General features: G+C 38.9%; 87 protein-coding genes and 2 tRNA genes (1 of these 89 only partly in view). 43 read left to right on the top strand and 46 right to left on the bottom strand.

The genetic code is table 11. The annotated features are described in order from the left end of the window. Nucleotides 1-234 precede the first annotated feature (234 nt). Nucleotides 235-3,516, bottom strand: a complete 3,282-nt coding sequence (locus OB69_RS08630) for a WD40/YVTN/BNR-like repeat-containing protein (RefSeq protein ID WP_053223320.1) — start codon at nt 3,514-3,516, stop codon at nt 235-237. Nucleotides 3,517-3,727: 211 nt separating this feature from the next. Between OB69_RS08630 and OB69_RS08625 the strand changes: the two genes are divergently transcribed. Then, nucleotides 3,728-3,814: transfer RNA gene (locus OB69_RS08625), tRNA-Ser, on the top strand. Nucleotides 3,815-3,978: 164 nt separating this feature from the next. Next, nucleotides 3,979-4,524, top strand: coding sequence for an inorganic diphosphatase (locus OB69_RS08620; protein ID WP_053223296.1), 546 nt, complete (start codon nt 3,979-3,981; stop codon nt 4,522-4,524). 50 nt (nt 4,525-4,574) lie between these two features. On the opposite strand, the gene OB69_RS08615 is transcribed toward OB69_RS08620, so the two are convergent. The 5 genes from OB69_RS08615 to OB69_RS08595 form a co-directional block, all read right to left on the bottom strand. Continuing rightward, the gene (locus tag OB69_RS08615) at nt 4,575-5,822 is read right to left on the bottom strand and encodes a metallophosphoesterase (protein ID WP_053223295.1); all 1,248 of its coding nucleotides are present in this window, start codon (nt 5,820-5,822) and stop codon (nt 4,575-4,577) included. A 173-nt stretch (nt 5,823-5,995) separates the two neighbouring features. Then, on the bottom strand, nt 5,996-9,439 hold the full coding sequence (locus OB69_RS08610) for an efflux RND transporter permease subunit (RefSeq protein ID WP_053223294.1): 3,444 nt from the start codon (nt 9,437-9,439) through the stop codon (nt 5,996-5,998). Between the two features lie 24 nt (nt 9,440-9,463). Further along, nucleotides 9,464-10,606, bottom strand: coding sequence for an efflux RND transporter periplasmic adaptor subunit (locus OB69_RS08605; RefSeq protein WP_053223319.1), 1,143 nt, complete (start codon nt 10,604-10,606; stop codon nt 9,464-9,466). A gap of 22 nt (nt 10,607-10,628) precedes the next feature. Beyond that, a complete protein-coding gene (locus tag OB69_RS08600) occupies nt 10,629-11,984 on the bottom strand; it encodes a TolC family protein (protein ID WP_053223293.1) in 1,356 nt (451 codons plus the stop codon). After that, entirely contained in the window at nt 11,968-12,594 is a 627-nt protein-coding gene (locus tag OB69_RS08595; RefSeq protein WP_141655477.1) for a TetR/AcrR family transcriptional regulator, read from the bottom strand. Before OB69_RS08595 ends, OB69_RS08600 begins: the two co-directional genes overlap by 17 nt. A 208-nt stretch (nt 12,595-12,802) precedes the next feature. Between OB69_RS08595 and OB69_RS08590 the strand changes: the two genes are divergently transcribed. The 5 genes from OB69_RS08590 (at nt 12,803) to OB69_RS08570 (ending at nt 18,943) form a co-directional block, all read left to right on the top strand. Continuing rightward, entirely contained in the window at nt 12,803-13,621 is an 819-nt protein-coding gene (locus OB69_RS08590; protein ID WP_053223291.1) for an alpha/beta fold hydrolase, read from the top strand. A gap of 12 nt (nt 13,622-13,633) precedes the next feature. Further along, nucleotides 13,634-14,101, top strand: a complete 468-nt coding sequence (locus OB69_RS08585; protein ID WP_071426745.1) for a RidA family protein — start codon at nt 13,634-13,636, stop codon at nt 14,099-14,101. Nucleotides 14,102-14,173: 72 nt separating this feature from the next. Next, on the top strand, nt 14,174-15,190 hold the full coding sequence (locus OB69_RS08580) for a hypothetical protein (RefSeq protein ID WP_053223290.1): 1,017 nt from the start codon (nt 14,174-14,176) through the stop codon (nt 15,188-15,190). Between the two features lie 209 nt (nt 15,191-15,399). Next, complete coding sequence (locus tag OB69_RS08575) at nt 15,400-17,259, top strand: DUF4139 domain-containing protein (protein ID WP_185096886.1); 1,860 nt, start codon at nt 15,400-15,402, stop codon at nt 17,257-17,259. Nucleotides 17,260-17,341: 82 nt separating this feature from the next. Further along, nucleotides 17,342-18,943 (top strand): amidohydrolase, encoded by a 1,602-nt coding sequence (locus OB69_RS08570; protein ID WP_053223288.1) that lies wholly within the window; start codon nt 17,342-17,344, stop codon nt 18,941-18,943. On the opposite strand, the gene OB69_RS08565 is transcribed toward OB69_RS08570, so the two are convergent. Continuing rightward, nucleotides 18,940-19,461 carry a DUF6155 family protein gene (locus tag OB69_RS08565; RefSeq protein WP_053223287.1) on the bottom strand — a complete coding sequence of 174 codons (522 nt, stop codon included), beginning with the start codon at nt 19,459-19,461 and terminating at the stop codon, nt 18,940-18,942. The genes OB69_RS08570 and OB69_RS08565 overlap by 4 nt on opposite strands. Before the next feature lie 192 nt (nt 19,462-19,653). On the opposite strand from OB69_RS08565, the gene OB69_RS08560 reads away from it, so the two are divergent. The 14 genes from OB69_RS08560 (at nt 19,654) to OB69_RS08500 (ending at nt 31,574) form a co-directional block, all read left to right on the top strand. After that, the gene (locus OB69_RS08560; RefSeq protein ID WP_053223286.1) at nt 19,654-20,055 is read left to right on the top strand and encodes a hypothetical protein; all 402 of its coding nucleotides are present in this window, start codon (nt 19,654-19,656) and stop codon (nt 20,053-20,055) included. Between the two features lie 61 nt (nt 20,056-20,116). Continuing rightward, complete coding sequence (locus OB69_RS08555) at nt 20,117-21,151, top strand: sensor histidine kinase (protein WP_053223285.1); 1,035 nt, start codon at nt 20,117-20,119, stop codon at nt 21,149-21,151. Beyond that, nucleotides 21,148-21,900, top strand: a complete 753-nt coding sequence (locus tag OB69_RS08550) for a LytR/AlgR family response regulator transcription factor (RefSeq protein WP_053223284.1) — start codon at nt 21,148-21,150, stop codon at nt 21,898-21,900. Before OB69_RS08555 ends, OB69_RS08550 begins: the two co-directional genes overlap by 4 nt. A gap of 69 nt (nt 21,901-21,969) precedes the next feature. Continuing rightward, the gene (locus tag OB69_RS08545; RefSeq protein ID WP_053223283.1) at nt 21,970-22,608 is read left to right on the top strand and encodes a carbonic anhydrase; all 639 of its coding nucleotides are present in this window, start codon (nt 21,970-21,972) and stop codon (nt 22,606-22,608) included. An 853-nt stretch (nt 22,609-23,461) separates the two neighbouring features. Then, entirely contained in the window at nt 23,462-25,129 is a 1,668-nt protein-coding gene (locus OB69_RS08540; RefSeq protein ID WP_053223282.1) for a glutamine--tRNA ligase/YqeY domain fusion protein, read from the top strand. A 249-nt stretch (nt 25,130-25,378) separates the two neighbouring features. Beyond that, on the top strand, nt 25,379-26,200 hold the full coding sequence (gene speB / locus OB69_RS08535) for an agmatinase (RefSeq protein WP_053223281.1): 822 nt from the start codon (nt 25,379-25,381) through the stop codon (nt 26,198-26,200). A 40-nt stretch (nt 26,201-26,240) separates the two neighbouring features. Then, nucleotides 26,241-26,696, top strand: a complete 456-nt coding sequence (locus OB69_RS08530; RefSeq protein WP_053223280.1) for a hypothetical protein — start codon at nt 26,241-26,243, stop codon at nt 26,694-26,696. 22 nt (nt 26,697-26,718) lie between these two features. Then, nucleotides 26,719-27,096: a DUF3703 domain-containing protein gene (locus OB69_RS08525; RefSeq protein ID WP_053223279.1), complete on the top strand. Its 378-nt coding sequence runs from the start codon at nt 26,719-26,721 to the stop codon at nt 27,094-27,096. Nucleotides 27,097-27,194: 98 nt separating this feature from the next. Then, the gene (locus OB69_RS08520) at nt 27,195-27,473 is read left to right on the top strand and encodes a TIGR03643 family protein (RefSeq protein WP_262501306.1); all 279 of its coding nucleotides are present in this window, start codon (nt 27,195-27,197) and stop codon (nt 27,471-27,473) included. Next, nucleotides 27,470-28,570, top strand: coding sequence for an FAD-binding domain-containing protein (locus tag OB69_RS08515; RefSeq protein WP_053223278.1), 1,101 nt, complete (start codon nt 27,470-27,472; stop codon nt 28,568-28,570). The genes OB69_RS08520 and OB69_RS08515 overlap by 4 nt, the downstream gene beginning before the upstream one ends. Continuing rightward, entirely contained in the window at nt 28,567-28,725 is a 159-nt protein-coding gene (locus OB69_RS18455) for a DUF2256 domain-containing protein (protein ID WP_082338123.1), read from the top strand. Before OB69_RS08515 ends, OB69_RS18455 begins: the two co-directional genes overlap by 4 nt. 95 nt (nt 28,726-28,820) lie before the next feature. Next, a complete protein-coding gene (locus OB69_RS08510; RefSeq protein WP_053223277.1) occupies nt 28,821-29,642 on the top strand; it encodes an AraC family transcriptional regulator in 822 nt (273 codons plus the stop codon). Between the two features lie 234 nt (nt 29,643-29,876). Beyond that, nucleotides 29,877-30,986: a chromate efflux transporter gene (chrA, locus tag OB69_RS08505; RefSeq protein ID WP_053223276.1), complete on the top strand. Its 1,110-nt coding sequence runs from the start codon at nt 29,877-29,879 to the stop codon at nt 30,984-30,986. A 63-nt stretch (nt 30,987-31,049) separates the two neighbouring features. Next, nucleotides 31,050-31,574 (top strand): flavodoxin family protein, encoded by a 525-nt coding sequence (locus OB69_RS08500; protein ID WP_053223275.1) that lies wholly within the window; start codon nt 31,050-31,052, stop codon nt 31,572-31,574. A gap of 86 nt (nt 31,575-31,660) precedes the next feature. On the opposite strand, the gene OB69_RS08495 is transcribed toward OB69_RS08500, so the two are convergent. The 7 genes from OB69_RS08495 to OB69_RS08465 all read right to left on the bottom strand — a co-directional run bounded on the left by OB69_RS08495 (nt 31,661) and on the right by OB69_RS08465 (nt 37,271). Continuing rightward, nucleotides 31,661-32,845 carry an aminotransferase class V-fold PLP-dependent enzyme gene (locus OB69_RS08495; RefSeq protein ID WP_053223274.1) on the bottom strand — a complete coding sequence of 395 codons (1,185 nt, stop codon included), beginning with the start codon at nt 32,843-32,845 and terminating at the stop codon, nt 31,661-31,663. Between the two features lie 124 nt (nt 32,846-32,969). Beyond that, nucleotides 32,970-33,125, bottom strand: a complete 156-nt coding sequence (locus OB69_RS18580; protein ID WP_157608517.1) for a hypothetical protein — start codon at nt 33,123-33,125, stop codon at nt 32,970-32,972. 311 nt (nt 33,126-33,436) lie between these two features. Further along, nucleotides 33,437-34,135 carry a DUF4097 family beta strand repeat-containing protein gene (locus tag OB69_RS08485; RefSeq protein WP_053223272.1) on the bottom strand — a complete coding sequence of 233 codons (699 nt, stop codon included), beginning with the start codon at nt 34,133-34,135 and terminating at the stop codon, nt 33,437-33,439. 11 nt (nt 34,136-34,146) lie between these two features. Then, nucleotides 34,147-34,887: a hypothetical protein gene (locus OB69_RS08480; RefSeq protein WP_157608516.1), complete on the bottom strand. Its 741-nt coding sequence runs from the start codon at nt 34,885-34,887 to the stop codon at nt 34,147-34,149. A 253-nt stretch (nt 34,888-35,140) separates the two neighbouring features. After that, a complete protein-coding gene (locus OB69_RS08475) occupies nt 35,141-35,911 on the bottom strand; it encodes a DUF4097 family beta strand repeat-containing protein (RefSeq protein ID WP_221404864.1) in 771 nt (256 codons plus the stop codon). Nucleotides 35,912-35,995: 84 nt separating this feature from the next. Further along, entirely contained in the window at nt 35,996-36,772 is a 777-nt protein-coding gene (locus tag OB69_RS08470; protein ID WP_053223269.1) for a HEAT repeat domain-containing protein, read from the bottom strand. After that, the gene (locus OB69_RS08465) at nt 36,759-37,271 is read right to left on the bottom strand and encodes an RNA polymerase sigma factor (RefSeq protein WP_053223268.1); all 513 of its coding nucleotides are present in this window, start codon (nt 37,269-37,271) and stop codon (nt 36,759-36,761) included. Before OB69_RS08465 ends, OB69_RS08470 begins: the two co-directional genes overlap by 14 nt. A 145-nt stretch (nt 37,272-37,416) precedes the next feature. On the opposite strand from OB69_RS08465, the gene OB69_RS08460 reads away from it, so the two are divergent. The 4 genes from OB69_RS08460 (at nt 37,417) to OB69_RS08445 (ending at nt 40,828) form a co-directional block, all read left to right on the top strand. Further along, nucleotides 37,417-38,181, top strand: a complete 765-nt coding sequence (locus OB69_RS08460) for a YdcF family protein (protein ID WP_071426744.1) — start codon at nt 37,417-37,419, stop codon at nt 38,179-38,181. Between the two features lie 207 nt (nt 38,182-38,388). After that, a complete protein-coding gene (locus OB69_RS08455; protein WP_082338122.1) occupies nt 38,389-39,351 on the top strand; it encodes an endonuclease/exonuclease/phosphatase family protein in 963 nt (320 codons plus the stop codon). 124 nt (nt 39,352-39,475) lie between these two features. Continuing rightward, nucleotides 39,476-40,294 carry an AraC family transcriptional regulator gene (locus OB69_RS08450; RefSeq protein WP_053223265.1) on the top strand — a complete coding sequence of 273 codons (819 nt, stop codon included), beginning with the start codon at nt 39,476-39,478 and terminating at the stop codon, nt 40,292-40,294. A gap of 165 nt (nt 40,295-40,459) precedes the next feature. Beyond that, entirely contained in the window at nt 40,460-40,828 is a 369-nt protein-coding gene (locus OB69_RS08445; RefSeq protein ID WP_082338128.1) for a VOC family protein, read from the top strand. An 89-nt stretch (nt 40,829-40,917) separates the two neighbouring features. Here the strand turns inward: OB69_RS08445 and OB69_RS08440 are convergent, their stop codons facing one another. The 3 genes from OB69_RS08440 to OB69_RS08430 form a co-directional block, all read right to left on the bottom strand. Next, on the bottom strand, nt 40,918-42,276 hold the full coding sequence (locus OB69_RS08440; protein ID WP_316931879.1) for an NAD-dependent succinate-semialdehyde dehydrogenase: 1,359 nt from the start codon (nt 42,274-42,276) through the stop codon (nt 40,918-40,920). 57 nt (nt 42,277-42,333) lie between these two features. Continuing rightward, nucleotides 42,334-42,636, bottom strand: a complete 303-nt coding sequence (locus OB69_RS08435; RefSeq protein ID WP_053223262.1) for an ArsR/SmtB family transcription factor — start codon at nt 42,634-42,636, stop codon at nt 42,334-42,336. Between the two features lie 233 nt (nt 42,637-42,869). After that, a complete protein-coding gene (locus OB69_RS08430; protein ID WP_062302859.1) occupies nt 42,870-44,279 on the bottom strand; it encodes an OmpA family protein in 1,410 nt (469 codons plus the stop codon). A 197-nt stretch (nt 44,280-44,476) separates the two neighbouring features. Here OB69_RS08430 and OB69_RS08425 point away from each other — a divergent pair, with 197 nt between their 5' ends. Next, entirely contained in the window at nt 44,477-44,977 is a 501-nt protein-coding gene (locus tag OB69_RS08425) for a metallophosphoesterase family protein (RefSeq protein WP_053223260.1), read from the top strand. Nucleotides 44,978-45,037: 60 nt separating this feature from the next. Here OB69_RS08425 and OB69_RS08420 read toward each other — a convergent pair whose 3' ends face one another. After that, the gene (locus OB69_RS08420; protein WP_053223259.1) at nt 45,038-45,727 is read right to left on the bottom strand and encodes a tetratricopeptide repeat protein; all 690 of its coding nucleotides are present in this window, start codon (nt 45,725-45,727) and stop codon (nt 45,038-45,040) included. 21 nt (nt 45,728-45,748) lie between these two features. Next, nucleotides 45,749-47,167, bottom strand: a complete 1,419-nt coding sequence (locus OB69_RS08415; RefSeq protein WP_053223258.1) for a CCA tRNA nucleotidyltransferase — start codon at nt 47,165-47,167, stop codon at nt 45,749-45,751. A 279-nt stretch (nt 47,168-47,446) separates the two neighbouring features. Between OB69_RS08415 and OB69_RS08410 the strand changes: the two genes are divergently transcribed. From OB69_RS08410 to dapB, 7 genes are all read left to right on the top strand, one after another. Beyond that, nucleotides 47,447-49,060: a CTP synthase gene (locus OB69_RS08410; protein ID WP_053223257.1), complete on the top strand. Its 1,614-nt coding sequence runs from the start codon at nt 47,447-47,449 to the stop codon at nt 49,058-49,060. A 19-nt stretch (nt 49,061-49,079) separates the two neighbouring features. Continuing rightward, nucleotides 49,080-50,906, top strand: a complete 1,827-nt coding sequence (yidC, locus tag OB69_RS08405) for a membrane protein insertase YidC (RefSeq protein ID WP_053223256.1) — start codon at nt 49,080-49,082, stop codon at nt 50,904-50,906. 205 nt (nt 50,907-51,111) lie between these two features. Next, on the top strand, nt 51,112-51,792 hold the full coding sequence (locus OB69_RS08400; protein ID WP_053223255.1) for a metal-dependent hydrolase: 681 nt from the start codon (nt 51,112-51,114) through the stop codon (nt 51,790-51,792). 8 nt (nt 51,793-51,800) lie between these two features. After that, nucleotides 51,801-52,565, top strand: a complete 765-nt coding sequence (locus tag OB69_RS08395) for a ParA family protein (protein WP_053223254.1) — start codon at nt 51,801-51,803, stop codon at nt 52,563-52,565. A gap of 80 nt (nt 52,566-52,645) precedes the next feature. Next, the gene (locus tag OB69_RS08390) at nt 52,646-53,551 is read left to right on the top strand and encodes a ParB/RepB/Spo0J family partition protein (protein WP_053223253.1); all 906 of its coding nucleotides are present in this window, start codon (nt 52,646-52,648) and stop codon (nt 53,549-53,551) included. Continuing rightward, on the top strand, nt 53,551-54,132 hold the full coding sequence (locus OB69_RS08385; RefSeq protein ID WP_053223252.1) for a DUF5683 domain-containing protein: 582 nt from the start codon (nt 53,551-53,553) through the stop codon (nt 54,130-54,132). The genes OB69_RS08390 and OB69_RS08385 overlap by 1 nt, the downstream gene beginning before the upstream one ends. After that, nucleotides 54,129-54,845, top strand: a complete 717-nt coding sequence (gene dapB / locus OB69_RS08380) for a 4-hydroxy-tetrahydrodipicolinate reductase (protein WP_053223251.1) — start codon at nt 54,129-54,131, stop codon at nt 54,843-54,845. The genes OB69_RS08385 and dapB overlap by 4 nt, the downstream gene beginning before the upstream one ends. Before the next feature lie 108 nt (nt 54,846-54,953). Here dapB and OB69_RS08375 read toward each other — a convergent pair whose 3' ends face one another. Next, nucleotides 54,954-56,264 (bottom strand): hypothetical protein, encoded by a 1,311-nt coding sequence (locus tag OB69_RS08375; protein ID WP_053223250.1) that lies wholly within the window; start codon nt 56,262-56,264, stop codon nt 54,954-54,956. 167 nt (nt 56,265-56,431) lie between these two features. Here OB69_RS08375 and OB69_RS08370 point away from each other — a divergent pair, with 167 nt between their 5' ends. Continuing rightward, entirely contained in the window at nt 56,432-57,616 is a 1,185-nt protein-coding gene (locus OB69_RS08370) for a DUF4934 domain-containing protein (RefSeq protein ID WP_053223249.1), read from the top strand. A gap of 114 nt (nt 57,617-57,730) precedes the next feature. Here the strand turns inward: OB69_RS08370 and ung are convergent, their stop codons facing one another. Further along, nucleotides 57,731-58,393 carry a uracil-DNA glycosylase gene (gene ung / locus OB69_RS08365; RefSeq protein ID WP_053223248.1) on the bottom strand — a complete coding sequence of 221 codons (663 nt, stop codon included), beginning with the start codon at nt 58,391-58,393 and terminating at the stop codon, nt 57,731-57,733. A gap of 75 nt (nt 58,394-58,468) precedes the next feature. Here ung and apaG point away from each other — a divergent pair, with 75 nt between their 5' ends. Further along, complete coding sequence (gene apaG / locus OB69_RS08360; protein ID WP_053223316.1) at nt 58,469-58,855, top strand: Co2+/Mg2+ efflux protein ApaG; 387 nt, start codon at nt 58,469-58,471, stop codon at nt 58,853-58,855. A 47-nt stretch (nt 58,856-58,902) separates the two neighbouring features. After that, nucleotides 58,903-59,634 (top strand): O-methyltransferase, encoded by a 732-nt coding sequence (locus OB69_RS08355; RefSeq protein WP_053223247.1) that lies wholly within the window; start codon nt 58,903-58,905, stop codon nt 59,632-59,634. Here OB69_RS08355 and OB69_RS08350 read toward each other — a convergent pair. Next, nucleotides 59,631-60,218: a methyltransferase domain-containing protein gene (locus tag OB69_RS08350; protein WP_053223246.1), complete on the bottom strand. Its 588-nt coding sequence runs from the start codon at nt 60,216-60,218 to the stop codon at nt 59,631-59,633. The genes OB69_RS08355 and OB69_RS08350 overlap by 4 nt on opposite strands. 104 nt (nt 60,219-60,322) lie before the next feature. Here OB69_RS08350 and OB69_RS08345 point away from each other — a divergent pair, with 104 nt between their 5' ends. Further along, complete coding sequence (locus OB69_RS08345; protein ID WP_053223245.1) at nt 60,323-61,240, top strand: hypothetical protein; 918 nt, start codon at nt 60,323-60,325, stop codon at nt 61,238-61,240. 139 nt (nt 61,241-61,379) lie between these two features. On the opposite strand, the gene OB69_RS08340 is transcribed toward OB69_RS08345, so the two are convergent. Together OB69_RS08340 and OB69_RS08335 are read right to left on the bottom strand one after the other, a co-directional pair. Beyond that, the gene (locus OB69_RS08340; protein ID WP_053223244.1) at nt 61,380-62,207 is read right to left on the bottom strand and encodes a PhzF family phenazine biosynthesis protein; all 828 of its coding nucleotides are present in this window, start codon (nt 62,205-62,207) and stop codon (nt 61,380-61,382) included. Next, nucleotides 62,204-63,052: a DMT family transporter gene (locus OB69_RS08335; RefSeq protein WP_053223243.1), complete on the bottom strand. Its 849-nt coding sequence runs from the start codon at nt 63,050-63,052 to the stop codon at nt 62,204-62,206. The genes OB69_RS08340 and OB69_RS08335 overlap by 4 nt, the downstream gene beginning before the upstream one ends. A gap of 52 nt (nt 63,053-63,104) precedes the next feature. On the opposite strand from OB69_RS08335, the gene OB69_RS08330 reads away from it, so the two are divergent. Both OB69_RS08330 and OB69_RS08325 read left to right on the top strand, forming a co-directional pair. After that, the gene (locus OB69_RS08330) at nt 63,105-63,563 is read left to right on the top strand and encodes a peroxiredoxin (protein ID WP_053223242.1); all 459 of its coding nucleotides are present in this window, start codon (nt 63,105-63,107) and stop codon (nt 63,561-63,563) included. Between the two features lie 60 nt (nt 63,564-63,623). Continuing rightward, nucleotides 63,624-64,478 (top strand): outer membrane beta-barrel protein, encoded by an 855-nt coding sequence (locus tag OB69_RS08325; RefSeq protein WP_053223241.1) that lies wholly within the window; start codon nt 63,624-63,626, stop codon nt 64,476-64,478. Between the two features lie 3 nt (nt 64,479-64,481). On the opposite strand, the gene OB69_RS08320 is transcribed toward OB69_RS08325, so the two are convergent. Further along, entirely contained in the window at nt 64,482-65,141 is a 660-nt protein-coding gene (locus tag OB69_RS08320; RefSeq protein ID WP_221404863.1) for an ABC transporter ATP-binding protein, read from the bottom strand. Between the two features lie 124 nt (nt 65,142-65,265). Here OB69_RS08320 and sucC point away from each other — a divergent pair, with 124 nt between their 5' ends. The 3 genes from sucC to OB69_RS08305 all read left to right on the top strand — a co-directional run bounded on the left by sucC (nt 65,266) and on the right by OB69_RS08305 (nt 67,621). Further along, nucleotides 65,266-66,477, top strand: a complete 1,212-nt coding sequence (gene sucC / locus OB69_RS08315) for an ADP-forming succinate--CoA ligase subunit beta (RefSeq protein ID WP_053223240.1) — start codon at nt 65,266-65,268, stop codon at nt 66,475-66,477. A gap of 8 nt (nt 66,478-66,485) precedes the next feature. Continuing rightward, nucleotides 66,486-66,559: transfer RNA gene (locus tag OB69_RS08310), tRNA-Arg, on the top strand. Nucleotides 66,560-66,712: 153 nt separating this feature from the next. Then, nucleotides 66,713-67,621, top strand: coding sequence for a DUF6089 family protein (locus tag OB69_RS08305; RefSeq protein WP_053223239.1), 909 nt, complete (start codon nt 66,713-66,715; stop codon nt 67,619-67,621). 343 nt (nt 67,622-67,964) lie between these two features. Here the strand turns inward: OB69_RS08305 and OB69_RS08300 are convergent, their stop codons facing one another. From OB69_RS08300 to OB69_RS08255, 10 genes are all read right to left on the bottom strand, one after another. Continuing rightward, the gene (locus tag OB69_RS08300; protein ID WP_053223238.1) at nt 67,965-69,869 is read right to left on the bottom strand and encodes a polysaccharide biosynthesis protein; all 1,905 of its coding nucleotides are present in this window, start codon (nt 69,867-69,869) and stop codon (nt 67,965-67,967) included. Beyond that, the gene (locus tag OB69_RS08295) at nt 69,866-70,999 is read right to left on the bottom strand and encodes a DegT/DnrJ/EryC1/StrS family aminotransferase (RefSeq protein ID WP_053223237.1); all 1,134 of its coding nucleotides are present in this window, start codon (nt 70,997-70,999) and stop codon (nt 69,866-69,868) included. Before OB69_RS08295 ends, OB69_RS08300 begins: the two co-directional genes overlap by 4 nt. Before the next feature lie 3 nt (nt 71,000-71,002). Then, nucleotides 71,003-71,650: an acetyltransferase gene (locus OB69_RS08290; protein ID WP_053223236.1), complete on the bottom strand. Its 648-nt coding sequence runs from the start codon at nt 71,648-71,650 to the stop codon at nt 71,003-71,005. A gap of 21 nt (nt 71,651-71,671) precedes the next feature. After that, complete coding sequence (locus tag OB69_RS08285) at nt 71,672-72,286, bottom strand: sugar transferase (RefSeq protein ID WP_053223235.1); 615 nt, start codon at nt 72,284-72,286, stop codon at nt 71,672-71,674. Further along, nucleotides 72,276-73,448: a glycosyltransferase family 4 protein gene (locus tag OB69_RS08280; RefSeq protein ID WP_082338121.1), complete on the bottom strand. Its 1,173-nt coding sequence runs from the start codon at nt 73,446-73,448 to the stop codon at nt 72,276-72,278. The genes OB69_RS08285 and OB69_RS08280 overlap by 11 nt, the downstream gene beginning before the upstream one ends. Before the next feature lie 19 nt (nt 73,449-73,467). Beyond that, nucleotides 73,468-74,076 carry an acetyltransferase gene (locus tag OB69_RS08275; RefSeq protein WP_053223234.1) on the bottom strand — a complete coding sequence of 203 codons (609 nt, stop codon included), beginning with the start codon at nt 74,074-74,076 and terminating at the stop codon, nt 73,468-73,470. A 5-nt stretch (nt 74,077-74,081) separates the two neighbouring features. Beyond that, nucleotides 74,082-74,993 (bottom strand): O-antigen ligase family protein, encoded by a 912-nt coding sequence (locus OB69_RS08270; protein ID WP_157608515.1) that lies wholly within the window; start codon nt 74,991-74,993, stop codon nt 74,082-74,084. 326 nt (nt 74,994-75,319) lie between these two features. Then, nucleotides 75,320-76,432, bottom strand: coding sequence for a glycosyltransferase family protein (locus OB69_RS08265; RefSeq protein ID WP_053223232.1), 1,113 nt, complete (start codon nt 76,430-76,432; stop codon nt 75,320-75,322). Continuing rightward, nucleotides 76,429-77,538 (bottom strand): glycosyltransferase, encoded by a 1,110-nt coding sequence (locus tag OB69_RS08260; protein ID WP_053223231.1) that lies wholly within the window; start codon nt 77,536-77,538, stop codon nt 76,429-76,431. Before OB69_RS08260 ends, OB69_RS08265 begins: the two co-directional genes overlap by 4 nt. A 6-nt stretch (nt 77,539-77,544) precedes the next feature. Beyond that, entirely contained in the window at nt 77,545-78,207 is a 663-nt protein-coding gene (locus OB69_RS08255) for an HAD family hydrolase (protein ID WP_071426743.1), read from the bottom strand. 240 nt (nt 78,208-78,447) lie between these two features. Here OB69_RS08255 and OB69_RS08250 point away from each other — a divergent pair, with 240 nt between their 5' ends. Beyond that, complete coding sequence (locus OB69_RS08250) at nt 78,448-78,747, top strand: GIY-YIG nuclease family protein (protein ID WP_053223229.1); 300 nt, start codon at nt 78,448-78,450, stop codon at nt 78,745-78,747. A 163-nt stretch (nt 78,748-78,910) separates the two neighbouring features. Here the strand turns inward: OB69_RS08250 and OB69_RS08245 are convergent, their stop codons facing one another. The 11 genes in view from OB69_RS08245 to OB69_RS08195 are tightly spaced (at most 38 nt apart) and all read right to left on the bottom strand, a layout consistent with a single transcriptional unit that may run on beyond the window. After that, entirely contained in the window at nt 78,911-79,792 is an 882-nt protein-coding gene (locus tag OB69_RS08245) for an NAD-dependent epimerase/dehydratase family protein (protein WP_053223228.1), read from the bottom strand. Continuing rightward, entirely contained in the window at nt 79,789-80,718 is a 930-nt protein-coding gene (locus tag OB69_RS08240) for a phosphoglycerate dehydrogenase (RefSeq protein WP_053223227.1), read from the bottom strand. Before OB69_RS08240 ends, OB69_RS08245 begins: the two co-directional genes overlap by 4 nt. Next, the gene (locus OB69_RS08235) at nt 80,708-81,457 is read right to left on the bottom strand and encodes an acylneuraminate cytidylyltransferase family protein (protein WP_053223226.1); all 750 of its coding nucleotides are present in this window, start codon (nt 81,455-81,457) and stop codon (nt 80,708-80,710) included. Before OB69_RS08235 ends, OB69_RS08240 begins: the two co-directional genes overlap by 11 nt. Then, nucleotides 81,454-82,599 (bottom strand): glycosyltransferase family 4 protein, encoded by a 1,146-nt coding sequence (locus OB69_RS08230; protein WP_053223225.1) that lies wholly within the window; start codon nt 82,597-82,599, stop codon nt 81,454-81,456. The genes OB69_RS08235 and OB69_RS08230 overlap by 4 nt, the downstream gene beginning before the upstream one ends. Before the next feature lie 36 nt (nt 82,600-82,635). Beyond that, nucleotides 82,636-83,532 carry a glycosyltransferase family protein gene (locus OB69_RS08225; RefSeq protein ID WP_157608514.1) on the bottom strand — a complete coding sequence of 299 codons (897 nt, stop codon included), beginning with the start codon at nt 83,530-83,532 and terminating at the stop codon, nt 82,636-82,638. Between the two features lie 34 nt (nt 83,533-83,566). Next, the gene (locus OB69_RS08220; protein ID WP_053223223.1) at nt 83,567-84,436 is read right to left on the bottom strand and encodes a hypothetical protein; all 870 of its coding nucleotides are present in this window, start codon (nt 84,434-84,436) and stop codon (nt 83,567-83,569) included. A 23-nt stretch (nt 84,437-84,459) separates the two neighbouring features. Beyond that, complete coding sequence (gene asnB / locus OB69_RS08215) at nt 84,460-86,175, bottom strand: asparagine synthase (glutamine-hydrolyzing) (protein WP_053223222.1); 1,716 nt, start codon at nt 86,173-86,175, stop codon at nt 84,460-84,462. After that, nucleotides 86,175-86,858, bottom strand: coding sequence for an acylneuraminate cytidylyltransferase family protein (locus OB69_RS08210; protein ID WP_053223221.1), 684 nt, complete (start codon nt 86,856-86,858; stop codon nt 86,175-86,177). The genes asnB and OB69_RS08210 overlap by 1 nt, the downstream gene beginning before the upstream one ends. A gap of 38 nt (nt 86,859-86,896) precedes the next feature. Further along, nucleotides 86,897-88,054, bottom strand: a complete 1,158-nt coding sequence (neuC, locus tag OB69_RS08205) for a UDP-N-acetylglucosamine 2-epimerase (RefSeq protein WP_053223220.1) — start codon at nt 88,052-88,054, stop codon at nt 86,897-86,899. Continuing rightward, nucleotides 88,051-89,046, bottom strand: a complete 996-nt coding sequence (locus tag OB69_RS08200; RefSeq protein WP_053223219.1) for an N-acetylneuraminate synthase family protein — start codon at nt 89,044-89,046, stop codon at nt 88,051-88,053. Before OB69_RS08200 ends, neuC begins: the two co-directional genes overlap by 4 nt. Before the next feature lie 26 nt (nt 89,047-89,072). Then, nucleotides 89,073-89,528, bottom strand: the 3' end of a protein-coding gene (locus OB69_RS08195; RefSeq protein ID WP_221404862.1) for an ABC transporter ATP-binding protein. It continues 1,329 nt past the right edge of the window; only the last 456 of its 1,785 coding nucleotides appear in the window; its start codon lies off the right edge, out of view — the gene reads right to left on this strand; it ends in the stop codon at nt 89,073-89,075.

Raw genomic sequence — 89,528 nt, 5'->3', positions numbered from 1 at the left:
AACTGACACCCCGACTAAAACCACGGTCACGTCCTGAAATAGGTTGACACAATCAATTGATAACTGTCGACTAAAATCAGGACGAGACAGTCTTTACCGTCTCATTTTATATAGCATTTCTTAAATCCCTTGTCATCCTATTAAAACAAGAAAGGCCTGTGAAGAATGTTCCACAGGCCTTTTGACTATATAAAATCTTTCACCCTAAATAAGATACAGATTTATAAACGATTCTTATTCTCCACCAATTGGAGAGAAATCTACTGTTTTAACAGTTGCCAAATATGCATTCCAGTTTGCAGCATACCAAGCATCTACTTTAGATTTCAATACATTATATTCATTCTTGAAATCAGCCAAATCTTTACGATCTGCAGCGCCAGGAGCATCAAACGAACCAGAAATTGTACGAGACAAACCACTTACTTTTGAGCTTAAAGGAACAATATCAGAGTCACTTCCTCCTCCAAAACGGAAACCACCTCCACTACCAACAGCATCAGAAAGTTCTTTCATTTCCTTCTTCACTTCTTCACTTTTGGTTCTCAAAGCATTTACTTCTGGGCCACGCTTACCTTTCAAAGCTTCTATCACTTTATCTACAGAAGCCACATCGGTACTAATTTTAGAAGCTAAAGCCGAAACATCTGCTGAAAGCACATTTACTTCTCTGAGCAAGTCTCTTCTAGCAATTAAGTTATTGATATCATAAGTATCGCGAGGATCCATTTGGAATTCAATTTTACCTTCGTCTGATTGATTACCAATGGTTACTTTGAAGGAATATTTACCTGGCAAAGCAGGAGCCCCACCCCTTCTAAAGAAAGAGGCAAATTGAGCTGGAACACCCGCAGGCAATTCTGGCTGTACAGTATTCTCAGGAGGATCTTCATCATACCTCCAAGAAACACTATTTAAACCTTCACTAATTGGAGAACTCAATGTTCTCACCAAGTTTCCACTCAAATCAAAGATTTCAATCTTGGCTTGAGGACCTCTTTGGGAACTTCCCCCTCCAGCTCCAGCTCGGCCTCCACGGCCTCCGCCACCACCTTGACCACCAGCAGGTCTTCCTTGTGCTTGAGATGCAGACGCACCAGCGCCTCTTCCTCCGCCAGCTGGCATTTCAGGTTTTTTAGCAAAAAATTTGATTATTGCAGAACCAGACTGTCTGTTTTCTCCTTCGAAAGTTGCATTACCAGGGTTAGCCGGGCCACTCGCTGCTCTTGTGCTCACCATATAGGATGTAACGGCATCAATCGCTGTTACATCAGACTCTGTTATGGCTTTTTGGCCTTTTGCTGCCAAAACACGCAGTGGATTAATATCGTCAAGCACATAAATAGCTCTACCGAAAGTACCAATCACTAAATCACTCTCACGCTCTTGAATCACCAAATCCATTGTTGAAACACTTGGATAGCCGTTTTCAAACTTAGTCCAAGTTTTTGCTTCATCGATACTGATGTATAGTCCATGCTCAGTACCTAAAAACATCAATTTCGGCTCCACCGGATCTTGGATGAACGAAAGTGCATATCCGAAAACATCATTTTCGTTTACAATTGATGTCCATGTTTTTCCATAATCTTTAGTTCTCATCAAATATGGTTTGAAATCGAACCTTCTGTAATTATTAATTACAGCAACGGCCTCTCCTTTGTTATATCGAGAAGCTTTGATTTGGTTCACCCATGATCCTTCAGGAACACCTTTAAGGTTTTTGGATACGTTTGTCCAAGTGGCGCCTCCATCTTTTGTAACATGAATGTAACCATCATCTGATCCAGCCCAAAGCACTCCTTTTTCCAAAGCACTTGGTTCAATTACTAAAAGCGTAGTATGGTTTTCCGCTCCCGTTGCATCAATGGTTAACCCACCACTCTTATCTTGATTTTGTTTAGTGGTATCGTTGGTTGTTAAGTCTGGAGAAATAATTGTCCAGCTATCACCTTTATTTGTACTCTTATGTACAAACTGACTTCCAAAATAAATAGTGCTATTATCAAATGGATCTTGCGCCATGGCTGAGTTCCAGTTGAAACGTAACTTTACTTTAGGGTCATCGCTTGTAGGCTTAATTCTTTTGCTGCTTCCAGTGAGTTTATCGTATCTACTAACATTACCTTGTTGCGACTGAGAATAACCATAACGTGAATCGTCAGGATCGGCCATTACATCAAAACCATCGCCACCACCAATGGTGAAGAAGTAATCGTTTCTAATTCCATCGCTTTTCCAGGTATAAGCAGGACCTGTATATGTTCCGTTATCTTGTAAACCTCCATATACATTGTAAGGCATTTCGTTATCTACATTAATATGATAGAACTGACCTAATGGTAAATTCTCTACAAACTGCCATTTCTTACCCATATCGCGCGTAATGGCCATGCCACCATCATTACCTAAAATCATATATTTAGGATCGTCTGGATGAATGTATAAAGCATGATTATCTACGTGAATAAGGTTTCTAGGAATAATATTCTGGAATGACTTACCGCCATCTTCACTTCTGTGGACATTAGTAAAAATACTATATACTCTGTTTTCATTTTTAGGGTCTACATAGATATCAAAATAGTAGAAAGGTCGGTTTCCGATGTCGTTACCATTGTTGATCATCTCCCATTTAAAACCACCATCATCTGAACGATAAAGCGCGTTTTCTTTGGCTTCGATAAGTGCATAAACTCTGTTCGGATTGTTTGTAGCAAACGCTAAGCCCATACGCCCCAAATCTCCTTCAGGAATACCGTTGTCTTTGGCCGACTGTTTTGTCCAGTTCTTACCGCCATCTATGGTCATATATAAGCCTGAGCTTGGCCCGCCAGAAGTAAAGAACCAAGGTTCTCTTCTGTGTTGCCACATGTTTACCAGAATCTTATTTGGGTTGGATGGATCCATCACCATATCACCAACTCCTGTTTTTTCATCTACATAGAGAATGTGGTTCCAAGTCTCTCCTCCATCAGTAGTTTTATAGACACCTCTTTCTTTATGGTCGCCCCACGGAGAACCAATGGCACCTATATATACAGTGTTCGGATCATTCGGATCGATGATAATACGGTGAACGTTTCTGGTTTTTTCAAGTCCCATTAACTTCCAAGTTTTACCAGCATCTAAACTGCGGTAAACTCCATAACCACCTGTTAAACTGTTTCTAGGATTCCCCTCTCCTGTTCCTACCCAAACAATATTTGGGTTTTTTTGAGAAACGGCAACGGCTCCTATAGAGAGCGCTAATTCATTATCAAAAATAGGCTCCCAAGCAATACCTCCACTTTCAGATTTCCAGAGACCACCAGAGGCAGAGCCTGCATAAATAATTTCTGGACTGCTATTTACTACATCAATGGAGGTAACCCTGCCACTCATGTTGGCCGGACCAATACTTCTTGGTTTCATTGCTTCTAGCTTACTGAAGTCAATTTTCTGCCCAAAAGACAGTGTACTGATCAGTAAAGCGCAAATCACGAGCATTCCAGTTCGGAAACTCGTGGCATTCATACATTTTGGTTGATACATAGTTTAGTTGTGTTGATTTTCGATTTAGATAGCAAGTAGTGGCTATCGTTTAATGAATTGACTCAATTTTAATGAGTTATAAAAATGGATTTACATTGATGGTATTTTTTCTAAAATACGCTTGGTGAAGTCTGATCTAATCACCTATATTTGCACTCCTCTTAAACGAGGGCAATATATCAGCTAAATACACGGAGAGATGGGTGAGTGGCTGAAACCACATGTTTGCTAAACATGCGTGCGGGAAACCGTACCGGGGGTTCGAATCCCCCTCTCTCCGCAAAAGGCCTTAGAAACAATTCTAAGGCCTTTTTTATGCTTTTGTCACAGCACTTGTCACATGTAACCAAAATCAGACATCCTCATTTGCTAGTAGCATTAACTATCTTTACTATTCTTAGCTTAAAACAATAAGCGATCTTATATACTTGAAAAACCTACTTTATGAAAAATAAATTTAACCCTTGGCATGATGTTTCACCTGGTGATAACCTACCAGATATTGTAAACGGCATTATTGAAATTCCGAAAGGCACAAGGGCCAAATACGAGCTAGACAAAGACAGTGGGCTTTTAATCCTCGATAGAGTATTGTACTCTTCGGTTTATTATCCAGCGAATTACGGCTTTATTCCTCAGAGTTATTGTGAAGATAGAGACCCATTAGATATTCTGATTCTGTCACAAATCGACATTGTACCCATGTGTATTGTTCCGGCCAAAGTTATTGGCGTAATGCGTATGCTCGACAACGGTGAAGCAGATGATAAAATCATTGCAGTAGCTGCAGGCGACCCGAGTATTAGCCATATCAACGATATCTCTGAACTTCCTTCGCATTTCATTTCAGAAATGAGGAATTTCTTTGAAGACTATAAAAAGCTAGAGAATAAAACTGTGGTGGTAGAAGAATTTCTGAACAAAGAAACTGCCATTGAAATTCTTAAAGAGAGTTTTGAAATGTATAACGAGAAGTTCAATAAAGCCTAAATTCTCCCCTGAGAAAATTAATATAGAGTGGGGCTTCAAAAGCCCTACTCTTAAACCGGCCTATTCGTCAATTCAAAAATGGTGATTTCAGGAAGAATTCCGATTCGGCCAGGGAAGCCTAAGAAACCAAAGCCTCGGTTTACATAGAGGTGATGATTTCCTTCGGTATATAAATCAGCCCATTGTGGGTACATCCATTGCGAAGGGCTCCATCTAAAATTACCAACCTCAACACCAAGCTGCATACCGTGGGTGTGCCCTGCAAACATCAAATCAATGTCGTTATACTTTGGCCTTACTTGTGCATCCCAATGACTTGGATCGTGTGAAAGCAATATTTTTACATCACCTTCTGAATTTTTATGCGCCAGGTCTAAGTCGCCATATTTGGCAAAACGACCAGCACCCCAGTTCTCTACGCCTATTAAGGAGATTTGATCCCCTCCTACTTTCAGCGATTTATTTTCATTCATCATGAGATTCCAGCCCATTTTTTCATGCGCCAAAATCATGTCTTGCAGGTTTTTTTGCTTGGCCTGAGCTGAAGTCCATTGCATATAATCTCCGTAATCATGATTTCCTAAAGTAGAGTACACTCCTAAATCGGCTTTTACTTTAGAGAAAATATCGAAGTATTCATTCAGTTCTTTGGTTTGGTTGTTCACCAAGTCGCCCGTAAAAAACACTACATCGGGCTTTTCGGCCATTAGTAAATTAACTCCTCCTTCAACTGCTTTTTTATCGAAGAAACTTCCGCTATGGATATCAGAAAGTTGCGCCATTTTAATACCATTGAAACCGCTCGGAAGGTTTGGAAGGTATAATTTTCTTCTTCTTATTCTATAATCATAGGCACCTGACACAATGCCAAAACTCATGGTCACTATTGGCAAAGTAGCTGCCGCAACGGCAGTTTTAGCAAGAAACTCAGACCTAGATATTTTTTTACCTGCTGCTATCTTCTTTTCCTTTCTGCGCTTCTTGCCTGCAAAGAAAAGCGCAATTGCTCTCCTAATATCATCTATAAAAACGAAGACAAGCCCAATGAGCTTGGCAGCATAAGACATAAAAATTATGGAGATAATGAAGCTAAAAGGTACCGTTCCAGCCTGCGAAAGAAAAAGATAAAACACCAAGGCCATCATTGCTACGGCTTGTAAGAGGTAAATTCTCTTGAGCCATTTAGCGCGATTGGCCTTTACATTCTTGAGAAGGGTCTTTGTTGCCTGATAAGCATATATCTCTATCCAGGCTAAAAACAGAATTATTAGAATAAAAGAAAAGACACTAAACTTCATACATTTTGCTAACTGTTTGAAATCAATTTGAGTTCAAAAAAAGAGCTCTCGGGAACCACCCCGAGAGCCACCAAATCAACCTTAACTATGATGGTGCCTGAGAAACAGACACCTAAATCACCACATAGTATTTTAAACAAACATCAAGCCAAAGCTCTGTTTGTGTTATTTCTTTAGCTTAGAGCGTTTGCTTTTCTTGCTTCCTTCTTCCCTGCTATTCGGTACATGAATTTATCGGCTAATAAATACATTGTAGGAACAATAATAAGAGTTAAGAAAGTTGCAAAAGTAAGCCCGAAAATAATCGTCCATGACATCGGCCCCCAGAATACAACGTTATCACCACCAACATAGAAGTCTGCATTATAGCTAGTAAACCAACCGATAAAGTCAATGTTTAAACCTACTGCTAGCGGCACCAAACCAAGAATGGTAGTAATAGCCGTTAAGATTACAGGACGAAGCCTAGTTTTACCAGCAAGAATAATAGAGTTCAAAACTTCTTCCATTGGCAAACGATCATCGTCATCTAAGCCCAATTCTCTTCTCCTTCTCTTTCTTGTAAGCTCAATGTAGTCAATCAGTACAATGGCATTATTTACCACAATACCGGCCAAGGCAATAATTCCCACCATGGTCATAATTACCACGAATTCCATATTGAAAATTACCAAGCCCAAGAACACACCAATGGTACTCAAGAACACCGATACCATAATAATAAATGGAGCAGTAATTTTATTGAACTGAGACACAATGATCAAGAAAATGGTAAACACGGCAATCAATAATGCTTTGGCTAAGAAAGCCATATTTTCAGCTTGCTCTTCTTGCTCTCCTGTAAAGGCATAGCTATATCCAGCTGGCATATCGTAATCGGCCATTAACACTTTGAGTTGCTCAGTAATTTCTGTAGCATTTGCTCCAGCCAACACATTGGAACTTAAGGTTACAACCCTGTCTAAATCCTTTCTTTTGATAGAACCATATGTAGAGCCATAACGCACATGAGCAACAGACGAAATAGGTACTTGCACCAATTTACCTGAGTTCTGATTTCTGAAAGTGATATTCTTATTCAACAAAGCATCGATATCGTAACGATAGTCTTGATTCAAGCGAACATTGATTTCATAATCATCCTCCCCTTCTTTGTATTTAGATACTTCCTTACCAAAAAGAGCTGTTCTAATTTCATTGGCAATGGCGTATGTAGACAAACCAAAACGTCTGGCGTTATCACGATCAATATCAACGATCAACTCAGGTTTACCCAATTCTAAAGAGCTCTTTAATTCTTCAATTCCACGAATTCCAGACTCATCAATTTTTTGTTGAATGTCTTCACTCACATGAATTAACCTCTCAAGATCTTCACCAACAATTTCTAAGTTAATTGGCTTTCCTGTTGGCGGACCAGCAGCATCTTTATCAATGGTTAAAGTAACACCCGGCTCTGGCTTGATTTGCGCACGCAAATCGTTCATCACATCAATGGTATTGATATCTCCACGTAGTTTACTTTCAATAAAGTTAACGGTGATACGTGCCTTATGCGGCTCTTCCGATTGACCAACTGCTGTTGGATCGTTAGGATCGGCTGCACCTTGACTTACGTTGGTTGAAACCGACTCTACAATAGTTTCATAAGGCTTAATGATTTCAAGCACTTGCCCCTCAATCTTCTTTGCAAAGTCATTGGTTACTTCAATGTCTGTTCCCACAGGAAATTCAACAAATACGTTTACATATTTAGGTTCGTTTTCAGGAAAGAATAACACCTTAGGCTGGAAGGCGGCAAAAACACCCAATGAAATGAACAACGCCAAAAATGCACCTCCCAAATAAAGACCTGGGTGTTTTACAGCACTCTTCAACACTTTTTCATATCGTCCCTCTAAGGCTGGCAAAAAGCCTGATTGAAACATTTTAGACAAAGGTCCTAATACATAAATGTTCATTAATGTAAGTGCGCCAATAAGAATTAAGAGGTTGCCCAATGCTGGAATTCCAGCTCCAAGAGCAATAACAAGCCCTACTACAATAGAAATAGAAGACCTAATGATTATTCTCTTGTGGTTATACACTTTCTTCCCATCTAAACTCATGAAAGAAGAGATGAATACGGGGTTAATTACCAAGGCTACAAATAGAGATGAACCCAGCGTAATAATTAGCGTTACTGGCAAATAGAGCATAAACTCACCTATAATACCTGGCCAAAAAGCCAATGGCATAAAAGCCGCCAAAGTAGTAGCAGTAGAAGATATAATAGGCAAAGCCACTTCGCCTACCCCTTTACGGGTAGCCGCCATTGGACTTAATCCTTCTTCCATTAAACGATACACGTTTTCAACTACCACAATACCGTTATCTACCAACATACCCAAGGCCATGATAAGACCAAAAAGTGTCATGGTGTTAATAGAAATACCCAGTAAACCCAGAATCATTAAGGCCATGAACATTGACAACGGAATGGCCATACCCACGAAAAGTGAGTTGCGGGTTCCTAAAAAGAACATCAAAACGGTAACAACTAGGATTACCCCAAAAATGATATTGTTACCCAAACTGCTTACTTGCTCTCTTGTATCTTTCGACTGATCGTTAGTTACAGTTACTTTGGTTGAAGAGGGAATTTGACCACTTGCATAGCTTTCATCAATTAGTTTGGTGATTTTATCGGTAGCAATCAAAAGGTTTTCACCACTTCGTTTCATCACATCCAACTTCACAACAGGATTTAAATCCAATCGCGCGTAGTTCATCTTGTCCTTATAACCGAATGTAACTGTGGCCACATCTTTTAAATAAACAATGTGTCCATCTTCGTTGCTAATAATGATTTCTTCGATTTGAGCAGGGTCATCAAATTCACCAATTACCCTTACGTTTCTTCTTAAACCATCAGCTACTACGTTACCGCCAGAAAGCGTAAGGTTTTCTGCCGAAATTGCATTTTCAATATCAGTAAAGGTTACTTTTCTAGCCTCCAGCTTAAAAGGATCAACCATTACCTCTACTTCCTTTTCATCAACCCCAACAATATTCACCTTAGAAATCTCCTTGAATTTCTCAATCTCATCTTCCAGATATTCTGCAATATCATTGAGTTCATCGAGTGTTTTTGAAGGATCAGTAAGGTTAAGGTTAAGAATTGGAAAGTTTTCCGAAAAACTAAACTTAATTACACTCGGGTCAGATTTCAAATCAGTGGGTAACTCAGACTTAGCTCTATCCACAGCATCTTTTACATCGATCACCGCATCGTCAACATCTACACCTACTTGAAATTCCACCACAATGGCAGAGAAATCTTGTACCGAAGTAGATTGAATATTATCTACACCTTCAATGGTATTGATTTCCTTCTCCAATTCACGTGTAATCAAGCTTTCGATATCCTCAGGTGAGTTACCTGGGTGCGCTGTACTTACATATACCGTTGGTTGTTCCACTTCGGGGAAACTCTCCTTAGGTAAGGTAATATAAGAGTATACGCCTGCCGCTATAATGATAAGCGTAAGTACGTATACCGTAATTTTATTTCGAATCGACAGGGAGGTTAATCCAAACTCCTTATCAATCACATTTTGTTGATTATTTTCAGCCATAATGCTCTAATTCAGAGGTTAAGATTAATTCTGCACTTTTACAGTTGTGCCATCTGCGATTGAACGATTTCCTTTATCAACAATTACTTCACCGCCCGTCAAACCAGAAAGCACTTCTGTTTCGTGATCGTGAGAAAGACCTAGTTTCACATGAACTTTAGATGCTTTATTGGCGGCATCTAACACATACACAAAGTTACCCTCTAGGTCTTCTTGAATAATTCTTGAAGGAATTGTAATGGCTTCTTCGTTTGTATAGTCAGTCAAACCTAAAATGCTCACAATGTTCACCTTTGCATTAGAAGCTTCGTTTGGTAATTTCACTTCAATAGTGAAAGTTCTACTGGCTGGGTTGATTACATTACCAATGCTTACGATTTTAGAAACGTAGCTCTCGTTCATAGATGGTATTTCAACATCTACCTCATCACCTACTTTCACTTTACCTAAATAGGCTTCAGAAACTTCGGCTGAAATGTACATATCACTGTTACTTACCAAGAATACAATTGGAGACCCTGGTTGAACTACTTCTCCTGCTTTTACTGGCACCTCTTCAATACTTCCGGCAAAAGGAGCTACAATATTGGTTTTGCTCAATTGTGTATTTAAGGTTGAAAGTTGTTTTTCAAGCGATTCTTTGTTGTTTTTAGCAGTCAAGAAATCTACTTCTGTACCAATATTTTTCTTCCAAAGTCTTTCTCTTTTTTCGAAAATGGTAGTAGCATACTGCAATTGATTTTTCACTTCGTCAATCGACTTCTCAAGTTGTTCAGAGTCGATTGTAGCCAACAACTGACCTTTCTTTACCGACTGACCTTCAACTACTTTTACTGAAGTTAGAAGCCCCATGCTTTCTGCGCTTACATACACGTTTGTACGAGACATTACCGTTCCTCTTACCTCGATTTTATGATCGAAATTTTTCTTTTCAGTTTTAATAGTAGTTACCAAAGTAGCTGCTCCTGAGCCGTTGAAAAAATCAGGGTCAGCTTCAGCAATTTCAGCCTCTATGGTTTCAATTTTATTTCTGATTTCCTGAAGTTGAACCCGGGCTTCAGTAAGTTCTTTCTTCTTGGCGTCAAGACCTTCATTCTCAGATTTAGGCCCACATGCTGCTACCGTGAGCACAGCAAGAAAAATTGTGGCGATTGATTTAGCTTTCATGTGATTGATATATTTTGAGTTATTAGTTGTCATTGTTTCTTAGTTTACCGAGTGCTTTATCCAAGTCCACTTTTGCAATAATGGCATTGTATAAGGCATTCAAATAGTTGGTTTCTGCTTCTTTATAGTCCTTTTCGGCATTGGTAACTTCTAAATTAGACCCAACTCCTTCTTTGTACTTCTCTTTTGTAATACTGCTTACTTCTTGCGCCAATTCCATATTGGATTCTTGAACCTCTAATTGCTCAAGGCTTACCTCTAGATTTCTTTTGGCATTTTCAAACTCTTGAGTCAAGCTATTGGTCAATAAACCGTATTGATTGTTCAGTGTCTCTAGCTCGATTTTATTACGCTGAATGGTGTATTTTTTTCTTAAACCATCAAAGATTGGAATACTAACATTCAGACCAATTTGAGAGTTTGAGAACCACTTTTTACCATCGGTTAAATCGCTAAAATCGTTCGAACCCGTATTTCTACCCCAACCTGCATTGAAGGTAACTTTAGGTATATACTGAGAAGTAGTATTCTTGATTTGCAAACCAGCCAACTCTTTTAGGTAATTGAGTTGTTGCACTTCTAACCTGTTACCAATACTAAAACCTTCTAATTCAGATTGATTGTATTTGAAGTCTAGCGTTTCTAACTGATCGGAAAGCGTAATCTCCTCCTCTACTGGCATCCCCATACTTAGCTTGAGTAAATCTTTACTGGTTTTAACAGCTTGCTCCACGCCACTTCTTTCGGCTAAAAGATTATTGGTTTGTACCTGAAGCCTGCTTACATCGATTCTTTCGGCAAAACCATTTTCATATAAGGTTCTGGTTTCATCTAAAGTAGTGTTTAAGGTCTCCAAATTAGCATTGATTAAATCAACACGGGTTTGGTTTACTAAAACCAAATAGTATGCTTTAGTCACCTGTTCGATAACATCTACTTCGGCCTTGGCTTTATCTATTATCACTTTTTCTCTAAGCACTTTCGCAGCTTGTAATCCAATAAAGAAGGATCCGTCCCAGATCATTTGCTCTAAACCAACATTCAGGTTACCAATATGTTGAGCACCAAAACCTACTAAGGTTACACCTTCATCATTTGGATTGCCAGAAATAAACGATGTTGGGATTGGGCTTTTGGCGATAAACAGGTTGTTGGTGTAGTTGAAACCAGCGTTAACCTGAGGTAACCCATCGGCACGTGTTTCAAACACCTGAGCTTCTGCATCAAGTGTAGAAAGTTGCGCATTCTTCACATTCTCATTGTTGATCAAAGCATACTCCAATGCCTTGTTCAGAGAAAATTCAGTTTGAGCTTTTACTGCAATAGCAGGCAGTAAAAGCGCGAGCATAAGCATGTATTTATTAATTCTGCTCTTCATTGTTTTTTGAGTTTGTTGTGTATTGATTAAAAAGTTGGTGACCTTCTATAGTAAAAAGACCATGCATAAAATGATCGAATAATTGCATTTGTATTTCTTCTAAAGTGTATTTATCCCGAGGAACAAGGTTTCCGAGAAGGAATGTCTGAACCTGTTCCATACGCATAATGGCTATAAGCTCAGCATCTATATTTGGTCTAAAAAGACCTTCCTTTTTCCCTCGTTCAATAACACTCATAATAGACTCCTTCATCACATTGCCCTTGAACTCTTCATACATCTTCCAGGCCTTAGGATAGAATTTCTGGAGTTCATAAAGGAGATTCATTTTTGTATCTCTAATAGAATCGCGAAGGCAAGCAGAAAGCAACACGAGCTCGTGTACTCCATTCTTCCCTTCTTCGGTTAAACCACAGAACCGCTGTGTCTCTGTTTCAAGGTGATATTTGGTGATAGTATTCACTAAGTCACTTTTATCCTTGTAGTATTGGTAAATCGTTTTCTTAGAAATACCCAACTCCTTGGCGATGTCGTCCATTGTCACAGCCCTGATACCAAACTGGGTATACAGCTCTGTTGCCTTCTCTAAAATATTCTCTCTAACATCCATTTCGATTGCAAAACTATGGAAACTTAAGGGTTTTCCAAAGTTTCCTTCGGCATTCAGACGTTTATTTTTAAGGTTTTGTTTATCATTTTTTAAAATTCCGCAAAAAATGCAAGTACTTACGAAAACCCAAACCAAAGATTATTCTACCGAAGTTCTTGTGTTACAATTATGATTCTACCATTTTACAAAAGACACCTAGCTCTAATTGATGTTACCTGAAACACATAGAAATATTACAATTAATCATCACTCTTTAAATTATACCATTTGGAGCGGTGGTAAAAATGTAAAGCTCTGCTTCCATGGATTCGGTTTAGATCATTCTTCGTATAAGATCGTTTGGGAAAATCTAAAAGAGACACACACCATTTATAGTTTCGATTTACCTTATCATGGTACAAGTCAATTTTCTAAGAATGAACAGACACTTCTACCGAAAGACTGGTTGGAGTTTATGGAAAAGTTTTTAACGATTGAGAAAATAGACAGGTTTGAAGCAATAGGCTATTCTATGGGTGGAAAATATGCTATGATTACGGCTGAGCTTTATCCAGACAAAATCAAACACCTCCACTTAATTGCTCCCGATGGCATCACCACTCATTTCTCTTATCGTTTTTCTACTTACCCCTTCCTTTTCAGAAAACTGTTTAAAACTCAAATTAAAAACCCATGGTTCTTCAAAGCTTTAGTGAAAACGTTACGCACCTTAAGAATCAGAAACAATTACAGCTTGAGGTTTGCGGAAAGCCAAATGGATACCGAGTTTAAACGATCTCAGGTATATTACTCTTGGGTTAATCTAAGGCACTTTTTACCTAACTTGAAATTATTGGCAACGCAAATTAACGCACATCGAACTCCTACTACTTTCTACATTGGCAAGCACGACAAGGTGATTGATTCGAAAACCATTGAACCATTACATAAGCTTTTGCCCGATAGTGAATTGGTAATGCTAGAGAGTGGACATAGTAATTTATTGAATTCAGTGGCTAAATACCTTGAAACGAAAAATCAGCTTTAACAATCAACCCCTATGAAAAACTACACCTTCCTACTTCTAAGCCTATTTTTAGCCAGTTGCAGTACTCCTTCAGAAACCACCACGGCAGCAAAAAGTCTTGAGCATTATCAGTCTGAAGCGATGAAAACCTTAGGCCTACCTTTTTCTGACGCAGTAATTGTAGACGATATCATTTATTTATCAGGGCAAATTGGCAACCTTCCAGGTACTTTAGATTTAGCTCCGGGAGGTTTACAAGCAGAGGCAAAACAAGCCATAGAAAACATGAAGGCCATTTTAGAAGCCAATGGTTCTTCACTTGATGATGTAATCAAGGTAACCGTGATGATGGCCGACATTGACGAATGGGGAGCATTCAATCAAGAATATATCAAGTATTTTACTGCGGGAAAAAAACCAGCCAGAAGCGCTTTCGGCACCAGTGGTTTAGCATTGGGCGCGCGACTTGAAATTGAGTGTATTGCGCTCAAAAGAAAATAATCCACTATTAATCAGTTGCGCTCGATAACTTATCCAAAACCGCTTCGTTAGTTTTTCATAATTTTTCAGTACATGAATTTTTCCACCCGCTCAATACTCACCATCACTCTTTTTGTTTTCAGTCATTTTCATTGCTTTAGCCAAAAAAAAGAAGCGACTGACCGAAAAATTTATGAATACCTCGACCAGTATTCTCCAGAAAGCTCAGAAATGCTTCGGCTACTGTATAGCCTACCCTCTAAGTACGAACTGAATGGGGTAACGATGAACCTCACAAAAGAACAATCTCCCTCCTCTTGGGTTTCTGATCATTCTGAAAAAGGTATTCTGAAAAGACTCAATACGGTGGTGCATGAGTCTATGCACGGATTAACTTCAAGATTACCATACACTTTGCTACAAGAACAAGGCGATGTTTATTATAATTTTAAAGATGATTACTCCGCTTTTTATGTTAACAAAGACTCTTCCTTTCTGGTAAAACACAGCCCCGTTTTTAGCAGTAATGAAATCAGCAATGAAATTCCCAAAGCCTTAAGGACCTTTAGATTCAGACCGTATATCGCCCCAAGGAATAAAATATTAGGTAGTCAGGCCCATGGAATTTACGGACTAACAGATGAGTGGAATGCCTATTATTTCGGTACAAAAACCGCCTTCAACCTCTTTGATTATTATAAATCAAAATCCGATCAAAACTACGAAGTCTATCTGGAATACGTGAGCAATATTGCTGGCACCTATTATGCCTATTATGAATTCAAGTACTTTATTCTTAAATACTTAGAATATGCCAAATCGAACGAAAAAGAAGTTTATGATGGCATAATTTCCAATTACGAATTTAGAAAAGCTTTTACTTCCATTGATGATCGTTTCGCTGATTTGCTCCGCGAATTCGGTGAGCGTTTGGATGAAATCGCGACTATCACAGAACAAAATACGGGGAGCCGTGCCTATATAGAAGATGGTTATTATTTTATTAATGGAAATGGTATTGGACTTTTTACGGAAGAAGTCGAAATGCTTAAAGCCGAATTAGAAAAGCCCAATTTAAAGGCTTTGGAGTTGGCGTTGAGGGTGAAATAGCTTTTAAATTAATATGTCTCTATCTCAATAGTTGCTCTTTTTTTTGAGTTGGCACATTGCACACATAAGGGTTTGTCTCTAGCTATATTGTTAAAGAGATACGGACGGCCGTCCACATTATTTTTTTGAGTATCCCTTTATGGAATCCCTCAAAGCTGAGCATCATTGAGTCAATGAAGTTCAAATACCTTAAACTAAACGCTAATATTATGAAACTCTCGGCATTACTTTTAGTAATGTTCATGGCTGTTCAATTCAGTCATGGACAATCCACCATCGAATCAAAAATCAAGTCTGTAGAAGTTTACACCAAGGGAGCAGAGGTGAGAAGAGCCGCAAAACTGTCACTTAAAAACGGTAAGAATGAATTCAAGATTTCTAACCTTTCATTCAACTTAGACCCCAAAACAATTCAAATCTCTGGTGAAGGCTTTACCATCCTATCCGTTCGACATGAACTTGATTATTTAGTACAAGAGAATAAACCAGACTTGGTAAATCAATTGCTAAATCAATCTGACGCTGTTTCAGATTCCATAAAATACATTGAGCTTGAAATCAGCATTCTACAAAAAGAAATGACCTTGTTAAACCAGAACCAAAAGATCATTGGCGATCAGGGTATTCAAAATCAGGATTTTAAAAATGCTGTAACCTATTTTACAGAAAGATTCAAAACCCTTTCAAAAGAAGAATTCAACCTTAACCTAAAAAAAGGAAAGCTTAACGAGAAGCTAATGCAGATAGGCTTACAACTTGATTCGTATTCTGCTCAACAAAAAAAGCCCTCCTCCAATGTTTTCCTTACCATCAGCTCCGATAAAAACCAAACGATACCCATTGAAATTAGCTATGCAGTAAGCGAAGCAGGGTGGTTTCCTGCTTATGATGTTAGAGCCAAAGACAGCTCTCAGCCGCTGTCTATCACCTATAAAGCACGTGTTTATCAGAACACTGGAATAGACTGGAAGGATGTAAAATTAAGAATTGCATCTGGAGATTTGGAATCCAGCGGAACAGCACCAGAACTAACACCATATCATTTAGGTGGTACAAACACCTACTTCAATGGAAGTAAGGGAATCAAGCAAGTTCATGGGTATGTACTTGATTCAGAAGGCTTACCTTTACCAAGTGCTTCTATATTTGTGAAAGGAACTACCCTTGGCGTTACTACTGATAATAATGGTTTCTATAGTATTCAAATCCCCAATGGAAACACCCCTATACTAACCTTTAGGTTTCTGGGTTTTGTTACTCAAGAAAAACCAGTTACTCAAGAAAACATCAATGTTCAAATGAAGGCCGATGTTACCGAAATGGGTGAAGTAGTAGTAACAGGTGTTAATTCTTATTCTGACCGGCTTTCTGGACAAGCAGCAGGTATTCGCATTAGAGGAGTTGGGACTATTAAAGAGGAAGAAAAACCACGGTCTATTCCTATTAGTTACATTAACTACCAAACTAACTTTGTATATGATATTGAAATACCCTACAATATTCCATCTTCAGGAAAACCAGAAGTGGTAGACATGCTTACTAAAGAAGTAGAAGCTCAATTCATGTATTCCACAAGCCCAAAAGTGAAAGAGACGGCCTATTTGGTGGCCATGATCAAGGACTGGACAGATTTGAAATTACTAGATGGGGAATCAAATCTTTATTTTGAAAATCGCTTTGTTGGCAAATCAATCATCGATACTAATGTGGGCTCTGATACTTTGAATGTCTCACTTGGAAAAGATGAAGGCATTGTCATCAACAGAGAAAGACTTAAAGATTTTGAAGAAAACAAGTTTTTCAGCAATAAGAAAAGAGAAGAAAGACATTTCCGAATTACGGTAATGAATACCAAGTCAAGCGAAGTGAGTATTTCGATTTATGATCAGATTCCAGTCACTACTAAAGACAATATAAAAGTCAATGTTATCGAAATTTCAGGTGCTGAAATAAACAAAGAAACAGGTTTACTGACCTGGAAAACACAACTAAAACCAGGAGAAAAGCGAGAATTGACTTTAAAGTACTCTGTTGAATATCCAAAGGAAATGGATTTAGAAATTAACTAATCACATAAAACCGACTTTAACTCTTCATGAAATTGATTATTTTGGAAGGACTGAATACCAACAGCCTCCAAAATAATCAACCATGAAAAGACCATTTACCAGTATATCACTCCTGTGCATTGCGCTACTTTTTACGAGCAGTTTCGCCTTTGCACAAAAGAAATACTCCGAAAAACAGATTACCAAACTCAAAACTGAAGTTGCCCAAATTGTTGAAGACAACCACAAGCAAACGCAGGTAATGATTGATAAGATTTTCAGCTTTGCTGAGCTTGGCTTTCAAGAGTATGAATCTTCTAAATATCTTACTGGAATTTTGAGAGCTAACGGCTTCGAGGTAGAGGAAGGAGTTTCTGGAATTCCTACCGCATGGTTTGCCACATGGAAACAAGGTGATGGCCCTACAATTGCCTTGGGAAGCGATGTAGATAACATTCCAAAAGCATCACAATATCCGGGAGTTGCTTATCACAAGCCCATGGTCGAAGGTGCACCGGGTCATGGCGAAGGCCATAATGCTGGAATTCCATTGAATATCACGGCCGCTCTTGCTGTAAAGCAGATTATGGAGCGTGAAGGCATTGAAGGTACACTCATTTTATGGCCCGGCATTGCTGAAGAATTGGTAGCCGCCAAAGCTTGGTACACCCGCGATGGCCTTTTTGATGATGTAGATATTTCAATCTTCACCCACGTAAGCAGCAACCTTTCCGTGTCATGGGGACAAGCCTCGGGTACAGGACTTATCTCCGTTGAATATACCTTTGATGGTGAAGCTGCTCATTCTGCAGGTTCGCCTTGGCGAGGAAGAAGTGCTTTGGATGCGGTAGAATTAATGAGCGTAGGCTGGAATTACAAACGCGAACACCTCACTACTTTAAAACGCTCTCACTCTATCATTACCGATGGTGGCGATCAGCCCAATGTGGTGCCTTCAAAAGCTTCGATTTGGTATTATTTCCGTGATGTAACCTATGAAGGCATTATGGAGATGTATGCCGATGCCAACAACATTGCCAAGGGAGCCGCTTTAATGACAGACACGCAAATGAGCTCAAGAATTTTGGGCACCGCATGGCCACGTCATTTTAACAAAACCATAGCCGAAACCATGTATGAGAACATCAAGCAAGTGGGGCTACCCATCTGGAGTGAAGAAGATCAGGCTTTGGCTAAGGCTACTCAAGCAGAAGTGGGTTCTGAACCAAGAGGATTGAGCGTAAACCTTTCTAGCTTAGGTATGCCTGTAAGAAGCCCAGTAAGCGGTGGTTCGGACGATATTGGGGATGTATCATGGAAAGTACCTACTGTAACTTTGCGTTTTCCTTCAAACATTCCTGGTTTGCAAGGTCACCACTGGAGCAATGCCATTGCTATGGCCACTCCTATTGCGCACAAAGGCGCTACTGCTGGTGCCAAAGCCGAAGCCATGACCATTATGGACTTTCTTTTAAAGCCTGAATTGGTGACTCAAGCATGGGATTATTTTAACAATGTGCAAAGCAAAGAAACGAAGTACAAACCCATGATTTCGGCTAGCGATGCCCCTCCTATTTACCTGAACAAGAAAATCATGGATGAATTCCGTCCGCAGCTAGAGAAGTTCTACTATGACGAGACAAAATATGGAAGCTATTTAGAGCAATTGGGCGTTCCTTATCCAACAATTAAGAAGGGGAATTAAGGCAAATCAGCCAGTTCACCCAATTTAATTTCAAAAGCCGAAGCGTTGAACCAATTCTGCGCTTCGGCTTCTTCCAATATTATATTCAGCCGCTCCCAATAAACTCCTTTCAGTCCATTCCTTAAAACGAATTCAGAAGCTTCCTCATATGAGTTGTAAATACTCTTAAAAAAAGCTTCTTGTTTCACCTCCTTTCGAGCATTAAAACGCATGGCGGTTTCGATATTAAAGAGCATGAAATCTGCCAAAAGTGAAGGGTCTAATTCTAAAGTTATAAAATTCTTTATCGCTTTTTGCGCTACCGACCTACGGGCTTTAGGCTTTCGTTTGGTTTGAGGGAAATACTCTTTGAGCACCTTCTGCTTTGCTTCATCTATAAGTTTGTCTTCTTTGGGGTTGAACACAAAATTATAGTAGGTACGAACAGGCATAAATTTATCATAAAGTTCCAGCACCTGTGTTTCAAGCTCATCTTTTTTTAATGACTGTAAATACTTAACAAGTGCACGCTTACTCATTTATCCTCCTGTTGGTTTTTAGATTTTGCTAAGGTATCAATTATTCAAAAAGCATTGGTCGCCAATCTGTTTCGCGAAGCTACAGCTCAACTATTTCCTTCAACAACTCAGCCCAATTCTTCGACAACCCACCAAAAGCCGTATTTCAATATTTATATGAATGATTAAATATGCATAAAAACATCCCCAATCATGAAAAGAACTTTATCACTATTCGCCATACTCCTTTTTGCAGGCTTAGGAAACCTAAACGCTCAAAACCTTGAAAAACCAAGATCTGGAAACGAAATCCGCTTAAAAGATTACACAGTAACCGTAGCTCAAGGTGAAGAAATCGACCTACAAATGTGGGTGGTAAAAGCAAAGAAATACAATCTCGTTGTTGAAGCACCAAAAGCTTCTGCTAAAGAAGGCATCCACTTTACCTTCGAACAACAAACTGAAGTAGAAGACCCTTTGACCTACGACATGAAAGTAAAAGTAGACGCATCGACTCCGGTGGGCGATTATCTATGCATTCTGAAAGTTCCAGGTAAAGGAAGAAGTGCTGTAACAGGTTCTACCATTAAAATTAAAGTCGTTCAAAACGACTAAAAAATTCAGAATTCAATGAAGCCCTTTTGTTTACACTTAAGGGCTTTTCTTATATTGAGCCATGTCTAAAGGAAAGGTATATGGATTAAGAATAGCAATAGGGCTTTTGGTCTTTATGTTCTTCAAAATCACATCCTATAAACTTTCCGAATGGGGTACATCCACCTTTGTATCCATGGGCAGCACGGTTATTACGGTACTCATTGTTTTTGAAATTATTGGCTACACTGGTAAATACCTGATTAAGCATTATAAATGTAGCCTTACTTCGTACCGAACTCTTGGCATGTTCTATTGGGGAAACTGCCTTATCACTGCTCCCTTCGTGATCGGTGCTGCAGCCTTTCATACCGAAGTCCTTATTCCTGCTTTTCCTTGTACTACTTGTACTGCCGAAATTTCATTGGCCACCACCGCTGCACAAAGTTTGGTGCTTTCATGGCTAATCATTTCTGCAAAATCTTTTATGATTTATGTAGAGTACACTAAACGTTCTGAACATGAAAAAGACATCCTACAAAAAGAGCTTGCGCTTTCTAAATACGAAAGTCTAAAAGACCAAATTGAACCTCATTTCTTATTTAACAGCTTTAGCGTGTTGACCGCAGTTATTGAAGAAGACCCAAAATTAGCGGTAGACTTTGTTTCTCGACTTTCTAAAATATACCGGTATTTAATGGAAAACACCTCCCAATTGGTGTTACTGAGTACCGAACTTGAATATTTAGAACACTATGTTTTCGTTTTGAAAACAAGGCATGGCCAAAGCATTAATGTGAATTACAATTTGGATGCGGGAGCTGCTCAAATTCCAATTTTATCGCTTCAAATGTTGGTAGAAAACGCTTTAAAGCATAATTACTTTTCGAAAGAAAACCCACTCACCATTAACATCTATACGGAAGGCACTGACTTTTTAGTGGTGAGCAACAACTTGAACAAACGGCCTAACTTAGAAAAAACCACGCATTTAGGTTTAGAAAACATTAATAAACGTTACGAATTACTGCTCAATAAAAGCATTGTTATTCAAGAAAACGCAAATAGCTTTACGGTCAAGCTTCCATTAGTATCTCAACTGAAAGCCGAATCATGAAACTGGTTATTATTGAAGACGAAGCACTTTCGGCCAAGCGTTTGGCGAAAATGATTACTGAAATCGTTCCGAACGCTCAGATTTTAGCCAAGCTGGAATCTGTGAGTGAATCGCTGATTTGGTTTAAAGAAAACCCTAAACCCGACCTCATTTTCTTGGACATTCAGTTGAATGATGGTACCGGTTTCGATATTCTGAATGCACTGAACGATTACCCTAAAATCATTTTCACTACCGCTTATGAGCAATATGCGCTCGATGCTTTTAAACACAACAGTATTGATTATTTACTGAAGCCGATTGACGCTACGGAGCTAAAAAATTCATTTAAGAAACTTGAGAATATTAAGGCTACCGAAACCCTTCAATACAAAGAAAACATCGACAGCTTAAAGGCTCAGTTTTCATCTGGCTTCCGTGAAAGGTTTCTAATTAAAATTGGTCCGCAGTTCAAAAGCATTACCACCAACGATATTAGATATTTCTTCTATTCCGATGGGCTCACTTACCTTCAAACCGAAGAAAGTGCCTTGCCGATTGATTACACTTTAGACCAACTGAAAGACGAAATAGATCCTAAACTCTTCTTCAGAATCAACCGTCAATTCATTATCAAAATCTCTAGCATCAAGGAAATTCACAGCTATTTCAATAGCCGACTGTTACTCACTCTGAGCCCAGCTTTTAAAGAAGAAGTAATTGTAAGCCGTGAACGGGTATTAAATTTCAAGATTTGGGCTGGAATGTAAGTCATCTGTACTCTATTTTTGTTCAGGCAATTTTCGTTTTCCAATTTCAAAATACTATACCTTTAAAGCATGGCTGACCAGTACAAAGCATTACTCGAAGGAAATAAACAGTTCATCCAGAACATCACCAAAGTCGATCCCGATTTCTTTACAAAGCTATCGCATCAGCAAAAGCCAGAATTCCTCTGGATTGGCTGTTCCGATAGTAGAGTGCCCGCCACTGAAATCACCAACACTACTCCCGGTTCAATTTTCGTTGGTAGAAATATTGCCAACGTGGTCGTTAATACCGACCTCAACTTACTAAGTGTAGTCTATTATGCTGTCAAGGTATTGAAAGTGAAGCACATCATCGTTTGCGGCCATTATGGCTGCGGAGGGGTAAAAGCGGCCATGTCGAATGAGATCTTTGGCTTTTTAGACAATTGGTTACTGAATTTGAAAGACATTTATAAAAACCACAGTAAAGAACTGAACGGCATTCAGGATGAAACAAAAAGGTTCGACCGCTTTGTAGAATTGAATGTGATAGAGCAAGCAAAAAACTTGGCCAAAATATCCTTTGTACAGGAAGAATGGCAGAAAGGCGAGTTTCCATTTATCCACAGTTGGGTTTACAGTTTGAATGACGGAAACATTACAGACTTAGAATGCTCTTTCAACTCAGCCGAGGCGGTGAATTCAATCTACGGATACAATCAGGAATAACGCAAAGGAAATAGTCTTTAGATAACGAAAAAGACCGCCTGGCAGCGGTCTTGATCTGTATTTTTACAAATACCCCCCAAAAAACAAAAGCGGGGGACGAAGATTCGCCCCCACTTGCCATGAAAAGGCCGTGGCCATTTCACAACATCAAGTTACTGTTCAAGCCTTTGTTCTTCATTTATTGGCCCAAGCTATAAACAAAAAACGCTGTCTTCTTCAGCTTCGTCCGTTGTCCGCACCTAGTGCTAAGACAGTTTAACGCAGCTTTGCAGTCTTTTTATAAGGTTCAGTCTAAGAAAGAACCAAGCCGAAAAGATAAGGGTAACCCCTGTACCTTTTCCAATTTCTGCTCACACACCCAAATGCGCTCGCTTCTGAATTGGACTTTGGTGTATGCTCTCGCATTTTCCATCAGTTAAGCTGACTGTTTCAGATCATCTTTTTCAAGAATAACCCTTTCGCGTACATTTTTTCCGGGCTTCCCCCGAAGAGAGACTAAAAACTAGTTTCTGACTTTTATCCCTCACTTGACATATCTAAGATACTCTCCTTAACTTTACGCTCAAACTTTGTAACTCATTAGTTTTCAACAACTTTCCCACCCCTCTATCCACGGGGTTATGCACTGAGTTATCCACGATTTTCAAGCCAAGTAACTGTAAGTCAGAAACTCACACTGAATAAGAGAACCCTCCAAAAGTTGAGGTTTCTGAGTTGTCAGGTGTTATTGAATTCACCTGAACAATGAATGAGAACTTTTGGAGGTTTTTTTAAGAAAGGATAAGCTGATTTTTCAATCCCTTCTGAATGCTTTTTACTAAACTTGCACTTTAAACTTTTGAATACAGGAAAAATGAGTGAAAAGGACCCAAAAGAGTCGCTCAACTTTATTGAGCAAATGATTGAAAATGATTTGAAATCAGGAAAAAACTCATTCGTCCAAACGCGTTTTCCTCCTGAGCCTAACGGTTACCTCCACATTGGTCACGCCAAGTCGATTGTATTGAACTTTGGCCTTGCCGAAAAATACAATGGCAGTTGTAACCTTCGTTTTGACGACACCAACCCTGAAAAGGAAAGCGAGGAGTACGTTAACTCGATTAAAGAAGATATTAAATGGCTGGGCTACACTTGGTCGGACGAGGCGCGTTATACTTCCAATTACTTCGATACGCTTTATGAATTTGCCGTAAAGCTGATCAAAAAAGGGAAAGCCTATGTAGACGATCAGTCGGCTGAAGAAATTGCCGCAGGCAAAACCAACCCTACCATTCCGGGTATAAAAAGTCCTTTCCGCGATCGTTCGGTGGAAGAAAACCTTGATTTATTCGAACGCATGAAAAATGGTGAGTTCGATGCAGGAAGCCATGTGCTTCGCGCTAAAATAGATATGGATTCGCCCAACATGCATATGCGCGACCCTATCATTTATAGAATTAAAAAAGTAACCCACCACAATACAGGTGATGCTTGGTGCATTTACCCGAATTACGATTTCGCCCATGGCCAATCCGATTCGATTGAACATGTTACTTACAGCCTTTGTACGCTTGAATTCAGAGATCATAAGCCTTTGTACGATTGGTTCATAAATGAATTGGAGATTTTTCCTTCTAACCAAACAGAGTTTGCAAGGTTGAACCTAAGCTATACCATCGTAAGCAAGCGCAAGCTCTTACAATTGGTAGAAGAAAAGCATGTAACGGGCTGGGATGACCCAAGAATGCCCACCATTTCTGGTTTTAGAAGAAGAGGTTATACCCCAGAATCGATCAAAAACTTTGTAAAAAAAGTGGGCGTAGCCCGAAGAGATGGCATTACCGATGTAGCGCTTTTGGAACACAGCATTCGCGAAGATTTGAACAAAAAAGCCAACCGTGTTTTTGGAATTCAGAAGCCACTAAAAATGGTGATTACCAACTGGCCAGCGGACAAAACGGAAATGATGCAAGCCATCAATAACCCTGAAGACGAAACGGCTGGAACGCGCGAAATGCCATTTACTCGCGAAATTTATATTGAAAGTAAAGACTTTATGGAGGAACCGCCTTCGCCTAAGAAATTCTTTGGCTTAGGCCCCGACAGAGAGGTGCGTTTGAAATACGGTTACATTGTAAAATGCACAGGCTTTGAAAAGGATGCCAATGGCAACATTACCGAAATTCATTGCACTTACGATCCTGAAACTCGCAGCGGTAATGATACCAGCGGCAAAAAGGTGAAAGGAACTTTGGGTTGGGTTTCTGTACCTCACGCTGTACCAGCTACTTTGCGTTTGTACGACAGACTTTTCCGTACCGAAAACCTGAACAGCATTGACGATGATTTCTTGAATCATATCAACCCTGATTCGCTTACTGTAGTTGAAAATGCCATGCTAGAGCCTTCTATTAAAGACGCACAAGCAGGCGATATCTTCCAGTTTGAAAGACAAGGCTACTTTGTGGTAGACAGAGACTCTACTCCAGAGAAGAAGATCTTTAACCGAACGATTACACTGAGGGATAATTGGGCGAAGTAGTCATTAGTGTTTAGTGTTTAGTGTTTAGTGTTTAGTGTTTAGACGAAAACGACAAGCACTGTAGACAAGGTTTAAAACATTAGGATTATTTATCTGGATCGTTTGAAATTCAATCGCGAAGAGTGATTCAGAAATTTGAATACTGAAACTGTATCATTATCGTTTCTTTTCCTGACGAAGGAAGGATCTAACATTTCGAAAAACTTATAACAAAAGCATGATATTCAGATTATCGTGCTTTTTTTGTGTATGTCTATTTTAAGAACTCCAGTAAATCAATTAAAGCCGGGTCAAATCGGTTTGATCGGTTTGCCTTTTGATGATCATTCTTCTTTTCTGCAAGGCCCAGCCAAAGCGCCTGAATTAATCATTCAGGCATTAGAATCGGATTCGGCCAATTACTTTACCGAAAACCTGACCGACCTTAACGAGCATCCAAAACTGGCTTGGTGCGGAAATGCTGAGCTCAGCCAATACACAGACATTGAACAGCGCATTGATGAAGTGCTCGCACAAGGCGCCCTCCCCTTTTCTTTGGGTGGCGATCATTCCATTACTTTTCCTGTGGTGAAGGCGTTGGCCAAGAAGCACCCCAAACTCAGCATCCTCCATTTCGATGCTCATGGCGATTTATATGACGAACTAGACGGCAACCGATATTCTCATGCTTGTCCGTTTGCTAGAATTATGGAAGGCGGTTTTGCCCAACACCTGACCCAAGTGGGCATTCGTACCTTAAACAGGCACCAAAAGACCCAAGCCGAGAGGTTCAATGTGCATATGATCCAGATGAAGGACTGGAAAGCGGATATGAAATTTGAGATGGAAGGCCCTGTTTACCTTTCCTTTGATATGGATGTGCTCGACCCTGCTTTTGCACCCGGGGTATCGCATCACGAACCGGGAGGTTTTTCTACCCGCGAAGTACTGACCATGATTCAAAACCTCAACCTCAACATTGTAGGTTGCGATGTAGTAGAATACAACCCCAACCGAGACCTTAATGGCATTACCGCCATGGTGGCCGCTAAAGTGGTGAAGGAGTTGGTGGCGAAGTTGTTTAGTGTTTAGTTTTTGATGAACTTAGAGAGCTAAATTTAAAAAGTTCAATTTGGAAAACAACAAGGATACTACTCTAGAAGAGATTAATAAAACACTGAAAGAAATTAACAGTAGACAGGAGTTGTCTGAACTATTCGGGAAATCTGACCGGAGAGTAGAAAATTCATTGAACCAAATTCAAAACAGCTTTGACCGTATCCATGACAGAGCTTTTAACTTCAATAATATCCTTCTCGGAGCTTATTTAGTTTTAGGAACATTCCCCAACGAATCTCCAAAACTAGAGCTTTGGACCATTATTTTCCCATTAATTATCTTAAGTTATTTAATCTTTATAGAGTACCGACAAATGGAAATTCATCGATTTGCCTCCCGAGAACAACAATGGACATCCGTAGAAAGAGATGAATATATAAGCCGAATAAAAGGGCAAACTCTTTATTCCCTATTTGGGTTAGTGTTATCTGTTTTATGTTTGGCTTATTTAATTTTTAATCTCGCATAAACCAAAACAGAAACTATTCTCAATGCCCCTCCACACCACACTCCCAAAAACCCTTATCCCCTATTTTCAAGCGGAATTACAGGCTTATGCTGTCGCGTTCAAAGCTGGTGATTTGACCAAGGCTTGGGCGCATTTGGAACGGGCGCATATTATTGGGCAGCGCTATCCTTTTGCCCATACTTTCGTGCATTGGAAAATGCTTCAGTTTGGCTTTCGGATTAAAAGCGGAAAAGAAGTGATGGGGCAAATCCCTCGTTTATTGGTGGGTGGCGTAAAGTCGTTTGTAGGTAAAGTGCCTGTGGGTAATCCCGGTGGCGCCAATGTTCCGCCTATGAAACCCTTCCCCATAGAAAAAGATATTCAGGATATTTTTATTAAAGCTGGCGTTAACCAAGCCTAATGGTTTGAAAACAAGGATTACCAAAAAAATTTAATCAGCTCAAAACATTCAAGTTCATTTTTTGATTGTCAAATTTTAAAGCATCAAACACTTTAAGCTTGAATAATCTCAGTACAGAAGATAAAGACCGTATAATTGAAATGGCTTGGGAAGACCGAACCCCTTTTGAGGCCATTGATTTTCAGTTTGGAATGCGTGAAACAGAAGTGATTAAACTCATGAGAAACACGCTTAAACTGTCTTCTTTTAAGCTTTGGCGAAAACGAGTGAATACCGGCACAAGCATTAAGCACTTGAAAAAAAGAAATGCTGATATAACGCGATTTAAGTGCTCCAGACAGCGTAGCATTTCCAATAATAAGATTTCAAAAAAATGAATTTCCCAACTTCATTACCTGAAATTGAAGCCAGAATTCATAATCTATCAATTGAGGCTTACGGTAAAACACGAAACTATAAAAACGGGGCTGTTAGCTATTTAAGCCCCTATATTTCTAGGGGAGTAATATCTACCAAACAGCTATTTGAACATGCCTTAAATCAAGATTTAAAATGGTGGGAAAAAGAAAAATTTATTCAAGAACTGGCCTGGCGTGATTACTGGCAGCAAGTATGGATTGCCAAAGGTGATTTAATCAATAAAGACCTAAAACAGCCACAATCCAAGGTGAATAATCACCTGATTCCAAAATCTATTATTGATGGCAATACTGGTATCGAAGCAGTTGATGAAGCCATTGAAACGCTAAAAAAAACGGGCTATATGCATAATCACATGCGCATGTATGTAGCAAGCATGGTTTGTAACTTAGCACAATGCCACTGGTTAGCCCCCGCCCAATGGATGTACGGGTATTTACTCGATGGTGATTGGGCGTCTAACGCACTAAGCTGGCAATGGGTGGCTGGGGCAAATGCGAATAAAAAATATTACGCGAATCAAGAAAACATTAATCGTTACTTTTTCACCAATCAAAAAAACACCTTTCTTGACCATGATTATGAGTTATTGCCAGAATTAGACATTCCATATGCTTTATCGGAATTAGCAGGTTTTGACCACCACCTTCAACTTCCTGAAACAAGAAATTTGATTATTGACAACAGCAAGAAGACCCTCATTTACAATTACTATAATATTGACCCCAACTGGCATAAGGATGAAGATGTGAACCGAGTTTTCTTAATTGAGCCGGCCTTTTTCGAAGCGTACCCCATAAATCAAAAGTGCCTAGACTTTGCAATAAATCTCACTTCCAATATCCCAGAAATTCAAATCCATGTTGGTAGTTTTGACTCCCTAAAAGAGGTGGTTGATCCAACAAAAATTATTTATAAAGAACACCCTACAAACCTAAGTTACACAGGTACTGAAGAGCCACGAGATTGGATGTTTGAATTAAAGGGCTACTTCCCTTCCTTCTTCAACTTTTGGAAAAAGACTAAGAAAAAAATTGACCATATTCCAAAATGAAAAAGGAATTTCTTCCACAAAAAACATGTCCTGTTTGCCAACTCACTTTTTCTTGGCGAAAAAAATGGACTAAAAACTGGGAGTCAGTGACTTACTGCAGCGAACGCTGCCGAAGAAACAAGGCTAACATTTCTGAAATGACGACAGAGACTTAAGTAACCTATACCTGCTGCCATTAAAAATATCATTACACTAAATAGCCAATACTACTTTTAAAACCATATTTTTGGTGCGAACTGGTGACGGTAGTATGACCACAAAACTCGAAATAAAAGACAAGACTGCGCCCATCGACAGCATTAAGATTTCTCCTTTCAGGAAGAACATTCGCAAAACCACCCCACACAAACACAACAGCTATTTCGAGATTATCTTTCTCACGCAAGGTTCAGGCACGCACACCACAGACACGCAAAAATTCGACATTGTTCCGCCCATTGTTTTTACGGTGCGCAAAGAGCAAATTCACTTTTGGAATATCGAAACGGAACCCTCAGGCTATGTGCTGATTATCAAAAAACAGTACATCGATAACTGCTTGGACAAGGAAATCAAACAACTTCTGGCCAAGTTGAGCGCTTATCCTTGCCTCTACCCCAATGCTCAATCGTTGGAACCGCTCTTCGAAATTCTAAATCAGGAATACCAAGAAAACGGCTACAGCCAAAAGCCAGTAGTGGACGGATTACTCAAAGCCATTTTGGGTAAACTGCTACTTTCTGCGAAAGCAGAAAAAGCCAGTGAAAGCAATAAAGCAAGCGATTTTCAGCATTTTAAAGAGTTGCTCAACCAAGAAAATCAGTTAACGAATAAGGTAGCGCACTATGCTAAACTCCTGCACACCACGCCCCAAAACCTGAATGCCATTTGTAGGAAAGAAGCCAATCAATCGGCCACAGAGATTATTTCGGAACATATTATTAGCGAAGCCAAACGCCTATTGCTCTACACGGACCTTACCGTAAATGAAATTTCGCATAAGCTGGACTTCAAAGACAATTCGCACTTCACTAAATACTTTAAAAGGCATACAGAAATAACACCCAATGCTTTCCGTAAGGAATTGCTCTAAACCAATTGAGATTAAAAGTGCTTTAAAATCAACATTAAGCAAACTCTCCAAAAGTTCTTATTCATTGTTTCGATGAACACATTAACCCCTGATGGTCATTGGTCATCAACTTTTGGAGAGTTGGTTGATCTCAGGTTGAAAAGACCACAGCCTTTTCAAATAGACCATTTTATTAATCATACCTTGTATATTTTTGCAGCAGAGATAATTTTTTAGTTTAAATTAAATAGAGCAATGAGCAAGGAATTAAAAGAAGTCGCCAAGTTGTTTTTCAAACTGGGCAGTATTGCCTTTGGAGGCCCTGCAGCACACATCGCTATGATGGAAGATGAAGTGGTGAAAAAGCGTAAATGGATGACACCTCAGCATTTTCTGGATTTGGTGGGTGCTACTAACCTTATTCCTGGTCCCAATTCCACAGAAATGACCATGCACTGCGGACATGAACGCGCAGGCTGGAAAGGTTTGATTGTGGCTGGTGCTTGTTTCGTATTTCCTGCCGTTGCCATCACCATGCTCTTTGCTTGGCTCTACCAGCAATATGGCCAACTTCCTTCCGTAGAACCCTTTATTTACGGCATTAAGCCAGCGGTAATTGCCATCATTATTTCGGCCGTTTATCGCCTTGGAAAAAAAGCGCTCAAAAATGTAGAAATCGGAATTCTGGGGGCACTTACTTTGGCCGCTACTTTACTGGGCGTGAACGAAATCATTGCGCTGTTTGCTTGTGGTGCTTTAGGCTTAATCATTCACCTCATCCGAAATTCAAAAAGTTCGCTCAACAGTATCTCTCCTATCGCTCTAGTGCAAGTCACCGCCACTTTAGGCTCTATGAAAATTTTCTGGACTTTCTTTAAAGTGGGCGCATTGCTTTATGGAGGTGGTTATGTGTTGTTCGCTTTCTTAGATGCAGAACTCGTCAATACTGGCCTACTCACCAGACAACAGTTGATTGATGCGGTAGCGGTAGGTCAATTCACACCAGGACCGGTACTTTCTACCGCCACCTTTATTGGCTGGCAATTGGGAGGCTTTTGGGGAGCCATTGCAGCCACCGTAGGTATATTTATGCCTTCTTTCATCTTTGTGGCTATTCTGAACCCGCTAGTTCCGAAAATGCGAAAATCGAAAATGATTGCTGCTTTCTTGGATGCGGTGAACATTGCCGCAGTAGCGGTGATTGTCGCGGTTTGTATAGAAATGGGCAAAGACACCATTGTGAACTGGGAAACCATCGTGATTGCCGTGGCCAGTTTAATTACCGTATTCCTTTTCAAAAAACTGAACAGTGCATTTATCGTGGTTGGCGGATCGCTGCTTGGTTATTTGTTGACTTTGGTTTAGAAGTCTTCTTTCTAAAAAGGATATGATTAGCTTTAGCTTCTCGTTTCACAAACTTATGCAGCTATGAGAAGCATTATCATTCTTGGTAGTTCTAGAAATGACGGTGACACCTCCAAAGTGGTGAAACTGCTCAAAGAAAAGTCTGATTGGGACTTGATCGACCTGAATGATTATGATTTTAGCTACTACGATTATGCACATAAAAATGCAGGGGACGACTTCCTTCCCATAATGCGAAACATCATCGACAACTACGATATGTTAATTTTTGCTACTCCAGTGTATTGGTACAGCATGAGCGGCATCATGAAAGTGTTCTTCGATCGCATTACTGACTTACTGGAAATTGAAAAGGATTTAGGCAGAAAGCTGAGAGGCAAAAATATGGCTGCCTTAAGCTGTTCTATTGGCAATCATTTGGGCGACCAATTCTGGCTGCCCTTTTCTGAAACTGCCAAATACTTAGGCATGAATTATCTTGGAAACGTTCATGCTGTAATCAATGACAGCACAAATCTTGAAGCAGAAACGGACAAACTAGAAAAGTTTATTGCGTTGATTAACACAGCAGAGAAATCCTCTCATTAGCGAAACCCTCCAAAAGTTAATACTCATAGTTCATCTAAGCTCATTAATTCCTGAAGGTATATTGAAACCAACTTTTGGAGGGTTCTTTAACCTACCATTTCCTTTAGTGTAGCAGTAAATACCTCAATTTCTTCTTCGGTATTATAGTAATGCACTGAGGCACGAGCAATTTCTTTCAACTTTCGAGTCGTCATATCGAGATAACTGTTAGGAATTCCCATCCATGAAATATTAATGCCTTGGCGATGTAAATAGGTTTTCACCTCTGCTGCTGATTTCCCCTCCACGGTAAACGATACAATTCCGCTCTTTACTTCACCAATATCGTGAACAGTGATGCCCTTTACTTGACTAATTTGCTTTCTTAACACCGAAGACAAATGCTGCACACGTTCCCAAATACTATTGATTCCAATCTCTAGAATATAATCAGCAGCGGCTTTGAGCCCTAGCGTATTGGCTCGGTTTCCTTCCCAATTTTCAAACTTTTTAGCGTCTTCTCGAATGGTGTATGATTCTTTTCCTGTCCATTCTGCGGAATGAAGATCAATAACAGCAGGCGTTAATTTTGGTAAAACCGACTTTCGAACATAGAGAAAGCCAGTACCTCTTGGGCCTCGCATGTATTTTCTGCCTGTGGCTGAAAGCATATCGCAACCAATTTTTTCTACATCGAGCGGATATTGCCCTGCTGATTGGCAGGCGTCTAGTAAGTATAGAACTCCATGTTTTTTGGTGATCTCTCCTACTCCTTCGGCATCTACGGTCAGTCCGCCATTGGTAGGCATATGCGTAATAGAAACCAGCTTTACCGAAGCATCCATCATGTTTTCCAACGCCACCAAATCCAGTTCTCCAGAATACTTATTAGGAATCACTTTTATTTCTACCGCCACTTTTCTTTGAAGATGCAAATACGAAAGGTAGTTCGATGCGTAGTCGGCTTGGGTAGCAATAATCACATCACCATCTTTCCAATCAATGGCTTGAAAGGCAGCATGCCAAGCGGCCGTGGCATTTTCTACCAAAGCAATTTCTTCTGCCGAAGCATTGATCAGTTTGGCGATAGAAGTATAAGCTCCTGAAATCTGCTCCGCATATTTTTCATGGGTTTCATAACCCCCATAAGTCATTTCTTCTTCCAAATAATCGATCACGGCATAACGCACTGCCTGAGGCGGTAGCGAACTTCCTGCATTGTTGAAGTGAATCACCTTATCTGTTCCCGGAGTTTCCTTTCGAAATCGCTGAATATCCTTTTCTGTAAGCATGTTTGAAATTATGAAATTTAGGCGCAAAACTCAGCGCCAAAGCAATAAAAAAACCCCGACAAATGCCGGGGCTTGGATAGAAAACACCTGTTTAATAATCACCTCAAACCATAACTAAATCAGGCTATCTTAAATTTCTTGTGCGGTTAATTACAGCTTCCAGTTCCTTGCAGGTCACCACGTCTTTTCCTCCTTTAAGTTCCTCCAGTAAAATTTCGGCTACTCGCTCTTCGCCCGATTCAAACTGATTTTCTGATTGGAGTGTGTTATTTCTATGCATGAATTTGAGATGATTAAGAAGAAGATTCTTACATTCATTTTCTACATAAAAAACTACTCCGCTGATGCTGATTTTGTGGTGACCATCCATGGTGCCGAAGTATAAAGTGGATTGAGAGAACATCTGGTTTTTATTTTTCTACACTTCTCTTTTTCAGAAAAGTTACTGGCTGCTGCTTTTTCCTTTGCTATATAGATGCGCTTCGGAGCAAAAATGTTGCATGCTCTTGTTTTTTTTAACTGAAATTAACCGCAAAAGGAGAATTCATTAACAGTCGATAACATAAGGACTGCTTCGCAAGCCCTTCTTTCTTACAGGTCAGAGGCTTTTAGGTAAATATCACTCGTCACCGTTTTCAGCTTTAATGCTTTGCCACCGCTTTTGTATGTCGCCTTTACTTTATGACTACTGATTTTCGGAAGCCCTTTCTCCTTTTCCATGTCCAAATCCATATTGGTATAAATACCGCCATTCACCGTTTCAATATTCACTTCGGCACCAGCACCCTTTGCCCAAAGCAAATTGATTTCACCTGTAACTGTTTCTAAATCGAGGTTACCTGAAAAGCCTTCTACAGCTACATCAGCCACAATAGTTTTGATTTTAACATCCGACTTGCCAGGCATCATTACTTCTATCTTGATGTCAACACAAACTCTATTGCCTTTGGAACCACGCCCCGACCAATAATTTCCATTCTTACTATTACAGCAGCAGTCGCCCAGTTTTTCTAGCTTCTTGCTGTCTAGTTCAATTTCAACAGTCAGCTTTCCATTGCTATCATCCACTTTCCAGTCCATGACTTCGTTGTCTTTGCCCTCGTTAATTTCATAGGTAATTTTCACCGAGATCTCATTCTTATCCCAAGACTTCAGGATTACTTCGGTTCCGAAGTTCAAATCAAGATCCAGCTTTTGACCGGTGTAGCCATAGCTTTTTTCGATGGTTTCGGCTTGGGCAAAGGCCAACTGCGCAAAAAGACAAGCGATTAATGTAAAAAGTGTTTTCATAATTCCTTGATTTAGTTTTTACGCAAATACACATGACCATACTGAGATTCTACCTTGAGGCGCTGGCTTCCACTTTTGATAGATGCGTGTGCTTTCATCCATTTACCTAGGCTATCATCTCCACCAATTTCTACCTTGGTTTCTAGGTTAGAGAAGATTTGCCCCCATTGGGTGCTGGCTTCTAAATCCAGAGATTCAGTCTCATCTATTTGAACATCCACTCCGCCATATCGTGCCTCCACATCCAGTTGTTTCGGACTTTGTAATACTTCTACCAAGCCATAGCGGGCATCGAGCACAACGGCCATGCTACGAGGAACAGTAACTTCTAATACAATTGAAATATTGATTCCGTTGGTATAACGACCACTTTTCCCTGTAGAAATAGTGGTTCCATTTTTCGAGATGGTAATAGACCTATTTTCTCCGTCCTCATCTTTATCGGTGTATACCTGATAGTTTTTATAGTTGTCGATGTTTTTAATGTTCGACTCTATCATGAGTTTACCTCCGCTGACCTTGCTAGAGAGTTCGAAATCTTCATCAAATTCTCCGTTATGGATTTCTACCTGACCTTTAATATTGACTTCGTTTTTATCCCACACTTTTATTTTTACCAATTCGGGATACTTGAAAAAGAGGTCGATGTTTTTGACTGCACTAGCATCAAAAGTCTGATCGATTTGCTTTTGCGCGAAGGCACAAACCGAAAAGAGCATGAGCATCATTAGGATTAATATTGGCTTTTTCATGGTGTTGTATTTTGAGTTGTTGACCTTTTTGTAGATTCTAATCGAACCAAAATCGAAGCTTGATTCTTCATTTTTTCAAGACATAATTCTCCCGTTTCAATCAAAATTGAATGCTGGTTAATGAGCGAAAAGAATGAGTTATTGTCTTAGACTTTAATTCCCTTTTGAGGAAAATGTGTAGCTAACTATTGTAGCTGGGCATTAGAGAACGTGTCCGTAACGCTTAGTTTTTAAGCTTTACGGACACTTCATATTACTTCTTTCGAAGGTATACATTCTGGTAAGAGGCTTGAATATCAAGTTTTACGCCTCCGCCATTTAAGGTACCTTCCACAGTTGAGCTTACTTTTCTCATGCCGTCCGTTTTAGGGAATTCAATACTCAAATCTGAATAAGCTTCTCCATAAGGAGTTTTCGCTGAAATATTCGCTTTAGCATTGGCCGGAAGTGTTACGTCTACCTCTCCATATACCGACACTAAAGAAGTTGGCCCTGCTTGACTCAATGAAGAAAATTTAGCTTCAATTCCACCATACACCGTGTTCACCAAAGCTGGGCCGGTGATATCTTCCAAATACACTCCGTTATTATTACCTGAAATCTCTAGCTCTCCGCTTACTCTGTATACTTCAATTTTACTGCCTTCCCAGCTACCGTTATGCTCAACTTTAACGTTCATTGACTTGGGTACTTTGATGGTATACTTTCCGTCTGCGCGTCTGGCTACTTGCATTACAGTGATTTCTCCAGCTTCAGTCTTTACATTCAAACCTATGCCTGTATTGTCTTCCCCCCTTGCGCTGAGTGACTTAAGACCTGCGGCTCTTTCTGACCGTTCTTCGTCCTTATTACCTGAAGTAATTTGGATTTCTGTGCCATCATAAGCTTCTACACTTACCCGGTTTACTTCTTTAATTACTACCTTCTTTTGGCCTGATACTGCTACTTTAAAATCTTGGGCCTGTACCGTAAAGGCTACTAAAAAGAGCGCTATCGCTAATAAATTCTTTGTTAACTTTTTCATCATTGATTTTTTTATGTTTCAGATATTTTGAGTTTTACCTTTTAAGGAAGGCTAATCCTGACCAATTCAATCGATTAAATATTTTTACATTTCTTTGAGTTTGAACATGCCCATATAAGCCTGATCCTTCACTCCTTTTATACTGTTGCCGTCTTCGGCTATGCGTTCTAAATCATCCAGTGCCGCTTTTTCATTATTTTCCACTAGTACATCAATCAAAGCAATTTGAATCATCGGTTCTTTCTCTTCTTTTAAAGCCTTCAGTAAAGCTTTCTTTGCACTCGGTTCGTCATAAAACTTGGCCAAACCCTCTACCGCTTTCAACCTTACATTCATGTTATCATCGGTTTCCAGCACGTTAATCAAAGCGTTGAGCATTTCCTGATCTACTTCTTTAAGTTCAACCGAGTAATTCACTGCTTGCAGCCTTCCACTGGCCGATGAGCTTGTCATTTGTTCGAGCATCATGGCTTTTACCTGCGCCAATTCTTCTTTCACTCCAGCCACATCATCATTTCTGATTTCATTGCCCATGTAGAAACCGACCAATACTAAAGCCACGGCAGCCGCTACTCGATACAACCAAACCTGCTTTGTTTTAGGTTGAAGCATTGGAACCACTTTAGTTTCTTCTTCCTTCACCTGCGCATCTAGCTTTGCAAAAAGCTTATCTTCAGAAAAACCTTCCCATTCGGTTTTGGCTCTTAAATCGAGCTGTGCAAACCAAGCCTGTTCCTCCTTCAAATGGTCGGGGACGCCTTCTCCCCGAAAGAAGTTTTGGAGTTGCTCTTCTTCCTGAAGAGAAGTTTCCCCGTTGTTATATTTCTCGATTAATGCTTCTATTTCTTTATTGCTGTTCATAATTCGCAATTTTTAAGTAATCTTCTTTCGCCTTCTTTCTTGCCCTGGAAATGCCCACTCTAATATTGTTCACTTCCAATCCCGTTTGCTCGGCTATTTCTTCATAGCTGTAGCCTTCCACATCCCTAAGGGTAATTAAAAGCCGCTGTTGATCTGGCAATTGTTCAAACACTCTCACCATCGTTTTTACACTGTCGTCCAGTTCAATGCGCTGGTAAGGTGAAACAGTTCCAGAATCCAGCTCCATTTCTTGAATATCGAAATGGCCTTTCATTCTTTTAGATTTGAGTCGATCCAGACAAAGGTTTTTGGTGATTGTTACTGCAAAAGCCTCTAGGTTTCTGTACTCGCCCCATTGCTCCCGCTTGTCCCAAAGTTTTACCATTACATCCTGTAGAATGTCTTCGGCTTCCTCTACAGACCGCATCATATTGAGGGCAATCCGAAAGAGCTTATCCTTTACTGGTAGAACTTGTGATTTAAACGTTTGCAACTCCATTCAATAGTAGAGACGAGGGTGAGGGTATGTCATTACACCCATTGTAAAATAAATATTAAAAACCTGACACAAAAGATTTAACTAATTAGTAATCAACCGATAATGATTTCATATTTTGTTAGTGTAATTTCGTAAAAAATCCATCGTGTTCTTTATCCTTTCAAAAATACTCGCCCTTTTCGTAATGCCTCTTACTTGGGTCATTGGTTTTCTTGTGTATTCTAGGTTGACCAAAAATCCAAAAAGGAAAAAGCTCTTTTTTATCCTCCCCTTGGTTATGTTGGCATTCTTTTCTAACCAATATATTAGCAATAGGGCATTGCTTTTATGGGAACCTGAGCCTACACCTATGAATGAAGTGGGTGTGTATGATGTGGGCATCGTTTTTTCGGGCGTCACCAAAGGCAGCAAAAGTCCAAAAGACAGGGTTTACTTTGATTATGGTGCCGATAGAATTACCCACACCTTACAACTTTATAAAGAAGGTAAACTGAAACACATTATAGTTAGTGGTGGCTTGGGGTTTCAGCAAGTAGGAATGAGTATTGCTGCAGAAAGACTCAAGAGTTTTCTGGTAATGGCTGGCGTTCCTGATTCCGTAATTACGGTAGAACCCAACGCAGTAAACACTTATGAAAACGCAGTGGAATCTGCCAAAATATTAAAGCGAGATTTCCCAAATCAGAAATACCTTTTGATTACTTCGGCTTTTCACATGAAGCGTTCGGCCCTCTGCCTGGCCAAACAAGGCATTGAATGCGATGAATTCCCCGCGGGCTATTATACCGACAGACCTAGCCTTAATTTTGATGATGTTTTTATTCCAAAAGCGGAAGCCATTAAGCGTTGGGAAACGCTTTTTAAAGAATGGGTGGGCTTAGCAACTTATAAAGTAATGGGGTATATTTAGGAGAGTTAAGGTTATTGAGTTCGACTCCAATACGAACTATCCACTTTTCTAAGTATCATTATGTATTCTTCTACTTTCGGTAACTTTGCTTAAACTTGTAGAGTGAGTACCTTTTTCATAATTCTATCGCTACTGCTTATTATAATAAGCTTATTACCCTTTGTTAAAAACCAGCATTGGGTTTTTCGCGTGCCTGAATTTATTAAAATGCAGCTGCTCATTCTTCAGGTGGTAGCGAGTGTTGGCCTTTTTGTTTTCGCAGAAAAGAACATTATTTTTTGGGTAGTTGGCTTTATCCAAATAGGGCTAATTGTTTATCACTCCTATTTATTAGCTCGTTTTACAAAATTTTATAAAAGCCACAAGAATGAAACGGAAGGGTTGACCGAGATAAAAGTAATTTCTACCAACATTTATCAGTTCAATCAAGAGTTTGACAGATTTAAAGACTTTATTCGAAAAGAAAAACCAGATATTTTTCTCACCATAGAAAGCAATAGGGATTGGGAACTTGCCATGCGAGAAATGGAAGCTGACTATCCTTTTACAGAAAAAATAACACTGGAGAACACCTATGGCATGCATTTATATGCTAAAATGCCTTTCCAGAAGGTTACTACACATTACTTCGTGTCAGAAGATTTACCGAGTATTGAAGCCCATTTCAAAACCGAAGATGGAGAAGACTTTGTACTTTTCTGTGTACACCCACCACCGCCAAGCCCTACAGAAGAAGACACGTCTAAAGAGCGCGATGGTGATCTACTATGTATTGCAAAACACACCAAAGAAATAAACAAGCCAACACTGGTTATAGGCGATTTTAATACAGTGGCGTGGTCAAAAATATCGGAATTATTCCGTAAAAACAGCGGATTAATTGATGGTAGAATGGGGCGAGGAATTCTAGCTTCTTACCATGCTAAATATTGGTTTTTTAGAGCGCCATTGGATCTAGTCTTCCACTGCCCAACTATTTTTCTGAAAGAATTAAGCGTTTTAGAACACGTTGGCTCAGACCATTTCCCTATCTGCTGTGTTTTCTCTATCGACTCCTCCAATCACAATCAAAAGGAAGAAGTTGAAAAGCTAGAAAAAGAAGAAAAGGAAGAAACCAAAGAACTGATTGCAGAAGGAAAAAAAGAGGAGAGTGACAATCGAACCGCATAAAATTTCCGACTTTAACCTTAGCCTTAAATTTGCACCTTCATCAAGATGAGCCATCACATGACTGTAATTACTTTTTTTATTTTATGAAATAACAGGCTGACCACTCTCCAGTAAATATCTCTATATGAATTACCAAACATATAAAGCTCACCCCGACCTAGAAGCCATTGTTAAGTGTTACTGGACACTAGAGGTTCCTGCCGAAATGGCAACCGAAAAGCAAAGAATAATACCTGACGGCTGCATTGAAATGGCCTTTATTCTTGGTGAAGACATTAAAAGATTGGAGAACGAAAAAAACTGGGCATTACAGCCAAGAGCAATGGTAGTTGGCCAAATTACCAAGTCATATTTTATCCAACCCACAGGATTTGTCAACTCATTTGCTGTTCGCTTCTACCCTTTCGGTTTTGCCAATTTCGTAAAATCACCCATCAAAGAACTAGCCAATAAGGACACTCCTCTCTCCGTGCTTTTTGGGGAGTCAGCAAATGAATTAGAAGAAAAAATTATTCATGCTGCAAGTACGGAAGAGAGAATAGAAATTGTGGAGAGTTTTCTGCTAAGCAAGTTGATTGAGACGTCCACAATTGATAAAATCGTAAAATCTACTATTGACAGCCTTCATACAACAAACGGAAGTATACCCATTAGTTCTATTCTGAAAGGTGAACTATCACAAAGAAGAAACCTTGAGAGAAACTTTTTGAAACAAGTGGGGATTAGTCCCAAACAACTAGGGAAAATAATAAGGTTGCAAGCTGCTTTAAAAATGATGCTCAATAAGCAACCCGATAGCCTAACAGCGATTGCTTATGCTAGTGAATATTATGATCAAGCACATTTCATTAAAGATTTCAAAGAGTTTACTGGCACCAATCCTAAAGAGTATTTGAGTGACAAGCAATTAGTACTTTCTTCTCTTTTTTATTCAGAGAACTAGAGTTGTCGCATTTTTACAATTCGTTCTTTTAGAGGTTTCTTAATCTTGAAAATTAAATTTTAAGAAATCAGAATGAAAAATACACCACTAAGTTTAATTGTAATTTCCGCAATCATACTGACTGCTTGTACTTATAAAAACACTCTAGACCCAAAAAGAAAAAATATGAAAAGCTTTATCTCAATTTTCGAAATACCAACAACTGATTTTTCACGTGCCGTTAATTTTTATCAATCAATTTTAGAGATAGAAATCTCTGAAATAGAAATGCAGGGCACACAAATGGGGTTATTCCCAAGTGATGGGCAAGCCGCCTCAGGAGTACTCATAAAAGGCGAAGGATACAGTCCTTCGAGCGATGGTGTAATAATTTACCTCAATGGTGGAGATGATCTTCAATTTATTTTGAATAAAGTAGAAGATAATGGAGGGGAAATCATTGTTCCGAAAACGTTAATTGATGAAGAAAATGGGCACTTCGCTATGTTCCTCGATACAGAGGGTAATCGCATAGGGCTTCATTCTCTAAACTGATGAAAAAGAAAAGAGCTGATGAACAATATTGCTCATCAGCTCTCTTTATTCACCTAACCCGCTGAATTATCAGACAGGTTTATCAATCTTTAATTAATGGCAATAGTTTTGGTGTTCATAAATTCACGAATACCGAGGTGCGAAAGTTCGCGTCCATAGCCAGAGGTTTTAATACCGCCAAAAGGTAAACGTGGATCAGAAGAAACCATATGATTTACAAACACGGCTCCTGATTCAATTTTTCTAGCAATCATTTCTCCACGCACCAAGTCCTGCGTCCATATAGAAGCCCCCAAACCAAACTTGCTATTATTGGCTAAAGCAATGGCTTCTTCTTCATTTTTCACTTTAAACAGTGATGCCACTGGTCCGAAAAGCTCTTCTTCATAGGCTGGCATTCCTGGTTTTAAATCTGCTAAAATGGTAGGCTCAAAATAAGCTCCTTCCCTTTCAGGTCGTTTACCGCCCAAAACCACTTTAGCACCCATTTCTACACTTTCATTTACTTGTTTAAGTAATTCATTGGCCAAGTCTTCCGAAGCCATTGGGCCGCAAGAAGTCAAAATATCGCTGGGGTCTCCTAATTTGAGTGCTTGCAAAAATGAGCTAAACTTTTCTACAAATTCATCATACACTCTTTCTACAACAATAAAGCGTTTTGCTGCAATACAACTCTGACCGCAATTACGCATTCTAGCCTTTACCGCAGTACGAACGGCAAGGCCCATATCAGCATTATCGAGTACTATAAATGGATCGCTGCCGCCCAACTCTAAAACTGATTTTTTAATTTTTGATCCTGCTACACTCGCCACAGCACTTCCTGCTCCTTCGCTTCCGGTAAGGGTTACGGCTTTAATGCGATCATCATTAATAATGGCTTCTACTTTATCAGAGCCAATTCTTAAATTTTGAAAGGCTCCGTTTGGAAAACCGGCTTCTATAAAAACATCTTCAATAGCTTGAGCACACATTTGAACATTTGAGGCATGTTTTAATAAACCAACATTACCTGCCATTAAAGTAGGTGCGGCAAACCTAAATACTTGCCACAGTGGGAAGTTCCAAGGCATTACAGCCAAAATGGTTCCTAACGGATGATAACTTATAAATGCTTTTGAATGATCGGATTTAAGTATCTCATCCTTCAAGAATTTCTCTGCATTATCGGCATAATATCTACATACCAATGCACATTTTTCCACCTCAGCAAGGCCTTCAGCAGTGAGCTTGCCCATTTCTAAGGTCATGATTTCAGCAAGAGAGTTTTTTCGCTCTTCAAGCACATTGGCAAGCTTATTAAATAGCTGAGCTCTGTATTCGAACGACTCATTTTTCCAAGTAGAAAACTGAAGATCGGCTCGCTCCATTGCTGCCTGAACATAATCCTCTGAATGAGGCTCAAAAACTTGTATTATTTGATTATTTGAAGGGTTTACTGATTGCATTGACATAATTGAAAAAACTAAGTTCTTCAATGTAACCAGTATTTTGGGGAGTAAGTTCTAAAAAACATTAACCTTAACATCTTCTAATATTTTGATGATTTCCGGAGCTTCCTTCATTTTCAAAAAATAGAAAATATTCTTTCCATCACGCTTACTTCCTAATACGCCTTTCATTTTAAGGTTGGCCAAATGATGTGAAGTTAGCGATTGTTCTAGACCAAGGTACGCAGTAATATCGTTCACCGACATCTTTTCATTCCTGCTTAGGAGATCAATGATACCGACTCGCATAGGGTGCGCAATAGTCTTCAGTACGAAGGCAATTTTCTCGACCCTTTCATTGTCAAGCTGCTCTTCCATTTGGATAGGTTTTTATCAAAGGTATGAACATATGTTCATGTAAAAAAGAAAAACAAAAATTAATCAGGCAAAACCTGACAAATAATTAAGTACAAGTAGCAACTACAAATGCAGAAATACGATTTACAAACACAAATAAATGACTCTAGCATTAAAGTTAACAGCCGCCTTTTATAAAAAGAGAGGCCGCTGTACACAACGACCTCTCTATATGTATTGTTTAATTTACTTTACTATCTGAAGATAATTTTCAATTCTACTCTTCTATTTCTTGCTCTACCCACTGCTGTTTTATTATCTGCCACTGGATTTACAATTCCATAACCATCGGCAAATAGTCTGTCAGCTGAAATACCCTTGTTCATTAAGTATTGCTTTACAGCGTTAGCTCTTCTTTTAGAAAGCTCAAGATTCTTAGCAGCATCACCAGTGCTATCAGTATAACCACTTAGCTCTAGGCTAAAGTCTTCAGCTTTCATTAACTGAACCACTTGATCTAAAGATCCGTTGGCAGATGATTTTAACACATCGCTACCAGAATTGAACTGAATGTCTTTCACAGCAAGTTCAAGTACTTTCTTCACTTCTTCTTTAACTTCTGGGCAACCATTGTTTGAAGCCAAACCAGCAGTTTCAGGACAATTATCTTCGCTGTCTTTTACACCATCACCATCGCTATCTGGGCAACCGTTTAGCGTACCAGCTACAGTTGGACAAGCATCCTCGCTATCTTTTACTCCGTCACCATCGCTATCAGGACATCCATTCAATGTACCTGCAACTGTTGGGCAAGCATCTTCAGAATCTTGGATTCCATCACCATCAGTATCAGGACATCCATTGAATTTAGCAATACCAGCTACTGTTGGACACTTATCCTCTGAATCTTTAATTCCGTCACCATCAGTATCAGGACATCCGTTTAAAGTACCTGCTTCAGTTGGGCAAGCATCATCTTTATCTAACACTCCGTCTCCGTCAGTATCAGGCCAAGGGCAACCTTTGTTTTCTAATGGACCTGCTTCTGTTGGACACATATCTTCTTTATCGTAGATACCGTCACCATCTGAATCTTTCTTTCCACTTAAAGAGAAAGAAACACCAACGGCATACTGAAGATAGTTTGGAGAATAATCAATGCTCTTTTTGTAGGCTGCACGCATGTTAATTTCAGCGTTTTCTACCACTTTGAATTTTAATCCAGCTCCTAAAGGAATCATTTTATATGTTCCTTTATTGAACTCTTCATAAATTGGTTCAATCTTAGAAAAGCTTGTTACTCCAAAGCCAGCAAATAAATAAGGAGCTACTTTTGAGTCTTTCTTAAAAATATAGCCGTTGTCAAACTTGTAGGCAAAACGTAAGTCAAGATCAGCTACATTCCCATCGAGCACATCATTATGAACAATGTTTCCATAAGAAGCCCCAAGCTCTAAATCAAAACTTGGGTTTAGGTAGCGCTCTACCCCTACTCTAAAGCCAGCATTATCTAATTGGCCAAAGCTGAACATTCCATCGTACCATTTGTAATCCAATTTGTTATTGGTAAGCTCTAGAGTCATCCACCATGGTGAGTCCTCTGTTTGGGCTGATAGGCTAAAAGTGCTGACAGCCATTGTTAGAATTAGTAATAATTTTTTCATCGTTTTTGGTTTTGTTATGATTGTACACTTATCAAAACCTAAACCATAAATGATTTTTCACTTTTATTTTTAAGCATACACATTTTTACGCTGTAAATGAGCACTATAGGCGGTGATATTTATTTTTCGCTTCGAAGGATGTATTTCATTTCGGGAAATAACATCCCATTTCGGGAAAAATAAGCACCTTTACTCTTATGAAAATAGGGTTGATTTCCGACACACATGGGTTTTTACATGAGCGCGTATTTCATCATTTTAAAGATTGTGATGAAATATGGCATGCAGGCGATGTGGGTGATGTAAAGGTTATAGAACAGTTGGAAGCGTTTAAACCTACAAAAGGTGTGTACGGCAATATTGATGATAAAACAATTCAAGCCATTTTTCCGGAAGAATTAATTTTTGAAGCTGAAGGTGTAAAAGTTTATATGATCCACATTGGGGGCAAACCTCCAAAATACGCAAGTGGCGTTAGAAAGAGGCTTGAAGAAATAAAACCTCAACTATTTATTTGTGGCCATTCTCATATTCTGAAGGTAATGCCCGATAGTAGTTTAAATAAAATGCTTTACATGAACCCAGGAGCTGCGGGCAATCATGGTTTTCACCTAATGAGAACTTTACTTCGGTTTGACATTGAAGCTGGAAAATTAAAAAACCTTGAGGTAATAGAACTTGGTAAAAGAGGAATGTAAAAAGGCATCACCTGAATGGTAATGCCTTTAAAAACTCTTGGTAAAAATTGGTTAAACCTATTACTTATTCGCTTCGGCCAAACCCATTTTTGCCGCTTCAAAATCAGGAGAAAGTGCCAAAGCCGCATTAAAATGTGTTTTCGCAGCTTCCTTATCTCCTTGGTCTAGAGAAATTAAACCACTTAGGTTCTTCAATGCTGCTTTAAATGCAACTTCTTGTGTAGACCCATCTTGTTTTGTCAGCGTGATTTTTGCATCATCCTTTAGTTTACTCTCAAGTATTCCAATATTAGTATTGGCTTCCTCGTAGCGTTTTATAGAATATTGAAGGTAGGTGATTTGATAAAGGATATTATTATCGTCTAGTTTAAGCCACATTTCTTGGTAGTACTCAATGGCTTTATCATAGATTCTTAACTGTTCATAACTTAGCGCTGCAATTTCCATCGCTATTAAATTACCAGGATATTTCTTCAGCAAATCCATAGCTACCAAAGCACTCGAAGTATATCTTCGGTTATTGTAATAGTACTCCGATAGGGTTCTCATAACTGAGCTATCGCCTGGGTCTAGTACCAACATATCATACAATGCCGCCTTTTGGACTTCAATATCATTATATAATTGTGCTTGGTTATAAACCGCCATTGCTTTGGCATATTCGTTCGATAGGTAGGTACTATCTTGGCCGAATGACGCTACTGAAACCATCATAATGGCCGCGATCATCCAATACTTCATTTTTCTCATTGTATACTAATTCAGATTATTTCAACTTTTAACAACTTCAAGGCCTCTCTCCCTACCTAATTCCAACATTAGATTATAAGCCTGATTATATTCATTTTGAATTTTACCTTCTAAAACCGCCTCTTTCAACGCCTCCTTTATTTCTCCTACCAAACGGCCAGGAGCCACTTTAAACGTGTTCATAATCACTTCTCCAGTAATTACCGGCTGGAAGTTACGAATTTTATCTTTTTCTTCTACTTCGCGCATTCGTTGTTCTACCGAATCGAAGTTCTGGAGAAATCGCTTTACTTTATTTTGGTTTTTCGAAGTAATATCTGCTCGGCACAGCATCATTAAATCATCGGTATGCTCTCCTGCCTCAAATAACAGTCTTCTTATGGCCGCATCAGTAATTTCATCTCTTACCAATGGAATAGGTCGTAAATGAAGCCTCACCAATTTCTGAACCTTTTTCATTTCGGCCCCCAGCGGCAATTTCATTCTTCTGAATATGCCAGGAACCATTCGAGCCCCTTTATCTTCGTGACCATGAAAAGTCCAACCCGTTTTTTTATTGAAGCGTTTGGTAGCAGGTTTAGCTATATCGTGTAAAATGGCTGCCCAACGCAACCATAAATCATCGGTATGCTCACTTATATTATCCAACACCTGTAGGGTGTGATAGAAATTATCTTTATGCGATTTATCTTCAATGGTTTGAACGCCTTGTAGGGCTACCATTTCAGGAAAAATTTTATCCAAAAGTTTGGCATAAAAAAGCAATTTAAAACCGTATGATGGCTTTTTGGCCAAAATGATTTTGTTCAACTCATCTGTCACCCTTTCCATCGAAACGATTTCAATTCGATCGGCCATTTTGGTAATGGCTTCAAAGGTATCGGCTTCAATATCGAAATTAAGCTGAGTAGCAAACCTAACGGCCCGCATCATTCTGAGCGGATCGTCAGAAAAAGTGACTTCTGGTGCTAATGGGGTTCTAATTGTTTTAGAAACTAAATCGGCTTGACCGTTAAAAGGATCAATCAGCTCGCCATAACTCTTTTTGTTAAGAGAAATGGCCATGGCGTTGATTGAAAAGTCGCGCCTATTCTGATCATCTTCTAGGGTTCCATCTTCCACAATTGGCTTTCGGGAATCACGTTGATACGATTCTTTTCGTGCTCCTACAAATTCTAATTCTAGCTCGCCACTTTTGATCATGGCTGTGCCAAAGGATTTAAAAACTGAAAAAGGCAAGTTACTTCCTAGCTCATTGTGAACAGCCTGAGCCAATTCTACTCCAGAACCTACACATACAAAGTCAATATCTTTTGAAGGTCGCTCTAAAAGAATATCGCGAACATATCCCCCTACTACATAGGTTTCAACACCCATTTTATCGGCAACAGCGCCTACAAGTTTAAAAATATCGAGTTGTAAGTGTTTTGAAAGGTTCATCCGTAGTCCTTTTTTTAAAAGGTGGGCAAAGTTAGCAGTTATTCAAAAGGGGACAAAAAGTAGAATAAAGGTTTATCAAATCACCTAATATGGATCATAAAATTAGTTAAAAACCAGAGACTCGAGGCTCGTTTAGGTGTTGAACATAAAGAAAAACTCATCTAAACAATTTAGTCTCATAGTTTTAAAAGAGTGAGGCAATCTTTCTGCAAGTTACCTTCATATCAAAGTAAATATACTACCTTTGTACCCCATAAGTTATTCCATTTACTCTTACTTATGGCTTCTACGAAATACATTTTTGTTACCGGTGGTGTTACTTCTTCTTTAGGAAAAGGAATTATCGCCTCATCTCTTGGTAACCTTTTGATGGCAAGGGGATACCGTGTCACTATCCAAAAATTCGATCCGTACATTAATATCGACCCAGGAACGCTCAATCCTTACGAACATGGCGAATGTTATGTAACTGATGATGGCGCAGAAACCGATTTAGACTTGGGTCACTACGAGCGTTTTTTAAATGTTCGTACCTCTCAAGCGAATAACGTAACTACAGGAAGAATTTACCACAACGTAATTACCAAAGAACGAAGAGGCGATTATTTAGGTAAAACCGTTCAGGTAATTCCTCATATCACCGATGAAATCAAAAGAAATTTCTACCGCCTTGGCGAAACTGGCGATTACGATATTGTAATTACAGAAATAGGTGGTTGTGTTGGTGATATTGAGTCACTTCCATTTATTGAAGCCGTTAGACAGGCAAAATGGGATTTAGGAGAAAGCAACTTTTTGGTAATACACCTTACGCTTATTCCTTATTTAGCCGCTGCCAAAGAACTAAAAACCAAACCAACACAGCACTCGGTAAAACAATTGCTAGAAGCTGGTATTCAGCCCGACATATTGGTTTGTCGTTCAGAAAAACCATTACCTTCAGAAATAAGAAGAAAGCTTTCTCTTTTCTGTAACGTACAGTTGAACTCAGTAATCGAAGCGTTAGATGCGGAAACCATTTACGATGTACCGTTGATGATGCGTAAAGAAAAACTTGACGAACGCGTTTTAACCAAACTAAAACTTGCTCACAAAGAGCCTCCGCATATTGACGAATGGAGAACTTTCTTGAGCAAACTTAAGAACCCAACCAACGAAGTAAACATTGGTCTAGTTGGTAAATATGTAGAATTGCCTGATGCTTATAAATCTATAGCTGAAGCATTCATCCACGCTGGTGCCCACTTAGAGTGCAAAGTGAACATTCACTGGATTTCCTCAGAAACAATTACAGAAAAGTCCGTTAAACGAACCTTAAGTGATTTACACGGAGTACTGGTAGCCCCAGGCTTTGGAGAAAGAGGCATTGAAGGCAAAATTGAAGCTATTCGCTATGTAAGGGAGAATAATATCCCTTTCTTTGGCATTTGTTTGGGAATGCAGTGCGCTGTAGTAGAGTTTGCTAGAAACGTTTTAGGTTTCGAAGATGCAGCTTCGTCTGAAATGGATAAAGAAACCAAACACCCAGTAATTGACCTGATGGAAGATCAGAAAAAGATTACCGACTATGGTGGAACCATGCGTTTGGGCTCTTATGAATGTAAATTAAAGAAGGCATCTAAAGCCTATCAGGCTTATAAAACTTCTACTATTCAGGAAAGGCACAGACACAGATACGAGTTTAACAATAAGTATTTGGAGCAAATGGAAGCAGCTGGACTAAAAGCAACAGGCATCAATCCAAAATCAGGATTGGTAGAGATTGTTGAGTTAGATAACCATCCTTATTTCGTTGGTTCTCAGTTCCATCCAGAATTAAAAAGTACAGTAATGAACCCTCACCCACTTTTCGTGAGCTTCATTGATGCCATAATACAGAATAAGAAAAACTAAGCATAAGAATAAAGAGAAGATGGATAGAAATCAGATGATCGGTCTCGGCCTGATTGCAGCGTTATTAATAACCTATGCAATCGTTTTTAAACCGCCAGTTACCGAGGAAGATTTAGCAACACCAACCCCTACCGAACAGGCAGCGGTTACCCCTGAACAAACAACTAGTCAATCAGAAGCAAGCAATGTTTTAACAGACACCATTGAAACTGATTATACAGATAAATACGGTGCGTTTGCAGCTGGTGCGCAAGGTGAGGCTACCGATTTAACCATAGAAAACGAAGTGGCTAAATTCACTTTTAGCTCTAAAGGTGGTATTATTAAATCGGTTGAATTAAAAGAGTTTAAGACTTGGGACGGAAGGCCATTGATACTGATTGATGAAGAATCAACAAGCCAGTCGCTAACGCTACAAACGGTTAAAGGAAATATCAACATAGCCGACCTCTATTTTAAGGCCAGCCAAACAGGCACAAGCCTAGTAAAAGGTGATTCGCTTCAGTTTAAATACACTATGGATTTAGGCTCAGGCAATTCAATTGAGCAGATTTACTCAATCGCAGGCGATTCATATGTAGTTGGCTATGAGATCAAAATCAACGGCCTAAACAGCACCATTATTGGTGAGCAAATGAACTTTGTTTGGCAACACCAAATGAAGCGTTACGAGAAGAATTTATCAGATTCTCGTATCAAATCAACTATTAAATGGTATTCGCTTGCTGAAGATTTAGATGACTTAAAAGCATCGAACAGCGATATTCAACAAGAGCAATTAACCGAGCCAATAAAGTGGTTGAGTTTCGATCAGAAATTTTTTAATGCAGGTATAATTTCAGAAAAGGGTTTTACTGGGGCATTAGTAAGTACAGACGTTCCAGCTCAAGATACAAGCATTGTTAAAAATGGCGAAATGCATTTGGCCATACCTGTAGCCGACTTATATAGCGGTAGCAAAAACCAGTATTATTTCGGACCAAACAATTACCGAATTCTAAAAAAGGTAACTCCGGGTTATAAAGAGAATATTTACTTAGGTTATAAAATGGTGAGTTGGGTAAACAAACTCATCATTATTCCTCTGTTCCAATTCTTAGAGAAGTACATCTCTAATTACGGAGTCATTATCATGATCATTGTTTTGATCATCAAATTGGCACTATTCCCTCTTACAAGAAAGTCCTACCTGTCGATGGCCAAAATGAAGGCCCTAAAACCAGAACTGGACGAGTTGAAAGAAAAAGTAGGTGGAGATCAGCAAAAAATGCAGCAAGAGCAAATGAAGCTCTATCGCGAAATGGGCGTAAACCCAATCAGTGGTTGTATTCCTATGGTGCTTCAAATGCCAATTTTATTCGCCATGTTCTTCTTCTTTCCTAACTCTATTGAGTTAAGAGGAGAATCATTCTTATGGGCAACCGACCTTTCAACTTACGATGTGCTTTTCAACTTACCGTTTACCATTCCTTTTTATGGTTCTCACGTAAGTGGTTTCACCTTACTTATGACGGTTTCTACTATACTATACACTTGGTCAAACAACCAAGTAAGTACGGTACAAGGCCCAATGAAAAGCATTGGTTATTTTATGCCAATCATTTTCATGTTTGTGTTGAACTCTTATTCTTCAGGACTAAGCTTCTACTACTTCGTTTCGAACATCATCACGTTTGGTCAGCAGGCCATTATCAGACGTTTTGTAGACGAAGATCAGATTAGAGCAAAGCTGCACGAAAACAAGAAAAACAACGCTAACAAAGGCAAATCTAAATTCCAGCAAAGACTAGAAGATGCTATGAAGGCAAGCCAAGAAGCCCAAAAGCAAAAGAGATCTAAAAAATAAGACTTACCAATATTCACAAAAAAGGAAGACTCAAACGGTCTTCCTTTTTTGTTTCAACTTAATAAAACACCTAATTCTATCTGTCACAATCAATTATTAACACTTCACACATTCATCATTTTCTATTGATGTAGTTCCCTTAATTCTTTCAATGATTCTTCTATCTTTGTAGGCTATTGACGAACCTAATCAGAGACTACAAAACATGAAATTCACCTTCTACGGACACTCTTCTTTCATGGTAGAAACAATGGGGAAAAAGTTACTGTTTGATCCCTTTATTACACCCAATGAAAAGGCCAAGAACATTGATATCAATGAATTAGAGCCTGATTATATTATTTTAAGCCATGGGCACGGAGATCATGTAGCAGATGTTGAGGCTATCTATTTCAACTCAAAAGCTAAGTTAATTTCCAATTTTGAAGTAGTAAATTGGTTTGAAGCTAAAGGAGTAGAAAACGGACACCCAATGAATCATGGAGGTGCTTGGGACTTTGATTTTGGAAGGCTGAAAATGGTAAATGCAATTCATTCCAGCTCAATGCCCGATGGCAGTTATGGCGGAAATCCAGCAGGTATTGTTATTACAAATAATGAAGGCAGCTTCTATTATTCGGGTGACACCGCCCTTACTAAAGACATGGAACTTATTGGCGAAGAATTCAACTTAGACTTCTCTATTATGCCCGTAGGCGACAATTTTACAATGGGCGTTACCGATGCTATAAAAGCTGCAAAAATGGTGAAATGTAATACCTTAATTGGGGTACATTTCGATACCTTTCCTTATGTAGCAATAGACCATGAGGAGTCGATAGAAAAAGCTGAAGCCGCTGGCATAAAGCTTACATTACCAAAAATTGGACAACAAATCACTTTTTAGATTTAAGAATGGGTAAGATAATTTCCATAGCAAACCAAAAAGGAGGAGTAGGTAAAACTACAACAGCCATGAACCTTGCCGCAAGTTTGGCGGTATTAGAATATAAAACTTTGGTGGTAGATGCCGATCCACAGGCCAACACCACTTCTGGCTTAGGCCACAACCCCAGAGAAGTAACCAAAAGTATTTACGAATGCATGGTGGGCAAAGAAGGCATACGCGACTGTATTATGACCACCGAGGTTAACTTTCTAGACCTATTGCCTTCGCATATCAACCTAGTTGGTGCAGAAATAGAGATGGTAAGCCTTTCGAACCGAGAGGAAAAAATGAAACAAGTTTTGGGCGAAATTAAAGATGAATATGATTTCATCTTGATTGATTGCGCACCTTCATTGGGTTTAATTACTATTAATGCGTTAACAGCCTCCGACTCCGTTGTAATTCCTGTGCAGTGCGAGTACTTTGCTTTAGAAGGTTTAGGTAAACTTTTGAATACAATTACCATTATTCAAAAGCGTTTAAATGCTAAACTATCAATTGAAGGCATTCTTCTTACAATGTACGATGTACGTTTAAGGCTCTCCAACCAAGTGGTTGAAGAAGTTCATACACATTTTAAAGACATGGTTTTCGAAACCATAATTCCTCGAAATGTAAAACTGAGCGAATCTCCTAGTTTTGGGCTTCCAGTAATCGTTCACGATGCAGAAAGTAAAGGAGCCTTGGCTTACCTTAACCTTGCAAAAGAGATAGGAGATCGTTTAAATTAGATTCATCAATGAATTCAGTCTGTGGATTTCTGAAACCAGAAGCCATTCAGACCGACTCATTCTATTAATAAAAAATTATTATGGCAGCAAAAGCACCCAAAAAGAAAAGCGTATTGGGAAGAGGATTAGGTGCGCTTTTGGAAGATTCAAATTCTGAAAGCAACAAAAATCTAGAAACCTCATCGGTAGGAACGATGAATGAAATTAACCTTGACCAAATTGAGGTAAATCCATATCAACCCAGAACCCATTTCGATCGAGTAGCATTAGAAGAGCTTGCCGATTCAATAAAACTGCAAGGGATTATTCAGCCCATTACGGTAAGACAACTGAGCGAAGGAGAATATCAGTTGATTTCTGGAGAACGAAGATTTCAAGCCTCAAAAATTGCTGGGCTCAAGAGTATTCCTGCTTATGTAAGAACTGCCGATGACCAGCAAATGCTGGAAATGGCCATTATCGAGAACATTCAGAGAGAAAACCTGAATGCCATTGAAATTGCTTTGAGTTACCAGAGGCTTCTATCTGAATGTAAAATCAAACAAGAAGAATTAGGAGAACGTGTTGGTAAGAACAGAACCACTGTAAACAACTACCTGAGGTTGCTTAAACTTCCACCAGATATTCAGGCAGGTTTGCGCGACAATAAGATTTCAATGGGCCATGCCCGCGCTTTGATCAATATTGAAGATGTAGACAAGCAATTGCACATCTACAAGCAAACTGTAGAAGAAGAACTTTCTGTAAGAAAGGTAGAACAGTTGGTACGTGATTTGATCACCCCGAAAGAGGAAAAACCTAAGCCAGAAAAGACTGGAGATAGTAAGCACAGAACCTATGAGGTTCAGCAAATTCAACAAAAGCTTTCTTCACATTTCGGCACAAGGGTAAACCTAAAGGCAGACGGACAGTACAGAGGTGAAATAAAAATACCATTTGTTTCTACTGAAGACCTGAACCGCATTTTGGAGATCATAAACTTGTAATGCAAAAAATCATATTCCTTGTTTCATTCTTTGCCCTTGGCTTTGGAGCAATGGCCCAAGACCCTACCGAAATCATGGACAAAGGTTTGGTAGAGGGCGACACTGTTCCACCAGATATTGAACTCAAAAAGGAATATGACCCTAAAAGAGCTTCTACCCTATCAGCCATTTTTCCTGGCTTAGGCCAGATTTATAATGACAGTTGGTGGAAAGCGCCTATCATTTATGTGGGCATGGGTACTTCTATTTACTTTATTGACTACAATAATCAGAAAAGAAAAGACTACACTGTTTTGGTCAAAGAGTTGTTAGCGAAGAAAAAAAATGGTGAGACAATCAATGAAAATGAATTAAGAGTGTACCGAAGAAATGCTGATTACTGGCGTAAGAACCGTGATTTAGTGTTTCTGACAACGCTTGCCATATATGGCTTAAACATTATAGAAGCTTCGATTGATGCCCATCTCAAAGGCTTTAATGTAAATGATAACCTTGCCAATTTTAAACCCAAAGTTGGCGTAATTAATAACGGCACTACCTACCTTGGTGTGGGGGTAACTATTCCAATAAGATCGAGATGAAAATTCTTTTATTAGGTTACGGAAAAATGGGTCAGATGATAGAAAAACTGGCCTTAGAAAGAAACCATAGCATTGTTGCTAAAATTACGGTAGACAATAGACACGATTTAGATAGTCTTTCTACGAACGATATCGATGTAGCCATAGATTTCAGCCAACCTTCTGCCGCCCCTGATAATATTAAATGGTGTATTGATCATAAAATACCTGTGGTGGTAGGTACTACCGGTTGGGCAAGTCACAAAGCAGAGGTTGATCAATATTGTAATGACAATGGAGGCACTTATTTGGTAGCTTCAAACTTCAGCATTGGGGTTAATATCTTCTTCAAGTTGAATAAGTTTTTGGCCAAACTCATGAACAGCCAAGCTGACTATGAAGTGAGTATGAAGGAGATTCACCACACTCATAAACTGGATGCCCCAAGCGGCACAGCCATTACTCTAGCCGAAGGCGTAATGGAAAACTTACCAAGCAAAACTAAATGGGTGAACGAAGCTTCAGACAAACCAGAAGAATTATCCATTATTTCTGAACGTGTTGACCCCGCTCCTGGCACTCATTCTATTTATTACGATTCAAAAATTGATTCCATAGAAATTACCCATACTGCGCATTCGCGAGAAGGTTTTGCCATGGGCGCCCTTTTGGTAGCCGAATGGCTTCCCAACCAAAAAGGCATAAAAACTATGGAGGACTTCTTGCAGTTTTAAAAGCAACTTTTGGAAAGTTTGTCAGTTGGATCAACTCAGGCCAAACCTCTAAGCTATTACAGCTTATAAGTTTTGTGGAGAACTTTCCAAAAGCTTGAAACTGGCTATTCAATCCAATTTCAGTTCATACCTCACAATCAGTTTATAATCTCTTTCCTGAGCGTAATCGTTATTATATAAAACGTACAGAGAATTCAAGTCACTCCCTCCAATGAGCTGCCCCCTCAAATCTGTAGCACTTCTAAAGTATTCTTCTCCCGGCTGAGGAGACAATGTTTCCAACTCAAAGTCTTGCTTTACAACACTACCATCCTTGATCAACAGGTAATAAAATTTATAGGTCGATTTCCGTAGTGTTTCCCAGTATTCGCTCTCTGAAATTCCTCCAGACTCTACTAATTGACCCGCCTGAGTATTGGAGATTGCACTGCTATACCTTATCAAGGTATAATCGCCAAGCTGTACCATATCATGATAAGTTGAATTAATTAGTCTTCCACCACCTTGCCTCCATTCCAAATATCCAGGACTGTCCGAAGCAACAGCGGATTCATTTCCACTACTAAAATATGTTGGCTCCAAATCAATGACATTCAAGAGACTCCCATCTGCTATTGAATATTGATGCAGCTTTTGGAATTTACTAAATAGCACGTTCAATACCCCAGTTCTTTTATTGAAAGCTATCCTAGGGGTTGTCCCGCCAATGGTCTCATCTACCATTTCATCTGGAAACCCATAGGTATGTCTTGTATGCTCATCGATGCTATCATCCGACTCTAACAAACCATTAAGGTCAAAAATCTTAAAGGAAGTCATAAAGGGATATGGATTATCTCGATTTTCGTAAGCTTCCTTTGTCCATTCAGAATATCCTAAGGCTAGATTACCATTTTTAAAACCACTTATTCTAATATAAGATCCAACAGTGAGCGATCGAGTATTCAATGCCTTGCTATTCCCTACCAAGTTTCCATCAAAGTCATAAACAAAGAACCCTCTCCGCGTAAAAACACCAATTCGATCATTGTCAAGAAAAAGGTTACTCATTGAGCCTATACCATGATTGATTGGTCCTTCACCAGTATTGTTGAACTGTCCTAAAACTTCACCCTCTTTATCTAAAATGATAAAACCTATTATGTTTCCTAACTCAGCAGCCCCAGGCGGGCGCAGAATACTCATAGCATCAGCCACATCTCCTAGCAAAAAGAGGTTATTCTCAGAATCATAATCATAAATTTTTATTGGACTCAAAACATCAATCTTAATTGAATCTTTGGGGATTAAGCTTACCTCTCCACTCGCCTGACTACTTTCTTTTCTCCCATCATTTGAGCAGCTACTTACATTAGAAAAAACTGTCAGAGCGAATACTGCTCTCAACAAGAATAAACACTTGGTGTATTTAATTTTCATAGAGATTAAGTAGTGTAAAGAATATATGTTTTTAAAGTACAAGCCCTTCTTTACTCGAATCTGTAACGTTTGCTTTAGTAGTTAAACTAACTTACATTTAATACAACTATTAATTTAGTGATTTTAAGAATTGGTCTTTCAAAATAACCTATATAATCCGAATCATCATGAATTATAAAAAAGTATTCTTCCTACCATTAGCTTGCATTGCTCTATTCTCCAGTAGTTGTAGTCAAAAAAAAGACTCAATTAATGCTGGGAATCAACTAAATTCAGGTGCGGTAGTTATTGATGTCGAAAAAGCACTTAAAGAAGGTACTTCACAATATCTGAGTCAATTTAGTTCCGAAATTGAGTACGTTAGGTTGGAAATGGCAGACGAGGGTCTAGTGGCGGGAAATGCGAGAACTTACGTATTGGAGGATTACATTTATACTGTTGCTTTCAGGCAAATACTTCAATTTGATAGAAAAACAGGCAAGTTCATCAAAGAATTAAGCCACTATGGTAATGATCCAGAGGCTTATCAATATACCCTTCCTTCTATGCACCCAACAACGTCTAATGAAATCTATGTTAGAACTGGTAACCGAATCAAAACTTTAAATTCAAAAGGAGAAATTAAAACTATAGCTTCGGCTCCCTCAGAAGTTGAAAATGCTTTCGAAGTAGAGGACGGTTATTTTGCTGGCTATATCAAGAACATGAGTTGTACTGTCAAAGAGTTAATAGTTATTTTTAATAAGAAAGGAGATGTAATAAAAAGCTTTCCTAATCACCAACAATGTGAGCCAAATCGAACTAACTCATTTTCCCTCCGCTTAAGCGAAGGCCTGTTTTTCACGAGTAAAAATGATGTCTTTTTTAAAGAAGCCTTTAACGATACCGTTTTTCAGGTAACAAAGGATGAACTTTTACCGGCTGTTATATTTGATATAGGAGAACACTCTCCACCTTATGAAAAGAAAGAAATCATGGAGGACGATGATTACTTCAACATGTATTCGCTGAATAATATTGATTTAAATGATAATTACGTGTTTTTTAGCCTCAACTATCAAGGAAAAACATATAGTGCCTACCACGACATTAAAGAGAATAAAACACACTTGGCCTATGAGAGGTATACGCAAACATCTAGCTTTCAAGATGATTTAAATGGGTTTATACCTTTCTCTCCACAGTATATCAACGACCAAAATGAACTAGTGAGCCATGTGGCAGCAGAAGTCTTATACAACTGGTTTAAAGACAATCCTGATAAAATCGAACCACTACCTAAAAGCTTGCAGAAGCTAAAGGACATAGACCGAGAAGATAATCCGGTCGTAATGATTGTGAAATTGAATTAAGAATTTGCTCATAAGAATTCAAGAAGGAATAATGCTGTCAACAGAAGAACTATGTGCTATTCTGGATTCGACAGCAACCCTTGGAGGGTTTAAAACCCTCCAAGGGTTCAGTCATCACCACTCAATTCCATTACCACCCTTTCCCTCCAAATAAGCATTTGCTTTACTAAAGTGCTTGCAGCCAAAGAAACCTCTGTAAGAAGATAATGGAGAAGGATGTGGCGCTTTCAAAATTAAGTTTGATTTGTCGTCAACAAAGGAGGCTTTCTTCTGGGCATAGCTGCCCCAAAGCAAATAAACTATCCCCTGTTTTCGAGAAGCTAGTTGATGAATAACAGCATTTGTAAACTCTTCCCAGCCTTTATTTTGATGCGAACCTGCCTGGTGTGCTCGAACGGTTAATGTTGCGTTGAGTAATAAAACTCCCTGTTGTGCCCAACGATCTAAAGAACCATTTGGTGGAATGTCTTTACCAAGATCATCTTTGATTTCTTTAAAAATATTTACCAATGAAGGCGGAAAAGGCACTCCTTCTTTTACCGAAAAGCAAAGCCCATTGGCTTGCCCAGGGCCGTGATATGGGTCTTGCCCCAGAATTACCACTTTTACATCGTCAAAAGCACATTGATCGAAAGCCCTGAAAATGTTATTCCCTGCCGGAAAAATGGTTTGAGTTTTATATTCCTCTTTCACGAAATCCGTCAAACTTTTGAAATACTCCTTCTCAAACTCCTCTTTTAAAACTTCTCTCCAGCTCTCCTCAATCTTAACATTCATCGAATTTTCGTTTTCTCATTAGTAATTTTAAAAGTAATCTATATCTTTAAAACTCTGAAGCGAAAGCCATAAATGATTGTAACAGCAATAACAGAAGGTGTAAAAGTAAGTGTGGAAACCCACTACCAACCGGAATATTCCAGTCCGGCACAAAACCACTTTGTGTTTACCTACCGCATTACGATTGAAAACGATGGTGAAAACACAATTAAGCTACACCGCAGACATTGGCAAATTTTCGATTCCAATAACGAAATGCGCGAGGTTGAAGGTGAAGGCGTTGTAGGCCAACAACCTGTTTTAGAACCGGGCGAAAAACATCAATATGTATCGGGTTGCAACCTGAGAAGCGGTATTGGCAAAATGCGTGGCATCTATTTGATGGAAAGGGTGATGGACGGAAAACAGTTTGAAGTCATCATTCCTGAGTTCACCATGATCGTTCCCTATCTCCTTAATTAATTCCCTTGTACCAAATTCTGGCTTATATAAAGTACTGGCTTTTAGCCATGAACGAACATTCGTTGCATTCGCCATTTCTTTATTCATTCTATACCAAAGTTGTTAAAAAAGACAATAAAAAAGGTTTTGAACCCATCGAAGCCTTAAGAAAAAGCCTGCTTCAAAACGATGAAGAGATTCTAATCGAAGATTTGGGGGCAGGTTCTCGCATCAGTAACTCCAATACGCGTAAAGTAAGTCAGATCGCCAAACACGCCTCTACTCCTGCTCGCTTTTCAAGATTGCTCAATCGAATTATCACACATTTCGATTATAAAAACATCGTGGAATTGGGCACTTCATTAGGTTTGAATTCAGCCTATATGGCTTCTGCAAAAAAGGATGTTCAACTTTTCACTTTTGAGGGAAGTGCATCCATCGCCAATTTGGCCAAGCAAAACTTAAGTAAGTTGAACTGCACCAATTACCAATTGATCGAAGGGAATATTGACAACACTTTACCTCAATGGATTGAAAACACCCCTCAAATTGATTTGGCTTACATAGATGCCAACCACCGATATGAACCTACACTTCGATACTTCGAACTACTCTTGCCTAAAATGACAACATCGGGCATGATCATTTTAGACGATATTCATTGGTCTAAAGAAATGAACGATGCTTGGGAAGTACTTAAAAAGCATCCTAAAGTCTCCCTTTCCATCGACCTATTCGAAGCAGGAATTCTCTTCCTCCAACCTGATTTAATGAAAGAAAATTATATTCTGGAATTTTAAGCTTTGACCATCTTCACGAAAAGCTCATTGCCGCTTCTGGGTGGAATGGAATTATGTGCTTCTTCCATAATTTCAATCTTGAAATAAGGTGAGAAAATCGATCGGTACCTCTCTTCATTTCCACCAAAAGGAGGATGCGTTGTGTTGAGTGGAATCTTAAACATGAGGCCTACCAGCTTACCACCATTCACCAAAAGTTCATGCATTTTAGCCACATAATCCGTTCGCATAATGGGGTTGAGCGCACAAAAAAATGTCTGTTCAATAATCAAATCATATTGCGAATGATGGTCAAAAAAGTTACCATGAATTAATTGCGAAGCAGGGAAATCAGGAATTCTAGATTGAAGATTCTGCAAAGGAGTTTTAGAAAGGTCAATCACCCAAACATTTTTAAACCCTTGACTCCATAAGTATTCTGCTTCATAGGCATTTCCCGCCCCGGGAATTAGAATCCTAATGTCCTTATTACTTAGCTGATCGATATAATCTTTAATCGGTGTAGAAACATGGCCTATATCCCAGCCCACCTGATTATTCTCATACCTTTGTGTCCAGTAATTCTCATTTAAAGATTCAATCATGCCAGTCGTTTTTAATGGGTTGGCATATTTAAAAAAGATTTAAGTAATTCGCCCAATATTTAACCGAAAAGACGTTTAAAATTTATTAACAGAGGTTCAGCGGAATGAGTGAAGTAGCAAAGAAGAAAGGCGGAAGCCCAGATAAAATTAGAATTATATTAATTGTGGCCCTCATTGTTATTGTAGCTGGGGCGGGCTTCAAAATTTACTCTGATAACGAAAGTAAAAACGCACTTCAAGCTGAATTTGAGGCTACAAAAATTACACTTACCACTAAATTAGATAGTATTAGCGGTCAACTAAGTAACCGTATTTCTGAAATAGCCAAGTTGGGTGGAAATATAGATTCACTGGTAACCTTAAAAGACTCGATCACTGCACAACGTGATCAGCTGCAAAGAACAAGAGTAGCCAATAAAGCCATTATTCAACGCTTGGACAGAAAAGTGGGGGGTTACGAAGAATTGCTTTTGGCTAAAGATGACGAGATCGCAGCGTTGAAAGTAATCAATACCAAATTGGTAGAAGAAAACATTGATTTAAAAACCGAGAAAAACGAATTAAACAATACAATACGTAAAGCCACAGAAACGCAACAAGAGCTAAAGCAGCAGATTTCTTTGGCTGCCAAACTTAAGGCAGAAAACGTAAAAGTCTTCAATATAAATTCTAGGGGAAAAGAGCGAGAAGGTGATTTCAGAGGCCGTCAGGCTGAGAAAATCAAGGTAACTTTCAATCTAGCAGACAACCCTGTTGCACCAGTTGCAGGCCATAAAATCATGATTCAGTTGGTTGACCCTGCTGGCAATGTAGTTTTTGATATCGCTAAAGGTTCTGGTTCATTTACTGTAGATGGACGTGAACAAACATTTACAGCGCGTCAGGAAATTCTTTTCGATAACTCAAAGCAAGAATTGACCTTCGTTTACGACAAAGGTTCTGAATTTGATGAAGGCGAGTACAAAATCATCATTCTTTCTGATACTTACGAAATAGGCAGAACTACTTTTAATGTAAGGTAGAACCCTGAACCTGATTCTACACTTGGACAAACCCTCTAAAAGTTGGGGCAATTATATTATCAGTAGTAAATAATTAATCTAAAGCGAAAAAGAGAACTTCTGGAGGGTTCTGCTAATGGAAGAATACTCAATAAATTGCCTAAACTATTTTATTAATTGGGTTCAGGTTAGAAGGTATCTCAAAGTCAGTTTCGAAAACCATTACTGCATTTCCTTTTAGAATTACGCGATTCCCTTTTAATTCCGTTTGCATTTCGCCCGTTCTGGCAGAAGCTTGAAAAGCCTTGAAGCTAGTTTTTCCAGTTTTATCAGCCCAGTAAGGTGTTAGAATCGTGTGCATAAAGCCAGTGACCGGATCTTCCTTAATTCCCAAATTGGGTGCAAAATAGCGGCTCACAAAATCGTAGTGCACCTCTTTAGATAAGGCAGAAACGATTACCCCATTTTGGGCTTGTTTAGCAATAACGACATCATCAGGATTGGCTGACAGCACTGCTTGTTCCGACTCAAAAATCAGAATTAACTCCGCTGGATACTTGAGTACTTCTTGAATTGGAAAACCAAAAGCACTTTCGAGTTCAGTTGTATCAAAGCCTTCGGTAGTGGTGGCATAATTCGCAGGAAAATCCATGGTAATTAAACCGTTTGAATCTAAAGAAGTAAATAACGAACCGCTTAAGGTTTTAAACTCAATGGTTTTGTCTGTTGGCCAGTGGCCGCCTTGCCAAAGCGCAAAAGCCGAAGCCAACGTGGCATGGCCGCAAAGCGGGACTTCGGTAGCTGGTGTAAACCATCGTAAATCGCAGTAATCTTCATTTATCTTTACAAAAGCTGTTTCAGATAAATTCATCTCTACCGCTATCTTCTGCATCATTTCATCTGAAATTGCTTCACTCAAAATGGCCACAGCCGCTGGATTACCTTTAAAAACCTCTTTGGTAAAAGAATCTACTTGATAAATTTTCATACAACTTTCTGCTTTCTTTGTTTATATACCACATTCAAAACTACGCCTACCATCACCAAAGTCATTCCCAAATAGGTCAGAAGGTTGAAAGTTTCTTCGAACAAAACATAGCCAAAACCTAAGGCATAAATAATTCCGATAAAGTTAAGGTTGGCTACCTTAGAAAGTTCTTCCGACTGATAAGATTTAGTCATAAAATACTGTGCTAATTGAGTAAGCACACCAATGGCCAAAAGTACCACCCACTCAATTCCTACTGGCCAAACCCAGTGGAATGCGGAGTAAATTCCAACAATGGGAAGCGTAACCAGCGGAAAGTAAAATATAATCACCAAAGGGTGTTCCGAAGTTTTCAGCTTCCGAATCATATTATAGGCAATTCCTGAAAAGAAGGCCGCCCCTACACCGAGTAAAGTCATTTCTGGCGAAACTCGCGCATCAAAACCTTTAATCATTAGAATTCCCGCAAAGGAAAGCCCAAAGAAAAGCCATTGTACCCAAGCCACTTTTTCTTTTACAATCCACATCCCTAGAATCGCAGTGAAAATAGGCCCCAGAAACATTAAAGTAACCGCACTTGCTAAGGGAATTTCCTGAAGCGTAGTGAAAAACATCATTAGTGCAATTGCTCCAGCCAAGCCTCTAAACAGGAGTATTTTCTTGTTGTTTCCAAAAAGAGGAACCTTTTGTGATTTTAATGCGATACCCGACATTAAAAACGAAACAATTGAGCGAAACAAAATGATTTCAATTGCAGGTATATTGGGCACGTATTTAATAAGCACATTCATTACTGCAAAAATGAATGTTGACAAGAGCATGTATTTTACCCCTTTTGAAACCATGCTCGAAGTTGCGATATTCCCATTCGAAAAAATAATTATTCAAACATAAAGCATGGCATTAAAAATTGGTTCAAAAGCACCCGAAATAAAATTAAAAAGTACCTCAGGAAAAGTATTTGATTTAGCCGCAGACCTTAAAGGCAAGCCCTGTATTATTTATTTTTACCCAAAAGATTTTACCCCAGGCTGTACAGAAGAAGCATGCACCTTTCGCGATGCCTTTTCAGACTTTATTGGCTTAAATGTAACTGTTATTGGTGTGAGTAAAGATAGTATCACCAGTCATCAGAAATTTAAAGAAGAACATAAACTCCCTTTCGATTTACTTTCTGACCCAAAAGGGGAAGTTTGCAAATCATACGATGCACTTATCCCATTGATTACAGTTCCGAAGCGGATTACCTACCTTTTAGATGCTGAACATAAGGTTGCTGCAGTGTATCAAGATATGTTCGGAGCAAAAAAGCATATTGAAATTATGCTTGAAAAGATGAAATCTGCCAATACATAGCTTTTTTTTGCGTTTGAATTATATCTTTATGGTTCTAAGCCTAAATCAAATTTTTAAAGAATGACTAAATCACGCTTTTTGTTATTGCTTTTTGTTATTGTTTCAAAGAGCATCATGGGTCAACAATACACCACTACAGGCGATTTTGATAGAATTTCGAAAGTCACTTTTGGCTTTGGCTTAAACACCTATTTTGGAGAGTTAAGTGCTTTAGCCACCGACACTAAAGTAAAAATGGGATTAAGTACTTCATTAGCTTACGAACACCTTTTCACTGATAACATTGCGCTTCGCGGAAGCTTATCGGTATATTCCATTAAAGGAGCAGACTCTCTTTCTGTTGAAACAGCGAGAGTTCAAAGAAACCTGTCTTTTAAAGCCACCAACATAGAATTCACAGCTCAGGCTTTATATTATGCTTTTCGCCACCCCCATACAGGCTATAAAGACAGGGCTTTTGTGAATCCTTATTTTCATTTGGGTTTAGGGGTAACCACAAACAAGCCTAAAGCTACTTTAGCCGGAACCGACTACGAATTACGTCCGATGAGGCTTGAAGGTGTTGAATATGGCACTTTGGCGCTGGTAGTACCAGTAGGTGTTGGAGTAAACATTTTTATCAATAGAAATATGGACCTGCAATTAGAAATGCAGTATACCGCAGCTTTAACAAAATACTTAGACGATGTAAGTGCAAACTACAGAGACCCATCTTCTTTTGCTGACCCAATTGCTTCTCAACTATCTGACAGAAGAGTAGAATTAGGTTTTGACCCAGCCGCAGCAGGCGATGCACGCGGGGAAGGTACTAATGATGCCTATTTGAGATTTGGATTCAGACTTGGCTATTACCTGCCTGGTTCATTATATGGCAAATCATCTATCCGCTGTAAAGTGGTAAAGAAAACTAGGTAATCCTCAGTTTACGATTACCCCATCTCTAATCTCGATCTTTCGATCAGTCATAGAGGCCAAGGATTGATTGTGCGTTACAATCACAAAGGTTTGGTTAAGCTCATCTCTAAGGTCGAAAAATAAGCGATGTAACTCTTCAGCTGTTTTCGAATCTAAATTACCGCTGGGCTCATCGGCAAAAACAAGGCTAGGATCATTAATCAAGGACCTGGCTACTGCTACACGTTGTTGTTCACCACCAGAAAGTTCAGAAGGTTTATGATCTTTTCGGGACAAAAGACCAAGTTTAGTTAAAAGCTTTTCACCCTTTTTAAAAACTTCCTTCTCATTAGAATTAGAAAATAATGCTGGCAAACAAACATTTTCCAATGCAGTAAATTCAGGCAACAGGTTGTGAAACTGAAAAATGAAACCTATTTCTTTATTCCTGAAACTGGCCAATTGTTTAGGATTCATATCACCAACAGATTTCCCGTTGATCATTACTTTACCAGTATCTGCTAAATCTAAAGTTCCTAAAATATGGAGTAAAGTGCTTTTACCAGCCCCTGATTCTCCTACAATCGACAGCAACTCTCCTTTTTGAACGGTCAATTGAATGCCCTTGAGCACTTCTAAATCACCATATGACTTCCTTACACTTTCTGCCTTTAAAATCTCCATAGCTACTTATGAAACCAAACATAGTAAAATCATACGAATGATCGTGTAAAACTGAAAAGAACGCCACCTATTTTCCTTGTTATATTAAGGTCAAAGGTGTAGTTTCGTGCAAAAATTTTGACACATGAATATCCACGAATATCAAGCAAAAGAACTACTAAAAAAACATGGAGTAAAAATTCAGGAAGGCATTGTTGCTTCAACAGCTGACGAGGCGTTGGAGGCGGCAAAAAAACTGAATGCTGAAACAGGAACATCTTGGTACGTAGTAAAAGCTCAAATCCATGCTGGTGGTCGTGGAAAAGGCACTGTAAACGAAACCGGATCACGAGGCGTAGTTTTAGCAAAAAGTTTAGATGAAGTACCTACCAAGGCAGGCGCCATTTTAGATGGAACCCTTGTAACTCATCAAACTGGGCCTGAAGGAAAGAAAGTCAACAAAGTACTTATTGCGGAAGACGTGTACTATCCTGGTGATTCAGAGCCTAAGGAGTACTACATGGGAATCTTATTAGATAGAGCAAAGGGCTGCAATGTAATCATGGCTTCTACCGAAGGTGGAATGGACATTGAAGAAGTTGCTGAAAACAGCCCAGAGAAAATCATTAAAGAATGGATTGATCCAAAAGTTGGCCTTCAAGGTTTCCAAGCTAGAAAAGTAGCTTTCAAACTAGGCTTAGAAGGCAACGCATTTAAGGAAATGGTTAAATTCATTTTCTCTCTATACAAAGCATATGAGAGCTCTGATTCTTCAATGTTCGAAATCAATCCGGTTTTAAAAACTTCTGACAACAAGATACTTGCGGTTGACGCAAAGGTAAACTTAGACGACAATGCTTTAATGCGTCATCCAGACCTAATGGCATTGAGAGATGTTACTGAAGAAGACCCAGCAGAAGTAGAAGCAGGAAAGTTTGGCTTAAGCTATGTTAAATTAGATGGTAACGTTGGCTGTATGGTAAACGGTGCTGGTTTGGCTATGGCTACTATGGACATTATTAAGTTATCAGGCGGAGAACCAGCAAACTTTTTAGATGTTGGAGGGTCGGCTAATGCAGAAACTGTAGAGGCAGGTTTCAGAATTATTCTTCAGGATCCTAACGTAAAAGCTATTCTAATCAACATTTTTGGTGGTATCGTTCGTTGCGACAGAGTGGCCAATGGAGTTGTAGAAGCGTATAAGAAAATTGGAAATATTAACATTCCGATCATCGTTCGTTTGCAAGGAACAAATGCTGAAGAAGGAGCTAAAATCATTGACGAAAGTGGTTTAGCCGTGCATTCTGCAATTCTTTTAAAAGACGCTGCTACGAAAGTTCAAGAAGTATTAGCTTAAAAAGCTAGGCATCCGTAGCTCAACTGGATAGAGTACCAGATTTCGGCTCTGGGGGTTGAGGGTTCGACTCCTTCCGGGTGCACTTAAAAATCCTTCGGTATTTTACCGAAGGATTTTCTATTTATAAGAATATTACCTAGTTTTGTACAGCCTCACCGAAGTACGTTTAGTGTAACCACCACTTATTTAGTTAAATGTTTTTCAGTATATAGATTTACACACTTGTGTATTCGGAATGAAAAAAACGATATTTCTTCTTCTATTTATTTTCGTTGTGGTTGATGCTGTCAACGCTCAAAGCTTCTATTCCAGAAGACGAGACAGAAGCATGATGTTTTCCTTTGGCTTAGGCACGTCCACCTATCATGGTGATTTACACGATGTTTTGTACGATGGATTTACAGCCAGACCGAATGCTGGAATTGGACTAAGGAAAAAATTTGGCTCACAACTCAGCTTAAGACTTGACCTAAACTGGTATCAGATAGGTGGCGCTGACTCACTTAATCAAAAAATTAAAGATCGAGATAACAGGTTTGGTGGAACAGATACTAGACGGCCTAGAAACCTCTCATTTAGATCAAACAACTTGGAGCTATCCGCCATGTTTGTTTTCAATCTAATTCCTGTTAACAATTCGTACACTAGAAGGCCACTTATAAACCCTTATATCTATGCTGGCCTTGGATTAAGTTCCAACAATCCTAAGGCACTCTACCAAGGTGACTGGGTGCCATTAAGGCCATTACAAACAGAATTGACTCCTTATTCAGGGAGAATTATGGTAGTTCCTGTTGGGTTAGGTGTAAGATTAAAAGCCAATGACGCCATAGATATTCTTTTAGAAGCTGGCTATAGACACACCTTTACCGATTATCTTGATGACATTAGTAAAGAACATGTTGACCCTACAGCTTTTGATGCTCTATTTGGAGAAAACACGGAAAAGGCAGCTTTAGCCAAAGCCTTATCGGATAGAGGCCCTGAAGGGGGGTTCTCTGAAAGAAAAGCTGGTTGGGATAGAGGAAACCCTCTAAAAAACGATGCTTATTATATTTTCCAAATCAGATTAGAAATGTATTTACCAGATAACTTCTTATCACAACTCTTCTCTCCTTCTAGAAAAAAACCTAAGTTCAGATAATATCTACACAACAAATAGCAGACATAATAAAAGCGGCCCAATTCAAATGAATTGAGCCGCTTTTATGTTTAGGATTAGCACTAATACCTTAAATCGAAAAAATGTATGATGGATTTGCTGTGAAGAGTTTTACCCCACATTAAAAGCCTCTATGACACCGAAGGGTAAATAGAAAGGTCTAGAGTTTAATATTGTTCGTTCGTTCCTATGCTCTTGAACGAATAATAGAAAACTAAAGGTAGAGTTTCAAAGTTAAAACCAATCCATTGAACTAAATAAGTGACCCTATTTAAGATGTTACTCTAGGTAGCTCCTGCTTCTTGATTTCAACTCAAAGAAACAATCAACGATCAAGCATTGTAAATTTAGATTCCTTACTTCTATACTCTTGAATAAGAGACTTTAATACCTTCACCATTTTCATATCTATATCATCACCACTGCTAGGTGACGAATAAATTAGACCTTCTAAATCAGAGTAATGAGATTTAACCTTAGAAAAATCAAGAGACCTTACTTTGGCGATCATTATTTTGGGGTGATGGGTACTCATTGTATTTTCTTTGTCATCTAAGAGCTCCTCATACAGCTTTTCACCAGGCCTTAATCCAGAAAAAACAATATCAATATCTTTCCCTTCTTTTAATCCTGAGAGTTGAATCATCCTTTTTGCTAAGTCAACAATTTTTATTGACTTACCCATGTCAAAAACGAAAATTTCACCGCCATTACCCATTACTCCAGCCTCCAATACGAGACTACAAGCTTCAGGTATGGTCATAAAATATCGCGTGATATCGGGATGAGTTACGGTAATCGGTCCGCCTTTTTGTATCTGTTTTTTAAAAATAGGAATAACCGAACCATTGGAGCCTAACACATTACCAAACCTTGTAGTGATAAATCGGGTAGGACTATCCGCCTCAATTTCAGAAAGAAGATTATTTAAGGATTGTACATATATTTCAGCCGCTCGCTTAGTAGCCCCCATTACACTTGTAGGGTTTACCGCCTTATCCGTTGAAATCATCACAAACTTTCGGACGTCATATTCCACTGATAAATCGGCCAAATTTCTAGTACCCAATAAATTACATTCAATTGCCTCAGGAACATTAATTTCCATCATAGGCACATGCTTATATGCAGCAGCATGAAATACGAACTCAGGCTTATACTGACTAAACAATCGCCTAACGCGCTCTCGATTGGTAACATCAGCCACATAGCAAACGAGCGATTCACCCAGTGACCTTAACTCTCTAATCTCATTTTCAATTTCAAAAAGCCCTGACTCAGACTGATCTAATAAAATAAGCTTAGCGGGGTTGTATCGAACAATTTGTCTCACCAATTCTGAACCAATAGAACCTGCCGCACCAGTAATCAAAATACTTCTTCCCGATAATTCCTGATTTACAAACTTATTCTTTAAACTAATCGGGTTTCTTCCTAGAAGGTCTTCAATCTTCACTTCATGAATTTGATCAATACCAAACTCTCCTCCTATCCATTGATCTGCTGAAGGAACAGTAGATACCTTAATCCCAAACTCTAAGCATTGATCTACAAGCTCATTTTTCCTATCTAGTGACATGCTTGTTGTAGCAATGATTAATTCACTAGGGTTATTTTTAATCACCACTTTTTCAAAATCGTTTCGTGCAGAGTAAATACGTACACCACTCAGTACATTACCAATTTTTCTTGGGTTATCCTCCAAAAAGCCAATGACTTTAACATTAGTTGAAGTATCATTATCTAACAATTGTTTGGTAATCATACCCGACTGGCCAGCACCGAAAATAACAATCTTCTTACTGACCTTAGGAATCGTTCTGTAAAACGAAAACAGCTCTTTTACTAGAAGTCGATAACTCGTGAGCGCCACAACGGAGACAAAAAAAGCAATTGCCGCAATGGAATATGGAATGGCATTTTCCGATATGGAGTTAATTCCCAGAGCAATTGCCAAGGTTAATAAGCTGGCATACAGCACTCTCAGTGTATCTTGTATACCTGTATATCGAATGATGCCTGCAAAGCTCCTAGTTACTAAGGAACTAATTAGACCTGCAAGAGTGAAAATAATTATGCCCTGTAAAAAATTATATGCATAAAGGTTTTCAACATTAAAGTTCAGACGAAGTAAATACCCCACTAAGGCAGACAGAGAATAAATGACTAAGTCAATTAAAACAATTATCCACCTCGGTAAAACATTTAATGTGCTAATGCTTCTTTTCATGATTTAGCAATAAAGCCTTTAATTGCTACTACTACTCTTTCTAATTCAGCTGTAGTTAGGTTCGAACCTGAAGGAAGACACAAGCCCGTAGTAAATAACTCATCACTGACTCCATTGCCGTAATAAACACAATCTTTATAAAGCGGTTGTAAATGCATTGGCTTCCAAAGTGGCCTAGTCTCTATATTACTCTTCCATAACTCCAGCCTTACGTCCTCACGGTCTACTCCAAGTAGCTCTGGCTCAATTTTGACTGAAGTTAACCAATAATTAGAGAAATCTTTAGCACTCATTTCAGATTGAAAACTAATACCTTCAAAACTTAAATATTCTCGATAAAAGGCATTTACCGCACGTCTCTTCGATACATGACTATCTAATACTTCTAACTGTCCTCGTCCTACACCTGCCAAAATATTCGACATTCTGTAATTATAGCCCAATTCGGTATGTTCATAATGTGGGGCTTCATCACGTGCCTGAGTAGCCAGAAAGCGAGATTTCTCAATCCATTGGGTATTATTACTTACCAAAGCTCCTCCGCCTGAGGTCGTAATAATTTTATTTCCGTTGAAAGATAAAATACCCATGTCACCAAAAGTTCCTGCCTTTCTTCCATCAATAGTTGAACCTAGTGCCTCAGCGGCATCCTCAATTAAAGGGATTTCATGGCGATTACATACCTCTACAATCTGCTCCATTTTAGCAGGCATTCCGTAGAGGTGAACCATAATCACGGCTTTAGGCTTTTTCCCCTTTTTAATTCTATCCAAAATTGCTTCTTCAAGCAGTACAGGGTCAAGGTTCCAAGTATCATGCTCGCTATCCACTAAAACAGGAGTAGCTCCTAAGTAGAGTATCGGGTTTGTAGTGCCACAAAAAGTAAAACTTTGAGCAATTACTTCATCTCCGGCTTTAACTCCTAAAAGTATTAGAGCTAGGTGAATGGCTGCCGTTCCGCTTGAGAGAGCTGCTACATGCCTTACACCTAAATATTCTCCCAATTCTTTCTCAAAGTGATCGACATTAGGCCCCAATGGAGCAATCCAATTGGTATCAAAGGCCTCCTTTACATATTTCAGCTCATTACCTCCCATATGAGGAGAAGAGAGCCAGATTCTTGATTCCATAAATTATTTAAACTTAATGGGTTTTGCAGGAACCCCCACAGCAACACAGTTTGCAGGAAGACTTTTCGCAACAACCGAACCTGCTCCTACGGTTGTGCTTTCACCGATTTCTAATTGGTTTATAATACTGGCACCAGTACCAACATATACCCCATCATTAATTACTACCTCACCAGATATACTCACATGAGGCATAAATGAACAATAATCATGGATTTGTGTATCATGGCCTACGGTACAGGCCAAATTTAAAATTACGTGTTTCCCTATTTCAATATTCACTGTAATTATATTTCCTGCACAAATAATAGACCCTTCATCTATAGATACAAACTGACGATTACCTATGATTACTGATGGGTGAATTAATACAGGAAACTTGATATTCTGATTAACTATTTTTTCTAAAATTAATCTCTTCGTTTCTGGAATTCCGATTGCCAAGACAACATTGAGCTCTTCATTGTAAGAATTCAACTCATTAAGTCCTCCTAAATATGGTGCGCCATTAATTTTCTCCTCAGCTTTTGCATCATCAAAAAAACCAATAAACTCCCATGTCATTTTACATTCATTAATCTGCTCAATTAACATCTGTACTTCACGACCAAAGCCTCCCTTTCCAAATATCGCGATCTTCTTTAATTTCATAGGATTAAATATTTCGTAAATCTAGACTGACTTATCATTTCCTAAAAACCTTTCCATGGTAACCGATTTCTCTGAACTAATACCCTCTGTTTTAAAAACCTTGGCTACAGTTAAAAATAGAATTTTAATATCAAGCCAGAAAGAGCAGTTATCGACATACCACACATCATATTCAAATTTCTTTTTCCACTCAAGTGTATTTCTTCCATTTACCTGAGCCCATCCTGTAATCCCTGGGCGTACATTATGCCTTCTGTTCTGTTCATCAGAATATAATGCCAAATAATCCACCAACAATGGTCTAGGACCAACCAAGGACATATCTCCTTTCAAAACATTGATCATCTGAGGCAATTCATCAATAGATAGTTTCCTTACCCAATAGCCGATCTTGGTTAATCTTTTATCATCAGGTAATAATTCACCATTGCTATCTCTTTTATCATTCATCGTTTTAAACTTGATGATCTTAAAAATTTTGCTATTCAAACCAGGTCTCTTTTGCACAAAAAACATCTTCCCAGAATTAGCAAAGAATAAGAGAAGTGAGGAGACCAAAAGTATTGGGCTTGCAAATAACAATATTAACAGAGCTCCAATAAAGTCTATGAAACGTTTAAAAAATCTAGTGTACATGAAATCTTAATTGAGTACGATACTCAGAAAGTAATGCTTCCCATACAAGATCTCTATCATATCGATCTTCGATTGATTTCCTTGACCTTTCCTTTAGGGTTTCAAATAGTTCCTCATCCTTTATCATACGGCACATCGCTTCTTTTAAAGCCTCTTTACTTTTTGATGGTATTATTAGGCCGTTCTGTTCATGAACAATAATCTCGTTACACCCATTTATATTACTAACAATGGATGGAAGCCCCATAGCACCTGCTTGAAGTGGTACATTTGGAAATCCCTCTCTATAACTCGGAAAAACCAAGAAGTCGGAAGCCAACAGGTATGGCCTTACATCAGGCTGAAAACCAACCACATGGATATTTGAAAGCTTACGAATTCTTTCATATGTTTCAACCTTCAACGGATCAAGTTCATTTTCAAAACTCCCTACTAGAATTAAATGAAAATCACTCCCTTTCTCCACAATTTCAGCAGTCGCTTCAATCAGTTCATTAATTCCCTTATCTCCAACCAAACGACCAACAAAAACACCTACTTTACTACTGGACGAAATATCTAATTCACATCTCAATGCTAAAGATTCAGACAGCAACGAGTCATTTCTAGAGAAGTAGTTTAAGTCAATACCATTGCTACTACCATTCGCTAGTACCTTGAGTTTGGTTGTATTTGAGAAGAATTCCCTTGAAATGTAATCGGACATACTGAAAGAGTTAGGGTATACTTTCGTAGCAAAGCTATAGGTAAGCCTCTCTACCATCACAAGTATTTGTTTCTTTATTCCAGTTGCCTCCATCAAAGGAAGTCCCGCAACAGTATGAAGTCTAACCGGAACTTTGGCCATCCAAGCGGCAATCATAGCCACTAGACCTGCTTTTGGGGTATGGCTATGAACAATATCGTATCTCTCTTTTTTAATCAGTCTATAAAGTAATATTATGCAGTGTAGGTCTTGAAGCGGTGTAATCGTGCGAGTTAAAGGAATTTGGTGAAATTTAACATTCTCATTTTCTTGAACATACCTACCATCATCACCATCAGCTGAAGCTATTTGTACATCAAAACCTCTCTGATTAAAAAAAGAAAACTGTCCTTTCAAAAGATACCTCAGAGAAGCCGGAATTGTAGTAATTCTTAAAATTTTCGGCTCTATGCTCACCAATTCTCTATAATATAAACTATCTAATTATCTTCCCTGGATTACCAATCAATACACTATTAGGTGGAACGTTTTTCGTGACAACAGCTCCTGCACCAATCGTTGCCCAACTCCCAATTTTTATTCCTGGCAAAATCACTGCCCCAGCACCAATTTGTGTCCCTTCTCCAACAGAGACACCTCCACAAACAACTGCTCCAGGAGATACATGGCAATAGTCTCCAATTTTACAGTCATGCTCTACAACACTACCTGTATTAATTATACAGTGTTCACCAATCGAAACTTCAGGGTTAATTACTGCTTTTGCCATAATCATACTTCCCGTGCCTATTTTTACATAACTCGCAATAGTTGCTTCAGGATGTATAGCTAATCCAAATGAAACCTTATGCTTTGAAGCTATTAACTGACGTCTTTTATTATCTCCAACTGCAACAATGATCAAATGATGGCGTTTAATAATAAAGTCACTTTCCTCAATCACAGGATAATTAAAAAGATGTTTTATTAACGGGTTTAACTCCAACAAGCACTGTACTTTTTCTCCTGATTTCTCAAGAATATCTAAAACTACTTTGGCATGGCCAGAAGCTCCAATAAGAATATATGATGTTTTATCGCTCATAACCTCTAAACTGCAACTCGTGATTTGGATCTATTAATTTCACTATCCTTTGCACGTTTCCGTCTAGCTATAATTTGTTTATAGAAATCCACTTTCATTCGCTCCATTCTAATAACAGGAAACATCATTAACGCCACCCAAAAAATAGTAAAACGCAGCCCCATATGAGTCACACCATAGGAGAACAAGGGTAATGAATATATTAAATAATACCACGGTAGTTTCTTAAGAATAGAAAACACAAACATTACAAATAAAATAGTACCTGGAATACCGTAAGAGAAAATAATTGTACCGAATGAAGAATGTATTTCATGATTATCAATATAAGTATCAAAACGGTTATACCCCCCTTCTCCTGCCCCAAAAACCAAATATTCAGGGTGGTTGGTAATTCGATCATAGCCCCGGTATTGCCATTCTGTAATCTCCTCTGGTCGATCGGCTTCATTCAATTCTCGTACTTCTAGGTTTCTCTGGAAGGTTTTACCAAACTCAGTTTTTGTCAATCCATAAAAGCCTAAACCACCTACAATCAGTAAAGCAAAAACATTACGCATGGACAATATACCATTCGCTAATAAATAGACACCAAATAAGATTATCATAGCTCCCATTGCTGCTTTTGAAATACTAACCAAAGCAAGGTAGCTGAAAAGAAAAAAGCTTGAATACACCCATAACTTTGGGATTTTCAACATTGTCTCTAACACCAATACGATAGCCAATCCACAGAGTGAATAATAACCTAATTGATTTGGGTTGGTAAAAAACAAAGCTCCTCTCACCTCTCCACCTCCAGTCCCTAATACTTGTGAAAGAACAATTTGAAGTATGGCCGCCATAATACAGCTGTACATGGTAGTATAAAGGAATGCTTTACCATACTGTTTGTACAATGAGAGGGCAAAGCCCATCACAAATAAATTATAAAAATAAAAGGCTGAAATAATATACCAAGGTAAGCCCTTATTTGACTCCCCCAACAGAGCTATAAAAACCCCAAAATTAACAACGGTTAAATAAATACAAAACCTTAAGAATCTGGTAAAAGGCTCTTTTAGAGCTCCCCTCAATTGAAACTTCCTCCCAAGAATATAAAAACCTATTAAAACAACAATAAAGATATCAGAGGGTTGAGCACTCCCTGCTGGAAAAAAATAAAAGGGAAAAGCCATTAAATAAATAGCCCACGCCTTCAGCCAGCCTGTTGCACCTAATGTCTGTTTGAAAATGGCTAACATTATTCTGTTAAAACGGAAGTAATCCTTTGGGCTGCGTTCCCTATGGCAATGTGTTCGTAAAAATAGGAAATTTCAGCTTGTGCTCCGAAAAGAACGGACAAATCGAAATCTCCTTCAACTGGGATTTTTAAAACATCAGCGCTTTCATGATAATCGAAAACGTATCCATAGTTAGGGATTTCCAATTGCGCAATTTTTCTTTTGGCACCCAAAAGCTCTAAACCTACAGTAGATGCCATAATTACACCCACATCCACAGCTAAAATGGCTTCTACAGTTGATTTTGGCAATTCAATGGTAGGTAAATATTTATTGGCAATGGTTAAATACTCTTGAACATCTTCACGTGGGTGACATTTAATACCCAACTGGATATTCATGCCTTTTAATTGCGGGGCAGCACGTTGCACAAATCGCTCAAACAACTCAAGTTTAGCCTCATGGCTACAAAATCCTTGGTCGTCAATTGGGTTAGTAAACACTCCCAAAACTTTTTTATTGGCATCTTTTACTGGGTAAGACCGAACATCTTCCAAAAATTTATTAAACCTCGGAGAACCCGTAACCACCACTTCTGTTCCAGGAGATACAATTGTACGAAAGTGTTTTGCTGAACGCTCTCCCCAGGCCATCACTTTTTCAGCCCCATTCGCTCCATATTTGGTCTCAGTTTCGTTAGGCAGCGGAAAGCGAATACCTTCTTGCAGTAAATAAAATGGGATTGAATTTGCTTTGAGCCAGGTACATATCTTATCTCCCGGAAAAGCAGCATCATTCATTAATAAGACTTTATCAAAACCCAACAATGACTTTTTAATAAAAGGTTTAAGTTTTAAAAGCCAGAAGGCCAACCTTACCAAGGCCCTTAGCTTAGAATCACTTTTCCCTAAAGTTTGCTTGCCCGAACTAGGCTTTAGGTTTTGAGGTAAACTACCAAATTTAATGTAGTCCAATCCCTCGCTTTTAAAAACATCTTCTGGACTTGCCATTCTCCTGAGTTCGCACAGCGAAATATAAGTCACCTGATGTCCCTTTGCTTTGATCAACTTGGCTACATCAATCGTCAGCTCCAAATGGTGATTCGGGTTAGTAATAAGAATGGCCAACCTCATTTTTCTAAAAAGTCAAAATATGATGCTACTCCATTCTTCTCATGATATGCTTCAACTGCAAGCGGGGCTGTATTTCTAAATTTTGATTTCAACCCATCATTATTTAACAAGCCAAGGATTCTTTCGGCCATAGCAAAATCATCTGCTACTTCCACCAAGTATCCATTTTCACCATCAGTAATCAGCTCATTGGGCCCGGTTGGGCAATCTGTAGACACACAGGGGGCACCGCAGGCTAGCGCTTGTACTAGCGTTCCAGGCATTCCTTCATGACGAGAGCTAAGCACATAAACATCAGCAGTAGCCATATATTTAAAAGGGTTCTTATCGAAACCTGCAAAACACACCTTATCGTCTAATTGCATTTCTGAAACCATAGCCCGATAATGGCTTTCCAACGACCCCTTGCCCAAAATAAATAGGCCAACATTGTTATTTACTCGAGTCACCTTTTGAAATGCTTTCAGAAGTGTGTCGTAATCCTTCTGCCACTCAAAACGACCTACTGCTAATATGATTTGGTCAAATTGATTAAAAAATGGATGATCTACTTTTTCTCTAGCACCATCTAACAATGTCGTATTCACAATTGGATTATGTACTACTCGAATACGTGATGACGGTACACCAAGAATATCTTTGCACTCTTTCGCCACTCCCTTTGATACCGCAGTTACCCAAGTGACTTTTTTGTAAAGAAATGCTTTGATAAAAATCATCAACCTTCTTTTAGCCTTACTCTTTTTAGGGGGAAAAAGAATATTCCTTTCCGAAACCACAGTGATGCCTTTGTATCTACTGAGCCAAGTGGCCAACATCATCGGCATAGAAGCGCCTCCACAGGTAGAGTAAACTACATCATAATCACTTTCTGAAATCAACTTTTTCAGTGGCTTCCACATGGGCCAAAGTGAACTAGATTTAAGGTCGAAGAGCTGGACATCCTTAGGGATTTGGTCGATAAACTCTCCTTCTGCCCGCATTAGGGCTAAATCGCATTGAAACTTTTCTCTATCAAAGGCTTGAAGCAGGTTTACCGTTACTCTATCGGCTCCGCCATAGCCCAAAGTAGGCCTTACAAAAAGTATCTTTAACCGTTTTGACATGCGTAATTATTGAACTTGAGAGAAATCGCTAGCGCCATACTTATAGGTAACTTTCTCCCAATAATCGGAAAGTTCTGGAGTTAATCGAGCAAAGAAATCCATATCGGTTTGTGCTGCGGCTTGATGATCGGTGCTGGCATCACCAAAAAAGAGGCAGTCTTTTGGTTGAAGACCCTTTCTCTCCATCACTTCTAATGCAATCTCAGCTTTCTTTCTTGGGCTTCCATATACTTCATCAAAGAACGGACTTAGTTTGCGATCGATCACAATACCTCTTAACTCTTCTTGAGGCGTACCAGAAGCCACCACACAATAGATATTTTGTTGCCTAATAAAGGTGATCAATTCTCTAAATCCGGGAACAAAGGGTGCTGACAATACTTTAGCTTTTACTAATTCAGAGAAACGTTTACCCAGCTCCTCTCCCATTTCTTGGGTATGCTCTTGATTTAAAAGGTTTTCAGAAATCCATTTGAATTTTTCATACCTGGCCACGCCCTGATGGGCCAAATGATGTGCTTTAACTTGTTCTTCAAACCCTGTGCCTACATAAAGCTCAACAAAAGCATCGGTTTTAATATCCCCTGACTCTAACACCACTCCGTCAAAATCGAAGAACATGCATTTGTATTTTGCTAAATCGGTATATGAAATTGGTTTTTGAATCATTTTTGGTTTTGTTTCTTATTCTTATTGACCTCCAGTTCACCGTCATTCTGAGGGAATTCACTTGTGGATACACAACGTGAATGACCGTAAGCTCCGAAGCTTCGGAGTATAGATGCTTAGCACTAACTACTCCGAACTAACAGACGCTCGCGGTTTCGCTTTTCAAGCTTCAACCTCAGCGTGACGGTTACTTTAGCGTCATTCAAAGAAAGTTCTTCCTAAATTTTCATAAATTCAATTATGGCTTACGGTGGCTCAATTTACATTTTGACCAATAAAAATAAAACAACCCTGTATACGGGTGTCACCTCCGATCTAGGTGCTAGAATTAGACAACATCGAGATAAGACCTTTCCAAAGAGCTTTACTGCTCGATATAATTTGACCGTTCTTATTTACATGGAGCACTTTTCTTCTATTGAAGAAGCTATTCAAAGGGAAAAAGTAATTAAAGCTAAGACCAGAGTTAATAAGGAAAAGCTTATTAGCTCGGTTAACCCTAATTGGGATGATTTGGCCAACGAAGTGTTGAATTGGTAATTACTGCTCATTCTCTCCGTCATTCTGAGGGAATTCACTTGTGGATACACAATGTGAATGACCGCGAGAATCCATCAATATTAAGCTCTTGACCTTCAAACTAACAGACGCTCGCGGTTTCGTTTTTCAAACTTCAACCTCAGCGTGACGGTTACTTTCAACGTCATTCTGATAAACCTGAATCAATCTCTTCAATGACCTGAATAAGCCCTTGCCCCATGTCTACATATTCGTTTGACACTAGCTTATGACCAATCTTAGGCGTATAAGCGTAGGGCGTAATATTGTAATGTCCGTTAGTAGCGCCTTCATCGCCTAAAAACCTCACTTTCACTTCTTTACCCAGTATCTCACCAAACATTTTATAGAGATCAGCAATTTCCAATTTATCATTACCTGTCAGTACCAAGTTTTTATTGGCATACTGGGCATCTAGAATAGAAGCACTGAGTCTAGCGGCATCATAGGCGTGAATGTAATCGCGCTTATCACTTGATTTTCCACTATGCTCCATTTCAGTTTGATCCATGAAATTTTTAAGCAGACGATAAACTCCATTGGCCATGTCGGTACGTGGCCCATACAAACTCCCATAGCGGAGGATTGTATATTCTAATCCAAATTGATTGTAATACTCTTCAACATAGTTTTCGCAGGCCTGTTTGCTGCATCTGTAAAAGCTACCTTCGCGACTGTACACATAAACAGTAGAACCGAAAACAAAGCGCTTTACATTATTCACCCTACAAGCCTCAAGCATATTGACGGTGCCTTGAATATTGATGGCTACGGTTTCAATAGGTCGTGCTTTGGCAGCATTCAAATCGGCTAGAGCGGCTAAGTGATACACATACTCAAATCCAGAAAGTTGCTCGATGAGTTTTTCGGCATCGCAAACATCTCCTTTGATGAAACTTTGGTCTTCACGTAAATAAGGTGACTCTACTTGGTCTAAAATAGTAACCTCATGCCCGATATCCGAAAGCGCATCGGCTATATGGCTACCTAAAAATCCAGCACCTCCTGTTACTAAAACTTTGCTCATTTCTTTTTGAAGTAATTAATCACGTTTTGCGCTGCCTCCATTTCCATATTAATTCTTACTTCGCTGGCATAAGAACCGATATGAGGAGTAAGCGTACAATTTTTCATTTTACTTAATGGGCCAGAATAAGGCTCTTCTTCGAAAGTATCAAGATAAGCAGAAGCGGCAGGATTTACGCTCAAAAAATCCAGTAATGCAGCCTCATCTACCAAACCGCCACGTGATGCATTGACCAAGCACAAGTTGGTTTTTGCCTTGCCTAAAAATTCAGCATTAACCATATGTTTGGCCTCTGGCGAATATGGAGTATGAATCGTGATAATATCCGATGAGCTGATCAATTCATCCATACTTACAAAAGACACATTATGCTTTTCAGCAAACTCGGTATTCTGGTATAAATCGAAAGCCAATACTTTTACTTTGAAAGGGCTAAGTAACTCTACAAGCCTACAGCCTACCCTGCCCAAACCAATGATACCGACCGTTTTTCCTTGTAACAGCGTACCCATTGGCTTTTCCCAAATACCATTGGTGATATTTGTGTGAGCGTTGGCTATACTTCTAATGCACGAAAGAATACCTCCTAAGGTAAGTTCTGCTACCCCATCCACATGGGCACTTGGGGTATTTTCAACTGTAATATTTAGCTTTTTAGCCGCTTCAAAATCTACATTGTCCATGCCAGCTCCTAAGCGACAAAGGTACTTTAGGTTTTCAGCCGAGCCGAGCACCTCAGCATTCAAGGCTTCTGTACCCGCAACTAAACCATCATAATCCTTTAAAATTGCTTGAGATTCCTCCACCGATAGTTTTCTTCCATAGGGATTTACAGTAACCTCAAATCCTTCTGCTTCCAATAATGCCAAAGGAGCAGGGTCAACTTTTCCGTATGAAGAGGTGGTAGTGAGTATTTTATAGGCCATTTTCAGAAGATTTTTTTAGTGCTTCTTTGATTTTATCGAGTCCTTCTAACCACCATTCGCTGATGCCCACATCGAAGTAAGTGTGAATATCGCGTCCGGTAACCCAAGTACGGATAATTGGTGCTGAGTTCTTGCCCATCCACCACCAAGGGTTCGGCCCGTCATGACTCTGAACTGTGTATTTTCTAAAAGCCCATACGCCTTGATCGTAATAATAGGCTTTTTGATAGGATTGCCTTTCGGTAGACACATTGCGCTCTACTCCGCCATAAGGTCTTAACAATCCATTTTCAGTAATTTCCATGGCGCGCAAAGGGTGATCGTCCTGCGCTTCCCAAACGGTCATGCAAGAATCTAATTCCTTCTCGTCATCTAATTTCTGAAGACATTTATCAATGATATCTCCATCCACATAAACCGTATTGCCCAACAACAAAACCACGTTTTCAAGGTTTTCATAGCGCTCGTCTACCCATTCCACTGCATGTTTAATTACATCTCCGTGGTTGATGGTGTCTCCGCCCAATTCATCAGGACGAGGAATAACGGTAGCCCCATATTTCTCAGCGGCTGCGGCTATTCCTTCTCCATCGGTAGAGACAAATACTTTGTCGATTTTTAAGGCATCGAGTGAGGCCTTAATCGGATAATAGATCAATGGCTTGCCCTTGACCTCTAGAATATTCTTATTGATAATGGATTTACTGCCTGCTCGGGCAGTGATAATGGCTACGTTCATTGTTTTTCTAATTGCTCATTTATAAAAGCTAAGATACGTTCTGCTCTCTTCTCCCAAGTGTAATTCATATGTAAACTTTGAGATGCTTTACCCCCTAGTGCTTGGCGTAAAGTATTGTTTTCAGAAAGGGATACAATCTCCTTAACCCAGTCAGATATAGATGTTGGGGCAATAAGAATGCAGTTTTCTCCGTCAGTCAGCACTTCCCTTAGCACCGGCAAATCAGAAGCAATAATAGCTTTACCCGCCTCCATATATTCAAAAACCTTCAATGGTGACATATACTTAGCTGTATTCTTCCCACTCTTTAATGTTACATTTTCTTGATAGGGCGCCAAGAGAACATCACAGCGTTTTCGCGCCAAAGCAGCTTCTTTCGGGGAGACAAAACCATGAAAGAATAAATTTTCTAGTGAGCCTGTATCTACTAAACCTATTTTAACTAGGTCTTCTTTTCTTCCACCAATAATATGAAAATCCAATTGGCCTAACATCTTCGCTAGCTCAACAATCAGTTCTATACCTCTCCCTTGAGAGATTGTGCCAACGTACCCTATTTGAAGTCGCTCATTTTTTGAGTTTGGCCAAGGATAGGAAGCTATATCACTGTCGGTGAAACTCTGAATGGTAGCACCATCATGTGCTACAAAAACCCGATCCTCACTAATCAATTCGGTTTGACTCAGAATAATATTCTTTAATGCTTCAGATATCACCACAATCCCAATCAAATTTGGTGATTTCAAAAGCTTTATGAAAATCTCTCGTTGCTTTTTGGTCAGCGCATTTATTGGGTCATGCGTTTCTAAGCAAACTTTATAACCATTTTTTGCTAATACATAGCAACCATAGAGCGACCTCCCAAAAATCACATCAGTTTTTAACTTTTTGACGCCACGCAGCATATTCCAAGCATGCCACCAAAGTGTGAGTTTTGGGATTCTTAGTGAAGTAAGCTTAATATGGAAGCCATTTACTCCATACCACTGCATTATCTTTTCAGCGCTCGCTTTTTCACCGCTTAATCCAAAAAGTACCGTTTCATGACCTAATGCTTTAAATGCATTACACATGTGCATTACATGAACACTATTGGCTCTTTTGGAGGGCAGTGCAGAATCAGATAGGTAAACGATTTTCAATGAAAATGGGTCGTTATTTAGGTAGCATTTAAATGCTTAAGCACTTCTGTATTTTTTCAACCCTAGGACTGTCTTGGCTCGTCTTTTCCATTCAAAGACAGAAGCATAAAAATTCCAAGGCTCTGTCAACTTATAACCACCACGCAACTGAAGAATATCATCTTCAAAGATAATTTCGAAACCACGCCTCTCTGAAATTACCTTTTGTTGCTGTTCATTGATTACATTAAGCGGATGAAATCCTGCATTAAAATACCAATCGGAAAATTTAAGATAAGCGCGTTTAATTATAGTGCCGCTATACCTATAAACAGAAGGCCATGGCAAAAAAGCTAAAAAAGGAAACCTCATAATAGCACGATGCATATTTTGTTCAATCCCCTTTTTAAGGTTAACTCCTTCTGAGTCCTCAAACTTCCAGCCTTTATTCTTTAGCTTGTTCATAGCATAAATACCCATGTCGGCTATACCAAGCATATAATTTTCATTCGATGCTTTGGGGGTAAACATGTCAAAATCCTTATCATAGTCTAGAAGATTTGCATACGGTTTTTGATGATTCTTTTTAAAAAAAGTACAAGCGATTTGATAGGTACTGTCATGATAATTGAAGAAATCATGGATAGAACTCAGTTCTTGGTTATCAAACTTTCGTATTACCTGTGTATCATCTTGAAATATAAAGAGTAAGTCATAATCCTTGCTAGCGGCCAAATTGTAAGCGCTGCGCATGTTAGAATAAAGCCCCTTATGCTTAGCATTGTTCCCGCTAAGTTCAATTTTCGCTACATATCTGTTGTACTCATGGAGTACACCCAGCGTTAGGCAATCATCACTATTGTCGTCATAAATCAATAGATCATAGGTGATTTCAAAATTAGCTAAGATGGAGTCAATGAGGTTTTTTAAGAATGCTCCCCTGTTGTAGCTCATTATTGTTAACAGTACCTTGGGTGCACCCGTATAATTATTGTTCATTTTCTCCAAAATCATAAACAGGCATAAAATTAGATAATTTCGAGTTAGCAGAACTAACATAAAACTTGGTATCAACCAACTCTGTGAGGCTTATCAAAAACTCTTCCACTGTAAAGTTGACTTCAGATTTATCATTTGTGGTATGAACTTTCTTATCCTTGTATCGCCTATAGGGTATCTTAAAATCAAGATAAGGTATAAAATCTGCTGAATCATAAAAACAATCTGTCTTATTAAGATCGACACCACAAAAAATAATTTCCTTTGCTCCTCCCTGCAAGCCAAACTGACAGAGCCTTTCTATTGAAGAAACATTATTAAGAACTCTATCGAAGTAATCTTGTGGTGTGAAAAAGCGATTATTGAATTTAGTGTGGTAATACTTTGATAAGAGTTTCTGATAGTTAAACCTACGACCATAGTTCCCCATCTTTAAAAGGCTATAAGAATAAAGTCTAGCTGGATCAAAAAGATCAGTAAGTCTTTCATCTAAACCGTCATCCTCCTTGCGAAAGCAATAAAATTTATCTATTTGATCAAAATCACTACGCAATGAAAGGTTGTGAAAATACATTTCTCTATCCTCATGGTTTCGCGAAATCTCAATGAAATAAAAGTTTGGCCTAAATGGATGAACCATGAAAAAATTAACCGCAACAGAACTATACTGATTAATATGATTGAATTGACTTTCCGTTAATTCATTTATCGTCAAACCACTTCCTAAAATAAATAGCTTATCAAATGGTTGTTTAAAAGAATACTTACCAAAGTACCGCCTCCTTCTTAAACTAAGATTATCAGCCCTATTCATTAAATATTTAAACTCATTTTTAATGCTAACCTTTAAATTACCCATGATAATGTAACTTCTATTAAACTTTAAAAGAGCGTATTAGTGTTAATTAGCTGCCAAATAAAAAAACTATTATCATATTTACCTTTCATAAAAGCATCAACTTCGACATCTACATTAGGCTTATCAAACCACTCAGGTTTTTTTCGTAGCAGTCCTTCTATAGATGCCATGACAAAATCCTTAAGGTCTCCTTTGAGCCATTCAACTTGGGGCGTCTGTACCGCACGCTTTGGAGCTAATGCTATTGAATTTTCAAACAATTTTAACCCTATCTGCCTCAACCCCCATTTTGCATGCCCATCACGAACCTTTAGATGAACCGGCAATGAAAATGCATACTCCACCATTTCGAAGTTTAAAAAAGGTTCTCTCAGTTCTGTTGAGTTAGCCATGGAGATTCGATCATTAAATTTCAGTGCTCTTGGTAATTTGGTGAAAAACAGGTCACGATATTGTAAATTCAGTAGGTCTGAATCAAATGGTTTAGGGTAATCTGGTACAGAGGAATTTACTTTGAATTCTTGTGAAAGCAGCGCACTTTTTAGTGGGTCTGATTTACTTCCTTGAATCACATGTCCTAGACTATTGTGAAAGTAGTCATAGCCGGCCCATTGTTCGTCCATACCTTGCCCATCTAGAAGCACTTTAGTTCCACGCTCTCTGGCTTGTTTAAACACTAAATAATAAGCCAATGTAGGTATACCACCATACGGTTCATCTTGATAATAGCTTACTTTATCTACAAGTTGAGGCACGTCTTTTGCCAAAAGCATAACCTCATAAAGTGGTTTGTTCGTGTTTTGGTTCATTTCTCTAACCCACTTCAGCTCATCGAAACGATCATCATTACAAAAAAATGTAAAAGCCCTAATATCGTTAGACGCTTTAAAAAGTCTATGAATGCTTCCTAACAAAACAGAGGAGTCTAGACCACCACTAAGATTAAAGCCAACCGGTACGTCTGCTCTGAATCTTCGATTAATGGAACGCTCTAGTAATTCACCATAAAAATCAATATGCTCTTGATCTGATCTATTGATAAACTGATTACTATTCATCAATTCCATTGTTCTTTCATGAAAAGAATACCATTCTTTTTCAACACACTTACCTTTTGAATACAATAAATAGTGCCCTGCTTTAATCGTCTTTATACCTTTCCAGAAAGTATCATTTTCTGTACCATACAATCCTTTAGTGTAGTATGATGCCCAAGTAGAAAGTTCAGGAAGCCTACAATTGATTACTTCATGAATAGCCTTTATTTCACTGGCTAGTATCAAACCATCATCAGACAAATGATAATAGAGTGGCTTAACACCAAAACGATCTCTTACCATTAAAAGCTCTTCTTTCTCATTATCCCAAAAAGCAATCGAAAACATACCATCAAGCATTGACAGTGCATCAACCCCATACTCTATGAGCATATATAACAATACCTCCGTGTCAGAATTTGATTTAAATCGATAACGTTTTGAAATCTGAGCCCTAAGCTCTTTATAATTATATATTTCACCATTAAACGCCAGAACATATCTCCCATTTTCAAAAACCATGGGTTGATTACCTGCGGTTGTAATATCTATAATGGAAAGTCTATTATGCCCTAAAAATATTTCGCCACTGTTCCAAACGCCTGTATAATCTGGTCCACGATGGGACTGAATACAGAGCATCCTTTTAAGGTCTCTTAAATTGTATTTACCTTCTGATATAAATCCTGCTATTCCACACATTACAACATACTTTCTGCCTTTATCCAATCGTCCATAGTGTCAATATTAACATAATATTGAGGGTCTGACTCCTGGTAAGCAATAATATTTCCATATAAAGATTTATTCTGCAGTAGTACTTCTGTTTTTGTGATGTAAACAGATCCATCTCGAATAAAAGCCTTTGGCAAACTTTGTCTTCTTGAAATTATCTCACTTTCACCTGTCGCTATTTGTAAGTAACCATTTACGTTTGGTTCAAAAACCCAATGAGGATTGTATTCTTTGGGAACTTCCAATACGGATATTAAAGAATCGCTCTCTGATGAAATGAACTTATTAATACATTCATCTATAAAACCTTCAGGACGGAACGGAGTAGTTGGCTGGATTAAACAAACGGCATCAAACTGCAATCCATTTTTTTCCAATTCCCCCAAGCAATATAATACTGTATCAACTGTAGGGCTTTTATCAGTGGAAAGATGTCCCGGCCTAAGAAAAGGAACCTGTCCTCCCCACTTTCTTGCCTCCTCGGCTATCTCATCTGTATCGGTAGACACAATAGTGCTAGAAATTAAATTAGACTTTGCAGCACTCTCTAAAGAATATGCTATGAGAGGCTTACCTCCCAGGTATTTAATGTTCTTTTTAGGAACTCCCTTAGAGCCCCCACGCGCAGGAATCAGTCCGAGTATCCTCATTGAGAATTACAATTCAAATAGCTATACAAAATTGTGAATCAATAATTGATTGTTTTATGAGATCGGAGTTTTACTTCTGAAAGAATATTTGCAATCCTAATACCGGCATCACCTTTTCCATAAATATACTCTGGATCATATTTACCATGAGTAACTTGATTTTGAATAGCCTTCTTAATCTCATCCTTATCATAGATTACATCAAGGACATTTGCGCCACGCAGCCTATTATGCTGGCGTGTGCCAATATTAACTACTGGTACCCCAAGGAAAGCGCATTCTCTAACACCAACACTTGAATTTCCTACAAGACATTTTGACTGCATGAGTAACATAAGAAAATGTCTCGGTTCTATATTTTTAAAAAATCGAATATTCTGAGGGTTCCTAGTTTCCCTGAAAGTCCTAATACTGTTGGATGTTCCATCCGAACCAGCATCTACGTTTGGCCAGAACCAGCACGTTTGAATACCCAACTCGGTGATTGCGTTCAATGTTTTCCAAACATGCTCCTTAGCCTGAGTGTACTCCGTAGTAACGGGATGTTGCATTACAACTATATAATCCTTCTTAAAATCTATCTCCGATCCAACTCCACCGTACACTTTAATCGGATCAAAATTCAAGCATTCCACTTTCTTTATCTCCGCTGCTATATCCATTGAAGGACATCCCGAATTGAACACGTATTCCACATCCTCTCCCATCTTCAACACTCTTTCTCTAGCATCTTCTGATGCCACTAAATGAATATCCGCAAGTTTCGTGTTCGCATGTCTTACCTTTTCATCAATATTACCAGTAACCTCACCACCTTGTATATGTGCAACCGGAATGTTTTGATATGCCGCAGCAATACTCACCGCCAATGTTTCAAATCTATCAGCAATTACAACAACAACATCAGGCAAAAGGTTATTAAAAACAGTAGACAACTCCATTACTGCAAGACCTGTAGTTTTGGCCATAGCTGTAGGATTCTCTCCTTCTAATACTACATATACCTTCTCTGTTATCTCAAAGCCATCATCCGTAATATAATCTATAACACTACCATATCTACTTAAAAGTGCTGACCCAGCCACAACAAGTTGTAACTCAAGATTAGGATGATTCTGAATTGCAGTAAGGGCTGTTTTAACCCTACTGTATGAAGGTCTAGCAGTAACTACAACACAAATCTTTCTTTTACTCATAATAAATTATCTTCATTTAGAAATGACCATTGACTTAAGGCTATTGAAATTTTTTTTCCTAAAACTTCATAATACCGACTCGCGGGAATCCCCATGCCTGATGGTTTTTTAGACTCCAAATCATCAAATGTAAGTACATGGCCCTCCGGTAAATCTTTATTTACTGCCAATGATTTCTCGAAAATTCTTTTTAATTCCGAAAACTCTTCAATATTTGCCTTGTCTGACTTATGACTTAGGCTCTCAAATATTTGACGGACACCATTAACCATTCTTGGAATATCATCTATCAAAATGCTTGCATTGGAATCTGGCCCAAAGCAAAGCCTATGAAATACCACATGAAACTCCAAGATTTCAGCACCCAAAGCAGCTGCCGCCATGGCAGCAAAGATGTCTCCCGAATGATCTGAATATCCTACTGGGATTTTATATCGATCCTTTAAAACTGGAATTTGGTCTAATCCCCATTGCTTAGGTTTTGTTGGGTAGGCCGTGGTGCACTGTAGAAGTGAAACGTGGTTATTATACTTTAAAAGAAAGTCGAAGGTACAATCTAGTTCGTCCAAAGAGCTCATTCCTGACGATAATATAATAGGTTTACCTGTTTGCGCAATTTTCTTCAAAAGCAAGAAATTATTAACCTCTCCTGAACCAATTTTATAACGCTTCACCCCCACCCTTTCGAGCAAATCCACTGCAGCACAACTAAAAGGTGATGACATGAACTCAAGCCCCGCATCATCACAGTGCTTTTTCAAATCAATCCATTGTAATTCTGTGAATTCCATCCTTTTCCAGTAGTCCATCCTCGTAGCATCCTGCTTTGAAAATTTTACTCTGAAAGGCTCATGTATTGAACTCTCAGCCTCAGCAATATGAGTTTGAAACTTTATAGCATCCACTCCAGTGCCTCTCAAAGCCTCCACATATGAATGAGCTTGTCCCAAACTTCCGTCATGGGCCTGACCTATCTCCGCAATTAGAAACATCCGCTTATTAATAACTTTACCATGATTTAGTAATTTTGAGAGGAGACCATCCTCTTAAAGCGCTCAGAGTCAATATAAAGCTCATCAAACGTTCCTTGCTCTTTAATTTCTCCTTCACTTAATAATAAAACCCTATCAACATTTCTAATCGTAGATAGTCTGTGGGCAACAACAATCAACGTGTATTCCCCTCTTAAAACATCAATACTCGCTTGAATCTCCTTTTCAGTCTCTGTATCAAGTGCTGAAGTTGCCTCATCCAAAATTAAAATATCAACATTTTTGAACAACTCTCTAGCAATAGAAAGCCGTTGTTTCTGCCCCCCACTTAAATTAATTCCAGAAGTTCCTAAAATAGTTTCTTCCGTATTTTTCAAACTCTTCACAAAGTCATAAATAGATGCCTTTTTAAGTGCTTCTTGAAAGCGAAATAATATCTCAGGTGTTTTTTTGGACCAGAATGTTACATTATTGAATATAGT

The sequence above is a fragment of the Roseivirga seohaensis subsp. aquiponti genome, assembly GCF_001267955.1.
Lineage (GTDB): Bacteria > Bacteroidota > Bacteroidia > Cytophagales > Cyclobacteriaceae > Roseivirga > Roseivirga seohaensis.
Note: the sequence above shows the minus strand (reverse complement) of the source record. Positions and strands in the feature narration are given on the sequence as shown.

Coding starts and splice junctions, on each gene's coding strand:
- OB69_RS08630 (WP_053223320.1), bottom strand. CDS start 3,516: ATGAATGCCACGAGTTTCCGAACTGGAATGCTCGTGATTTGCGCTTTA.
- OB69_RS08620 (WP_053223296.1), top strand. CDS start 3,979: ATGAAAAATAAATTTAACCCTTGGCATGATGTTTCACCTGGTGATAAC.
- OB69_RS08615 (WP_053223295.1), bottom strand. CDS start 5,822: ATGAAGTTTAGTGTCTTTTCTTTTATTCTAATAATTCTGTTTTTAGCC.
- OB69_RS08610 (WP_053223294.1), bottom strand. CDS start 9,439: ATGGCTGAAAATAATCAACAAAATGTGATTGATAAGGAGTTTGGATTA.
- OB69_RS08605 (WP_053223319.1), bottom strand. CDS start 10,606: ATGAAAGCTAAATCAATCGCCACAATTTTTCTTGCTGTGCTCACGGTA.
- OB69_RS08600 (WP_053223293.1), bottom strand. CDS start 11,984: ATGAAGAGCAGAATTAATAAATACATGCTTATGCTCGCGCTTTTACTG.
- OB69_RS08595 (WP_141655477.1), bottom strand. CDS start 12,594: ATGGATGTTAGAGAGAATATTTTAGAGAAGGCAACAGAGCTGTATACC.
- OB69_RS08590 (WP_053223291.1), top strand. CDS start 12,803: ATGTTACCTGAAACACATAGAAATATTACAATTAATCATCACTCTTTA.
- OB69_RS08585 (WP_071426745.1), top strand. CDS start 13,634: ATGAAAAACTACACCTTCCTACTTCTAAGCCTATTTTTAGCCAGTTGC.
- OB69_RS08580 (WP_053223290.1), top strand. CDS start 14,174: ATGAATTTTTCCACCCGCTCAATACTCACCATCACTCTTTTTGTTTTC.
- OB69_RS08575 (WP_185096886.1), top strand. CDS start 15,400: ATGAAACTCTCGGCATTACTTTTAGTAATGTTCATGGCTGTTCAATTC.
- OB69_RS08570 (WP_053223288.1), top strand. CDS start 17,342: ATGAAAAGACCATTTACCAGTATATCACTCCTGTGCATTGCGCTACTT.
- OB69_RS08565 (WP_053223287.1), bottom strand. CDS start 19,461: ATGAGTAAGCGTGCACTTGTTAAGTATTTACAGTCATTAAAAAAAGAT.
- OB69_RS08560 (WP_053223286.1), top strand. CDS start 19,654: ATGAAAAGAACTTTATCACTATTCGCCATACTCCTTTTTGCAGGCTTA.
- OB69_RS08555 (WP_053223285.1), top strand. CDS start 20,117: ATGTCTAAAGGAAAGGTATATGGATTAAGAATAGCAATAGGGCTTTTG.
- OB69_RS08550 (WP_053223284.1), top strand. CDS start 21,148: ATGAAACTGGTTATTATTGAAGACGAAGCACTTTCGGCCAAGCGTTTG.
- OB69_RS08545 (WP_053223283.1), top strand. CDS start 21,970: ATGGCTGACCAGTACAAAGCATTACTCGAAGGAAATAAACAGTTCATC.
- OB69_RS08540 (WP_053223282.1), top strand. CDS start 23,462: ATGAGTGAAAAGGACCCAAAAGAGTCGCTCAACTTTATTGAGCAAATG.
- speB (WP_053223281.1), top strand. CDS start 25,379: ATGTCTATTTTAAGAACTCCAGTAAATCAATTAAAGCCGGGTCAAATC.
- OB69_RS08525 (WP_053223279.1), top strand. CDS start 26,719: ATGCCCCTCCACACCACACTCCCAAAAACCCTTATCCCCTATTTTCAA.
- OB69_RS08515 (WP_053223278.1), top strand. CDS start 27,470: ATGAATTTCCCAACTTCATTACCTGAAATTGAAGCCAGAATTCATAAT.
- OB69_RS18455 (WP_082338123.1), top strand. CDS start 28,567: ATGAAAAAGGAATTTCTTCCACAAAAAACATGTCCTGTTTGCCAACTC.
- OB69_RS08510 (WP_053223277.1), top strand. CDS start 28,821: ATGACCACAAAACTCGAAATAAAAGACAAGACTGCGCCCATCGACAGC.
- chrA (WP_053223276.1), top strand. CDS start 29,877: ATGAGCAAGGAATTAAAAGAAGTCGCCAAGTTGTTTTTCAAACTGGGC.
- OB69_RS08500 (WP_053223275.1), top strand. CDS start 31,050: ATGAGAAGCATTATCATTCTTGGTAGTTCTAGAAATGACGGTGACACC.
- OB69_RS08495 (WP_053223274.1), bottom strand. CDS start 32,845: ATGCTTACAGAAAAGGATATTCAGCGATTTCGAAAGGAAACTCCGGGA.
- OB69_RS18580 (WP_157608517.1), bottom strand. CDS start 33,125: ATGCATAGAAATAACACACTCCAATCAGAAAATCAGTTTGAATCGGGC.
- OB69_RS08485 (WP_053223272.1), bottom strand. CDS start 34,135: ATGAAAACACTTTTTACATTAATCGCTTGTCTTTTTGCGCAGTTGGCC.
- OB69_RS08480 (WP_157608516.1), bottom strand. CDS start 34,887: ATGAAAAAGCCAATATTAATCCTAATGATGCTCATGCTCTTTTCGGTT.
- OB69_RS08475 (WP_221404864.1), bottom strand. CDS start 35,911: ATGAAAAAGTTAACAAAGAATTTATTAGCGATAGCGCTCTTTTTAGTA.
- OB69_RS08470 (WP_053223269.1), bottom strand. CDS start 36,772: ATGAACAGCAATAAAGAAATAGAAGCATTAATCGAGAAATATAACAAC.
- OB69_RS08465 (WP_053223268.1), bottom strand. CDS start 37,271: ATGGAGTTGCAAACGTTTAAATCACAAGTTCTACCAGTAAAGGATAAG.
- OB69_RS08455 (WP_082338122.1), top strand. CDS start 38,389: ATGCAGCTGCTCATTCTTCAGGTGGTAGCGAGTGTTGGCCTTTTTGTT.
- OB69_RS08450 (WP_053223265.1), top strand. CDS start 39,476: ATGAATTACCAAACATATAAAGCTCACCCCGACCTAGAAGCCATTGTT.
- OB69_RS08445 (WP_082338128.1), top strand. CDS start 40,460: ATGAAAAGCTTTATCTCAATTTTCGAAATACCAACAACTGATTTTTCA.
- OB69_RS08440 (WP_316931879.1), bottom strand. CDS start 42,276: ATGCAATCAGTAAACCCTTCAAATAATCAAATAATACAAGTTTTTGAG.
- OB69_RS08435 (WP_053223262.1), bottom strand. CDS start 42,636: ATGGAAGAGCAGCTTGACAATGAAAGGGTCGAGAAAATTGCCTTCGTA.
- OB69_RS08430 (WP_062302859.1), bottom strand. CDS start 44,279: ATGAAAAAATTATTACTAATTCTAACAATGGCTGTCAGCACTTTTAGC.
- OB69_RS08425 (WP_053223260.1), top strand. CDS start 44,477: ATGAAAATAGGGTTGATTTCCGACACACATGGGTTTTTACATGAGCGC.
- OB69_RS08420 (WP_053223259.1), bottom strand. CDS start 45,727: ATGAGAAAAATGAAGTATTGGATGATCGCGGCCATTATGATGGTTTCA.
- OB69_RS08415 (WP_053223258.1), bottom strand. CDS start 47,167: ATGAACCTTTCAAAACACTTACAACTCGATATTTTTAAACTTGTAGGC.
- OB69_RS08410 (WP_053223257.1), top strand. CDS start 47,447: ATGGCTTCTACGAAATACATTTTTGTTACCGGTGGTGTTACTTCTTCT.
- yidC (WP_053223256.1), top strand. CDS start 49,080: ATGGATAGAAATCAGATGATCGGTCTCGGCCTGATTGCAGCGTTATTA.
- OB69_RS08400 (WP_053223255.1), top strand. CDS start 51,112: ATGAAATTCACCTTCTACGGACACTCTTCTTTCATGGTAGAAACAATG.
- OB69_RS08395 (WP_053223254.1), top strand. CDS start 51,801: ATGGGTAAGATAATTTCCATAGCAAACCAAAAAGGAGGAGTAGGTAAA.
- OB69_RS08390 (WP_053223253.1), top strand. CDS start 52,646: ATGGCAGCAAAAGCACCCAAAAAGAAAAGCGTATTGGGAAGAGGATTA.
- OB69_RS08385 (WP_053223252.1), top strand. CDS start 53,551: ATGCAAAAAATCATATTCCTTGTTTCATTCTTTGCCCTTGGCTTTGGA.
- dapB (WP_053223251.1), top strand. CDS start 54,129: ATGAAAATTCTTTTATTAGGTTACGGAAAAATGGGTCAGATGATAGAA.
- OB69_RS08375 (WP_053223250.1), bottom strand. CDS start 56,264: ATGAAAATTAAATACACCAAGTGTTTATTCTTGTTGAGAGCAGTATTC.
- OB69_RS08370 (WP_053223249.1), top strand. CDS start 56,432: ATGAATTATAAAAAAGTATTCTTCCTACCATTAGCTTGCATTGCTCTA.
- ung (WP_053223248.1), bottom strand. CDS start 58,393: ATGAATGTTAAGATTGAGGAGAGCTGGAGAGAAGTTTTAAAAGAGGAG.
- OB69_RS08355 (WP_053223247.1), top strand. CDS start 58,903: ATGAACGAACATTCGTTGCATTCGCCATTTCTTTATTCATTCTATACC.
- OB69_RS08350 (WP_053223246.1), bottom strand. CDS start 60,218: ATGATTGAATCTTTAAATGAGAATTACTGGACACAAAGGTATGAGAAT.
- OB69_RS08345 (WP_053223245.1), top strand. CDS start 60,323: ATGAGTGAAGTAGCAAAGAAGAAAGGCGGAAGCCCAGATAAAATTAGA.
- OB69_RS08340 (WP_053223244.1), bottom strand. CDS start 62,207: ATGAAAATTTATCAAGTAGATTCTTTTACCAAAGAGGTTTTTAAAGGT.
- OB69_RS08335 (WP_053223243.1), bottom strand. CDS start 63,052: ATGGTTTCAAAAGGGGTAAAATACATGCTCTTGTCAACATTCATTTTT.
- OB69_RS08330 (WP_053223242.1), top strand. CDS start 63,105: ATGGCATTAAAAATTGGTTCAAAAGCACCCGAAATAAAATTAAAAAGT.
- OB69_RS08325 (WP_053223241.1), top strand. CDS start 63,624: ATGACTAAATCACGCTTTTTGTTATTGCTTTTTGTTATTGTTTCAAAG.
- OB69_RS08320 (WP_221404863.1), bottom strand. CDS start 65,141: ATGGAGATTTTAAAGGCAGAAAGTGTAAGGAAGTCATATGGTGATTTA.
- sucC (WP_053223240.1), top strand. CDS start 65,266: ATGAATATCCACGAATATCAAGCAAAAGAACTACTAAAAAAACATGGA.
- OB69_RS08305 (WP_053223239.1), top strand. CDS start 66,713: ATGAAAAAAACGATATTTCTTCTTCTATTTATTTTCGTTGTGGTTGAT.
- OB69_RS08300 (WP_053223238.1), bottom strand. CDS start 69,869: ATGAAAAGAAGCATTAGCACATTAAATGTTTTACCGAGGTGGATAATT.
- OB69_RS08295 (WP_053223237.1), bottom strand. CDS start 70,999: ATGGAATCAAGAATCTGGCTCTCTTCTCCTCATATGGGAGGTAATGAG.
- OB69_RS08290 (WP_053223236.1), bottom strand. CDS start 71,650: ATGAAATTAAAGAAGATCGCGATATTTGGAAAGGGAGGCTTTGGTCGT.
- OB69_RS08285 (WP_053223235.1), bottom strand. CDS start 72,286: ATGTACACTAGATTTTTTAAACGTTTCATAGACTTTATTGGAGCTCTG.
- OB69_RS08275 (WP_053223234.1), bottom strand. CDS start 74,076: ATGAGCGATAAAACATCATATATTCTTATTGGAGCTTCTGGCCATGCC.
- OB69_RS08270 (WP_157608515.1), bottom strand. CDS start 74,993: ATGGGCTTTGCCCTCTCATTGTACAAACAGTATGGTAAAGCATTCCTT.
- OB69_RS08265 (WP_053223232.1), bottom strand. CDS start 76,432: ATGAGGTTGGCCATTCTTATTACTAACCCGAATCACCATTTGGAGCTG.
- OB69_RS08260 (WP_053223231.1), bottom strand. CDS start 77,538: ATGTCAAAACGGTTAAAGATACTTTTTGTAAGGCCTACTTTGGGCTAT.
- OB69_RS08255 (WP_071426743.1), bottom strand. CDS start 78,207: ATGATTCAAAAACCAATTTCATATACCGATTTAGCAAAATACAAATGC.
- OB69_RS08250 (WP_053223229.1), top strand. CDS start 78,448: ATGGCTTACGGTGGCTCAATTTACATTTTGACCAATAAAAATAAAACA.
- OB69_RS08245 (WP_053223228.1), bottom strand. CDS start 79,792: ATGAGCAAAGTTTTAGTAACAGGAGGTGCTGGATTTTTAGGTAGCCAT.
- OB69_RS08240 (WP_053223227.1), bottom strand. CDS start 80,718: ATGGCCTATAAAATACTCACTACCACCTCTTCATACGGAAAAGTTGAC.
- OB69_RS08235 (WP_053223226.1), bottom strand. CDS start 81,457: ATGAACGTAGCCATTATCACTGCCCGAGCAGGCAGTAAATCCATTATC.
- OB69_RS08225 (WP_157608514.1), bottom strand. CDS start 83,532: ATGAGCTACAACAGGGGAGCATTCTTAAAAAACCTCATTGACTCCATC.
- OB69_RS08220 (WP_053223223.1), bottom strand. CDS start 84,436: ATGGGTAATTTAAAGGTTAGCATTAAAAATGAGTTTAAATATTTAATG.
- asnB (WP_053223222.1), bottom strand. CDS start 86,175: ATGTGTGGAATAGCAGGATTTATATCAGAAGGTAAATACAATTTAAGA.
- OB69_RS08210 (WP_053223221.1), bottom strand. CDS start 86,858: ATGAGGATACTCGGACTGATTCCTGCGCGTGGGGGCTCTAAGGGAGTT.
- neuC (WP_053223220.1), bottom strand. CDS start 88,054: ATGAGTAAAAGAAAGATTTGTGTTGTAGTTACTGCTAGACCTTCATAC.
- OB69_RS08200 (WP_053223219.1), bottom strand. CDS start 89,046: ATGTTTCTAATTGCGGAGATAGGTCAGGCCCATGACGGAAGTTTGGGA.